Below are 113,628 nucleotides of genomic sequence, written 5' to 3' on the forward strand. Positions count from 1 at the left end.
CCAGCCGATGTCCGAGGCGCACCACCACACCTCGCCCGGCTTGATGCCGTACAGGTTCTCCATCGACCATTTCAGCGCGACCAGATGCCCGCCATTGTCGCGCACCACGCCCTTCGGCTTGCCGGTCGTGCCGGACGTGTAGAGGATGTAGAGCGGATCGGTCGCCAGCACCGGCACGCAAGAAGCGAGCTTGCCGTTGACGAGCGCGGATTTGCGGAGCGCCGCCCAGTCGTAGTCCCGGCCGGGCTTGAGCTCGCAGACATGCTCGGGCCGCTGCAGGATGATGCAGGCCTTGGGCCTGTTGTCGGCCAGCTCGATCGCCTGGTCGAGCAGCGGCTTGTACTGCACGATGCGGCCGGGCTCGATTCCGCAGCTCGCCGACAGCACGAGCTTCGGCGTCGCATCGTCGATGCGGGTTGCGAGCTCCTTGGCCGCGAAGCCGCCGAACACCACCGAATGCACGGCGCCGATGCGCGCGCAGGCGAGCATCGCGACCATCGCCTCGGGCACCATCGGCATGTAGAGGATGACGCGGTCGCCCTTGCCGACGCCGAAATCCTGCATGATGGCGGCGAGCGTCTGCACCTCCTTCAGCATCTCGGCGTAGGTGATCCTGGTGACGGAGTCCGTCAGCGGCGAATCATGAATCAGCGCCAACTGGTCACCGCGGCCGGCGGCGACGTGGCGGTCGAGCGCGTTGTAGCAGGTGTTGACGACGGCCCCGGCAAACCAGCGGCCATAGGCGCCCATCGAAGGATCGAAGATCTGCTTGGCCGGCTCGATCCAGTCGATCGCGCGGGCGGCCTCGGCCCAGAACCCTTCAGGGTCCCGCAGCGACCGGGCATGGACCTCGTGATAGCGGCTCGCAGCGCTCATGACGTCTCCCCAACTGTGTTTATTCCCGACTATTGTCACGGGACAAAGCGACAGTTCAAGCGGTCATGAATTGATCCAGATCAGGCGCAACCTGGGGTCACCGTCATTTTCCCGGCCAGATCAATGCGCTGCCTCGCGCAATGCGTCCAGACGGCGCTGCAGGGCTAGACGAAGGTCGTAGCCGGGCCTGCCGAAGCGGGCGTTGCGCTCGGCGATGAAGTCGCGTTGCGAGCTACGCAGCTCGGCGGCGGTACGGCCGCGCGAGGACTTCAGCAGCCGGGCGTAGCTTTCGGAAACGCCGAGATCCAGCACGGAAAGCTGGGGGTCCGCACAGATGACCTTCTCGACCTCGCGCACGGCGGTGGCGCAATCGAACGACGGGCCGCTGCGCTCCGACGGTGCGTTCAACGGACGCGGCGGCTCGGCGCCGAACTTCTTGATCTCGGCGATCATGATGCGACGGCCGTTGGCGGCGTTCTCGTTGCCGGGATCGAGGCGCAGCGCGGCTTCGTAGTCGGCCAGCGCCTTGGCCCGCTCGCCCATCTTCTTGAACAGCACCGCACGGTTGTTGTAGGTGAGCGCAAAGCCGGGATCGAGACGCAGGGCGGCGTCGTAGTCGTTGAGGGCCGAGCCGAGCTCGTTTTTGAACTGATAGGCATCGCCGCGGTTGGTCAGGAAGTTGGGGCGCGGCTGCAGCCTGATCGCCTGATCATAATCGGCGATCGCCTTGTCGTAGTCCTTCATGGCGGCGTAGGTGAGGCCGCGATTGTCATAATACTCCGGCACTTTCGGATCACGTCGTATGGCTTCGCTGTCATCGGCGAGCGCCTTGTCCATCTCGCCGAGCTTCTTGTAGGCCGCACCGCGATTGGTGAAGGTGCGCGGCCGGTCCGGATCGAGGCGGATGGCCTCGTCGTAGTCACGCACGGCTTTCTCGTTGTCGCCGCGCAGATAGAAGGCCACGCCGCGATCGGCATAGGCCTGCGCAAAATCCGGCTTCAGCCGGATGGCCTGATCATAGTCGGCCAGTGCGCGATCGAGCCGGCGCTGGCCGGTGTAGACGATGCCGCGCAGCTCATAGGCTTCCGCATCATTGGGATCGAGCGAGATCGCCATGCTCAGATCCGCCGCGGCCTTGCCGGCATCACCGCCGGCCTCGCGCATGAGATCCCCCCGCAGCCGATAGGCACGCGCATTCTTGCCGTCCAGCGCGATGGCGCGGTCGAGGTCCTTCAGAGCCTGGGTCAATCCACCGGAGGTGCGGGCATGCGCGTCGGCGCGCGCGACGAGCGCGATGGATTGATCCTTCGAGTTCGCAGCCTGCGCGATCGCGGCGGTGCAGACGCTGATCAGCTCGGATGGCGGCGCCTTGCTGCCCGAGGCGCAATCGGTGTCGGCGGCCGACGCCGGCATGGCTCCGAAGCTGAGGACAATTCCGGCTGCGAGACGGAGCGCGCGGTAAGATGAGCGGGGGGACATCGAATGAACGAGAGCGTGCATCGGCGTGGGCTCGGCCTTGTCTGCGATCGGAGCGGGTTGAGAGACGCAGGTCTCTCCCATTGTCGCCCTTCGCCGGAACCCGGTTCAAGCCGTGCGGCCGATGGTTAACGGCCGTCCGCTCCATTGAGCCGCCGCAGTCGGTCCTGCATCGCCCTCTTGAGATCATAGCCGGGCCGGCCGAAGGCGGCGTTGCGCCGCGCGATGAAGGCGTCCTGCTCGCGCTGCAAAGCGCGTATCGCGGCCGGCCGTGTTGCCGCGTGAACGATCCTGGCCTGCGAGGCATCGATCTCCCGATCGAGGTTGGCGAGTTCGGGATCGGCGCAGATCGCCTTCTCGACGGCACGCCGCGCCGTCGCGCAATTGAAGCTCGGCCGTCCCGCCACCGCCATCTGTGCGCCGAGACGCTCGAGCTCGAGGGCGAGCGCATGGTAGTTGCTGCGCGCACTGGCGTGCTCGGGGTTCAGCCGCAGCGCCGCGGCGAAATCTGCCAGCGCCTTCGGACGGTCGCCGTTCTTCCGATGCAGCTCACCGCGCGCATTGAAGATGTTGGCGAGCGCCGGATCGAGCTGCAGGGCGATGTCGTAGTCCGCGATGGCGCGATTGGTCTCGCCACGGGTGATGAAGATCGAGGCCCTCGCGATCAGCGCATTGATGCGATCACTTTTGGCCGCCTTGCCATTGTCGATGACCGCGTTGCATTCGGTGATCACCTTGTCCGCGTCATGTGCCTCGGACGCTGCGAGGCAGGCGCCTGCGTCGGCGACCGGCTCTTTGCCAGGCTCTGCGGCCCCCAGCGCATGCGCCGGGGTCACGGCCAGCCAGCCCAGCACCACGAGCACGGCAACAGAACCCGACCTGAGCCGGTGAACGGCTCTGGCAGCCGAGGAGGCGGACTCAGACAAGGCAGGCGCTTCTCTCAAAGGGGCGGCAATCGAGGTCAAATCCACGGGACACCCAACTATACAGCGGCGGCTCCGCCGCGACAGTCCTCTCCTGCAGGCAGCCCACGCCGAATCCTGCGCCGTCGCCGGAACCGACCGCCAGAATTGACGTGCAATTGAACGTCCTGCATGTCGCGCTCGCGGAGTTGGGATGGAGGCACCAAGGGCCGTACGAGCCGCCGCTTGAACCTCCTGCGGTTCCCGTAGACAGAACTCCCATGACGATTTTGACAGAGCATTCGCGCGCACGCGGCGTCATTGCGTCCCCGGCGCGCTATTTTTATTTCAACATGGCCCTGGCCTGCATGGCCACGGCGTTTCTCGGCTTCGTACCGACCTACTGGCTGCCGCTGGCGCGTGGTGCGTTCTCCGGTTCGCCCGTGGTTCATTTCCACGGCTTCCTGTTCTTCAGCTGGACACTGTACTTCGCGCTGCAGAGCTGGCTCGCTGCATCGGGCCGCACGGCCTGGCACCGCTCGTTCGGCATCGTCGGCGTGTCGCTCGCCACGGCGATGACGATTTTCGGCTTCCTCGTGGCGGTGGAAGCAATGAAGCGATCCGCCGCGATCGGGCAGACCGACGCAGGCATCGCCTTTTCGATCGTGCCGCTGAGCGGAATCGCCTTCTTCGCAACCGTCTTCGCGGTCGCCGTGATGCAAGCCAGGAAGCCGGAAATCCACAAGCGGCTGATGCTGCTCGCCGGCATCTCGCTGCTCGACGCCGCCGTCGCGCGCTGGTTTCTCACCTTCCTCGCGCCGCCCGGCCCACTCGGCCCGCCGCCGGTGTTCGTCACCATCCCGCCGGCCTTCGTCGCCTATCTGCTGCTCGTCGTCGCGATCGTCTACGACCGCCGTACATTCGGGCGCGTCCATCCGGTCTACCTTTATGGCGGGCTGGCGCTGATCGCGGTGAAGCTTCTCAATTGGCCGATCAGCATGACCTCGGCATGGCATGCGATCGCGGGCGGCATGCTGGCGATGGCGCAGTAGCCGCGCAATCGATCCCTCCTCCTGATTGCGAGGCGCCGGAGGCGACGAGCAATCCAGGGCCGCATTGACGCCCTGGATTGCTTCGCTCACGCTCGCAATGACGTGGAGACACCTAACTCCGGCAGGTCAATCCGCCATCGACCACCAGCATGATGCCGGTGATGTATTTCGATTCGTCGGAGGAGAGGAACAGCGCGGCATTGGCGACGTCGAAGGCGTCGCCCATATGGCCCATCGGCACCTGCGCATCGCGCTTCTTCCACATCTCCTCGACGTCGCCCTTGGCGTAGCTCGCAGCTAGGCCCGCGGAATGCTCGACCATCGGCGTCTTCATCAGGCCGGGCAGGATCGCGTTGACGCGGACGTGCTTGGGCGCGAACTCGACCGCGGTGGTGCGCGTCATCTGGTTCATCGCCGCCTTGCTGGCGCCGTAGCTGACATAGGAGATGCCGACCTGGCGGATCGAGGCCACCGAGGAGATATTGATGATGGAGCCGCCGCCCTGCGCGGTCATGACGGGAATGACGTGCTTCATGGCGAGATAGGCGCTCTTCAGGTTGACCGCGAACACGCGGTCCCACTCGGCCTCCTCGACGTCCACGACGCTGCCCATCTCGGCAATGCCGACATTGTTGTCGAGCACGTCGATCCGGCCATAGGCCGCCATGCAGGCCTTGACCATCGCCTCGACCTCGGCAGCCTTCGAGACATCGGCGGTGAATGCTTCGGCCCGGCCACCCTCACCGGTGATGATCGCCGCCGTTTCAGCCGCAGCTTCCCTGTTGCGGTCGACGCAGAATACTTTCGCGCCGTGACGCGCAAAGGTGACCGCCGTCGCCTTGCCGTTGCCCCAGCCCGGCCCGATCGAGCCGGCGCCCACCACCAGCGCCACCTTGCCCTCGAGACGTCCCATCGCGTTCTCCCGTTGCTTGTTATTCGCTGCAGGCGCTCATCGTGATCGTGGCGGCGCCGATGTCACGACCGAAGATATCCGAGATCGTCCGGCATTGCCCCTCGGCGCAGATCCGCCATTCGCCGGCGGCTCCGGAATTGCCGAGCACGATCCGCTGCAGCGGCGCGCGCTGCAGCTGCCATTGGAACCAGCCGTCGACCAGCCGCGCCTCAGGCGGCGGCTCCATGCCTGCGCCGGAGCCCTTGACACGCGCCTGCACCAACGCGAGGCCCTCAGGCGTCACCCGCCAGTCCTCCTGCCATGCCGTCTTCTCGACCGAATGGGTCCAGGCCAAGGTGAAGCCGGCCAACGCCAGCGCCTTCACCATGCCCGATGACGCCAGACAGAGGCTCAAGCGGAAGCCACCACGGCCGACGGCGGCCGCTGCCGCCACTGCCACGCCACGATCGCCACCGCCAGTACGAAGCCCACCACGTCGCTGTAGGGGAATTCGCCGAGCAGGCAGACCGATGCGATGAACGCCAGCAGGCGCTCGATCACGGTCATGCGCGTGAACAGGAAGCCGATCGCGACCATGCCGAACAGCGCGATCGCGACCAGCGCTTTCACGCCTGCATACGCGACCGCGCCGGCAAAGCCGAGATGCGCTTCCATCGGGTCGCCGGGTTGCAGCATCAGCGCGGGCGAATAGACGAACAGGAAGGGAATGACGTAGCCGGCGAGCGCGATCCGCATCGCCTCCCAGCCGATCTTGTCCGGGTTCTCCTTGGCGATCGGCGCGGCGGCCAGCGCCGCCAGCGCCACCGGCGGCGAAAGATCGGCCATGATGCCGTAATAGAACGCGAACATGTGGCTCGCGATCAGCGGCACGCCGAGCTTGGCCAGCGCAGGCGCGGCGAGGGCTGCGGTGATGATATAGGTCGGAATGGTCGGAATGCCGGTGCCGAGCAGGATCGACAGCAGCATGGTCATGATCAGCGCCGCGAACAGGCTGGTCTTGCCGAGGCCGATCACCCAGCTGCCGAAGATCGATCCGACGCCGGTCTGGGTCATCATGCCGATGATGACGCCGACGATGGCGCAGGCCATGCCGACGGTCAGCGCGGACTTGGCGCTTTCGGCCAGCGAGTCGCGGCACGCATGCAGGGTGCCCATGCCGCCGCGCACGAAGCCGGTGATGACGACCAGCGCGAGGACCACGGAGGCGACCGGAACGATCTGCAGACCGTTGCGCGACAGCGCGCCGACCACGAGCGCAAGCCCGATCCAGAACACGTAGCGCAGCACTTGGTTGGAGAAGCCCATCGTGATCGAGGTGCCCAGGATCAGCGCCACCGTGAGCGCAAGGCCCATCGAGCCCGCATAGAGCGGCGTGAAGCCTTCGAACAGCATGTAGACCAGCGCGGCCAGTGGCAGCACGAGATACCAGCGCGCCACCAGCGCCTTCCAGGCGCTCGGAATCTCCGACGGCTTCATGCCGGTCAGGCCGTGCTTGCCGGCCTCCAGATGCACCATCCAGAACGCCGAAGCGAAGTAGAGAATGGCTGGGATCACCGCAGCCTTGACGATGACCGAGTAGTCGACGCCCAGCGTCTCGGCCATGATGAAGGCGACCGCGCCCATGACCGGCGGCATGATCTGGCCGCCCATCGACGCCGTCGCCTCCACGCCGGCCGCGAAGGCGCGGCGGTAGCCGAACCGGATCATCAGGGGAATCGTGAACTGGCCGACGGTGACGACGTTGGCGACGCCGGAGCCCGAAATCGTGCCCATCATGCCCGAGGCGAACACCGCGACCTTGGCCGGACCGCCGCGGGTGCGGCCGAACAGGCCGAGCGACACATCGGTGAACAGCTGGATCATGCCGGCATGCTCGAGGAACGAGCCAAACAGAATGAACAGAAAGATGTAGGTCGCCGAGACGTAGATCGGCACGCCGTAGAAGCCCTCGGTGCCGAACGACAGATGTGTGATGATCTGGTCGAAGTCGTAGCCGCGATGGTTGAGCGGCGCCGGCAGATACTGGCCGAAGAACCAGTACAGCAGGCAGACGCCGCACATCAGCGGCAGCGCCAGCCCCATCAGCCGGCGCGTGCCCTCGAAGATCAGCACGGCCAGCAGCGTTCCGACCACGAGATCGGCACGGGTCGGATCGCCGTCGCGCGCGATCAGGTCCGCGTAGAAGATCCACTGATAGAGCCCGCACAGGAAGCCGATGGCGCCGATGGCCCACCCCACGATGCGCCCCGCATCGGTCTTGGCGGTGAAGTTGCCGATCAGGCCGAAGGTGAGCAGCAGCAGGAAGCCGACATGGACGCCCCGCACGACCTGGCTCGGCAGATAATTGAAGGCGGCGACGTAGAGCTGGAACACCGCGAAGGCCAGGCCGATGCCGTAAGCGAGATAACCCCAGCGACCCGGACCGAAGCCTTCGGGAAAGCCGTGCTCGAAATTGTCGAACTCGACCTTGACCGGCGTTTCCATGTTCACGGCTTCAATCGTCATGATCCCCCCACGCCCCATCAGGCGCTGCCGACCATGGCCGCAACCACCTGAACGATAAACTGCGCGGGAGGGTCTCCCGCGCAGCCGACTGCGAATGCCCGGGCTGCGAGGCAGGCCGGGCGATCGACGCCCTCCCCCTACTTGAGGACGCCCTTCTCCTTGTAGTAGCGGATCGCGCCCGGATGCAGCGGAACCGGGCCTTCCTGCGCCGCCGTCTCGAGCTTGATCTCCTTGCCGGCGGCGTGCGCATTGACGAGCTCGGGCAGCGACTCGAAGATCAGCTTGGTCATCTGATAGGCGAGGTCGTCTGAGACCGCCGAACTGGTGACGAGATAGTTGATCACGGCGGCGGTCGGCACGTCCTTGTCCTGGCCGGTATAGGTGTTGGCCGGAATGGTCGCGGCCACGAACGGGGGGCCGATCTTGTCCACGACCTCCTTCGGCACCGACACCACCGTGATCGGCGACGAGGTCGAAAGGTCCTTCAGCGAAGCGACGCCGAGCCCGGCCGATTGCAGCGTTGCACCCAGCTGCCGGTTCTTCATCAGATCGACGGATTCGGCGAACGGCAGATACTCCACCTTGCCGAGATCCTTGTAGCTCATACCGGCTGCGGCGAGGATCGCGCGCGAGTTCAGCTCGGTGCCGGATTTCGGCGCGCCGACCGAGAGGCTCTTGCCCTTCAGATCAGCCAGCGTCTTGATGCCGGACTCGGCGGTTGCCACGATCTGGATGTAGTTCGGATAGATCGCGCCGATCGTGCGAAGCTTGTCCAGCTTGGTCTTGAAGCCGGCCTCCTCCTCGCCGTTCCAGGCCGATTTCAGCGAGTCGCCGAGGGCGAAGGCAAGCTCGCCACGGCCCTGCTGCAGCAGGATCAGGTTCTCGACCGAGGCTTTGGTGGCCTGGACCTGGGTCTTCACGTTCGGGATCTTGTCACCGTAGATCTTTCCGATCGCGACGCCCAGCGGATAATAGACGCCCGAAGTGCCGCCGGTCAGCACGTTGATGAAGCTCTGCGCATGTGCCGCGGGAGCTGCCAGCAGGCAGGCGGCGGCCAGGAACGATCCAGTTGCAGCGCATAAGAATTTCGAGAAATGCATGTATCCTCCCATTGATTTTACCGGCAAATTGGACGGATGCGGGCGCTGGGTCAACCCATCCGAAAGAAGGGCCGACCGCAACGTCCTCTTCCAGAGCCGCAGGACCGGGAGCAACGCGGCCACGCTCTCAACCTGGCATTGACGGTGTCGGACGACTGCACCTCAAGTGCGGCCACCGACACCACGCCGCGGCTCACTGGAAGGTCATGTCGAGGCATTTGGAGATGTCCGAGCCCAACCCGGACGAGATTGTGATGCAGCCGCGCACCTTCTGCTGCGTCGCGTCTGCCACCCAGATCGAATAGCCGCCATTTCCAAAGAAGGAATTGGTGTTTGCCGGCTCGGTCTCGGTGGCATCGAATTCGTATTTCGAGTCGGTGTCGAACACCCGCGGCTTCCTGGTGCAGCCACCATCGGCCTGGACGTTGATGACCTCCTTGTTGTCGCGGGTCAGTGACAGCGACACCTGGCAGCGAAAATACTCCGACGTCTTCACATTGAAGAGGTAGGCGTAGGACTTGCAGACGGCTGTGTTCAGCTTGCCGGCGGAGAGACCGCGGCTGCAGGCGATGCGCTGGTTGTTGGACAGCTTGAAGTCGTCGGCCCGCGCGGCGGATGCCAACGTCACCAGTGACAGCGCCGTAAACCAACCGATCTTCGTGGCGAGGCTCATCCGAATCATCCCCAAAGTGTTTTATTGGCCTATGCTTCTAAACCACGCTGCAGGATAATCACGAGATCAGCGAATGGAAAATCCGTAAGCGATCACATGCGCTGCGAACGGGCGACGTCGACGCCTTCGCCAACGTTCGCGATTTGTTCGAACGATCGAGAATTGGAGGAGGAGGATATGAGCAGCCCGTTTCTGAAAGCCCTTATTGCACTCGGCGCGGTGTGCGCGCTGACCAGCGTCAGCCGCGCGGCCCCTCCCGAGCCGTGGGAGCTGAAGCCCAGCATGGGCTACGCCTATGGCAAGGACGGCAAGACGCTCGCCTATAAGATGGGCACCAAGAACGCCGACATGCTGCTGAAGGGCGCCAAGAAGGTGCCAAAGGGAACGCTGTTCTTCGTCGGCCAGAACGGCCAGCTCTACATGCGGACGGCACCCTATCTCGAAGGCGACGGCAGCTTCTCGTTCGGGGCGGACGAGTGAGCGCGAAATATCAACGCCGTCGTCTCGGCGAAAGCCGGGACCCATAAACACCGTCCTCGCTTATCGGGTACGCTGGAGCAACGTTCGTCACAATCACAACGTCCTGAGAATCTGGGTCCCGGCTTTCGCCGGGACGACGCTGGGGTGTGCATCACGCATCCGAACGATGCGCCAGGCGAGCCCCTCAGAACGCAGCCGCCAGCTCCTTGGCGCCGGGGAGATTGCTCAGCGAATCCATTCTGGCATCGGTGACCGCGAGCAGCTTCGCCACGGTGTTGTGGCGGACGGCGACGGGATTGCGCTCATAACCGCCGCGCTGGAAGAAGTTCGCGGTCGGGACCTGGTCGCGCATGTCCAGCGGCATCGTCACCATGTCGAAGCCGGTGCCGTCGCCGGTCAGGTTCATCATCTCGAGCTCGGCGGCCGAGAGCGGCCTCGTGTAGCCCTTGGCGCGCGCGAACAGCACCGACGTCAACAGCTTGTGCGTCTGCAGCATCGGCCCGACGTCGATATCCAGCACCATCGCATGCATCGCCCAGCCCTGCGGGGTATTGCCGATCTTCTCATGCGCCGACCATTCGTCCGGCACCGAGCGCGCGATCGCGACCATCTTCTTCAGGACGGCCAGCTTGTGCTCCATCGCACCGCGCGCCGGGCCCGACGTGTGCGCGACGCGCTCGCCGAGCAGACGGATGAACAGCGGCCCCTGCTCCGCCAGCAGCTCGACACTGTTGGTCGTCAGCAGCTGATTGTAACCGATCGCGGTCGAGATCGCCCGGTTGCCCTTGAAGCCCGATTGCGAGTCGTGCTTGCCGTTGCCCCCGGTCTCGAAGGCATAGACGCGCACCGCCTGCTCCCGCGTGAGCCCGGCGGCGGCAGCGAAGCGTGCGTAGGCGCGCTTGAAATCGATGTCGTTGTTCGGTCGCTGCGGCGACCATTGGAAATGCTCCTGCGCCGCCTTCACGAGGTCGGCGACGACAGGGATGTATTTGCGCTCCCGCGGCTCGCCTTCAGGCTCCGGCTCCGGATTCACGGGCCGCTTCGGACCGCTGTAGACCGGCGGCTGCTCCAGCACATAATCGTCGAGCCCGATCGGCTGCCGGTCGCGACGCTTGGCGTTGCGCGTCCGGCGCTTGTCGGAGATCGCCTTCCAATAGGCTCCCGCCTCCTGGTCGAACGCGGCGCGGGCCTGCTGATATTCGGCGAGCTTGCGCTGGTACTCCGCAATCGCCGCAGGCGAGGCCATCTGGGCGAGCGCATCGCGCGGAGCTGCAGCGGGGCCGGGTTCCGCCAGCAGGGACGAGGCGCCTGCGACGGCGCCGGCGACAATTAAGGCGAGCGTGCGAATCGGCTGATGAAGCATGTGGCCCTTGTAGCCGAAACGGCGGCTACTTCCAGGCAAACACCGGCTGTTCCAGCTCGTGGACGCGCGTGTCGCGGCCGGCCAGCACCTCGCGGAACTGATAGATCATGGCAGCGGTCGGCGCGTGAATCAGGCCCTCGCGGGCATGAAACCTGATCACGCGCCGCGTGCTCTCGGGGATCACGGTGAAATCGAACGCGTCGTCCGCCGCGATCGCATCGAGGCCGATTCGATGCACCGAGGCGACCTCGTCCGGATTCGGCCGGAGCGTGCGGCCATTCGCCGCCCATACGATGACGGGGGTAATCAGATAGCCCGACCGCGTCGGATAGTCGTCGAGCAGGCCGAGCACAGCGTCGGGCGCCAGCATCAGACCGAGCTCTTCCGCCAGTTCGCGCAAGGCCGCCTCCACCGGCGTCTCGCCGGCATCACAACGCCCGCCCGGCAGCGCCCATTGCCCGCCATGGCTGCGCAGGCCCGCGGCACGCAGGGTGAGCAGCAGCGCCGTGGTCCCGGTCTCGTGCTCCGGGGCGAGCGCGATCACCACGGCCGCAGGCTTCAGCGAGACCATCGGCTCCGCCGGGTCCCGTCGCACGAAATCGGCGCAACGGCTTGCGATTTTCCGCCTTGTGGCATCGTCGAACGGCATGGCCATGCAACTTGACTACACCAGGCCGGCGACCGATGAAACGGCCCGCAAGCCGAAGTGGCCAGGACAGGGAAGGTCGACAGAGATGACGAAATCAGCCGCGGCCCGGATGACAGCTGACGGCTGGGAGATCGTCGACACCTCGGGCTTCCTGCACCTGATCGGACCGCTGTGGCAGCGCGTCGTCGATGGCGTTCACGAATACGCCATCGTCACCGAGGACAAGCACCACAATCGTCGCGGCCTGGTCCAGGGAGGCGTGATCATGACGTTGGCGGACCGCAGCTGCGGCATGACGGCCCGCTATGCCGCCGGCAAGGAGCACATGGCGACGATCCAGTTCGACACGCATTTCGTCGAGTCCGGGAAGATCGGCGAGACGCTGGTGTCTCGACCGCACGTGGTGCGGATCACGCGCAGCCTGGTGTTCATCACCACCGAGGTCACCGCTGCTGACCGCGTGATCGCGATGGCCTCCGGCGTGTTCAAGATTTTGAGGAGCGAGTAGGCTTCTCCGCCGTCATTGCGAGCGCAGCGCGCAGCGAAGCAATGCTGAGTCGCGCGCGCAGCCCTGGATTGCTTCGCTGCGCTCGCAATGACGCGCCGGGCGAGCTATCGTCCCGCAAATCCATGCTCGCTTATGGCAGGAATGAGGCCTCAATGAACTATCGCCAGCTCGGCCGTTCCGGCCTGAAAGTGTCGCCGATCTGCCTGGGCACGATGATGTTCGGCGGTCCTGCCGACGAGCCGACATCCGCCCGCATCATCAGCAAGGCGCGGGACGCCGGCATCAATTTCATCGACACCGCCGACGCCTACAACAAGGGCGCCTCGGAGGAGGTGGTCGGCCGCGCCATCGCGGGGGAGCGCAACCGCTGGATCGTCGCGACGAAGCTGGCCAATCCGATGGGCGATGATCCCAACCGCGCCGGCCTGTCGCGACGCTGGGTGCTGCAGGCGGCCGAGGAGAGCCTCAAGCGCCTCGGCACCGGGCACATCGACATCTACTACCTGCACAAGGAGGATCACGCGACGCCGCTGGAGGAGTCCGTGCGCGCGATCGGCGACCTCATGCGTGCCGGCAAGATCCGCTATTTCGGCGTCTCCAACTACCGCGCCTGGCGGCTCGCCGAGATCTGCAATCTCTGCGATGCCATGGGCATCGACCGCCCCGTGGTCAGCCAGCCCTACTACAACGCGATGAACCGGATGCCCGAGGTCGAGCACCTGCCCGCTTGCGGCTATTACGGCCTCGGCGTCGTCCCCTACAGCCCTTTGGCGCGCGGCGTGCTGACTGGGAAGTACAGCCCCGATGCGCCGCCCGACAAGGAGACGCGGGCGGGCCGCAACGACACGAGAATGATGCAGACCGAATGGCGGCCGGAATCCTTGAAGCTGGCGCAGGAGATCAAGCGCCATGCCGAGGCCAAGGGTTTTGCCCCCGGCCAGTTCGCCGTCGCCTGGGTGCTCAACTCGGCCTTCATCAGCTCGGTCATCGCCGGCCCCCGCACCGAGGCGCAATGGGACGACTACGTCCGGGCGCTGGACTATCCGTTTGCCGCCGACGACGAGGCGCTGATCGAGCGCCTCGTCGTCACCGGCCACGCCTCGACGCCCGGCTACAACGACCCGGCCTATCCGATCGAGGGCCGCAGGGCGCGGGTCGGCTGAGATGGAGGAGGATCGCTACGGCCTGCCGCTGTCGACCGTCTCCGCCGAGGCGGCGGCCGCTTATCGCGAGGGCATGGATCTGCTGCTCGCCTTCTGGCCCGGCGCCATCGATGCCTTCGAGCGCGCGATCATGCTCGATCCGGATTTCGCGCTGGCGCACGCGGCCCGCGCGCGCATCCATGCCATCTATCAGCAGCGCGAGCCGGCGCTGCAGACCATCAAGCGCGCCCGCGACCTCGCGACCGCGAACGGCACGGCGCGCGAGCAGGGCCATATTGCGACTTTGGCGCTCGTCATCGAAGGCCGCGGCGCGGACGCGATGACCGCGACGCTGGCGCATCTGGCGAGCTGGCCGCGCGATGCCATGATCATGGCGCTGCCGCTCGGCGCGTTCGGCCTGCTCGCCTTCTCCGGCCGCGCCGATCACGACGCCGCCCGCCGCGACCTCTGCGACCGCTTTGCCGAAGCCTATGGCGAGGACTGGTGGTTCATGTCGAACCACGGCTGGGCACTGACCGAGGCCGGCGAGCCGGCGAAGGGCCGCGCCGTCACCGAGCGCAGCTTCGCGCTGCGCCGGCACAATGCCTACGCTGTGCATGCGCTGCTGCATGCGATGTTCGAGGACGGCGCGCTGGACGAGGCGGATGCGCTCGTCGAGGGGTGGATCGGCGACTACGATCGCACCGGCATGCTGCACGGTCACATCTGCTGGCACCAGGCGCTGGGCGCGCTGGATCGCGGCGATGCGGAGAAGGCGTTGGCGGTCTACACGGACGTGCTGGTGCCGACGATGGACACGGCGCCGCCGCTCAACACGCTGTCCGACTGCGCCTCGCTGCTCTGGCGATTGACGGCGGAACAGCAGCCGGTGCCACCCCATGCATGGGCCGAGACGGCCGCTTATGCGAGCAACCGCTTCACGAGCTCGAGTCTCGCCTTCGTCGAGATGCACCTCGTGATGATCGCCGCCGCGACGCATGACGGCGCCGCTCTCAAGGGGCGCCTGGCCGCGATGGAGCGGCGGCTGGCGGAAGGCAAGCTCCCCGCAGGCCGCATCGTTCCGCACATGCTGCGCGGCCTGCGGGCCTTCGCCGACGGCAACTGGCGCGGCTGCACCCGCGAGCTCGCACCTGTGATGGGGGATCTCGCCCGCATCGGCGGCAGCCATGCCCAGCGCGAGGTGATCGAGGACACCTACATCCTGGCGCTGATCCGCAGCGGCGCGCTGGCGCAGGCCCGTGACGTGCTGGACGCCCGCCTGCACCGTCGTCCCTCAGCGCGCGATGCGCGCTGGCGGGCGCTCGCCGGCAACTGAGCGGCCTTACCCCTCCGTCTCCAGGCCGGTCGGCATCGGCACGTTCTCCGGCGCAAGCTTGAGGCCGGCGGCAAGCGCGACGGTCTCCAGCAGCGCGGCAAAGTCCTTCTCCAGATAGGCGGCGGGATCTGGCTGCAGCGAGGCGGCGCCGACATGGGCCTGCAGCGACTCCCGGGTCGCTGCCGTCACCGGCATCGCGACGTCGAGCTGGCGCGCCGCCGACAGGCCGAGGTCGAGATCCTTGCGCAACAGCGGCGGCGTGAAGGTCGTGGTCCAGTCGAGATTGACCAGCGCATTGCTCTTGTACCTGGTGAAGGTGGAGCCCATCACGCTCGCGTTCATGAAGTTCAGGAACGCGTGGCGCGGCACGCCGGCCTTCTGCGCCAGGATGGTGATCTCGGCGAGGTTCTGGATCACGACCCCGAGGAACACGTTGTGCGCGATCTTGCAGATTCGCGCCAGCTCGCCCTCGCCGACATAGGACACGCCGGAGACGGCGATCTTGGCGAGGTAAGGCTCGATGATGTCGAATGCGGGCTTCGGTCCGGAGACCACCGACGACAGCTTGCCGGCCTTGACGCATTTGCCGTTGCCCGACACCGGCGCGCGCACGAACTCGCAGCCGAGCTGGTTCAATTTCGCAGCGATCGCCTCCGATTGCTCGATGCCGATCGATGAGCAGTCGACGAGGAATTTCGGACGCGGTCCGTCGCGCGAGGCGACGAGGCCGTTGTCGCCGAAATACACCTGCTCGAGATCCCTGCCGGTCGACACCATGGTGAACACGATATCGCATCCCGCAAGATCGCCCGGATGGTCGACGATGACGCCGCCCTTCGCTGCCAGCGGCTCGGCCTTGGCGCGCGTACGGTTGAAGATCGACACCTTGTGGCCGGCCTTGAGCAGGCGCTCGGCCATCGGATAGCCCATGCGCCCCATGCCGATCCAGCCGAGCGAATGCGTCGCTGCCATCTGCGTTACTCCCTCTCAAATTCGCTCAGTAGCGGTTGGCGATCGGCAGCTCTTCTGCGGGGAACAGCGTGATCACCTGGCAGCCCTTGTCGGTGACGACGACCTCCTCCTCGATGCGCGCGGCGGAGAAGCCGTCGGTGGCCGGACAATAGGTCTCCAGCGCGAACACCATGCCGGTCTTGATCTCCATCGGATTGTCCAGCGACACCAGGCGCGAGATGATCGGCCGCTCGTGCAGCGCAAGGCCGAGGCCGTGGCCGAATTGCAGGCCGAACGCCGCCATCTCCGAGGGAAAGCCGAACTCCTCGGCCTTCGGCCAGACCTTGGCGACGGTGTCGGTCGACACGCCCGGCTTGATCAGCGCAATCGCATTGTCGAGCCATTCGCGGCACTGCTTATAGGCATCGTGCTGCGCCGGCGTGGCGCGGCCGACGTTGAATGTGCGGTAGTAGCAGGTGCGATAGCCCTGATAGGACTGCAGGATGTCGAAGAAGGCCTGATCGCCGGGGCGCAGGATCCGGTCGGTGAAATTATGCGGATGCGGATTGCAGCGCTCGCCGGAGATGGCGTTGATCGCCTCGACGTCGTCGGAGCCCATCTCGTAGAGCATCTTGTTGGCGAGCGCGACGATGTCGTTCTCGCGTACGCCCGGCTTCAGGTTCTCGTAGATCGAATGATAGACGCCGTCGACCATGGCCGCGGCCTGGTTGAGCAGCATGATCTCGTCGATGCTCTTGATCTCGCGGGCGTCCAGCATCACCTGCTGGCCGTCGACCACCTTCATGCCGGCCTTCTGCAACTCGAAGAACATGGCGGTCTCCGCGAGGTCGACGCCGACCGGCATGTCGGCGACGCCGGCGGCGCGCAACAGGCTCATGACCTCCTCGGCATGCGCCTTCATCAGCCCGACGGCCGGCGGCACCGTGCCGCGCATGCCCAGCATGCCGGCCCGGCAGTTCTCGGGCGCCAGCCAGTCGCAGAACATGCGATGATGCACGGCGGCCGAGCCGAAATCCCATACGATCGGCTCGCCATCGCCGGCCAGCAGCGCGAAACGACACAGCTTGTCGCGCTCCCACTCGCCGATCTTGGTGCCCGAGACGTAGCGGATGTTGTTGACGTCGAACAGCAGCAACGCGCCGCAGCCCGAGTTCTTCAGGGCCATTCGCGCCCGGGCCAGCCGGTATCGCCTGAGACGATCGAAATCGACACGGCGCTCGAAATCGACCGAGACGTGGCCATGCGAGGGAATCGCGCGGCTCCAGCGCCAATGCGGATCGAGATGCTCGGGGCTGACCAGATGCGGCTTCAGCGCGCTCGCTGTCATGTGGACGTTTCCCTGTGGGCTATTGCAATCGATTGCAGAGCCGGATTTATTGCACACACGTTAAGGGTGTCAAGGTAGGATCGGGCCAAAACGTCGCTGCGCTGCGACATCGGGGGCTGGACATGAAGCGGACGTTGCAATCGACGGTGGGCCGGCGCATGGCGGCAGCGTCGCGCCCAACGATCAAGGACGTTGCCGCCCGTTGCGGCGTGCACCCCTCGACGGTCTCGCGCGCCCTGAGCCCCGCGATGAAGCACCTCGTCGCCGACGATGTCGCCGACCGGATCAAGGCCGCCGCCAACGCGCTCGGCTACCGGCTCAACATGGCCGCCAAGGGCCTTCGCACCGGACGCAGCGGTCTGATCGGCGTGCTCGCCCCCGATATCGCCGACCCCGGCTTTCCGCCGGTGCTGTCCGGCATCACCGATCATCTCAATGCCGAAGGCTATGCGACGATCGTCGTCGACGTCGGCAGCAACGGCTCGGAGCAGGATCTCGTCGACCGTCTGATCGCCCGTGGCGTCGATGGCCTGGTGCTGGCGACGGTCACCTTGCACGACGACGTCGTGAAGCATTGCCTTGATGCGGCGCTGCCGGTCGTGCTGGTCAATCGCGTCGATGCCGCCGGGCAGCTGCCTTCGGCCGCCAGTGATGATGCGGCGGGCATGCGTCTGGCTGTCGAGCATCTCGTCGCGCTCGGCCATCAGCGTATCGGTCATGTCGCGGGCCCGCAGCACGTCTCGACCGGCGCCCGCCGGCGCGCCGGCTTCGAGGCCAGCGTCCGCGACGCCGGCCTGTCCGCCCGCCACACGCCGGTCGAGACGGTCGAGGCCTATACGCGGGCGGCGGGCCGCGAGGCTGCGCTGCGCCTGCTCTCACGCCGCATCAGGCCGACCGCCATCGTCGCCGCCAATGACCTGCTGGCGCTCGGCGTCTATGACGCGCTGGCCGTGCGCGGCCTGGCCTGCCCCCACGACGTCTCCGTCGTCGGTCACAACGACATGCCGTTCGTCGACATGGTCGCGCCGCCGCTCACCACCATACGTATCGCGCAGCGCGACATGGGCGAAGCCGCAGCGCGGCTGCTGCTGGCACGGATTGCCGGTCCCGAGGCGGCAAGCGAGCACATCGTGCTCGCGCCGCAGCTGATCATCCGGGGGTCGACCATCGCATGTGGCCACTGACAGCTCCGCGAAGCACGGCTACATTCGACGTCGAAGCAACAACAGGAGGACACGCCGATGACCGAGATGGTCGGCTTGCAGGCGCTCGTTGCGTCGATTGAACCGGGCCAGTCGGTGACGATCCCGGTGGACCGTGCCGGCGTCTCGATGGCCGCGACAGCAGCGATGATCGAGGCCGGCCTGACCGGGCTGCACCTGGTCTGCGTGCCGATCAGCGGGCTGCAGGCCGATCTGCTGATCGGCGCAGGCGTGGCGTCATCGGTCGAAACCAGCGCCGTCTCGCTCGGCGAAGCCGGCGGCGCGCCACGCTTCGCAGCGGCCATCCGCGCCGGCAGCATCAGGCTGCGCGACGCCACCTGCCCCGCGATCCATGCCGGCCTGTTGGCCGCGCAAAAAGGCGTGCCGTTCATGCCGATCGCCGGCATCATCGGCAGCGACCTGCTCGAGGTCCGTCCCGACTGGAAGGTGATCGACAGCCCGGTTGGCGAGCCCGGCAAGGTGGTGGTGGTGCCCGCGATCACGCCCGATGTCGCGCTGTTCCACGCGCCCGAAGCCGACCGCTTCGGCAATGTCCGCATCGGCCGCTATCGCGAGCTCGCGACCATGGCCTACGCCGCAAGGCGCACGCTGGTCACCGTTGAGCGCATCGTCGAGCGCGACCTGATGGCGACCGAGGATACCGCCGCCGGCGTGCTGCCGGCGCTCTATGTCGATGCGATCGCGGTCGCCGAGAACGGCGCCTGGCCGCTGCCGCTGTGGGACGAGTACGAGACGGATGGGGCCGAGCTTGCGCGCTACGCCGCGATGGCGCGCACGGACGAGGGGTTTCGCGCCTATCTCTCCGCCTTCCTGAGCCGCAGCAAGCAGGTGGCATGACCATGCAGGACGATCGCGCACGGAAAGAGCTGCTGATCACCGTCATCGCCGGGCTGCTCGACGGCATCCGCCATGTCGCCGTCGGCGCCTCCTCGCCAATTCCGGCCGCGGGCGCGATGCTGCTGCGGGCGCGCAACGAACAACAGGGCAAGCCGCCGGTACGCATCTCGATCCTCGGCTCGAGCCGGCACAACTTCTTCACCAATGGCGGCGTCGAGCTGTTCGACTGCGCCGCGCAGGGCCGCGTCGATGCGTTCTTCCTCGGCGGCGGCCAGATCGACGGCGCGGGCAACATCAACCTGGTCGGCACCGGCGACTATCCGCGCATGAACGTGCGCTGGCCCGGATCGTTCGGCTCGGCCTATCTGTACCACCTCGTCCCGCGCGTGATCCTGTTCCGCGAGGAGCATTCGCCGCGCGTGCTGGTGCCGAAGGTGGATTTCGTCAGCGCTGCGGCAACGACGCCGGAGGTGAAGCGGCGCGGCGGCCCACACGCGCTGCTGACGAACCTCGCGCTGTTCGATTTCGACCGCGAGCGCGGCGGCTTCCGGCTGTGCTCGGTGCATCCCGGCTACTCCGCCGAGGACGTGCGCGACCGAACCGGTTTCGACTACGAGGTGCCCGAGATCGTGCCGCCGACCCCCATGCCCGACCGCGCGACGGTCGAGCTGATCCGCGGCCGGATCGTCGACGAGCTCGCCGAATGCTATCCGGAATTCGCGCGATCGATGGCCGCGGCGGCTTAGCTCACTGCACCTCCGCGCGCGTGATCACCTGGCCGGCACGCGCGTTCTGGTGCGCGCCCTGCCACCACGTCAGCGCGCCATTGACGATGACGGCCTCGATGCCGGCGGCGGGCACGCAGGGCTCATCATAGGTCGCGCTGTCGCGCACGCTGGCGGCATCGAAGATCGTGATGTCTGCGTGATTGCCGACCGCGAGCGTGCCGCGGCCCTGGATGCCGAAATTCTGCGCGGTCAAGCCGCTCATCTTCCACACCGCGGTCTCCAGCGAGAACAGCGCAAGCTCGCGGCAGTAATAGCCGAGCACGCGCGGGAACGTGCCCCAGAGGCGCGGATGCGGCCGCTCGCCGAATGGCAGGCCGTCGGAGCCGATCATGGTCGGCTCGAAGGCGAGGATGGTCTGCACGTCGGCCTCGTCCATCGCGAAATAGATCGCCGACGCCGGTTGCAGCCGCTTCGCCGCTTCCAGCCGATCGACGCCCCAGGCGGCGGCGATGTCGGCCAGATCGCGGCCCGCGACCTCGGGATGCGGGCCGGACGCCGCGACGACGACCCTGACCTGCAGCTTGGCCGGATCGGTGTGCAGCATCGTGGAGGAGGCATTGTAGGGGTAACAGTCGAGCGCGACGCATTGGCAGCTCATCGCCTTCGTGATCAGCGGCAGCGTTTCCTTGGTGCGGCCGAAATTGGCGGGTCCCACCACCTTGTGATGCGAGATCACGACCTGGACGTCGAGCGCCTTGCCGATCGCAAAGCTCTCCTCCAGCGATTTGACGACGTCGTCCGCCTCGTTGCGCATATGCGTCGCATAGACGCCGCCGCTGCCGGTGAGCGGACGGCAGACCGCGATGATCTCCTCGGTCGGCGCCGCCTCGGCTGGCGGATAGAACGTCCCTGTCGAGACGCCGATGGCGCCGGCATCGAGCGCCTCCTGCACAGAAGCGCGCATCTCGACGATCTCGGCTTCGGTCGCCGCGCGGCCAAGATCGCTCACGACCGACGCACGCAACGAGGTGTGGCCGACCATCGGTGCGACATTCACGGCCGACGGCGCCGCGCGCAGAGCGGCAACGTAGTCGGCGAACGCGGCATATTCGACCACCTTCTCGCCGCCCGGCGACAGCAGGCCGAGCGGCATCGGGCGCGGCGAGCCCGGCTTCAGCGGCGCGATGCTGACGCCGCAATTGCCGGTGACGACCGAGGTGACCCCCTGCGAGATCTTGCAGGTCATGCCGGGATCGACCAGCACGGCGCTGTCGTCGTGCGTATGCGAATCGATGAAGCCCGGCGCAACGATCCGGCCGGTGGCATCGATCGCCCGCACCGCGATCCGGCCATCGAGATCCCCGATGGCGACGATGCGGCCGTCCTTGATGCCGACATCCGCGTCGAACCGCGGCGCCCGTGTGCCGTCGATGACGATGCCGTTGCGGATGATGAGATCGAGGGAATCGATTGGAGGCCTGGTGTCGGTCATGGGGTCTCGCGGAAAGCTGTAGAAGGCTGCCGAGACTATCCGCATGCTGTCCCGATGCGTCCAGCGCGATCCACATGAGCCGCACGCTTGGCTGGGCTGCCTGAATGGCGGTTGGAGCCCGACGCTCGGGCCACACACGGTGCGCTCCCTCTCCTCGTTCGTACGGGGAGTGGGATGGCGGGCACGAACGGCGAGGTAAGGGCCGGGCCAGCCGAACGACGTGTCACCCCGCCGGCCGGCGCTGCGCGACGATCTGCCGGTACAGATCGGCATATCGGCCGGCGCGGTGCCGCCACGACACGTCGGTCAGCATCGCGTTGAGCTGCATGCGGGTCCAGTTCGAGGCGTTGCTGCGGGCGGCGTAGAACGCGGCGGCGGCGCGGCGCAGGGTCTGGTCGAGGGCTTCGGCGGTCACGGATGCGAACTTGAACCCGGTCGCGGCCATGCCGGCCTCGGTCTCGTCGATCACGGTGTCGGCAAGGCCGCCGACGGCGGTCACGATCGGCAGCGCGCCGTAGCGCAGCGCGCACAGCTGGGTTAGGCCGCACGGCTCGAACCGGGAGGGCACGACCAGCGCATCGCAGCCGGCCTGGATCAGATGTGCGAGGCTCTCGTCATAGCCGATGACGACGCCGATCTGTCCGGGATGGCGCGCCGCCGCGGCGCGGAATGCCTCGCGCAGCTCGGCGTCGCCATCGCCGAGCAGCGCCAGCTGGATGCCGCTGCTCGTGACGGTGGGCAGGCAGGCCAGCAGGAGGTCGAGGCCCTTCTGCGAGGTCAAGCGGCTGACGACCCCGAGCAGGAACGTCTCGGGGGCCACCTGCAATCCCATCCGTGTCTGCAGCGCAGCCTTGTTGGGCGCGCGCGCCTCGATTCGCTCGATGCCGAAATGCGATGGGATGGCCGGATCGCTGCCGGGATCCCACACCGCCGTGTCGATCCCGTTGAGAATGCCCACGAGATCGGACGCACGCTGGCGCAGCAGGCCGCCGAGGCCCATGCCCTGCTCGTCGCTCTGGATCTCCCGTGCATAGGTCGGCGACACCGTCGTGATCTTGTCGGCAAATTGCAGCCCCGCCTTGAGGAAGCTGATGTCGCCGTAATATTCGAGGCCGTAGATCGAGAACGCTTCCGGCGGCAATCCGAGCGGCACCAGCAGATGGCGCGGAAAGCGGCCCTGGAACGCCAGATTGTGCACGGTCATGACCGTGCCGGGATGCGGCCGGTGGCTGTAGAGCAGATAGGCCGGCACCAGCCCGGCCTGCCAGTCGTGACCGTGAACGACATCGGGCACGAAGCCCGGCACCGTGCCGAGCCCGATATAGGAGGCCGCCCGTGCCAGCGCCGCGAAGCGGAAGGCGTTGTCGGGCCAATCCTTGCCGTCGGGCCCGAGATACGGATTGCCCTCGCGGTCATACAGATGCGGCGCGTCGAGCACGAACAGATCGAGCGCGCCATGGCTGCCGCCGAGCAGCCGGGCGTTGCCGCCGAAGAAGTTCGGCAGCGAGCTGATCTCGCTGACCTGCTCCAGCGCCGCCATGACCGCGGGATAGCCGGGGATCAGCGTGCGGACCTCGATGTCCTCGGCCATCAGGGCCCATGGCAGCGCGCCGACGACGTCGGCGAGACCGCCGGTCTTGACGATGGGATAGACCTCAGACGCAACCGACAGAACGCGCAGCGGCGTCATGAATTGAGCCCGTCGATCATCGGCTGGGTGATCAAGGTGACGCCGCTCTCCGTGGTCCTGAACCGCTTGGCATCGAATTCCGGGTCCTCGCCGACCACGAGCCCTTCCGGAATCTGCACGCCGCGGTCGACCACCACGTTGGTCAGCCGCGCGTGGCGGGCGACGTTGACGTAAGGCAGCAGCACCGCGTTCTGCAGCTTGGCGTAGGAATGCAGGTGAGCCCCGGTGAACAGCAGCGAGCGCTGCACCTGCGCGCCCGAGACGATGCAGCCGCCGGAGACCAGCGAGCACGTCGCCTCGCCCCGGCGTCCGTCGACGTCGTGAACGAACTTGGCTGGCGGCGTGATCTCCGAATAGGTCCAGATCGGCCACGAGCGGTCATAGAGATCGAGCTCCGGGACGACGTCCGTCAGGTCGAGATTGGCGGCCCAATAGGCGTCGACCGTTCCGACATCGCGCCAGTAGCTGCGCGGATCATGGCCGGCGCGGACGCAGGAGCGCGTGAACTGGTGCGCGACCGCACGGCCGTTCTTGACGATATGGGGAATGATGTCGCGGCCGAAATCATGATTGGAGTTCGGATCGGCGGCGTCGCGCTTCAATTCATCGAACAGGAATTTGGCGTCGAAGACATAGATGCCCATGCTCGCGAGCGACATGTCCGGTTTGCCGGGAATCGGCGGCGGATCGGCGGGCTTCTCGATGAAGTCCCGGATGGTCTCGTCCTCGTTGATGTGGATGATGCCGAAGCCCGAGGACTCCGCCCGCGGCGTTTCCAGGCAGCCCACGGTGACGTCGGCGCGCTGGTCGACATGCTGCTGCAGCATCAGCTCGTAATCCATCTTGTAGATGTGATCACCGGCGAGCACGACGATGTATTTCGTATTGTAGGTCTCGAGAATGTCGATGTTCTGGTACACGGCATCGGCCGTTCCGACGTACCACATCGTCTCCGAGACGCGCTGGCTCGCGGGAAGGATGTCGAAGCTCTCGTTGCGCTCGGGGCGGAAGAAGTTCCAGCCCATCTGCAAGTGCCGGATCAGGCTGTGCGCCTTGTATTGCGTCGCCACCGCAATGCGCCGGATGCCGGAATTGACGGCGTTCGACAGCGCGAAGTCGATGATGCGCGACTTGCCGCCGAAATAGACGGCGGGCTTGGCGCGCCGGTCGGTGAGCTCGAGCAGGCGGCTGCCGCGCCCGCCTGCCAATACGAAGGCCAGCGCATGACGGGACAGCGGCTCGGTCCTGGCGGCGGGTGCCATAGTTCTCCTCCCTGCAACTCGTTGTCGCGTCATGATTTCCGCGGCCCGGTCAACGATGGCTCGCAATCGCGCCCCCGTCGCCCGGTACTCACATATGACGGGGGAACAGCCAACCAGTTCCCAATGACGAGTGCAATGGGGTGCTTCAGCCCAGACGATCCCAGGTTGCAATCATGTCGTCCCACCGTGGCGGGTCGGCGCCCTCGCGGGTGCAGGTCACGGCGGCGCAGGCCCCGGCAAAGGCGAGCGCCTTGCGCAACTCGGCTTGATCCAATGCGCGCAAGGCGTCCCGGCCGATGCGGCCGAGCTTGCGCAGCGCGAACAGCATGCCGGCCTGGAACGTGTCGCCGGCGCCGATCGTGTCGACCACCTCGACCGTCGGCGCCGCGACCTCCACCGCGCCGGCCTGCGCATGCCAGCCGAGCGCGCCCTTGGGACCGCGGGTCACGACCACCAGGCTGGTGCCGCGGGCCAGCAGCGCCGCGGCTCGCGCGGCGTAATCGTCGCGGCCGTGCAGATAGTCGAAGTCGACATCGGACATCTTGATCAGGTCGGCGCTCGCGGCGAACTCATCCATCTGGAGCCGATAGGCGGCCTTGTCGGTCACGAGGTTGGGCCGGCAGTTCGGGTCGAACGAGATCGTCACCTTGCCCTGCGTGGCGGCGATCATTGCGCGGGTCTCCCGCGCGCCCTGGTCGTGGATCAGCGTCGTCGAGCCCACATGGATGGCGCCGATGTCGTTGAACGGAATGCTGCCGGGCCGGAACGTCCATTTCCGCGCGGCGGTCTCGGCGTCGTAGAAGGCGTATTGGGCCTCGCGACCGACATGGCGCACGAACGCCAGCGTGGTCTGGTCGGCGCTGCGCGTGGCGTAGCCGAGATCGACGTTCGAGGCCTGCGCATGCGCGGCGACCATCGTGCCGAACAGGTCGGTCGAGATGCCGCCGACGAAACCGGTGGGCGCGCCCAGCCGGGCCAGCCCGACTGCGACGTTGAGGCACGAGCCGCCGACCACCGGCCGCAGCACATCGCGTCCATCGGCCGATCTTGCCGGCACGAAATCGATCAACGCATCGCCGCAGCTCAGGATCATGGTCATGGTCATGCCTCCCCACCGGCGCCATCACCGCCCTCATGCATCACGGAACGGCTGTCGCGATCAAGCGTCCGCAGCAGGGCATGGATGCGGCGCTTGCGGCGATGGAAGTCGGCAATGCTCCGCGCGGTCGGATCGCTGAGCCGGCCGAGCGATGACATCGAGGCCATCGTCTCACCGATCGAGCGGAAGGCGCCGCTGGCGACCGCGCCCAGCATGGCCGCGCCGAGCAGCACCGGCTCCTGCGTCCCCGGAAGCGCTACGGTCAGCCCGGTCGTATCGGCCATGATCTGGCGCACCAGCGGGCTGCGCGAGGCGCCGCCGGCCATCACCAAGGTCCGGCTGCCGACGCCATGGGCCGCGAAGGCATCGATCACGTCGGCGAGACCATAGGCGAGACCGCACAACCCCGCGACGAACAGCCGTTCCATGGCGCCGATATCGGCATCGAGATCGAGCCCGGCAATCACGGCGCGTGAATCCGGGTCGGCGTAGGGCGAGCGGTTGCCGAGAAACTCAGGGAGGATATGGACCTCACGCGCGAGCAGCGCCGCCGCGCCCGCGTCCGGCGTGCGCGCCATGATCCGCTTCTCCAGGAAGCTGATCAGATCGAGTCCCTCGGTGCGTGCTGCCGCGGTCGCCTCCGCAAACGCCGGGTGCGAGCGAAGAAGATGATCGATCGCGGCGCCCGCGGCCGACTGGCCGCCCTCGTTGAGCCAGAAGCCCGGGACCATCCCCTGAAAATAAGGACCCCATACGCCGGGCACGAAGGACGGCGCCCGCGTCGTCGCCATGATGCAGGCCGACGTCCCCATGATGTAGGCGAGGCGATCGCTGACATCGACGTCGCCGCCGTCGGCCGCGCGGCCGCCGATCGCGCCGATGCCGCCGGCATGGGCGTCGATCAGCGCGGCGCCGACAGGCGTGCCAGGCGGGAGCCCGAGTTCAGCCGCAGCGTCCGGCGACAGCCCACGACCGAGCGGCGTGCCAGGCGCGACGATGCCGGTGCCGATCCGCGCATAGTCCTCAGAGACGAAATCCTCGAGGCCAATGCGGCGGAAATACTCCGCGCTCCAGCGCGTCTCATGCGCCAGGTAGTTCCACTTGCAGGTGACCGTGCACATCGAGCGCGCCGTCGAGCCCGTCGCGCGCCAGGTGAGGAAGTCGGCGAGATCGAAGAAGTGCCCCGCGGCGTCAAAGCTCGTCCGCAGATGCCGCTTCAGCCAGAGCAGCTTCGGCATCTCCATCTCCGGCGAGATCGAGCCGCCGACATAGCGTAGCACCTCGTCCCCGGTCGCATTGATGTCCCGCGCCTCGGCCAGCGCGCGATGGTCCATCCAGACGATGACGTTGCGGGCGGGATCGCCGGAGCCGCTGACGGTGAGCGGCGTCCCCTGGCGGTCGAGCACGACCAGCGAGCAGGTCGCGTCGAAGCCGATGCCCTTGACCAGCTCGGGCGCGATCGCCGCTTCCGACACGGCGGCTTTGACCGAGGCACAGCAGGCGCGCCAGATGTCGTCGGAGGATTGCTCGACGACGTCACCGGCCTCGTGCCAGGTCTGGATCGGATGCCGCGCCGCCGCGAGCAGTCGGCCGTTGGAATCGAAGATCCCGGCGCGCGTGCTGGTTGTGCCGACATCGACACCAATGAACGCCTGCCGCATGTTTCGCTCCCGTCAGATTTGACGCGAGCTTACCAGCAAGTGTAGCCGCCATCGACAACGACGACGCTCCCGGTCATCAAACTTGCGGCCTCCGAGGCGAGGAACAGCACCACCGAGGCGATCTCCTCGACCTGCCCCATCCGTCCCATCGGGGTTCCGCCGATCCAGGCGTCGTACATGCGCGGGTTGCTCTTCACGAAGGCGTTGAGCGGCGTCTCGATATAGGTCGGCGCCACCGCGTTGACGCGGATGCCGCGCGCGCCCCATTCCGCCGCCAGCGACTTGGTGAGATGGTGCACCGCAGCCTTGGAGGCGTTGTAGAAGCACTGCTCCTGCGGCTTGTTGACGATGAAGCCGGACATCGAGCCGATGTTGACGATGGTGCCGCTCTTGGCCGCCAGCATGTGCTTGCCGAACGCACGGCAGCACCAGAAGGTGCCGTTGAGATTGACGTCGAGCACGTTGAGCCAGTGCTCGTCGGTGACGGTCTCGGCCGGCGTCTCGCTGCGGGCGATGCCGGCATTGTTGACGAGGATGTCGACCTTGCCGCGCCGCGCCACGAGATCGTCGGCGGTCTGCGTCACCTGGGCCGAATTGGTCACGTCCATCAGCGCGGTCTCGGTGTCGAACCCCCTCGCCTTCATCGCGGCCTGCGCATCGGCTGCCGCTTTGGCATCACGGTCGGCGATCACGACATGCGCGCCCGCCTCCGCCAGTGCCTCGACGCAGGCCAGGCCGATGCCCTGCGCACCGCCGGTGATCAGCGCGGTCTTGCCGTTCAGCTTGAATTTTTCCAGATACATCGTCGTCGTCCGTGGTTGTCGTTGACGCCCGGAGGGGACGTCACCTCTCATGCGAAGATGGAGTTGCCGCTCTCGTCGAAGCGATAGATCCGGCTCGGCTCCGGCCGCAGCGTCACGGCATCGCCGGCGCTGAGCCGCTTCTCGCCGACGCAGCGCACGGTCAGCGTGCCCAGCGGGCCGGCGTCGACATAAAGGAACGTATCGCTGCCGAGATGCTCGGCGATCAGCACCTTGCCGCGCCAGCCTTCGCCGCCGTCATCGACGATCGCGATATGCTCCGGCCGCACACCGATCGTAGTGGCGCCGCGCTGCGCGGCTTCTTCCCCGCCGATGAAGTTCATCTTCGGCGAGCCGATGAAGCCGGCGACGAACAGGTTGGCCGGGCGCTGATACAGCTCGATCGGCGAGCCATATTGCTCGATGCGGCCGGCGTTCAGCACCACGATCTTGTCGGCCATGGTCATGGCCTCGACCTGGTCATGGGTGACGTAGATCGCGGTGGTGCCGAGCTGCTTCTGCAGCCGCGTCACTTCCAGCCGCATCTGCACGCGCAGCGCGGCGTCGAGATTGGACAGCGGCTCGTCGAACAGGAACGCCTTCGGCTCGCGCACGATGGCGCGGCCGATCGCGACGCGCTGGCGCTGGCCGCCGGACAGCTCGCGCGGCTTGCGGTCGAGATAGGGCGTGAGGTTCAAGGTCGCCGCCGCGGCCTCGACCTTCTGGTTGATCTCGGCCTTGGGCAGCCCGGCCATCTTCAGACCGAAGGCGATGTTGCCGCGCACGCTCATATGCGGATAGAGCGCGTAGGATTGGAACACCATCGACAGGCCGCGCTTGGCGGGCGGCACGTCGACCACATTGTTGCCGTCGATCAGGATGCGACCGCCGGAGACGTCCTCAAGCCCCGCGATCAATCGAAGCAGCGTGGTCTTGCCGCAGCCGGAGGGCCCGACGAACACCACGAAGGCGCCGTCGGGGATGTCGAGATCGGCGCCCTTGATGATGTGGACCGGCCCGAACGATTTCTGCACACCTTCCAGCGTGATCCGTCCCATGATCAGACCTTTCGTTACTTCACTGCGCCGAAGGTCAGCCCGCGCACGAGCTGCTTCTGGCTGAACCAGCCGATGATCAGGATCGGCGCGATCGCAAGCGTCGAGGCCGCCGACAGCCGTGCCCAGAACAGGCCTTCCGGGCTTGAATAGGAGGCGATGAAGGTCGTCAGCGGCGCCGCTTCCAGCGTCGACAGGTTCAAGGTCCAGAACGCTTCGTTCCACGCCAGGATCAGATTGAGCAGCAGGGTCGAGGCCAGACCCGGGATCGCCATCGGCGTCAGCACATAGATCAGCTCGCGCCCGATCGTGGCGCCGTCCATCCGCGCGGCTTCGAGGATGTCCTTGGGGATCTCCTTGAAGTAGGTGAACAGCATCCAGATCACGATCGGCAGATTGCCGAGACACAGGATGAAGACCAGCCCGGTGCGGGTGTCGAGCAGGCCGAGGTTCTTGTAGATGAGATAGATCGGCACGAGCACGCCGACCGGCGGCATCATCTTGGTCGAGAGCATCCAGAGCAGGATGTCCTTGGTCCGCTTGGTCGGCGAGAACGCCATCGACCAGGCCGCTGGAATCGCGATCAGCATCGCGATCAAGGTCGAGCCGCCGGCGACGATCAGCGAGTTCAGCGCGTGGTGCAGGTAGTCGCTGCGCTCCTGCACGGTCACGTAGTTCTCGGTGGTCCAGTGGAAGAACAGGAACGAGGGCGGCGTCGCGAACGCCTCCAGCTCGGTCTTGAAGCTCGCCAGCACCATCCACAGGATCGGAAAGAAGATCACGAAGCCGGCCAGCCAGGCGCCGACCGTTGAGATCACGACGTGACGTCCGGTGACCTTGCGCGCCATGCTCTCAGGCCTCCAGATTGCGGCCGACGATGCGGACCAGGAAGAAGGCGACGATGTTGGCGATGACCACGGCGACGAGGCCGCCGGCCGAGGCCGTGCCGACGTCGAACTGGATCAGCGCCTGCGAATAGACCAGGAAGGCGATGTTGGTGGTCTGCAGCCCCGGCCCGCCGCCGGTCGTGACGAAGATCTCGGCGAACACGGTGAGCAGGAAGATCGTCTCGATCAGGATCACCACCGTGATCGGGCGCGCCAGATGCGGCAGCGTCAGGTAGATGAAGCGCGACACCGCGCCGGCGCCGTCCATCTCGGCCGCCTCCTTCTGCTCCTCGTCGAGCGACTGCAGCGCGGTCAAGAGGATCAGCGTCGCGAACGGCAGCCACTGCCAGGCGACGATGAAGATCACCGCGAGCAGCGGCGCGTCGGTGAACCAGTCGATCGGCGTCATGCCGAGCGAGGTCGCGATCCACGCGAACAGGCCGGACACCGGATGCATCAAGAGGTTCTTCCACACCAGCGCGCTGACCGTCGGCATCACGAAGAACGGCGCGATCACCATCAGCCGGATGACGTTGCGGCCGATCACCGGCTGGTCGAGCAGGATCGCGAGGGGGATGCCGAGGCCGATGGTCAGCAGCAGCACCGAGCCGACCAGGACGAGGGTGTTCTGCAGCGAGGCGAGGAAGGCGGGATCGGTGAGGAAGTACTCGAAATTCTCCAGGCCGACGAAGCTCTCGGAGCCGGGATCGAGCAGGCTGTAGTGCAGGGTGGAGAAATAGATCGTCAGCGCCAGGGGCACGATCATCCACACGAACAACAGGATGACCGCCGGCGACATCAGCGCCCGGGCGAGCAGTTGAGTTTGTCGGGTGGCCATAGGTCGTCCTTGCTCGATGGTCGCCGCCGTCATTGCGAGCGAAGCGACGCAATCCAGGGGCGTCGACGGGACTCTGGATTGCTTCGTCGCTTCGCTCCTCGTATTGACGAGCTGATAGCTCCCGGGCGCAACAAAACAACTCTCACAGTAACGCTCGAACACGATGCCGGTGATTGTGCCCTCTCCCCTTGTGGGAGAGGGCATGTAGGAAAGTGCAGCAAGCTCGGTTGGGTGAGGGGTCTCTCTCAACGAGCTCCGCTTGCGGAAGCATACCCCTCACCCAACCGCATATGTGGACCGGCCAGTGATGCCCTCTCCCACAAGGGGAGAGGGCGCAGTCATGGGCACCTGCTCATTCTCCAATGTTCAGGATCCGTAGGGTGGGCAAAGGCGCGGGGCGCCGTGCCCACCGTCTTCACCGTGGCCGTGGCGCGGTGAGCACACTGCGCTTTGCCCACCCGTACGGACCTTAAGTGTACGGGAGAGAAAATGCGGCCATCCCTTGTGGGGAGGGATGGCCGCCAGTGATCAGCTCGGGAGGAGTTTCGTGTCGAGCTGATGACCTTGCGCGCCTATTTGATGTAGCCGGCGCGCTTCATCTCGCGTTCGGTGGCGGACTGCGCCGCGCTCAGCGCCGCATCGACGGTCATCGAGCCCGCGAGCGCCGCCGAGAACTGCTGACCGACAGCAGTGCCGATGCCCTGGAATTCAGGAATGGCGGCGTATTGCACGCCGACATAGGGCACCGGCTTCACCGTCGGATGGCTGGGATCAGCCGCGTCGATCGAGGCGAGCGTGATCTTCGCGAACGGCGCGACCTTCAGGTACTCCTCGTTCTTGTACAGCGAGGTGCGCGTGCCCGGTGGCACGTTGGCCCAGCCTTCCTTCGAGGCGACGAGCTTGGTGTAGTCCTTGCTGGTCGCCCAGGCGATGAACTTCTCGGCCGCGTCGACCTTCTTGGAGCCGGCGGGGATCGCGAGATTCCAGGCCCACAGCCAGTTGGCGTTCTTGCCGAGGCCGGTATTCGGCGCCAGCGCGAAGCCGACCTTGTCGGCGACCTTGGACTCCTTCGGATTGGTCACGAACGAGGCCGCGACCGTGGCGTCGATCCACATCGCGCATTTGCCGGAGTTGAACAGCGCGAGGTTCTCGTTGAAGCCGTTGGAGCTGGCGCCGGGAGGGCCGGCCTCCTTCATCAGATCGACATAGGTCGACAGCGTCTTCTTCCATTCCGGCGTGTTGAACTGCGGTTGCCATTTCTCGTCGAACCAGCGCGCGCCGAACGAGTTCGACATCGCGGTGAGGAACGCCATGTTCTCGCCCCAGCCGGCCTTGCCGCGCAGGCAGATGCCGAACGTGCCGGCCTGCTTGTCGGTCAGCTTCTTGGCGGCGTCGATGACGAAGTCCCAGGTCGGGCTCTCCGGCATCTTCAGCCCGGCCTTGTCAAACAGGTCGGTGCGATACATCACCATCGAGCTCTCGCCGTAGAACGGCGCGGCGTAAAGCTTGCCGTCGACGGACACGGCGTCCTTGATCTTCGGCAGGATGTCGTTCGCGTCGTAGTCGGCGCCGAGCTTGTCGAGCGGCACCAGCCAGTTCTTCTTGGCCCAGATCGGCACCTCGTAGGTGCCGATGGTGAGGATATCGAACTGGCCGCCCTTGGTGGCGATGTCGGTGGTGACGCGCTGGCGCAGCACGTTCTCCTCCAAGGTCACCCACTTCACCTGGATATCGGGGTTGGCCTTGGTGAATTCGCCGGTCAGGCCCTGCATCCGGATCATGTCGCCATTGTTGACGGTGGCGATGGTCAGGGTGGTCTCGGCCGACGCGGGCGCAGTGGTCAGCATCGCGGCGCCCATCAGGGCGGCAAGCGTGCGCGTGCGAGTGAAGATGGTCCTCACGGTCTCCTCCCATTCCCGCGGGTCTTGAACATATGCTCACGGGCTGAGCTGATGTTCACAACACTGCTCATGCTTTGTCAAGCATGTGCCGGCGCCCACAGGTTGTGCAGCGCAGGATCAAATCTCCCTGAGATTGAAGCGCCGTCGAGATCGCGCGTCTCTCGCCTCGCGTCGTTCCGGGGCGCGCACAAGCGCGAGCCCGGAACCCATACCCACAGGAAGAGGTTCGGGGCACGCTCGTGGTGAGCATCTCGTCCCGAAACGTGAGGCTGCGATTATGGATTCCGGGCTCATTCGCTGGCGCGAATGCCCCGGAATGACGAGAGGAGAGAGTTGGGCGACGTCAAGCCAGAATGGCGCGCGCCGTGGCTTCGTCGGTGATGAGGCCATTGATCAGCCGGCCGGTCAGCGCGGCGCGGATCGCCGCGATCTTCGCAGGTCCCAGCGCCGCCGCGATGGTCATCGCGCGGGCCGGCACCTCCGGCGGAATGCTGGTGAGCCTGCGGTTGGTACCGCCGTCGATCACCCGGCCCTTGGCGTCATACGCCCAGCCGGTGATCTCGCCGATGGCCCCGAGCCGCATCATCTCGGTGAGCTCGTCGCGGGTGACGAAGCCGTCGACATGCATCTGCGCCTTCTGATCCATCTGACCAATGCCGACCAGCTTGAGATCGGCCTTGTCGGCGACCGCCTTGACCTTGGCGATGGCATCGAGCCGGACCATGCGGTCGCGCTCGTCCTCGCTACCCATCAGGAACGGCAGCGGCATCGGGTAGTGCCGCGCGCCGGTGCGGTCGGCGAGCCGGCCGACCGTGTCGAAGAAGCTCGCGGAGCCGTCGGCCAGGATGTTGCCGACCAGCGAGACGATCTGATGCTCGGGACGATCGACCGGCGTGACCCGCTCGACGGCGGCGCGGACCGCGCGGCCGGTGCCGAGCGCGATGATGACGGGCGTCTCGGCGCGCAGGGTGGTCTCGAGCAGATTGGCGCAGCGCTCGGCAATCCCAGCGGCTCCCGTCGGCGCGGCCGGATCGGTCGGCACCACCTCGCTATGGACCAGCGCGAAGCGTTCCTTGAGCTGCGCGGCAAGCGCCATGCAGGAGGCGATGGGATGTTCGAGCCGGAACGTGATCAGCCGCTCGGCGAGACACAGCGACACCAGCCGCTGCGCCGATGCGCGCGACACCTGCAGCATCCGGGCGATCTCGTCCTGGGTATGGCCGGCGATGAAATACAGCCAGCCGGCGCGGGCGGCGTCGTCGAGCCGGGATTTGTCACTGTCGCTGGCCGCCATGACGCCGAGCGGTCTCCTTCCAGACATCCTCACCCGCCGCGCGCGAGCGTGGCGGGCACTATGACATGGCGGTCGGGGCCTCGGGAACCGACGCACCCCCACCATCCCCAGGCGAGCCTGCCGCGCATCCGCGCGACAAGATCATATGCTCTGACGATGGGCAATAGCTCAACTCTTCGTTCCGCTCGAAGATGATCGCTCTCCAGCACTGGATCCTCCAAAGAGCCATGGAGGGCGGGACCCTCGCCTGCCGCACATCGGCTGCGCGTCATCAGGGGGATGTGGAGCGCTGCACAACCGCCTAGCTGCAAGCCATGGCTTCACCCCGCATCGTCCGGCCGCCCCGCCCTGCTCCCGTCTTCGTCTGCCGCAAATGCCTGAAGCGCAGCGATGATGCGAAGGACATCGGGAAGGAGATCAAGCGGGCGATGAAGCGCGCGGCCCCGGCGCGCGGCAAGTCTGCCCGCACCATCATGGCCAGCTGCTTCGGCCTGTGCCCGAAGCGGGCGGTGGTGATCACCGCCGGCGTCCGCGCCGCGCGGGGCGAATATGTGCTGGTCTCCCAGGCCGGCGAGGTGGCAGGTGCCCTGTCGCTCCTGCACGATGATCAGAACGGATCGTCCTGAAGCTCGTCGTCATCGTCCTCCCGCGCCAGGCACGCCACCGTCCGCTCGGCGATGTTGCGCATCAGCCCGATCTCGCTGAGGTCATGCCCATCGAGCACGGCGCGCGCGATCACGGCGAGATCGGCCCAGCCGAGCCATTCGTCGCGTGCCCCCTCGCGCATCCACAGCGCCGTCATCACGAACAGCTCCGCCCAGCGCGCCCGCTGCGCGCCGATGGCGCCGTCGTTCTGCAAAAGCTTGGCGGGCAGCGCCTCGCGCGCCCGGCGGCTGGCGCTCTTCACCTTCTGCTCCAGCTCGGCATCGTCCTCGAACCAGGAATCCTCGATACCGTCGAGCTCGACGATGTCGCCGCTGTCGGCCAGGGCCATCGCGACGTCTTCGGCATCGCGCAGATCGTCAGGCAGATCGGCGATCAGCTCGTTCAGGAGCTCGCGAGAATCGATCCAGGCCGGCTGCCATTCGGCGCCGCCGATCGTCTCGGCGACCTGCAACAGCCCCGCCGGCGGCACCTCGCCGCGCTTGACGGTGAGCCCGAGATGGTGACTGACCATGCGGTCGACGAAGGCCCGGCTGACGTCCAGCAGCGGCCCATGCGCCGCGAGGCCCGCCATGATCTCCTTGACCGCCTCGCGCGGTTGCGGATCGCTGGTCATCGCCTCGGAGATGCCGTCGCGGGTGAAGATCGTCATGATCCGCTGCGTCTTGCGGTCGACGGGTGACACCGCCAGCAACAGCTGCGTGCCGGCGCCGTCGGTCGCACTGGACTTGAGCTTGTCGACCGCGCTTTTTGCCCAGGGCGCGCAGTCCACGCCGGCCGCGCGGGCCTTCTGGATGATCGCGTCGACGCCGGCGCGCTCGCGCTCCGGCCGCCAGTTGCGCATCGCGATCACACGGCGGAGGTCGACGGGCGACAACATCGCAGCCTGCTCCAGCAGCGCCGCCGCCGCGGCCTTGCGCACCGCCGCGCTGCCGTTCTGCAGGAACAGCACTGCGGCCGCACGCGCATCCGCCTGCTCGTTCTGCGCCAGATGGGTGGCCAGCGCGATCTTGGCATCGTCGGGCATGAGATGCGCGCCCTCGGCGAAGGCGGACACCATCTGGAACGGATCGCCGTCGCAGGCCTCGAGGATGTCTTCGAGCACCGAGACGATGTCGCCCGGCAGCACATCGTCCTCCTCCTCATCGCCGAGCTCGGCCGAGACTGCGATGAGCTCCGGGGATGCGGCGATTCCGGCCTGCTGCAGCGCGCCGCCGAGATAAGCGAGCAAGGTGCCCTCGATCTCCCCGGCCTCGGCCTTCGCCGCCAGATCGGACTGGAAGCGCGCGATCAGCTCGGCCGCATCCTTGGCGCCGCGCTTCGCCCGCTCGTTCAGGCCGGAGAGCAGCATCTGCAGCATGAACAGATAGCCGATGCCGAGCGCTTCGTCGTCGCCGGCCGGCGGCATGTGGCGGCACACGCCCTCGGCCGCCGCGGAGATCTCGGTGGAATGGGTCAGCAGGAAGCGCTCGAGCTCCGGCGTCGGCTGCGGCAGCCGCCCTTTGGCAAACCCGGCCGCGAGCTTCCTGGCGTGGTCATCGAGACCGGCTGGCTTTGCGCCTGATTTGGCCATCGGCAATCTCCTTGAGCTCGCGCATTTTACGCCAAAGGCGGCCGGTCGAAAGCGCCGCCCCAAGCAATCCACCGTGAAGACGAGGCGGCTGCCCTTGACGGGGCGACCGCGCGATGTGAGCGGCCGGACCATGGTGAACGAAGCCTTGCCCCGGTCATTCGAATGCCAGCACGGGTGTTGACGCTTGCTTCGCAGGCCCCGGGCTTAGCTGCCACGTCGTCCTCGTCAGCAAGCGCGCCATGAGCCCCACCGCCACCATCGCAGTCTCCGGCATGAATGCGGCCTCGCGGCGGCTCGAAGTGTCCGCCTCGAACGTCGCCAATGCCCGGAGCACGGGCGCGCTGCCCAATGCCGACGGCACGCTGCCGGCCGGCGCGCCGAAGGCCTATGTCCCGCTCGAGCTGGTGCAGAGCGACGTCGCCGGCGGCGGAACGCAGACGACCATCACCCGGTCGAGCTCCGGGACCTCCGCGAGCTACGATCCCTCCGCGCCGTTCGCCAACAAGGACGGCCTCGTCGCCGCGCCCAATGTCGACCTCGCGCAGGAGATGATCAGCCAGCTCGTCGCCAAATACAGCTTCGCCGCCAATGCCCGCGTGCTGAAGGTGAGCGACGAGATGAGCCGGACCGTGATCGACATGAAGGTGTGAGCTTCACACCCCCGGTCGGCCAACGGCCGCAGATCGATCGCCGCACGCCCCGAGGCGGGGCGCGGCTCAGCGCGCGAGCACCGCAATCAGCCAGTGGATCAGCGTCGCGCCGCCGACCGGCGCCATCACAAGCAGGATCATGTTGAAGCCGAGCAGCGCCAGCAGCAGCCGCTCGCCGCGCGGCGACAGCCGCCGCTTCGGCGGCTCCGGCTTCGGATCACCAGGCCAATAGCCCGGCAGATCGACGAACATGGGACCTCCAATCGTCCCTCAACGCAGCAGCGCCTGGGATGACCAGCCGCGATGCACACCCCGCCGCGAGCCTAGCATGCCGATCCGATGATCGCGAGCTGCGCGGGCTCAGCCGGTCTGCTGCTGCGGCGCCGCGAGCACCTGCGGCGCGACCGCCGCATGCCGCTGGGCGCCTCGGCCTGCCGCGACAGCAGCGCATTGCCTGCGGGCAGGAACACGCCATCACCGAGACCGACGCCGCGAAAGACGCGCGGGACCCACCTTCCTCCATCCTCCTAAGATCACTGGTGCCACCGCAGCGACGGCAAGTTCTGTGCACTCTCACCGTCATTCGATGCGGCGTTCCAAGACCATATGGTAATACGTTGACGCGCAATCGCTCTGCGGGCCGACAGAGAGGTCCCGAGTAACATCAGTCCGCCAAGTCGGCGCCTGACCGGCCGGCTCGTTTGCCGGGATGGGCCTCGGCTCGCCGGAGGCCTCGGCGCCTTTTGCCGAGTTCAGTCCAGTCCAGCAGCGTCACCGCAATTCCCCGGTCGCTGAGTCCTTGAACCTTGAGTATGCTCTTCGCGACCGCAGCGCCGGTCGGTGCAACGTTTCGACGGCCGCAATATGCGATCGACTCGATGCGGCGCCTGGCGAGGATCACGGACGTGGGTGGCTGGTCATGACCGACGATCAATCCCTTGCGATGCTGGAGCGCTTCTCGCGTCTCATAGGCGGCCACCACACGGTGGCGAGTCCGGAGCTGACGCCCATCTATGAGGAGATCGCTTCGATCGGCCACCGGAGCTTTCTCGCCCCGCGCTGGAAGTCTGTCGACTGGCGAACGGTCGAGATCCCGAGGGGCCTTTCCTTTCGCGTCGCGTACAATCCGAAGGTCACGGTCAACGGCTGCATCCTGAAGACAGAAACGCCGAATGCGTTCGCGTCCAGGATCGACGCGGAATACTGCATCGGACTGTCGCCTTCTCTCCAATCCTTGTTCTCCGAACTTGCGGTCGCGCTGTGGTCCAATCCTGCGTTCTTCCCCGAGGTCGGTGAGATCGACCGGCTGCCATCGTTTCACTATCCCGGAGAGTTCACGCCGTTGGGCTTTTCCTTCATTTTGGGGAGCAAGCTGGATGGACGCGTGCCCTTCATCCGGCCGTCCGTGCTCGCCGAGCGGGAGCAATGGTCTTCGGAGATCCGTCGGCTGACGAAGGCAGCACAGAACATGTGTGAGGGCAGGACGTATTTCGCGCAGCACACGATTCGCGCCGCGCTGCGCTTTGTATGGTGGCACGAACTCGGGCACGTCGTTCACGGCCACTGCGATTTTCTGCGAGACGCCGCGCGCATCGACCGGTACGGCGCCGTCGACTACAATTCAGCGTTCCCCGCCGGTGATCCCGGCATGAACCTGCTGCTGCAGTATATGGAGTACGAGGCCGACGGCTACGCGGCCAACCAGATGGTCCATCAGACGCTGGACCGCTTGCTCGTATCGCTGCTGATCGAGAGCGCGGACGCGACCGCCACCGCGGAGTACGAGTTGTTGTGCGAGCTGATGGGAGCGATGCTGGTCTTCTACTCGCTCGGCAATCTCGGGTTCCTGACCAATCCGCGATTGGAAAGCGAGGAGCAGGAGCCGTTCCTGAGTTCGCATCCGCCCTATTTCGTCCGGCTGATGACGGTCGCGGGCTCCCTCGGCGTGTATCTGGAACGTACAAAAACGGAAGCGCGGCGCTTCAGGCATGCTGATGGCCACCTCGTCGTGCCGCGCCCGGAACAACTGGAGCATGTTGCGGACCGCGTGCGTGCCGCGCTGGGACGGATCGTCCAGAACCTTCGCAACATCCATCCCTCTCTGCACAATTTTTGTCTGGGATTGAGCGCTGAGGCCAGCGAGATGGCGACGGACTATCTGCAGAGTTGCGAACGGGCGACCGGCTTCTATGAGCAACTGAACGGCTACCGCCTGATCGGCAAGGCCTGAAACACGACAATTTCCGTGGCAGGCATTTCGAGGACGACCTGTGGCAGCAAGAGGGAAGAACTATCAGCTCGTGGGGCGGATTGGCGCAGCGTGATCCGCCGCTCCCGTCACATTTCAGATCACCGTCCAGACGCTCATTGGGAGAAAGATCGTCCTCGCCGTCGACGCCTCCTGCCGGATTGGCGCCAGCTAACCCATCGAGTCTGTGGCCTACGGTGCAAAGGCCGAGCCCAAGGATTACGCTCGGAAAGAACGGCGGATTACGCTCCGCTAATCCGCCCTACGCGCTTCTCGGACGGGCCACCCTCAACCTCGCGGCCATACCCATCACGCCGCCCGTGGCTTATTCACCGTCTCGATCCGATCGAGACTCTTGCCAAGGCTGCGTTTCGCGATCTGAACGTCGTAGTCCGTCTGCAGGTTGAGCCAGAGTTCGGGCGTCGTATCGAGTGCCTTGGCGAGCCGGAGCGCGGTGTCGGCGGTGATGCCGGGGATTACGGTGACAGTGCACAAAACTTTCTGCCAGCCGACCTGCTCGGCGCCAACCGCCGGTCACGCCGCTCTTGGCTTGTTGACCGTCTCGATCCGGGCGAGACTCTTGCCAATGCTGCGTTTCGCGATCTGAACGTCGTAGTCCGTCTGCAGGTGGAGCCAGAGCTCGGGCGTCGTGTCGAGCGCCTTCGCGAGCCGGAGCGCGGTGTCGGCGGTGATGCCGGTCTGCTCGCCGGCGATACGCTCGATCCGCGTTCGCGGCAGGCCGCACACTTTGGCAAGCGCGCCCGCGGACATTCCGAGCGGAGTGAGAAACTCCTCGCGCAGGACTTCACCGGGATGCATCGGCTTCAACTTCTTGGTCATTGCGGTAGCTCGTAGGGGCTGATTAGCGCAGCGTAATCCGCCACTATACCTTCGGTCGACGGCGCAACAGCCGAGCCCAGGGACTACGGATGGAAAGAATGGCGGACTACGCTGCGCTAATCCGCCCGACTCCCGCTACACAACTCGTGGAAAAACCACGATCAGTGCAATGATTACGACGGCGGCTACGATCCCCAAACCGGTCGCGCTGATGCTGAATCCCCACCCTTTAAACTCCAGACGATGTTTCGACATGACGCAATTCTCCATTGAGGAAAGCAAATCATGTCTCTTGGGGGAACAGAGGTTTGTCGGCTGCTTCGTTTCGGATTGCAATCAATATCTGGCCGCTATTCACCAGTTGTGGAGAACTGTGGATGAAACCGGGACAACGCCAAGAATGGTGTGCAGCGAGCGCTTTCGCCTAGTTTTTCAGTAGCTTGTACGCGGTGCTACTTAGCAGGCAATTTCGACCCGGCGCGGCAGTCGCTTCTGAATAACAGAAAATTTGTTGACACCGCCCCCAAATCAGTGGTCTATTCCCCGCCATCCCGCCCGCACTGAGAGGGGCGCATCGCGATCGTCACGGGACGTTGCGGCGGGGAGTGGTGGCCGCGGAGCGACGCAGCATCTCATGGAGGTGCCGACGAACGTCGTTTTGCGGACGGTCAAGCCGTGTGGTCCCGACACCCCGACGCTGGTGTCTTGGTCGGCGACGATGTCGATGACGGGGGCAAGCAAGCCCGGTCCCCTGGGAGAGCGCGGAGCAGCCGTTCAAACCATCGCGCAGGGAAGGCCGGGTTGTTTCCGGCTGAGCCTGTGGTTCCTGCCCCGTGCATTTTCTTTCGCACGGGGGCCGCGGGTGCCAGTCGGCACTCGGCCTTCCCTGCGCCCTCTCAATCGATGAGGACGCCAGACTGCAGCAGAGCTCGGGCCGATCAGGTGGCGAGGCTGCGGGCGCATGGGCGTGAGCTGCGACAAGCGGCGGAGCTGTTTGACAGGGTGGATCGGAGATCAGAGAGCGCGGCTCAAGCTGACACTTGGGGGCTCAAACGCCCGGCTTCGCGAAGACGCTACGCCGGGCACGCTTCGCCCTGCGGGCTACGGCCTGGCTGCGCCACGCGTAGCCCGCAGGGCGAAGCGTGGTGCCCAGGGGCGTAATCCAATTAACTTCCTATCTATTTGATATTGCTTTATTATTAAGATGCACCTTCATGACGTGTACCCCCCAGTGTACCTAACTCTCCGCGCTTCGAAGAGGATTACGTCCGCGCGACGTTTAGCCGCGGGTTTTAGGATGGCGATTTGAGGGAATAGCAATCAGGCCAAAGACGTTGACCGCCGCCTGCGATCTGGAGACGACCGAGAATCTGCCAGACCTGGGATACGGCTAGTCATCCGAACCAGCAATTCCCGAACATCTGCGCAGCGAAACTCCCCAAAGCAGCGTTCGGATACTCGAATTCGCTGGTCCTTTGTGTTTCTCGGCAAATTGGCGGTCGGAAGCAGATAGTACTCCATCACGGATATGTTACGCGCATCCATCCGCGCAACAATCGTGAGATTCGACCTCGTGAATCGCATCTTGCGCAGCTCCCACCGGCGTGCTGCCCGTGCGCCGTTGCTTCCGTCCTTCACGGCGCGAGCAACTGCCAGACTGACTGTGACATCGCCGTTCAAAGTCAAAAGACACAGCTCGGGCAGGAAGCTGACCCGACGTCCCTGCCGCTCAAGCTCCGCCATGATCTGTTCAGCCAGTGCGTGGACAATTTCCTGAATGCGCGCCTGTACCTCCTTGAATCTGTATCTCACATGGGGCCTGTAGCCGATTCGTCGGTAGGCCTCGTCCAAGGAGCCGAAGCGCCGCGCGTAGACCGAGCAATTCGGCACCCCCTCCGCCATAAGAATGGACTTCATCGTCAGGCGGCCTTCGCGTCGCAGCAGACCCCTGAGGATATCGAGCAGCTCCTTGTCACTGCGGGTCCGGCCACACTCGAACTCTCGCAGCTTCTTCTTCGCTTTCTCGAACAGATGCGGACGGATAACCGGAGCTAGAGCATCCTTATGCCTGATCCACATCTCTGGTGGGTTCGAGACTGCACGTTCGCCAAGCTTGGCGGAGCGCCGGTTGAATACAATGTGGCCCACATACGCCTCGTTCCTCAAGACGTTGCCGATCGTCAGCATACTCCACAGTTTGCCGCGGGCATTTCGAACCCCCTTGGCGTTCAACTCCGCCGCGATCTCAGTCCGACTTCTGTTGCCATTGACAAACAGCTCAAAGATTCGCTCGACGACTCTAAGCTCACGCTTTGGGCCCGGCACGAGCAGCGTCCGGTCTGTCTTGAGGTTCTTGCGATCACCACTCTCAAGGACGCCCTTTGAGCGGCCGCGCTCGTCGACGAGCTGCCGCCGCAAACCGAAGGGAGCGGGACCGCCGCGCCAATAGCCCTGGCTAGCGGTTCGACTTTGTCCAAGGAAGACCTTCTTTGACAGCTGGCGGCTATAGTCAGCCGCAGCAAGACGTTTGACGTTCTTGAGAACGACGGAGGCCATGCTTCCATCGTTCTCGAATTCGTCGGCACAGTACTGAATTCCAATTCCAGCGCGCTTGCAGATGAATTCGTAGTAGGCACTCTCATCCACATCTTGGAATCGGCCCCACCGGCTAACATCATAGACAAGAATGGACTGATAATGCGCGCGGCCGATCTCAACATCGGCAATGAGCCGCTTCAAGGCGTCGCGGCCGGCCACACTGAGACCGCTGCGGCCACGGTCGGCATAGGTTTGAACAATTTCGATGCCACGGCGGGCTGCATAGGCAGCAATCGCTGCCGCCTGATTCTCGATCGAGTACTTCTGCGATTCCGTGGATACTCGAAGATACTGCGCGGCTGATCGACACTCTGCCGGCGCACCGGCTTGGCTTACCGAGACCATTCGCCTGCTCCATCGCCCATTCGCAGGGTACGTTAGCAGAACCCTGGACCGCAGATGCGGAAGACTGACGTAACGGTTTGCGCTTTCCTCAATGGCACGCTTAAATTTAAGCCTTTGCATCCGGCCAGCGGGACGCCGCCGTCAATCCCATAGCCGCCGGACAACGCAGGACACTCGGAGCCATTCACAGATCGATTTTCTCAGCTGCGGCTGTTTGTCGTGACGCAGCCATCGGGAACGTGGCCATTTGCGTCGCAACTGCGACAGTCGCTCGTCAGAGCCTCGGCCTTACCCCGGTCTGAAGCGAACAGCGTTATGAAGCCGCATCGGCATCACTTCGCTATCAGCACGGCCATCGAATTGGGGGATCAGACTGGATGCCGATGCAGCTTCGTTCCAAGTCGCCAACGCGAGTCCGGGGCTTCTTGAAGACAAGTCGCTCAAGATGATTGTCTACATCGATGTGATCGCGTTCTGGTATGATAGATCTCCTAGCGCCCATTCGCCCCGGAGCGTCGCTGAAGTCGGCCTCACCATCCTGAGATCGGCGATCCCGGTGAGCTATGATGAACGCTGTGGTAAGTCGCTTGCGAACGTCAGTCATCTCATAAGGAAGATGGGCGGAGGAGCGCAGGCGCCCACGCTTTATTTCGTGCTGCCCAGCATCAACCCTTCAACGAACCATCGCTGCGCTGCAAGAAAAGCAATGATGAGCGGAGCCAGAATGATGGTCGCGCCGGCCATGAGAGGCCCATAATCAGACCCCGCCTCTTCATTCCGGAACGTGATCACGCCGAGCGCCGGCGGCATCAGCTCTTCCGTGCGGACCGCAATCAAGGGCCAGAACAGATCGTTCCAATGGCTGGTGATCGAGAGAATGCTGAAGGCAATGACCGCTGGACGGGCAAGCGGCAGCATGATCTGGAACACGATGCCGAGCTCCGAATAGCCGTCGAGACGAGCCGCATGCATCAGATCGTCCGATATCGACTTGAAGAACTGCCGGAACAGAAAAATGCCGAACGGTGATACGATGAACGGCAGCACCAGCGCGGCGTAGCTGTCCAGGATGCCGAGCTTCCAGCACAGGACGAACAGCGGCAAAGCCAGCACCTGATGGGGCAGCAGCAGGCCCACAAGAACGAACGCAAAGATCGCATCTCGCCCCCTGAACTGCAGCTTCGCCAAGGCATAGGCGATCGGCGCGCAGACCAGAATCTGGCACAGCAGGATCGTCAGGCACACGACAACACCGTTGCCAAGAAAGCGTGGCAGGGGCGCAACCGTGAGTGCCCGGATGTAGTTCTCAGCGGCATACCACTGCTCGGGTAGCAAGGTAAGCGAAGCACGAAAGATCTCGCCCGGCGGCTTGAGCGAAAGCGAGACCATCCACACCAGGGGGCCGAGCAGTAGCGCGGCGCTGCTCAATAGCAGCAGGTGGCGAGCCATGGTTCTACACCATGATATGCGCCCCGCTCTCACTGGTAGTGAACCCGCTTGTCGAGGACGAACACCTGCAGCAGCGTCAGGCCGATCACGATCAGCAGAAAGACGACCGAGACCGCCGCGCCGTAGCCCGTACGGAGGTACTCGAAGCTTTCGACGTAGAGCGTATAGAGCAGCATCTCGGACGCCTTGCCGGGGCCGCCCTGCGTGAGAACCTTGATGATGTCGAAGACTTCGAAGGCTCGCAACGCCACGACCACGAGCGCGAACATCGCAATCGGACCAAGCAGAGGCAGGGTGACGGTCGCAAGACGTGACAACGGGCCGTCGGCCCCGTCAACCTCGGCCGCATCATAGAGATCCGACGGGATCGTTTTCAGGCCGGCAAGAAACAGCAGCATCGCATAACCGAGGTTCTTCCACACAAAGATCGCGCCCAGGACGGGGAGTACTGCACTCTCGTCCCTTAGCCAGTTGGTGCCTTGAACTCCGAATGACCTCAAGACCTGGTTGAGGAGCCCTATCGTGGGGTGAAGCAGAGACTCCCATGCGATCGCGGCCGCTGTCATCGTGGCCATGAAAGGCAAAAAGTGGACAGCACGATAGAACGCGCGAAGGCCCGATTCCGCCTCGATGAGCAGAGCCACGATGAGCCCCAGGCCCACCGTCACGGGCACGCAGACCGACACGAACGCCAATGTGTTGATCATGGAGTGCCAGAAGTCGGCGTCCTGCCAAAGCAGCTCGAAGTTCCTGAGCCCGACGAAGCTGAGACTCTTCGCCCCGAGCTGCCAATCCGTCGCGGCGATGGCAAACACCGCGATGGCCGGCAGAATGAACAAAATAAAAAGAAGCAGAATTCCCGGCCCCGCCAGCATCACCGCCGTCTGCCAGTCCCGTGTCCGGCGGCGCCCGATGGCACTGATGGCGGCATTGTGCCCGACTGAGCGTCTATACGGCACGATCGTCACGCGCTGCTCCTTGCGATCAAGAGCCCGGTCGCATCGCACGGCCATGTTCGCAATCTTCGACCCGCGGCATCGAACACGAGCATATCCTTGGGCTCCGCTTGCAACGCAATCGTTGCACCTGGCGCAAGATCTGGTCCGTCATGAGGATGGGTTCGAACGATCATTGGACGCTCAGTGCGCGCAATGTCGATGTGGACATACCGGTCGGCGCCGAGATGCTCTACAAGTCGGATGCGGCCGGCGATTGAACCGGCTGTCCCTTCATTGCAGATTGACAGCCTCTCCGGGCGGAATCCGATCATCACGCCATCGAGGTTTCCGGCATCGCCGGCCCACCTGACCGCGGACGCGAGCCACTCGCTCAGGGCAGTGGCAGGCACAAGATTGATCGAGGGGGAGCCGACGAAAGCCGCGACATTGACGTGGTCCGGGTCATTGTAGAGAACCTGGGGTGGCGCAATCTGAATCAGCTCGCCGTCGATCATCAGGGCGACCCTGTCCGACAAGGTCATCGCTTCCGCCTGATCATGCGTCACGTAGACGAAGGTGACGCCGAGCTTGGCATGCAGCTCCTTGATCTCGGCTCTCATGGAGACGCGGAGCTTCGCGTCCAGGTTCGACAGCGGCTCGTCCATCAGGAACACTGCGGGCTGCCGAACCATGGCGCGGCCGACGGCCACGCGCTGCCGCTGGCCTCCTGACAATTGTCCGGGCTTGCGCGCGAGCAACGGCTCGATCCCAAGCGCGAGAGCCACCTTGCGGACGTCCGCGGCGATGCTGGCGCGCATCCGCTCCGTCCCCGGGGCCAGTCGTCCGAGCAACGGCATCCGCTGCAGAGCACCCAGCCTGCGCATGACGAGCGGTACAGCCATGTTCCGTTCGACCGTCATATGCGGGTAGAGCGCATAGGACTGAAACACCATGGCAACATCCCGCGCCTTGGGCGGCAGGCCATCGACGGCGCGATCTCCGATGCGGACGGATCCTTCGTCCTGCAGCTCGAGGCCTGCGATGATGCGCAACAAGGTGGATTTGCCACAGCCGGATGGGCCGACCAGCGTCAGAAACTCTCCATCGCGGATGTCGAGCGAGAGACGCTTGAGGACGCGAGTACGGCCGAAAGACTTGCCGATAGCGTCGAGGCTTATCGAGGCCATCGCGCGGCCTCTCCCTTGACCAGGAGGTAAAGAGTCTTCGGCACGCGGCAGGCGGTAGCGCAGATCATGGTCACGCCAGCTGCGTTGAAAGATGACCGCGCCAGGGCTGGTCCGCATAACGCGCGTGAAAGCCGCGGGGGTCGGTGGACCAGTTTCCGAGATCGACGATCAGGAACGCGGTCGACTCAACGAATTCGACGATGTGCTCATGCGGCGTGAAGGTGTGCCCCAGGAATCCCGGCCGCTTGATCCCTGGTTCGCGGGGCGGCCGATCTGGACGCACGAAACGATTGGCGGCATCCATGATGAACGCAGTCGACGGCGCCCAAACCTGGCGCAGATCGCGCCATTGCAGCTCGTTCATCTCGTGCAGATGGCCGCAGAGATACGTCACATCGGCCGCCTCGTGAAAGTGCCCAGCCCAACGATGCCGATGCTCGGGAAACATGGCGCTCTGCGTGCGATCGGCGTCTTCGGGTTCGGCGAGGTAAAGCGGCTTGTGTGCCGCGACGATCAGGCGGCGCTGCCCGAGCATGGCAATGGCGTGCGCTACAAGGGCCTCCTGCTCCGCCTCTTCGTCCAGGCCGCTGCCGGGAAGCATGGAGTTGAGACCGAGCAGTCGGACAGCGCCAATATCTGTCGTCCAGAAGTCAGCGCCGAACTGGCCGCGATAGGCGGAGGCGCGTTCGGCCGAGAGCGTGACCTCGCCGCCGAGCACGTCCGGCAGGCTGTTTCCGATGTCATGATTTGCCGGGGACATACAAGATCTCCCGGCCGAGCCGGTCGAGCTGCCGGCGCGCGAAGGCAAGCTCGTCCGGATCATGGGCTCCGTCGAGTGACATGTCGCCAGTGCACAAGATGCAGTCCGCGGCCGTTGAGGCGATGACGTCGCAAAGCGCCTCGAAATTGTGCTGAAAGAAGGGACGCCTCCTGCTGAGATGCAGGTCCGAGATGTGAATGAGCGTGAAGGCACCTTCGCCTGGGCCATCGCTGGCTGCCATCACGCCGCCTCGATCAGGCGGTTGACGTCGGCCGCCATCTGCTTCAGCGTTTGGCTGGCGCCTTGGCGCCCGGTCACGACAGCCTCGAGATGATTGCGGATGGTGTCGATGATCCGCACCGCGTTGGCACCGGGGAAGGCGTACCAGCCCATCATGACCGGAAGCTGGTCGACGCTGACCTTCTGATTGCGGGCCTGCTGGTAGTAGGCACCGAGCAGAGCCGGGTCTGTGATCGACTTGGCGTTGCTCGGCATGTACCCCGTGAGACGGGCCATGAACGCCTGGCTTTCCGGGCTGGTGCAGAACTGAAGATATTTCCACGCAGCGTCAGCCCGGCGCGGATCCTTTGCATGGATCACGCCAAGCGCGCCGCCGGCAGGGACCTTCCCGTTGGGGCTCACGAGCGGAAACGGCGCAACTCGCAGAGGGAATCTACCCGCGATCTGCTGCTCGGCATAGGCGATGTTCGAGCTGGAATCGGCCAAGATGCCGATCGTTCCCGCAGCAAGCGCCGGCCGGGCCTGCGCGGATTTCAGGTTCGGCATGCCGCTCCTGGCGAAGGCCTCGAGCTGCTCCAGCGCCCAAAGTCCTTCAGGGCTGTCGAAGGCAGCCGCCCTCTCGTCGTCGGACAGGATGCGGCCCCCACGGCTGAAGAGCAGGGCCTGCCACATCCAATTTCCTGTGACATCCCATTGAAAGTAGAATCCCGTGCGATTGGCGCTGGTCGCATTAATCTTCCGACCGAGCGCGACGAGGCCCGACCAGTCAGCCGGCAGCAGCGAAGGGTCTCCGTCGACCTCGCGCACCAGAGCTTCGTTGACGTAAAGAACGGGAGTCGAGATGAAAAACGGAATGCCGTAGATGTCGCCACGCTGGCGAACGATGTCGAGAACCGCCGGCGCGTAACCCAGCAGGTCAGCACCGCCAGCTGCCGAGATCCGTTCCGCAAGGGGTTGGGCGAGGTCTCGCTCGACCAGCAGGCGCAACAAATTCAACCCGTGAAAGCTCAGATCGGGCAGCTGACCGATCAATGCCGCCCGCAGGACCTGCTGAGACATCTCTTCGTAGTTCTGCGCGGGATTGCGGAATTTTATCTTTATCTCCGGATTGATGCGCATGAAGCGCTCGGCCAGCCCAAAGTGGATTTCACGGTTGTTGCCTACCGGAAACGGGAACATCACGTCGAGCGTGAGATCCTCACGGGCATGAACAGGCGGAGACGGAAGCGTTGCGGCCAGCGATCCGAGCAGCGCAGTTCGACGGCTGATCACTGGCATGGTAGTCGCCTTGTGTGCTCGCTACACTCACGCAAATCTGCCTAGACAGATTCAGTGACCGGGCGATGACATGCATTGCCGACTGGTGTTGCGAAGCTGGCAGCTGCCGGAGGCCTCGATCTCAGCAGCGATATCAAGATCCCGAGAGTGTCGCGAACAAGCCCTTGTTCGCGGGATCGACAAAGTCCTGGACTGCCATGAGCCCTCGACCTCTCCCGTCCGGCGGTTGTTGTTGATGACGGCGAGCACCTCGTTCTGCAACGAGACGCGGTACGCTGGACGAAGAAGGCGCGGGGCCTGTCGAACCAATGGAATGCCTGCGCAACGGTCGCCAAGTCCACGGAGTTTGGCTCGAGCGGCAGGACCGCAGCGGGCGCGATGACCACTTCGAGTCTCGCTGCGGCGCCCGTACAGCCAAGTCAAGGTTGGGCTCGACGGCCTGCACGCCCCAGTTCGGAAGAGCATCGATGAGTGCACGCCTCGAGAGTCCGGTCTCTGCGCCGACATCGAGACAGCCTGCCGGAACATCACCAGCGGCTGTAGCATGGGCGACGGCAGCGAGAACGCCAGGCGGCTAAGTCGGCCGGCTGGCGATAGAGATCGGCAAGCCCCCCCGAGCTTTCGCGTATGGTCCTGCAAAGCGGGGGCGAGGCTTCTCAATCCTTCCTGTGGAGAGAGCAATACAGGGCGATTTCGATCGCCTTGCTTCAGAAAGGCTCCCACACTTCCCCCTGTTTTCCGGTCCGCGGATCAGAACCTTGCCGCTCAACCGAGGAGAGAGCAACGACGGCAAGACTCGTAGCCGCAAGTGCACCGCGAAGACACGGCTTCGATCGACATGGCCGGCATATACAGAGAGGTTGCTTTCTAGACCTATCTCGTGGCCGGCGGCGGCGCTGCGCTGGCCGAATATATTCCCTGGCCGCTTCCGCTCTGCGCATCTGCGCGATTTGCATATCTGACACGCGTGCTTTGCAACTACCAAATCATCTTCGCGCGTCGACTCGATCAACGCAAACACGTGACCGACTCTTCGGCCATAATCGATGCTCGTCAGCTACTTTCGACAATTTTTGGTCGCAATCTCTTGCCATAATCGTTTGGCGTGCACATGACTTGTGCAACCTCGGCGAGCTTTTACCTTGCTCGTGCGGACGATCGTTCGTATGATTCGAATGTGATCGGATCGTGAGAGATTCTCACTACCGGCACACGTTCCTTCCCAACGCTCGCGAGACCCGGCCAGTGTTAGAGCGACGTAGTTTTCTCGGGCTTCCGCTATTGGCGTTGTGTGGCTCGGCGAAAGTGGCCCGAGCGGGCAACCCCGTCGAGACATCCAGAGTCAGAGTCACGATCGGCGGAAAGGCTTTTCTACAATACGCGCCGGTAACGCTTGCCGAGCGCCTTGGCTTTTTCAAGGACGCAGGCCTCGACCCGGAGCTTCTTGACGTGAGCGGCGGATCCAAGGCGCTCCAAGCTCTCGTGGCAGGAAGCGCTGAACTGACCGCCGGCGCATTCGACCACACGATTCAGATGCAGGCCAAGGGGCAGAAGATCGTTGGGGTTGTGCTGTTTGGCAGGCATCCGACGTTCGCGCTCGCTCTGCGAAAGGAGAAGGCTGCGGAATATCGCGACCCAAGCAGCCTTAGAGGCATGAAGATCGGGGTCACGGCGCTGGGATCCCAAACGCAGTTCATGGTGGAGTACATCGCTTTGCGAGCTGGCGTCTCCCCGACAGACATTTCGTTCATCAGTGTCGGAGGTGGCACAGGTGCCGTAGCAGCGATCCGCAACGGCGCCGTTGATGCGGTCGTCACGGGAGAGCCGGCGCTTACGACACTGACAGCCGCAGGTGACGTCAAACTGGTTGCGGACACTCGCACCAACGCAGGCACGATCGGAATTTTTGGCGGCCTCTATCCGTCAGGCACGATCTACGTACGATCAGACTTCATCGAACGCAATCCCGAGACAATCCAGGCCTTTGCTCTCGCGATGGTGCGGGCGCTGCAGTGGATTGATCGCGCATCCGTCGACGAGATTGCCGATGCGCTTCCGGAGGAATGGGCCAAACCCGATCGAAACATCTTCATCGCCTCCATCCGGGGCACACGAGACATGTTTTCCCCCGATGGCCGGTTCAGCGCCGACGGCGCGAGCACCGCATTCCAGGTCTTGTCAACCGTTGACCCACAATTGCGTGGCGCGAAGGTCGATCTCGCCGAGACATTTACGAACAGATTCGTCGAAAAGGCCCTCCAGACGCTAGCATCGAAATAGCACCTCGGAGAGTTCGAACCGATGGACATGCCCGCGGCACTGTGGGATCGAGGCTAGGTTGTGGCGCCCCGAGTTCCGCGGCATTTGGACTCTTCTGCTCCTGTCGCCGAGAAAACGGCGCGTAAGGCGCGTCCGACAGAACAGCCCGAGCGCCAAAAAGGACCGCCCGCGATCCTTGCAAGACGCCGGCGCGATATTCCGCTTCATCATCAGGTGTTCCTGGTTCTGCAGGATGAAATCGCAGAACGCCGCTATGCACCGGGAGAAGTCTTGCCGGCGGAGGCGGATCTGGCTGCGCTCTTCGGCGTCTCGCGCGTGACCGTTCGGGCAGCGCTGGACACTCTCGATGAACTCGGTCTGATCGAACGCCGCCAGGGCATCGGCACGTTCGTTCGGGAGCTCTCGAAGCCAGAGCCTCTCACCGTACCCATGATGGACCTCGCTGCCCGCAACCGGGAGATTGTGCGCACAACGCGAGCCCACGTCGTCGAGTTCGAATTCAAGCCTGCGCCTCGCCACGTTCGTGAGCACTTCCAAGCCGAGGCAGACGATCTTTTCCAACGAGCAGTTCGCATTCGCTACATGAATGACTGGCCAATCATGCAGGTTACGACCTACATTCCGGAAGTGATCGGCCGTCAATTCGGTCCTGAGGACATGGAGGGAGGCTCGCTGTACGCGATCCTGCAGCGCTTCGGCATAACCTTCGGCTCGGGCGAGCAGATTGTGACGGCAGCTGCGGCCGACCCCATCGTCGCAGCACGCCTCAATGTCGCGATAGGAGCACCGCTCTTGAAGGTCGTTCGTATCCACTTCGACAGTGCCGGACAGCCAATCCAGCACTTCGAGCTGCTGGCTCCGCCTGCAACCTACGAGCTTCGTATGCCGTTGAAGGATTTCTAGCCCGTTGCAGGGCGCGCCAACTCTTCAGCCCGATCCGTCTCGATCCGACATCTCGGGGGCGTCAAGGAGAAGCGCGTCCAATCTCATCGGGCCCGCCGTGAGCGGACCGGCCCACACCGGAAGGCCTCCGGACTGAGGCTCAACACGCCGCCTGAACGATACAGATGACGCCCGAACCAATTTCCCCTTCATTCCCAAGCTTTCAATCGACGGTCCCTCACTACGTGGCCGGTCGGCCAAACTACGCGCCCGCGCTCATCCAAGTCGTGGCGGATCACCTTCGTCTGACCAAGAACCATCGATTGATGGATCTTGGCTGTGGACCAGGGTGGCTCGGGATCGCATTTGCGCCGCTGGTCGGCAGCGTCCTCGGAATAGACCCGGAACCTGCGATGCTGGAGGCTGCTCGGGCAATCGCCAACGCGGCGGCCATTGAGATCGAATTGGTCGAAGGCAGCTCGTTCGACCTCAGCCCGCAGCTCGGCCGCTTTCGCGCGGTGACGATCGGGCGCGCCTTCCATTGGATGGACCGAGCCGATACGCTACTGAAGCTCGACCCCTTGATCGAGGAGGACGGCGCGGTCATGCTTTTCAATGACGTACGTCCCGATGTCCCGCAGAACGCCTGGTACAAGCGCTACTCGGCAGTGGTGGACCGCTTCACCAACAGAAGTGTCGGCTTCGCGCCCGAGCTCTTACGCCATGAAACGATTCTGCTTGAGTCGCGGTTTAGCCAGCTCACCAGAATTGGCGTCATTGAGCAGCGTCTCGTGCCTGTCGCTCGTCTCATCGATCGCGCACTCTCGATGTCGACCTCCTCGCCTGAACAGCTGGGCGCGCTCTCAGGTCAGCTCGCGCAGGAATTGACGACGGAGATGTCGCCATTCGCAACCGCCGGCGGCGTCGTCGAAGTGATTGAATCGCAGGTTCTTATTGCGCAGCGCCGCTGAGGCTTACGAGCTTCGCGGCCGATCTATATGGCCGTCCAGTCGGGGCGAGAGCGCCGGCGCAGGCAATCGCCAAAGGCCATCGCAGCGGTCCATGACGAGGAAGGCCCGCAGCAAAGACCCTAGCTCAGATCGACACCGGCCACTGAACAAGCGGATTCGATCAGATGCCGCACTGTTCGGGCATCCCAGTCGAGCCGCTCGGGGACGTCCGTCCAGTAATTCGAGAGCACATGCGCAGCATGTCGTGCCTTTACCCCCAGACCGACCACCGTCTTGGCAGGTATCGCCATGATGGCCTTCTCAATCGGATCAAGGGAACTCAAGACCGCTTCGATGCGGTCGACGCTGGCCGCGGCCGCCATCTGCGATTTTGCATCGCAGGAGGCTACAGCTGATTCCACATCTTGCTGCTGGAGAGTTGCGAGTTCTGCGGAGAGCGCTTCAAAGCTGCGGCCAAGGGCAACCAGCACGGCATCGGGACTGCTTTCGACGGCTTGCTCATCGAGCATCAGGCCACTTGGCTCGACGCTTGCCAAAATTCGCAGGGTTTCATCAAGAGACATCACCGAACTCCAGACCGAAAACGGTCGGTGGAAGGTCGCCGACAGCCGGTCGGTTGCAAAGGATCGACGTGCACCCAGCCGACGCCGTCGCCTCACCTTCTCGACGTGAGACGATATCGCCCAGTCGTATTAACATCAATACAATATCTGTTTCAGGCCGTAATCGATAGGTCCCGGACTGCCACAGCTCCGTCACGGTTCAACGTGGAGAAACTCACATAGCGAGCGCCAGAAGCGGCGTTGTCTTTGCCGCCGGCTCATTCCGGGCGATGCGCCGAGACGAAAGAGGAAGACACGGCCAGCCTGACCCACTGATGCCACGTTAGCTTGCCCTTGGCGAGCTACCGAGATTGGTGGCCTCCGGCTGCGGCGATGTCGCTGCCTCAGGAGGCTCGTCCGGCGTCCGCAATGCCATTGTCGTCACCACCCGTTTTACGCGAGTAGCCAAATGCCTCTTGGTTCCCACCCAAGCTGTGATGGGCAACCCGCAAGTGCCGTCCGTCTCAGAATTTGGGGCGGCGCAATCAAAGGCGCCGGTTGTGCAGAGGGCTGTGACTATCGCGCCTGAACTGCCGTGCCGAATTGCCGCGGACCAAACCACGAATTCCCAGGTTGCGGACGGCTGGCCCATCCACTTGCGCTGCAGCGCGCCGGTCATCAGATGGTTGATGCGACGTTCTCGACGAGCGACGCACCGACGAGACGAGCCGGCTTGGAACCGATGGAGCCGCAGGGAAGGATGAGGCGCCTGTAATGCACCCGCAACCTGTCATTTCGATGCGGGCGCCGGATGATCGCATCAACGTCGTCAAACAGCGGCTTCCCCGTATGAAGGACATGATCGTAAACGCCACGGACCCATTGGCCGTAGTGATAGTCCGGCTGCTCCTCGAGCGGCAATCCCGGCGCATGCCGTTGCCAGGTTCTGCCAAAGCTTTCAAATCCGGAGCCGATCTCGGCGAAGATAAGCCGGCCATCGACAGGCTCGATGATGACGAAGCGTTGCAGTGACTGCAGATCGAGAAGGCCTTTCAGTTCGCCATTGTCGCGGGTCTGATCACATTCCAGCCATCGCGTGAACAGCACCGCAAGGGGCTCTGCCTCCTTGGCAAGCGCCGTGATCGGCAACTCACGGCTTCTGAACGTTGGCGACAGATGCTGGCGAGCTCGCGCGACCTGATCCTCGATATAGGCCATTGCCTGGCTGGCCCTTGGGAAGATGTGATCGACCACGTCATCTCCTGCGCTCACAACGATGATCCGCTCCACGGCCCTATCCGCGATCAAGTAGAGTGCCGAAGCGATGCTGATCCCGCAGGCGGTCCTCGGCCTGAACCGGATCCGGGCCGACCGGCCGTCAATCATGGTGACGGCGACAAATCCCAGATTGTCGACCACATAGGACGAGAAGTCGAAATCTGACACCGGGCATTGCAGAAATCTCCGCAACACGGGCGAATGAGCATCCCAAGCCCGCCCATGATCGTCCAAAAGGATGGTTGTCATCGGATCCATGCCAGCTTGAATGCGAACAAGCCGTCCGCCGGCTTCGCTCGCACCGATTGATGTTTCGATCATTGGCTCAGATCCGCCAGACGGCTGACCCGGGTGCCGGCGAAGCGAGCAGTTGAACGCATATCGATCCGCGCCGCTACTACAAGCTCAGGTAGCGACCGCAATCCCTCCGCCACGCGCGCGCCCGGCAAGGCGGCGGCCCCGGTGGCGCCATTGAGCCTGGCCTGATCTGCGCTGGGGCGCGATCGCTCTCGGCCGGGATCGCCTCCCCTCGCTCCCTGCAGGCGCCTCTGCAACAGTGTGACTACCAGAGTTAGTAATTGATCTCAGCATCGCAAAACTGTCAACTAGTGGTTGATGAAAACGCCTCCAGGGATGGCACCCCCCATAGGGAAGGGAGACCTTGCATGCTCACGCGACCGCAACCTCTACGTCACGCTGCAGATCATCGTCCGAAAGCCGCCACTCGCGCCGCAGCGCTCCGCGAGCAGATCTGCTGCAATCAAGATCTGAGCTTTCTGATGGAGGCCCATGACGGGCTCTCAAGCGCGGTCGCCGAGCGCGCCGGCTTCAAGGGCCTGTGGGCTTCCGGTCTATCGATCGCCTCCTCTCTCGGCTACCGCGACGCAAGCGAGGCGTCCTGGACCCAACTCATCGACGTCGTCGAACGCATGGTCGATTCGACCGACCTTCCGGTGCTCGTCGACGGCGACAGCGGCTTCGGCAATTTCAACAATGCGCGGATTCTGGCCCACAAGCTCCGTCAGCGGGGCGCCGCCGGCGTGGCCTTGGAAGACAAGCAGTTTCCGAAGATGAATTCGTTCGTCGGCGACCGTCATCCGCTCGCCGATGCCAATGAATTCGCCGGGCGTCTTCGTGCCGTGAAGGACGCGGTTGGAGACGGCCTCGTGCTCGTCGCCCGCATCGAGGCCCTGATCGCCGGCCATGGCATGGACGAGGCCCTTCACCGCGCCCACGCCTATGCGGACGCCGGAGCGGACGCCATTCTCATTCACTCCAGGAAGAGCACGGCGGATGAGATCTTCGCCTTCACCAATGGCTGGCAGAACCGCCTCCCTGTCGTGATCGTCCCGACCAAATATTATCGGACCCCAGCTTCCGCCTTTCGCGCTGCCGGCATATCGACCGTGATCTGGGCCAATCATTCGATGCGCGCCGCGACGAGTGCGATGCGCAATGTCTGCGAGCGCATCATCACCGAGCAGAGCATCGCCGGGATCGAGGCTGAGGTCGCAACCCTCGAGGAGGTCTTCTCGCTGTTCCACTACGACGAGCTGGCCCGTGCGGAGGCACAATACCTGCCCGCGACTGCCGCGCCAGCCCAGCGAGACTAACCGAACAACTCACGCCGTCCTCGTAAAGGATCAGACCCATGGCCCCGATTGCACTCGCATCCCGCACCGACACGCTGACCGATGTCTCACAGGTCGGCCGCCCCGACATTGCCCAGATCATCAAGTGGCGGGACAGCTCATATGCCGCCGACCTCTACATTGCAGCAGTGTCCTGGCTCGACCTGTTCACCTATCTGGACGGTCATCCGGTCTCCGAAGACGAACTGCGGGAGCATTTCTCGCTTCGTGACCGGCCGACCCGTACCATGATCAGGCTCTTCGAATCCTGGGGCCTGATTGCCCGCAAGGGCGGACAACTTCACGCCACCATCGAAGCCCTCCGCTATCTCAGCAGTCGGTCCGACGAGAACGTCGCCTCCTACATCGCCACGATGAAGTACAAGTCATCGGTCCGCGAGCTGTACGACGTCCTGCGGAACGACGGCTCCGACACCTGGCATGTGGCGCGCGGCGACACGACCAGCTGGGACGATCTGATGCAGACCAGCGAGTTCGCGGACCTCAACACGCGCGGCATGGAGGAGCGCGGCCGGATCTTTGCCCCGCATCTGGCTGCCCTGCTCGACTGCAGCAGCGATACGAGCGTGCTCGATATCGGCGGCGGCTCCGGCGTTTATTCAGCTCATCTGCTGATGCGCTACCCTGGACTGTCGGCAATCATCTTCGAGCGCCCCCCGGTCGATGAGCTCGCGCGGTCCTGCCTGCTCGCGCGGGGCCTCTATCCCGACCGTGTTCGTATTGTTGCTGGCGACATGTTCGTCGACCCGCTGCCACGGGATGCAAGTCTTCATCTGTATTCCCACGTTCTGCACAATTGGGGACCCGACAAGGTCCGCCTGCTGATGCGCAAATCCCACGACAGCCTCAAGCCGGGCGGCCGCCTCGCTGTCTACAGCTGCCATCCCGACGATCGGGGCGGGGTTCCGGCCCCGGCCGCCGAAGCAGAATATTCGGTGCTCCTGACTACGGGCTACGAAGGCTGCTGCTACAGCTATGAAGACATGCGAGGGATGCTCGAACAGGCCGGCTTTGGTGATGTCGAGTACCACAAATCGCTCTGCAATCGCAGCCTGATCGTGGCGAAGAAGCTCAGCTGAGGTCGAAAGACATCGATCCCCTCGGGAACGGCCGAGCCGTTCCCGGCGCCTCTTGCAGGAGCAGAGCCATGTCCGTGCCGACGAACGTTCTCCTATCGAGATTGAGTGCAGCAGGCTACACATTCTTCTCCGGCGTTCCCTGCTCGCACTTCGCTGACCTCTTTGAGAGAGCGACCGAAAGCGCGCTGACCGACGTGGCCGCGGCCAACGAGGGCAGCGCGGTGGCGCTCGCCGCCGGCGCTGCGCTGTCTGGCCAGCGAGCCGTCGTCGCGCTGCAAAACTCCGGTCTTGGTCACGTCGTCAATCCGCTCACATCGTTGTTGATGGTCAACAGGATCCCGGTCCTCCTGCTGATCTCGGTGCGAGGACATCCCGACGAGAGCGCAGACGAGCCGCAGCACGTCTTCATGGGGGCCGCAACGAAGGCGATCCTTGATCAGCTGGCCATCGACTGGTGCGAGTTCGACGGAACGACGGGCGGCCTGGATCGGCTTCTCATCCGCGCCGCTGAAGCGCATCGGCAGGACGCGCCCTTTGCCGTGCTGTTGCGAAGGGGCCAGCTTGCGCAGAGCTCCGCAGGGCCGGCCTGCGACGTACCGCTCGACTACCCGCTCAGCGCGGGCGAGGCAATCGAACTGATCGGCCAGCGCCTCGATCCGGCCACTCTGATCATCTCGACGACGGGATTCATCACGCGAGAGCTGTTTCGGATCAACGATCGTCCTGAGAATTTCTACATGCAGGGCTCACTCGGTCATTGCAGCGCATTGGCGGCAGGTCTCGCCATCGCCATGCCGGAGCGTCCTGTCCTGGCGCTGGATGGCGACGGCGGCGCGCTGATGCACATGGGCGTCATGTCCACCATTGGCCACACCAAGCCTCAGAACCTCATCCATGTCGTGCTCGACAATGAAAGTTATGCCTCCACCGGTGGGCAGGCGTCGACGTCGCGAAGCTCCTCCCTCGATCTTGTGGCATCCGCCTGCGGCTACCGCTCAGCGGTGCGTTGCGTCGAAGCCGGGCACATCCTGACAGCCATGGAGCACTGTGCCAGCACTCCGGGCCCGCATTTCCTGCTTTGCAAGATCAATCGCTCCCATCCCGCAACGCTTCCGCGCGTGACCACCCGGCATACGCCGGTCGGGAACAAGCGCAGGTTCCAGGATGCCATGGAGCGCGATGTTCTTGAACCCTCAATTGCCGGCCAGAGGGGGACGATGTGAGAGTCCGGAAGACATCGGCTTCGGCAGCCCTCTGCCTGATCTTCGTGATCCTGATCTGGGGTGTGAACTGGCTCGTCATAAAGGACGCGCTGCGCGTTGCCCCGCCCCTGTTCTTTACAGGACTGCGTCTTCTTGGCGGCGCGGTGGCCATCGCGGTGGCGCGCCTTGCATTGGGGCATCAGCTCCGCCTCGGCGATCACGGACGGCTCAACCTGTTTGCCGTCGGCATGCTGCAGATGGCCTGCGGGCTCGGCCTGAGCCTGGTTGGGCTGCAATATCTCGACATCGGTCGAAGTGCGCTCATTTTCTATACGATGCCGCTCTGGCTTGCGATCATTGAATGGGTCTTTGACGGAAGGCGGCAGACCGGCTTCGAGCTTGCAGCGATCGGGAGTGGGCTTGGCGGCATTGTGCTGCTCGGCGCCAATGGTCTTGGGCTGCCGGCTGTGCCAACTTCCTTCAACAACGCCGAAGGGGTTGCCCTGCTGCTGATCGCCGCCATCTGCTGGGCCTTGGGCACCTGGCTCGCCAACCGGACCCGCAGCGATATCGACGTCTGGAGCCGGACCATATTCCAGCTCGCCACGTCGGGGGCGGCCGTCATGACGGCCTCGATCGTCCTCGAGCCGCATCTCGACGTCGAGCAGCTTTCGGCTCTCGCCGTCCCGATCGCGTTCAACTGCATCGTTGCGACCGGCCTCGCCTTCGTTGCCTGGTACTACGCGTTGGCTTCAATTCCGGCGCGGATCGCATCGCAGAGCCTCGTTCTCATTCCGGTCGTCGCACTGATGTCAGCTCTCATCCTGCAGGGAGAGGAGCTCGCGTTGCAGACGGTGCTTGCCTGCGTGCTGATCATCATGGGCGTCACGATCGTGATCTGGCAGCGCGAAGAGCAACCTTCGCGCAACAGCACGGTCAGAGCGTCATTCAGCCAAATTGACGAGGCTGACAAGCATCAAGCCGGCGTCAGCCGAAGCGGGCTTTGAGTTGAGGTCGCCACATGCACGCAATCGAGCCAATCTACCAGCCGATGCTCCTGGCTGGGACACCAGCCGACGCAGATCGTGTCATCGAAGTCAGGAATCCGTTCTCCGGCGCGCTGGTAGGGTCGGTACCCCAGGCAGAGAAGCGTCAAATACGGGCTGCATTCGCAGCGGCCGCACGCTTCCGCCCGAAGCTGAGCCGCCGCGAAAGGTCGGATATCCTGCTCGGCACTGCACGAGCGATCGCAAGCAACCAGGACCGGCTCGCACGGCTCATAACTGCCGAGACCGGGCTCTGCCTGAAGGACTCCCTGCATGAAACCCGGCGCGCCTGCGACGTCTGGTCGTTTGCCGCCCATGCGCTGATACAAAACGATGGCGAGATTTACCCCGGGGACATCGGCGGAAATCCTCATGCGCGTCGCATCTTTTCAATGCGCACGCCGCTCGCCGGGGTCATCGCGGCCATCACGCCCTTCAATCATCCGCTGAACCTGGTCAGCCACAAGCTGGCACCGGCAATTGCGACCAACAACCGCGTGGTGCTCAAGCCATCGGAGCAGACGCCCCTGACGGCACTTGCTCTGGGCAGGATCCTCCGCGAACAGGGCTTGCCAGACGGCATGCTCTCGATCGTGACCGGAACGCCGCACGATCTTGGAGATTGCGTGTTCACCGACGAGGACGCCGAGCTCGTGACGTTCACAGGGTCGGTTCGCGTCGGGCACCAGATCGCGGAACGGGCAGGTTACCGGCGGCTCGTCCTCGAATTGGGTGGGAACGATCCCTTCATCGTGCTGGCGGATGCCGACGTCGATCGGGCCGCGCAGCTGGCCGTGCAGGGCGCAGTCAGACACTCCGGCCAGCGATGTACAGCCGTAAAGCGGGCGCTCGTCGTGGAGGAGCTCGCCGATCGCTTCGCCGAGCGGGCCCTGCACCACATGCAGCAGCTCTCAACGGGCGACCCCAGCGACCCCTCGGTTGATCTCGGCACCGTCATCAGCGAAGACGCAGCCCAGCTGATTGCCAGACGCGTTGACGGTGCGGTCGCGGCAGGTGCCAGGCTTCTGCTCGGCGGTGAGCCTCGCGGCGCGTTTTGTCCTCCCACCCTGCTCGATCATGTCCCGCCCGCTTGCGAGCTCGTTGCCGAGGAGACATTCGGCCCGGTTCTGCCGATCATCCGATGCAACAACGATATCGAGGAGATCGTCATGACGGCGAACGCCACCAGGTTCGGACTTTCCGCCGCCATCTGCTCCAACCGCCTGGATCACGTCACGAGACTCATCGAGGGGCTCGCGGTCGGCTCCGTCAACGTCTGGGAAGTTCCCGGCTATCGCACCGAGCTCACGCCATTCGGCGGCATCAAGCAGTCGGGCCTGGGTCACAAGGAGGGCATCGTGGAGGCGATGCGCAGCTTCACACAGGTGAAGACCTACTCGCTGCCCTGGCCGGTGTAGGCCCTCGACCAGCATCGCCGTTGGGCCCGCGTGCGTGAAATCAACAGCGATCACGCAGCCACGAACGAGATGGCTTTCGCCGGCAGTTCGCAATCAGTCGATCAGGAGCCTCTCGGCCGCACTTTCGTCAGTCACCAGGACATGGCAGAGCCTGGCGAGCAGCGCTGCGCGAATGATCGCGACCTTCTGAAGTCCGCCGGCTGCCAGAACCCGGTGCTTGATCCGATGAATATGCTCCCAGGGCGGATTGATGGTCCGCCGCGACAGCGGATGATCCACTCGCTTGCCGCTGCGATCGAGGTAGTGGCCGCAAATGTCTCCGACCGCGCCGGCCGCTCGCAGCGACGTCCAGGTCTTGCGCGAGATGACGTTGTATTCGAGCACCTTTGACTGTTCGGAAAGGTCGATCGCGCTCAAGAGCGCCATGTCCAGATTTGGCACCATGGCCAACACGGAGCGAACCGGCTCGCTGTCCACGATGAGGTCTCGGAAGGCCGCGTCGTCGACGAACATGGGCGCGGTGAGATAATAGCAGCGGGCTCCGAGTGCACGTGCAATCATCGCAGCGTTGTCGTAAGGGTTGATCGGCGCGCTTTCCGCCAATCCGCCACAGAGCAGGACGACCTTGGTGTTCTGCCCCTGACGCGGCCTCAGGTTCTGGGCGGCTGCGTTGATCGTCCCTCCCCAGGTGATCCCGATCGAGCCGTCCGCTGGGAGCTGTTCAGCGACGTAGTTGGCAGCTGCCGCTCCGAGGAAGGACCTGACGTCCGGATCACTCATGGGGGTCGGGACCACGATAGCTTGCGTCAAGCCGTATCGCGCAGCGAGCTCAGCCTCGAGTTTCGTGCGCTGACCGGCGGGATCGGTGATCGTGATCTGAACGAAGCCGCTTTCCCGCGCGAGCCCGAGGATCCGGTTGACCCGCTTCCGCGTCATGTTCAGCCGCTGCGATATCGCTTCCTGGGTCTGGCCTTCCTTGAAGTAGTACCAGCATATCCTGGCAACCAGGACCCGGTCTTCCAGGATGGAATCGGCGTTGTCGGCCTCGCCGTCGCGCAGTTTCAGGTTTGAGGTGGTCACATCACAGCCTGAGCAGGTTGAGTCAGAGCCCATGTGTGCCCCGTGGCGGTCGCTCCGACAACTCCCATCCGCCCTGTCCCATCCGCCCGGCTCACTTGTACCATCCGCGTCACAAATGTGTCAGCGAAGCGGGTTAAGCACCACCTACCAAAAATGGGGGGTCTGACCATGCGAAGCCTGCTGCTATCGGTTGCTTTTCTGTCCGTCTCGACGAGTGCCGCACTGGCTGAATTCTCGGACGGCAAGGTCGTTCTCGGCGTCATGGGCGATCAGAGCGGCGTGGTCGCCGACGTCGGTGGTCCTGGCTCGATCGTCGCGGCCCGGATGGCCGTTGCCGATTTCGGGGGAACCGTCGATGGCACCCCGATCGAGATCGTCACGGCAGATCATCAGAACAAGCCGGATATCGCCTCCAGCATCGCCCGCGAGTGGTTTGACCGGCGCGGCGTCGACGCCATCGTCGACCTGCCGCATTCGGGCGTGGTCTTCGGGCTGATCCCGCTCGCGACCGACAAGAAGCGCTCGCTTCTGATATCCGGCGCAGCCTCGACCGACATCACGGGCCGCTATTGCTCGCCCTATGTCACGCACTGGACGGACGATACCTATGCGCTGGCCCGCGGCACGGCGGCCTCGCTGCTCGACCAGGGCCAAAAGAGCTGGTTCTTCCTCACCGCGGATTATTCGTTCGGCCATGATCTGGAGGGAGTGGCGCAACAGGTCGTGGACGAGCGCGGCGGCAAGGTGGTCGGCAGCGCCCGCCATCCGCTCGGCACCGCCGACTTTTCCACGCTCCTGGTGCGGGCCCGCAGCTCCTCCGCCGAGGTGATCGCGCTCGCCAGCGCCGGAGCCGACACCGTCAACGCCATCAAGCAGGCCGGCCAGTTCGGGATCGCGCGGTCCGGGCAGAAGCTGGCCGCGCTGCATGCCTTCGTGACGGATATCAACAGTATCGGCCTTGAGACGGCGCAGAATCTGATCATCAGCACCGGCTTCTACTGGAATGACAATGATGCGACGCGCGCATTCGCCCGGCGGTTCTTTGCCACCCATGGGCGGATGCCGACGCGTGAGCAGGCCGGGGTCTATGTCAGCGTGCTGCACTATCTGAAGGCCGCGCGGGCGGCGCACAGCGACGATGCAGCTTCCGTCAACGACCAGATGCGACAGCTGCCGGTCGACCGCTTCGGCCGCGAAGCGCATATTCAGGCGAATGGACGGGTGACCTATGAGATCGGCGTCTACCGCGTGAAGACGCCTGCCGAGAGCAAAGAGCCGTGGGACTTCTACGCCCGCACGGCCACGGTTCCTGCGAGTGCGGCATTCCGTCCCGCATCGGCATCCGGCTGCAGCTCACAGGCGGCCAGGGCGCAGTAGAAAGGCGCAATAGACATGGCAACCAGCGCCTCGCTCCGGGCTTTCGCAACTCCGCGAACCGTCTCTGCTCCGCTGCCGCCCGATCCCGTGCTGAAAGTTCGTGCCCTGACGGTTCAGTTCAAGGAATTCGTTGCCTTGAACGAGGTGTCGCTCGATCTTCGCAATGGCTGCATTCATGCGGTGATCGGTCCCAATGGAGCAGGCAAGTCGACTCTTTTCAACGCGATCAGCGGCTTCATCAAGCCCACCCGCGGCCAGATCGAATTGTTTGGACGCGACGTCACCGCCTGGCCTGCCAATCGGCTGGCCAGGCTCGGCCTGGCCCGATCCTTCCAGATCTGCGCGATATTTCCCGAATTGTCGGTCGAGGAGAACATGCTGGTGGCGCAGGCCCATGCCAGCCCGCCACTGCGGCTGTTGCGCCGTCGCGTCAGCGGCGATCTCGCCCCGCACAGCGAGACGCTGCTGGCACGAGCCGGCCTGACCTCCGACCGACGCAGGCAGGCGCGTGAACTCTCCTATGGACGGCGGCGCCTGCTCGAAATTGCAACCACACTCGCCCTCAAACCTCGCCTCCTGCTTCTCGACGAGCCGACGTCAGGGCTCGGCCGGGAAGACATCGCTCCAGTCGTCGAGATGATTGCCGACGCGGCGCGGGATTGCTGCGTCCTGCTGGTTGAACACAATCTCAAGGTCGTCGAACGGCTCGCCGACCACGTCACCGTCCTGGCGAACGGATCCGTCCTGAGCGACGGATCCTATCAAGAGGTTGCGCGCGACCACCGCGTCCGCGCCGCCTATCTGGGTGCAGCCGCTGATGCTTGAACCAGTAAGAAGCCAAGCAAGCCTCCCGCTCGTGATATCCAACCTCAGGGCTTGGTACGGCGAGGTCCAGGCGCTGTTCGGGATCGACTTCACGGTCTCAGAGGGCGAGGTCGTCGTGCTGCTGGGCCGCAACGGCGCCGGCAAGAGCACCATCCTGCGCGCCATCATGGGCCTGTTGCAGCGGCAGTCGGGACGCGTACTGGTGCGGGGGCGGGACGTGCGTCCGCTGCGTCCATCGGAGCGCGCGCATCTTGGCCTTGGTTACTGCCCGGAAGAGCGAGGGATCTTCGCAAGCCTCACCGTGGCCGAGAACATGGCGCTACCGCCCATGCTGGGTGGCACCGGCATGAGCGATGATGAGATCTTCGAACTGTTTCCCAATCTGCGGTCACGGACCCGCCATTTCGGCGGGCAGCTGAGCGGCGGCGAGCAGCAGATGCTCGCGATCGGTCGGATCCTGCGCTCCGGTGCTCGAACGCTGTTGCTGGACGAACCGACAGAGGGACTTGCCCCCATCATCATCCGTCAGATCGAACAGGCGATCACCGCGCTCAAGCAGCGCGGCTACACCATCCTGCTGGTCGAACAGAACCTCGCTTTTGTGCTGGGCGTCGCTGACCGGGTCGTCGCAATCGAGAACGGATTGGTTGTGGACGATTGTTCGACCGGCGAGGCCGAGCGGGTCGAAGCACGCCTCTCCAAATACGTGGCGGTGTGAAACTGTATGTCAAACCTCATTCTCTCCTATCTCACGATCGGTCTGGTCAATGGATCGTTCTACGCCCTGCTCTGTCTTGGACTCGCACTGATCTTCGGGCTCCTGAACATCCTCAACATGGCTCACGGCGCGCTTTACATGATGGGCGCATTCGCCGCCTGGGCGGCCGTTGCGCGCCTTGGCCTTCCCTATCTGATCGGTCTGTTTATGGCCGCTATCCTGGTCGGATCGGCTGGGATGATGCTGGAGCGGCTCTTGCTGCGGCGAACCTACAGCCTCGATCCGCTCTATGGGTTCATGCTGAGCTTCGGACTCGCAACCGCAATCCAGGGCGGATTTCAGGTCGCCTTCGGCTCTACGGGACTGCCGTTCACGACGCCCGCCTGGCTGTCGGACGTGGTCGATCTTGGCTATGCAGTGTTCCCTGTGTACCGGCTATGGGTCGTCATGGTCGCCTTCATCGTTTGCCTCGGAGTATGGATCGCGATCGCCCGCACAAGGGCTGGAGCGACGCTTCGGGCAGCTTCCGAGAACGCCACGATAGCCGAAGCGCTGGGGGTGCCGATTCCTGCAGTGATGACGGCGACGTTCGGACTGGGCGCCGCTCTCGCGGGCCTCGCCGGCGCGCTCGCCGCGCCGATCTATCAGGTCAGCCCGCTGATGGGATCGGACGTCCTCCTTGTTGTCTTCGCCATCATCGTGATCGGTGGAATGGGCTCCCTCGGAGGGACGATCCTGGCGGCCTATTGTCTGGCATTGCTCGAGAGCGCGACACTGGCGGTGTTTCCGCAAGCGGCCAACGTCATGATCTTCGCTTTCATGTGCATCGTCCTGTCGGTCCGGCCGCAAGGGCTGTTCGGCATCGAGGTGTTGCGACAGCATTCCTTTGCGGGAATCCCGCCGCCGGTCACCGCCACACGCGATTCACTGCCAAGCCAGAATTACGAACGCGTCCTGATCATGGCCATGGTCGCGGCCGTGCTCGCTCTGCTGCCGGCCCTGCTCTATCCGATATTCCTGGTCAAGATCGTCTGCTTTGCGATCCTCGCCGCGTCGTTCAACTTCCTGCTCGGTTTCGCCGGCATCATGTCGTTCGGCCAGGCGGCTCTCTACGGAACGGCCGCCTATGTGACCGCGCATGCCATGAAGGAATGGGCGATGTCCGCAGAGCTCGCGATACTGGCCGGAATCACGGCCGCCATCCTGCTCGGCATCGTCATGGGAGCGCTGGCGATCCGGCGGCGCGGCATCTACCAGGCCATGATCACGCTCGCCGTTGCCCAGATGGTCTATTTCGTGTTCGTGCAGTCGAGCTTCACGCATGGCGAAGACGGGCTCCAGGCGGTGCCGCGCGGTGTCCTGTTTGGTCTGATCGATCTGCGCAACGACCTCGCCGTCTATGGGCTTGCCGTCATCGCCTTCTGCTCCGTCCATTTCGGCATCAAGCGGCTATTGTCGTCTCAGCTTGGGATGATGCTTGTCGCAGTCCGCGACGATGAGCGGCGCGCCTTGTCGCTTGGTCAGAACGCCTGGGGCCTGAAGCTGTTCGCCTTTGCGATCGCCGCCGGCTGCGCCGGCCTCGCCGGGTCTTTGAGTGCGGTTGCCTTCCAGCTCGCGACCTTGTCCGGCGCACACTGGCACCTCTCCGGAGAGGCTGTTCTGATGTGCCTCATCGGCGGCCTCGGCACATTGGGCGGACCGTTGGTCGGCGCCGCGGTCCTGGTCACGATGCAGCACTTTCTCGCTCCCTATGGGGCCTGGGTGCAGGTGATCCAGGGCGTCGTCTTCGCAGCATGCGTCCTGACCTTTCGCGACGGGATGATGCCTCGACACGGGTTCGCATGGCCTTCACGGCTGCGCGGGCCCAGCGCCACCTCATTCGCACCTGCCGAGACCTTGGAGGAGACGGGCCGATCATGACCAGCGCGATCCCACATAGCCGGCATCAGCTTTGCGAGATGGATGGCGATCCTTCGCAGCTGACAGCCACGGCTGCAGCTTCTGCCATCCGCGAACGACGCCTGTCCGCGGCCACACTGCTCGAGGCCTGCCTTGCTCGCATCGCTGCACGCGACGGCGACGTCCACGCCTTCAGTCATCTCGCAGCGGAGGCGGGGCGGGAGCAGGCGTTCCTCGCCGACAAGGCGCAATCGGAAGGCCGGCTTGCCGGACCGCTCCACGGCCTGCCCGTCGGCGTCAAGGATGTCTTCGATACGATCGACATGCCATCAGAATATGGCAGCAGCCTGCTGCGCAACCGTCGCCCGGCAGCGGACGCCGCGGCGGTCGCGATCCTCAGGCGAGCCGGCGCCATCATCATCGGCAAGACGACGACGTCCGAGTTCGGCATGTATCATCCAAGCACTGCCCGCAATCCCAATGATCTCGGGCGCTCACCTGGTGTGTCTTCGGCCGGTTCAGCAGCAGCTGTGGTCGACCGAATGGTCCCTCTTGCGCTCGGGACTCAGCATACCGCCTCGACGGTGCTGCCGGCATCATTCTGCGGAGCGCATGCCTTCAAGCCGTCGTTCGGGTTTGCAAGCATGGAAGGCTCCAACATCCTGGTGCCGCGGCTTGCGCAGATTGGCTATCTCGCGAGATCCGTCCAGGATCTCTGCTTGTTTGCCGGTGCATTTGATCCTGTTGTCGACGGCGCCGCCGATCGGATCGGACGCCCGCCGAGGCTTGCCGTGGTGCGCGGACCGGGATTCGAGCAGGTCGCTCCGGAGGTGGACGAGGCTTTGACAGCCTGCATCGGTGCGTTGCCGGTCGCGGTCGACGAGCTGGATCTTCCGAGCGAATTCGGCCATGCGATCGAGGTGGCTCTTGGCCTCTTGAACGCGCATCTGGCGGCTCGCTTCGGCGATCTCCCCCAGCATCTGTCTGCCAAGCTGTGTCCACCGCTGCAGGATGGGATCGCCGCCGGCATTGCGCTCAGCGCAAAACGCTACATCGAGTTGAACGCGTTGGCCGATCGCTTGATCCGACTGACGCCGCAGCTGTTCGCGCAGCACGACGTGCTTGTGACGTTGTCGGCGCCGGGCGAGGCGACACGGCTCGATGAAGGTCCCGGCTCGGGGAGCCTCGCCATGCCCTGGAGCCTGTGCGGCCTGCCTGTGGTCTCACTGCCGCTGCTCTGCGGCGCCCACGGCCTGCCGATCGGTCTCCAGCTCATTGGACGCCATGGCTCTGACCGTGAGCTGCTTCAGAACGCCGCCTGGGTTGCTCACACCTGCCGCCTGCCAACACGGGTTCATCATTGATGCAATATTTATCCGCCACCGAGCCGACACCTGGTTCCGACATACAGATCGAAGTGAACGGACGGGTCTACAACTGGCCGCGCGTCTCCACTGTCATCATCTGCTTCGATGGCTGTGACCCCGACTATATAGCAGCGGCGAGCGCCGCAGGCCTCATCCCGGCGATCGATCGCATGCGACGCGACGGCTTTGCGACCACGGCGCTCGCGGCGATGCCGACCTTCACCAATCCAAACAACGTCTCGATCGTCACCGGGGTCGCACCCGCGCACCACGGCGTGTCGGGCAACTTCTACATCGACCGGGCGAGCGGACAGGAGGTGATGATGGTGGACGCATCGCCGATGCGAGCGCCGACGATCCTCTCCGCCTTCTCCCATGCGGGAGCCAAGGTGGCCGCCGTGACGGCCAAGGACAAGCTCCGCAAGGCACTTGGCAAGGACCTCGAGGGAATCGTGTTCTCTGCCGAGAAGGCGGATTGCTGCAGCGAAGCCGAGAATGGCATTACGGACGTGCCCGCGCGGATCGGCCGCTCCGTCCCTCATCAGTATTCGGCGGACTTGTCACTGTTCGTCCTGGACGCCGGTGTCAGGCTGTTGGCGGATCATCGTCCTGATCTGATGTATTTGTCGCTGTCCGACTACGTCCAGCACGCCTACGCGCCGCACGAGCCGGAAGCCCTGGCGTTCATGGCCGAGGTCGATCAGAGGCTCGGGGCGCTGCATGCCGCGGGCGCGGTGGTCGGGATCGTCGCCGATCACGGCATGAGCGATATGGCCCGGGCCGATGGCTCACCCAACGTCGTATATCTCGGCGATCAGCTCGACGCGGTCTTCGGCCTTAAGCGAACGCGGGTGATCTGCCCCATCACCGACCCGTTCGTCCGCCATCACGGCGCGCTCGGCGGCTTCGTCCGGGTTCACCTCCTGGATCCGTCGTTGCGCGCCTCAGACGTCGCTTCATTTCTCGCGGGGCTTCCCGGCGTCGGTCTCGCCTTGACCGGAGATGACGTGGCCGCCCGCTTCGAGCTGCCGCGCGACCGCGAGGGCGACGTCTGCGTGATCGCAGCAAAGGGAGTGGCCCTGGGTGCCCGAGCTTGCGACCACGAGCTCTCCAACCTGGCCGGCGCAAGACTGCGCTCGCATGGCGGCCTCGCCGAGCAGCGTGTCCCCTTCATCCTGTCTCATCGGCTTCGCGCGGGCCACGACGCCCCCGACGAGCGGACTTTACGCAATTTCGATATTTTCAGTGTCGCACTCAATGAGGTGGACCTTTGACCATGAAGCGTGTTGTCATCATGATCCTCGACGGACTGCGACGGGATCTGGTTTCGCCTGAGACCACGCCCCATCTCGCCGATTTGGCCGCGCGCGCCGAATGGTTCGAAGACTACCGGACGGTCTTTCCTTCGTGCACACGCGTCGTGTCGGCAAGTGTTGCAACCGGATGCACGCCGGCAAGACATGGCCTGCAAGGCAATTCCGTTGCCCTGATCGAATCCGGCAGGTTGGTGCTGCGCGACGCCGGAGATCCGCAGTTTCTGCAGCATAAGCGCCGAGTCACCGGATGTTCACTGCAGGTGCCGACCCTGGCAGAGCGCGTCAAGGCTGTCGGCGGCCAGATCGTCTTCAGCAACGTTTCACCGGGAGCTGCCTATGCCCATGATCCGGATGGGCACGGATTCGTCTATCACCGGGCCGGCTCGTTCGGACCTGGCCGCGTCGAAGTCGCCGCTGGCGATCGATTGGACGTTACGCTGGATAGCCGTGGGGATGCCAGAATGACGGCGCGATTCATCGACGACGTTCTGGTCAGACGTCGGCCCGCGGTGGGCGTCTTGTGGCTGGGCGAGCCGGACCATATCCAGCACAACGCGCCACTCGGTTCTCCCGACCATCTTGCCGTTCTGGCGGAGGCGGATCGTCAGGCGGCCGAGGTGACCGCGGCCGTCGAAAGACAGCGTGACCTTGGCGAAGACATCCTGCTTCTGATCGGATCGGATCATGGTCATCAAACGGTCGAGGACATCGTCGACATCGATGCAGCGCTGATCAATTCGGGGCTCAAAGCCAATCACGCCTCCGACGAGATTCTGGCCATCTCGAACGGCACATCGGCCTTGATCTATGTCGATTCGCGGCGCGGCCCGCCGTTGCAGAGCGTACGCTCCTTCCTGGACGCCAGCGATTGGGCGGGACAGGTCTTCGGGCCGGACGAACTCGGTCGGGTTGGACAGGCTCACACCGGCGGCCTTGCTTTTGCTGTTTCCATGCGGTCCAGCGACGCCCCCAACAGCTTCGGTATCCGCGGTTCGAGTCTTGCGGCCAAGCCTGCTCTTGGCAAGCCCGACCGACTTGGGTGCGGGCAGCATGGAGGGCTTGGGATCTACGAGCAGGCTCCATTCCTGATGGCATCGGGCAAAGGCTTCAGTCCGGGTCAGATCCGCACGTCGCCTGCGCGCATCATCGACATCGCACCGACAGTGCTATCCCATCTTGGACTGGCCTGCACAGGAATGGATGGGGAAGCCTTGCAGGCGGCAGCTTGGCGTTCTGAGCCGCGCGCCATCAGAGCCTGACACCCGGCTGCACACGCATCGGCCCAAACGATCGCCAGCCCAGACGCTCAAGCACCAATGATCATCGCATCCGCTCTGGCCGCTGGTCGCTGGCTGGCGGCTGTGCCGCTCAGAGCGCTGGACTGTCAAAGAACGTCCGGCGCCGGCCGATGCGGCCACTGCTGAGATGATAGACATCGGCAAACCTTGCCTTCAAAGGACGCCCATTCTTGTCCCGGCCGGAAAAGCTACCCCAACAGGCAATCTGCTCGCCATTGCTCAGCACCTGCTCGAGCTGATGTTCTCCCGAGGCCACGATGCGCTCGTGGCGGTAGAACTGCATGATGGCCTGCTTGCCGACAAAGGGCTCATAACCCGGACGCTCGTAGACGGCGCCGTCATCCAGCAGGCTGGACAGGCCTGCCCAGTCGCGAGCGTCGATGCACGTGAACAGGCGCCTGACATATGCCTCGGCTTCCCGATGGTCCAACGGTCTTTGCATGCCCCTCCTCACCATCGAACGCCGTTCTGCTCACATCGCCGCTGCGCGCGGATCCGATTCCTCGCTCCAACCCAATTCCATCGCGGCCTCCAGATCGGCCAGCATTTCCTGCACCGGCATCCAGACAAGACCACAGCGCATGGACCCGAGCGGCGATACGACCAGTTCGACGCTCGACTGCTCGATCCGGGTGTAGCCGGTGCGATCCGCCATCCCTCCAGCAATCACGGCGTCGGCCATCATGCTGATCGTGAAATCCGTGTTCCAGCGCGCATGAGCATAGGCGCGCGAAATTCGAGGCAGGATTCGCGCCAACCCTCTGCCGCGAAAATCGCGCCGGTACCAGCCGGCACCGGAAAATACGACCCTGCCCGCGATCGTGGACGCCACCGGAGTGGCGACCTTACAGCCATCTCCGCGCGCCAAGGCGGCCGCGGGATCTGCGTAGAACATCCGAAGCGAGACGGCTTCCTCGAACAACGTCGTGCCTGTCCAGTCGTAGTACCGGCCCGCCTGTGTCGCGACGACCTCCCCGTTTTTGTCTGTCCCGACGATGACGAAGCTGTTGTCAGCTGTTGCGCCGCCGAGGTCGGGCTGGAAGATCGGCACCAGCGGCCGCCAGCTGTCGGAATTTGCGCTGTTGATGTCGAGCAAATCCTGTAGGCTCGCAAAATTGACGCTGATGCCGCGCTCCCGGGCGGCGGTGTCAGCGGCGAGAAAGAAGCGTCCCAGGAGGCTGATCGGACCATGATCGATCTTCAGAGTGGAAGGCACGCGTCCAGATTGAGGACAGCAATCCTGCATCGATATCCCCTACACCTTTGCTACGTCGGCTTATCAAGCCGTGGCGGGCGACGATTGCATTCGATCTATCCTCTGTAGTTGTAGCGCGAATGACATAATTCTGGTTGATTGTTTCAAGCTGAGATTGATGCTTCATGGGCGAACATCTTCGATGCGGCATGAGGTAAATCGGACGTGGCGACTTCCAAACAGATCCCTGGCCGCCCTGCGGCGTCCCGCGACCAAGGCAGGCGGCTCAGGAGGTCATCCAAGAAGCCCAATCATGTCGATCAACATGTGGGAACGCGATTGCGCCTGCGGCGGAACCTGCTCGATCTCAGCCAGGATGATCTGGCAAGACGCCTCGGCCTGACAGCTCAGCTGATTCAGAAGTACGAAGCAGGCGAGACACGGATCAGCGCATCAAGGCTTTACGAAATCGCAAACCAGCTGGCTGTTCCGATCACGTGGTTCTTTGACGAGATCGACGCAAAGGCACGCGCCGCTGCGCCACAGGCCTCCCATGAGCAGGCGACGGACTTCAGTGAGCTCGTCACCAAACGCGAGTCTCGCCAACTGCTCGAGCTGTATTTCGGTATTTCAGACGAACGGCTTCGACAAAAGGTGCTCCAGATGGCCGAGCTTCTCCGCTCGCGCGACGACGAGTAGTGCGCTCAGGATACGAGCTGAACAGACTATCAGCTTTGGCATCCGGCATGCGCGCCGGTCCACCAATGGTCCATTTGCACGCTGGCCGCGACACGGATCACGGCCCCCGATCACGCTGATCGGCGTTGGCGGTGCAGCAGGCTCCGGTAGCCGCCTCGGATCAGGCCCTGACCTGTTTGAACCAGCCGGATGGTTCGGCTGCGCAGGTCGTGCGTTTTCCATCCCCGGTCGTCGACTCGCTCGGACCCGAACAGAACCGTGGCGATCGCACGATAATTCTGCCCCTCGACACGGCCGTCCAAGGCGCGCAGCGCAAGAACCATCCGGCGGCGCTGCTGAAGGGGGCCGGTATGAGCCGGCAGCCGGATCGGACCTCGCCTCAGCGCCGTCCAAAGCCGATAGGCCGCGCGGGTCTGCAGATCGAAATCACGGTCCAGCGGCAGTTCGACGGCGACGGCCGTCCCCTTCGCCGGAAGCCGGGAGAGCAGCAGCCGGTGCGTGGCGCCGCCCAGCTGCAGCACCGCGTACCAGCCATCAGACGCCCGTCTCAGCTCGGCGTCGGGCGATCCGCGAAGGTCGAGATGAGAGAATGGTGCAAGCCGGCCGTGCGAAGTCGGCGCAAGGCGAAGCACACTCGGCAGGACTTCCGGCGCCCAGAATATGGCCTGAGCATCAAACCGGCGCATCGGGTCGGCCGCGAAAAGAAAGCCCCCATCGCTGCCGGAATGCAGGATCGGTCGGGCCGTCTTTGTCTTGCGCTAGCAGATCGCTGTAGTCTTGCCGATAGTCCGGGTTACGACGGAGACATTCCCAGGCAAAGTCGGCCGCATCGGCTGTTTCGAGCTTCTTGTATGACTCGGACGACCGCCAGTTGAACTCACTCATTACACACTCGTCCTTGCCATTGCCGCTCTCTCACCAAAGCTTGCGGAGGCTAGCAACGAGGGCTCCGTCACCGAGACTATCAATCTGCGCAGTTGACACCGATCGAGCAAAACGCGGTGGATTTTGCGTATTCCCGGGTCATTCGGTTTCACTCAAATCGTGGGATTTCCTGGCGCCAACGATGCGGCCGCGTTGCTGCGCGCGGCGTGCCCGGCCTTGCGTCAGATCGCATGACCAAGAGGATCGTAGCCGACGGTCGAGACCGCGGTCGCGACCGTCTCGGGTCCGCTGCACGCCAGGCTCGCCCAAGAATGGTGCTCACGCACGTTTGACGATCGCTTCCCGTCGGCCCAAGCAGGCTCAACCAGGCAAGCTCGGTCAAGCGATGTCGGCCAGGCCGTCTCGCGCCAGTTAATGCGCCCCGCTCAATTTGCCGGATTGAGCTGATATTCCAGCCAACGGGCCGCGCGATCGGAGATCAGTTCCGGACGAAGTCCGGCTGTGCCGGTGCTCTCGTGAGGCGCTCCTATCGTGAGCCATTCACTGAGCGCACGAGCCCACCCTGCGGCAGGATCAATGGCCAAAAGCGGCGTAGCCAAGCTCTCCTGGCACAATGGAAGACGCCATACCGTTCCCTGCAGCACACATATGTCGTCGCGGATGATGACCGTCCAGTGCTCAACAAACCCGGACCATTCGAGCGCAGATGGCGGCGGTGAGGTCCCTGCGCGCAAGCAGCCGAGCAGCTTCGCCGCGAAGACAAGGTTCGCCCTTGACACCCGCCAGTTCGCTTCGCAATTCCGATTAGAACTGAGCCTTCTGTCAGCACCCGCTCCGACAGATGAGGGCGCATCCGTTGCGACGCTCGGTCTGATGAAAACTGGTCTTTTGGCCATGCCGGCCTTCTCGCTGCTCAAAACAACATTTCAGAGAGATCAAAGATCGATTCGACTGATGCGTGTCTCTTGTCACTTCGATGGCGACCGTAGCGTGTCTTTACCGCCTGAGGAGTTTTCATATCGTGACGGGCATGCGACTTCATTCAGGAGGACTGTCTTCGATGTCGCCGCTCGACAGGCGAGGCGCTATTCGCGTCGGCGAACAGCCTTGCTTCCAGCATCGATTGCAGAGGCGCAAGATCTCCCGTCTGCAACGCGCCAATCGCACTTGGAATACCGGCCGCGACGCGCGTGCCGACGCGCTCCGCTGCAATGGCCAGGAACTTCGCCCCGATGTCGTCCCAGCTCATCGGGTTCGTCGGCTCCCCCTTCGGCGCCAACACTGTCTGTTCGAGGATGCCCGAAGCCGTGGTTATGCGAACCCGCCCGGGAACCGCCGCCGGGAACATGAGATCGAATTCGGGATTGACGGCCATCCGTACACGCCCGGCGATCTCGATGGCTCTTTGATCCCTCAGCGAATCGTTGCTCAAGGGGAGCAACGCCGCTGCGCCACTGATCGCGGCGACACCGAGACAGAAGGGAAGGCTGTATTGCGCTCCCTCCAGCGTGCCCGGGGCCACCTCGTTACTCAGTGTCAACGATCTCCCAAATGTCTCGACATCGATGCCGATGATGGCATCTGGGTGAATGTCATGATCTCTCAGCAATGAGAGCAGCGCATCAATTGGCGCGTGAATCCAACGGCAGCAACTATAAGGCTTGAAATAGGTGCTGTTGATGAGCCAACTCGTTCCAAGTCCGTCGAGAAGCCGCGCGCGATCGTAACGTTCTGAACTGTCCAGAATGTCGATCGGTCCGGTGAAGCCCTGCTTGGCCAGATCGACCGCAAGGACGCCGTTGGCGGCTCCCCATGGGATCCCCTCCTTGACACTGTTGCCTCTGAACCGGGTGTATGACGTAGCCGACTGGCTTGGCGCCGTCGTGCCGGCGATCGAGATCGCATGTGCGATCTGGCCCGGCGAGAGCCCTCTCAGCCAACCCACCGCTGCGGCTACGGCTTGACCGCTCCAGAGGCCACTGTTCACCGTCGGAACGCTTCGGAGATCCCGGGCAGAAGAAATGCGAACGCCAATCTCATATCCGACGGCAATGGCGGCAAGCGCCCGTTGCCCATCCAGGGACGGACTGCCGAGCAGTGACAATACCCCGGGAATGATTGCCGCGCCGGGATGCCCTGAAGCGGCGCGGTGGCCATCATCCAGATCGAGCGAGCACGCACAGGCCGCATTGACGAAGGTTGCGCCTGCAGCGGTCGACTGCTCTCCGGAAAACCACATCGCGGCCGTTCCATGGCCCCATGTCATGCTTGCTATTCGGCGCACGGCCATCGCATTTGGTGTCTCATAACCAGCTATCGCAGCCGTCATCAAATCGAACACGCATTTCGCCGCGCTGATCCGGGCTTCTTCTGGCACTTCGCTCGCGCTGACCCATTCGGCCAACATCTCGGTAACGGCGTATGTCATGCGGCCTCCAGGGTCTTCAACATGTGTGCTGGATCCGACGAGTTGACGGAACGCAGCCATCCAGGTCGGCAGATCAGACAATCAATGCGCGGCAAATTCTCGAAATCCCCGCAGCTCTCCGAGCGAGCTCCCGTTCAAATCCACCTCGATTCAGAGCAGGATCAGGCAACTGGATCATGATGACGGCAAGCTCGCCAATGATCTCCTTTGGTGTCGTCTTCCGTCATCGCGCTCCGATGCGCAGGCTACCCCACGCGATATCGCTTGTTTCCGGGAAGTAGCAGGCTCGGGATCGGTCGTCTCCCGATGTTTCCAGCTGCGGCCTTGCGACGGAACACGGGCCTTCCGCTCGCGCGCAACGCGGATGGAAGCCACAGCCCGGAGGCGGATTGGCTGCGGAAGGAACCTCTCCCACGATCTGGATCAGAGGCCGGCGTGCCCTCGGATCAGGGACTGGATAACTGTCGCGCAGAAGCCTGGTATAAGGATGCAACGGCCGGTCGAGGACATCCGCCGTCGGCCCCTCTTCGACGATGCGCCCAAGATACATGACGCAGATCCGGTCGCAAAAATGTCGGACCACACCGAGGTCATGCGAAACGAACAAGAACGACAGGCCGCGGCGTTCGCGGAGCCCCTCCAGCAGCCCAAGAATTTGCGCCTGTACCGAGACATCGAGAGCAGAAACGGCCTCGTCCGCGACGACCAGTTCGGGATCCAATACCAGCGCCCGTGCAATACCGATCCGTTGCCGCTGACCGCCGGAGAACTCGTGCGGATAGCGTTCCAGTGCTTCTCGCGGCAACCCGACCTCGACCATGGCGGCTTCCGCCTTCTCGCGGATCTCCTTGGACGACTGACGCAGATGGACGCGAAGAGGTTCTTCCAGAGTCTGGCGAATCGTTCGGCGCGGGTTGAGCGAAGAATAGGGATCTTGAAAGACGATCTGCATCCGGCGGCGCAACGCGCGCAAGGCGGCACCCTTGGCGGCCCGGACGTCGACGCCGTCGAATACGATTGATCCGCTATCGGGCTCAATGAGCCGAAGGATGGCACGCGCGACCGTTGACTTGCCACAGCCAGACTCCCCCACGAGGCCAAGGGACGTCCCCTTTGGCACGCGGAAAGACACATCATCGACCGCTCGGACATTTCTTGCGCCCGAGCCTCCACGTCTTACGAAGGTCTTCGAAAGATGACTTACAACAAAGTCGCCGCTTCGAATGGACGTCGTCATCAATGCACTCCTCCGACGGGTCTGACGGGACAGCGCACCATATGTCCGGGATCACCCGATGATACGAGCTCTGGGTGCAGCTCGGTACAGCTGCGGTCCTTGAACGGGCAGCGGGGCGCATAGGCGCAGCCTGTTGGAACGGCAGACAGGACGGGGACGCTACCGGGGATCGGCTCCAGACTCTCATTGGCCCGGTCGGCTCGTGGCATGGCGCGCAGCAGCGCTGCCGTATAAGGGTGCATGGGCCTTGCGAACAGCGCGTCGACTGTCGCAAGCTCCACGATCTCGCCCGCATACATCACGGCAACGCGGTCGGCGATCTGCGCTACCACGCCGAGATTGTGCGTGATGAACAGCATCGACATTCCGTAGGACTGTTTGAGCTCGTCGAGTTGGGACAGCACCTGCGCCTGGATCGTTACATCGAGGGCCGTCGTCGGCTCGTCGGCCAGAAGAACCCTCGGATGACAGGCAAGCGCCATGGCGATCATGACGCGCTGGCGCATCCCTCCCGAGAATTGATGCGGATACTCATCCAGGCGGCTCTTCGGCGATGGAATCTTGACCTCGTCCAAGAGCCGAAGCGCCTCAGCCTTGGCCTCCATGCGCGACCCTCCGCGGTGAATGAGGATCGCCTCCGCAATCTGGTCTCCCACCGTCATGGTTGGATTGAGGCTCGTCATCGGCTCCTGGAAGATCATCGCGATCGAATTGCCCCGGATGGTACTCATGTCCCGCTCGGACAAGGTCACCAGATCTTGGCCCTCGAACAACACCTCTCCGCCCTGAATGCGAGCACCCGCATGCGGAAGCAGCCGTAGGATCGACAGGGCAGTGACGCTCTTGCCACTGCCCGATTCGCCCACGACCGCAAGCGTCTCGTTCGGCATCAGCGATACCGAGACGTTCCGTACTGCAGGGTACCAGCGGCCGCCGATTCGGAATTCGGTCCGCAGATTGCGCAATTCGAGAGCTGGCCTGGGAAACGATGTCATGCCTGCTACTCGCCCCGCAGCTTTGGATCGATTGCGTCTCGCAGAGCATCTCCCAGAAGATTGAGGGCGAGCACGGTCGCCAGGATCGCAAGACTCGGGAAGACCGCGAGCCACCAGGCGTCGAGGATGTTATCGAACCCTTCGCGGATCATGCTGCCCCAGGTCGGCGTCGGTGGCGGAACTCCGAGTCCGATGAAGCTCAGGGATGCTTCCGTGCGAATCGCGGAAGCCATCCACAACGAGCTCATCACCACGACATCCGAGATGAGATTGGGGAGAATATGGACCCCCATGATCCGGACGGGTCCAAATCCGAGCGCGCGGCCGGCCATCACGAAGTCCTGCTGCTTCAATGCAATCGTAGGCGCGCGGGCAACTCGCGCAAACGGCGCGATCTCCGTGATTGCGATTGCAATGATCAGGTTCTGAAGGCTGGCGCCCAGCATCGCCGCAATCATGAGGCCGAGCAGCAGAGCCGGAAAGGAGAGCATCACATCGAGCACCCCCATCACCAGCTGATCCAGCGCGCCCCCGATATAACCTGCAACGATTCCGATGGTACAGCCGATCGTCATCGCGATCAGGATGGCGACAAAGCCGACCATGAGAGAGATGCGGGCTCCATAGATCAGACGGGACAGGACATCTCGACCATAGTTGTCCGTCCCGAACAGGAACTCCGCTGATGGCGGCTCAAGCCTGGCAACGATATTCTGCTCCAGCGGATCATGGGGCGCAATCAGCGGCGCGAGCACTGACACCATGATGATGATGGCAAGGAGCAGCGCACCCAGCCAGAACAGAGGATTTCTGGAGAAGACCAGCCACAATCGGCTAGGCTGCGACACGGCAACTGATGCGACCTCGATCGTCATTTGTACTTCACCCGCGGATCGATGAGCCCATATGTAATGTCCGTCAGCGTATTCACGACGATGACGCAGATCGCAAAGATGATCATCAGTCCCTCGAGCAACGTATAGTCGCGGGAATTGAGTGCCCCAAAGATCAGCTTGCCGAGGCCCGGTCGGTTGAAGATGATTTCCGTAAGCACCGAATTTCCGATCAACGTACCGAAGTAGAGGCCAACGACGGTCACCACCGGAATGAGGCCATTGCGCAGAGCGTGTCGCATGACCAGGCGCATGGGAGTGACCCCCTTTGCACGCGCTGTGCGGATGTAATCCTCGCCAAGCACCCCCAGCATGGATGACCGTGTCACACGCACCACATAGGCCATCAGGATCAAGCCGAGGTTCAGCGCAGGCAAGGCAAGGCTTCGCAAGCGCTCGAGAGGATCAGTGCTATCGGACGTGAGAACCGGGAACCATCCCAGATGGATTGCGAATATGATGAGCAGAAGGATGCCCGACACAAACGCGGGAAACGAGAGTCCGACCAACGAGACCAGCCGCGAGACGTAGTCGATCCAGCTGTTGCGGCCGAGCGCCGCGAGAATTCCGAGCGGCAGACCCAGGACGATTCCGATCGTGATGGCCGCCAAGGTGAGTTGGATCGTGGAGGGCAACACCAGCAAGACCTCCTGAACGACGGTCCGGCCGCTGCTCAGCGATCGCCCGAGATTGCCGGTGAGCACGTCTCCGAGAAAGTGAAGGTATTGGACCTGGATGGGCTGATCGAGCCCGAGCCTGGCTCGCATCGCCCGAAGCGAGGCTTCGGTTGCCTGGTCGCCAAGGATGACGGACGCAGCATCACCCGGAACGAGTCGGACCAGCACGAAGATTGCTGTCAGCATCACGAACAGGGTCGGGATTGCGAGCAACAGCCGTTTGCAAGCAAAGCTGATCATTCGATCATCCCGCTCGATTGCGAATGGAAGACAGCCTGAAGAAGCTGAATTCTTGTCTGCGGACAATGAGAGTGCCTCACACCACCTCTCCCTCTTGATCGAGAGTGGCCAGCTCTCCAAGCGTCACGGGCTTGAGTGGAGGCCTGACGCGATAGAAGCCGATCTCGCTTGCGGGACAATTCTGCATCTCCGCGAGGATACGGGTGACGGTGTAACCACATTGCCGGCCCTGGCACGGGCCCATCCCTGCGCGTGTGAAGGCCTTGATCTGGTTCGGGCCGCAGCCGCCGATCTGCGCCATCGCACGGATCTCTCCCGCAGTGACCTCCTCGCACCGGCATATGACGGTGTCATCGGTCGGACTAAAGATTCTGGAGCGGGGTCTGAACAGGGTGTCGAGGAAGGGCCGCAAGGCAAGTTCGCGCGCCAGACTCTTCTGAACGCACGACGCATCCTTCAGCATGTTCTGCTCGGCCGCATAACCGAGCTGGACTGCCAGCCTGTGGGCTGCGAGCGCACCACGACATTGCGCGGCCTTGGCCCCTGCAATGCCCGCGCCGTCACCGGCGACGAAGATGCCGGCTTTGGACGTTTCGCCCCATGGATCGAGAACCGGAACGTAGCAATCCTGCTGGTCACGCCATTCAACGGCGCAGCCCAGTCCGAGCGGCACATGAACGTTCGGAACAACGCCTTCATGCACGAGCAGATGATCCGCGGACACGGTTTCCTCTCGTCCATCCGCTGTGCGATAGCTGAGCGATTCGATCCTGTCCGATCCGTGTGCCTCCAGCTCGACGACGTGACGGATGACAGGCACGCGCCTGTGCCGGAGGATCGCCTTCCAGGCGAGCCCTTTGAGGAGTGCTCCAGCCGCACGCAAGGCTCTCGGCAGATACCGGAGCGCCGTCCAATGGCTCCCGGCCGGTGTCGTGTCGAGATAGCCAGCGATCTGACCTCCGGCGTTGAGCAACTGAACGATGTAGAGAAGCGGCAACGGGCCACACCCTGCGACCCACACTGGCTTCGCGGGAATCTGCCCTGCCGTCTTCAGCAGAACCTGAGCGGCCCCCACCGTGAGGACTCCCGGCACCGTCCAGCCTGGAAATGGAGCAGGCCTCTCCTGGGCTCCGGTTGCAAGGATGATGGCCCGCGCCTCGATCGTCCGGGCTTTGCCATCATGGGTCACGAAGGCGCGAAAGCCGGGTTCGACCTGCCAGAGCTGTGTCCGAGGCTCATAATGTGCCCCGCTGGCGCGGAATGCGTCGGTCGTCGCCTTTCCATCCTGATAAGTTCTTCCGAGGATGGCCCCCCTTTCTGACGCTGCCTGAGTTTCGACCGAACGCCAGATCTGTCCGCCAGGCGCAGCCTGGTCGTCCACAACCAGAACGCCAATTCCATAGCGGCGGGCCGTGATGGCCGCCGTCATGCCGGCAGGGCCAGCCCCTGCGATGAGAAGATCGGTTTTGCTCATGACGGCAGGCACCGCCTCCGCTGCTGGTGCTCAACCGTCATGCCGTCCCGCACCGGCATCATGCAGGTCTGAATTGAGGCAACTCCATCCACCCGGGCAAGGCAATCGAAACAGACGCCAATCATGCAATAGGGAGCTCGCCTGCTCCCCTTTACCGGCGTAGGGCGTGACCAGATGGCCTCCTGCCGGAGCAGGACGGCTGCCAGGCTTTCGCCCGGCTCCGCGACGACAGGCTTGCCCTCGACATAGACAGTCACGGCCTCAGCGGGCTCATGCAGCTTTCTGAACATCAAAGCGGCTCTGATGAAAGATATCGAGCGAATCCGGCAACTGGCCGGCCGAGATGGCATCGGCTAAAACGGTGGCATGCAGAGCTGCCAGCGTGACGCCTGAATGGCACAGCGCGACGAAGGCTCCCCGGTGCTTCTGCGACTGAGCATAAACGGGGCACCCGTCAGGGCTCATGATGCGCAAACCCGCCCATTGCCGGACCAATTTCGCCTCGGCGAGACTCGGCACGATGCGAAGCGTCCGTCGGCTCAGATCTGCAGCGGCGGCCGCCGTCGCGGAGCTATCAAAGCCGGTCTCCTCATGGGTTGCACCGATCATCACGGTGCCTTCCCGGGTTTGGCGCAAGCCACTCGTCGGCAAAGGCAGCAATGGTTCAAGGCGCTCGGTCACCAGGATCTGCCCTCGCTGAGGGCGCAGCGGGATTTCAAGACCCACTTGCCGCGCGAGCGCCTGCGACCCGAGACCCGCAGCGATCAGCACGCGCGGCGCACTGACGGTCTCGTTTCCGCACGCCACTGTAAAGCCCGCCTCGCCAGGCACGATCTGCCGCACCGCAGCGTTTCGCCGCAATTCTCCGCCGAGACGCAGAATTCCGGAATGAAGAGCCGCAAGGAGCTGAAGCGGATTGGCGTGCCCGTCCCGCTCACCGAAGCTGGCGCCGGCCACGTCCGGCCCCAATCGAACCTTCGGAAGCAGCCTGGCCAGTTCAGCGCGATCAAGCATCCGCCAATCCGCCTCCGCTCCGCCGAGCTGATTGTGCAATCGCTGGAGGTCCAAGCGGCGCTTCTCGAACGCATCCTCTCCGAGGCAGAACGCCAAGCCGCCATTCTGCTCGTATTGAAGATCCAACCCGGTCAGATCAGTGAGTTCCGACGCAAAGCCGGACCACATGTCGACGCTACGGCGTGACAGCTGCTGATAGGCCGGCATGTTCTGGCCTTTGCCCTGCAGCCAGACAAGGCCGAAATTGGCCCGTGCCGCGCGATGGTCGCGATCGTCACCGTCGAGCACGAGCACCCGGTGCCGTCTCCGCGCCAGCCCGTATGCGATCGCAGCACCGACCGTACCAGCACCGATAACTATTATCTCAGGATGCATCAGATTTCCTCTTGCCCAATATGACGACAAAAAGAGATATTTGGTCAAAGTCCAAAATCTCTGGCTGTATTCTTCAGGGTTATGGGATGGCTCGTCAGATCAATCTCAGACAGGTTGAGGCGTTCAAGGCGGTCATCGAGAGCGGCTCGATCAGCCGAGCCGCATTGATCCTCAACATCTCCCAGCCAGCGATGAGCAAACTGATCGCTCATCTCGAAGAGGACACCGGGCTCAGCCTGTTCGATCGCGTCAAAGGCCGCCTTGCTCCGACAGAGCGCGGCATGCGGCTCTATAAGGAAATCGATCGTATTTTTTCAGGTGTTCGCCAGGTGGAGAATGCCGTCGAGGTCATCCGCCGCGAGGAGCAGGGACAGCTTCTCATCGGAGTCATGCCGGCGTTGTCGCGTTCGTTCATCCAGCAGGCGACGATGGGCTTCCTGCAACAGCATCCCAACGTGTTCTGTTCGGTCAAGTCACGCAGTTCGGAATGGATCGTGGACTGGCTGGTCACACGCAAGCTCGATGTCGGCCTTGTCAGCTCGCGGATCGACAATCCTTATGTGATCGCCGAGCCGCTGACCCAGCAGCCGCTCGTCTGCATCATGCCGACCGATCATCCCCTCGCCATGAAAAACGTTGTCGAGCCGGATGATCTCGACAACATTCCCTTCGTGTCTTTCGATCCTGAGAGCCAGGCTGGTCAGTGCATTGCGACGATGTTGGATGCCTATCACGTCAGACCCAACACCGTGCTCGTGGCCAATGTCTCACCGACCCTTTGCGAATTCGTCGCAGCCGGCCTTGGCGTCTCGCTGGTGCATCCGCTGATGTTCAACGGGCTCCAGGACCGACTGGCCATCAGACGCTTCGAGCCGGCCTTGCCTTACGATTTCCAGCTTTGTCGCATGCGCGATAGCCGCAATGCCAATCTGGTCGACGCCTTTCTCCAGCAAGCACGTACGACGGCTGCGCGGCTCTCGCTGGAGTCCCTCAGCGCGGCATGAGCGTCGTCGCCTCGGTGATCGGCGGAGCGAGGTTCATGGCTCCTTTGAGCTCATAACCGTAATTGACGCGCTTGCTGTGCCCCCAGACCTGCTGAAGCTCAAACAGTGGAACAGAACAGACGGTGTCGTGGATCTTACGCTGAGCTTCCTTCCACAATTCCTGCTGCCGCTCGACGCTGCCTTCCACCCGCGCCGCCTGGATCTCGGCATCCGCGACGTCGCAATGCGAGAAATTGGCGACCGCCGTCGTCGTACCAATGCTGGAGCGCGAATGATAAAATTCGGTCAGGTAGGTGTCGGCGACCGGAAATCTGGCGGCGCCATAGAACACCAGAGCGCTGGCATTGCCGCGGATCTGGCTCTGATAGGTGGCGTGATCGACGACGCTCATCTCGAGCTTGATGCCGGCCTTTGCGAGCTGACGCTGAATGATTTCCATCGTCGGCAGAATAGCCGAGATATTGGACACCACGACCTTGAGCGTCAGGCCATTTGGGTGGCCCGCTTCGGCCAGAAGCGCCTTGGCCTTCACTGGATCGTAAGCATAGGCCCCAGATGAACAGTCCTCCCCGATATAGCTTGGGGGCACGACCGAGCAGCCTTTCAGACTGACCGACTTGCCGACAAACTGCACGAGGTCGTCGACATTGATCGCAGCGGCGATTGCCTGTCGGACCCTCAGATCGTCGAGCGGCGGAATACTGCTGTTGATGTGAAGCGTCCGAAATTCTCCTGGACGGAAGACATCAACGACCATGTTGCCGCGCTGGCGAGTCGTATCGACCCAGCGTTGCTCCCGCCGGCCTTGGATGACGTCGAGCTCTCCCGACGAAAAGGCAAGCTCGCGGGCGCTGTCGGAGGGGATCGTACGGTATACGATGTTGCTGATCTGCGGCCGGCCCCGGAAATAGCCCTCGTTTGCGACCAGCTTGACATGGCGCTGAGTCTCATGCTCCGAAAACGCAAACGGGCCTGTACCGACAGGGTTGGACGCAAACTTGTCTCCGAGCTCCTCGACGGCTCTTTTGCAGACGATGTTGCCGCCGTGATAGTTGGATAGGCGGCCGAGGACATTCGGATCCGGATACTTCAGCACGATACGAACTGTATATTCGTCGAGCTTGGCAATGCTTTCCACCGGACCGAAATCTGCAGCGAAGCTTGATCGGCTGGGGTCTGCGGCGCGGGTCAGCGAGTAGACGACGTCGTCTGCGGTGAGGGTGCCCCAGTTGCCGTGAAATTTGACACCCTTTCGAATGAAGAAGGTCAAGACTCGCCCGTCTGCGGACGTTTCCCAGCGCTCGGCGAGATCGGGCTCGAGATCCTTGGGATCCGCGCTCCCTGGTCTGAATCGAACGAGGCCGTTGAACATCAGGCCGATGAGCGGCTTGTCGGTGCTGGTCGTCGCACGATGCGGATCCAGCGTGGTGACGTCTGATCCGCCGGCACCGATCTGCAGGGCGGTTCCCGGCGGGACTTCCGCCGCAGACACATCACCGGTCGCGTTCACGATGACGGCGATGCAGAAGGCCATTATAGAGACGCGCTTCATATAGACGAACTTCATCCGATGCCTCGCCCGTTACCCCACAGGTCAGGCTGGAAGAGTCCTGCAGCTCTGTCAAAGTCCGAAATTGAGGAGGCCTATTCGCCGGCGTTATGGCTAGCGGCAGAGCTCAATCGCGACGCAAAAATTCGCGGCGCAGGACCCAGCTGGCAGCGACTGCCATTGGCACATCCGCGTCGGGCGAGCCGAATGCCACGTCTGCCTACAAAGCTCCTGGATCGTCAGATCAAAATCGGAGAGCGGTAGCGGCCTCACTCTCACGCTCCGACATCGTCGGAAAGAGATCTGCGGAGATAGCCCGCCTGGCGCCTGCGGAGCGCGCGCCATGATATCGGGCCGTCGCGCTGCGTGGCTCTGGCAACAAATCGTCATCAGTCGACGTACACCACGCACGCCACGCAGGCGATCTCTTGACGAGTTACCGAGATTGGTGGTCCTACGCCATAACAGACCACGAGGCCCCGGCTGAGGTGTGCAGCCCACCCGCCTCGCCTCGAAATCGCGGAGCTCCTGCATAAGACCTGCGACTGGGTCCAGGACCACTACCTTTCCGGGTAGCTGTGCCCATCGTAATCTTCATATTACCATGACGTTGGATCGGCATGGCTGGAAGCGAAGGCTGGAGATTTGATCGATTCCCGCGTGGGAGAGAGATGACGCTGGGCTGAACAGACGTCGTTTGGCGCAGGCACGACCGTCTACTCTCGTCAGGCGCAAGGTTCTACCTAGCAGTCACCCAGACTCGTCACAGCCTGCACACTACGTATTTTCGGTCGGCTGGAAGTGCGAAGACGGACCAGGAGATTACGTATGCAGGGTCATCCTGGACGGACGGACATCTTTCTGGGTCTTCGTGCCACATCTACGGCAGCAATGGCAGCTACGGTCGCGAGCTGCGCCAACGGTGCTCAACTCGCCGTGACGCGCCTGATCGTCCAGCAGCATGAGCCGCTGGCTATCGCCCTCATTCGCTGTGCGATTGCGGCTGCGTGCCTTGCGCCGCTTCTCAGGCGATCGCAATGTCCCGCAGTCCGTGATTGTGCGACCATCCTCGCTCTTGGTGGCGTCGTCGCGGGGCTCTGCCCATGGCTTCTGACAATTGCCATGCAATACACCACGGCTTCGCGCGGAGCGCTTCTGATCTGCACCAGTCCTCTGCTGACCCTGACATTCGCCGCCTTGCTCGGGCAGGAAAAATGCACCCTCCGCCGGGTCGCCGGCTGTTGCTGCGCGTTTATCGGAGTTGCCGTCGGACTTTCCGGACAGCTCGCTGCGGGCACGCCATCGGCCATCAATCGGGGCGATGCGCTCGTTCTCCTGACCACCGTGTTATTGGCGCTGTTCAACGTGTGCGCCGCTCGCATGCTGACGCGCTATCCCGCCCATACGATCGCTCCGATCGCCTGTCTCGGCGGCGCTGCGATCCTGTTCGCCTTCACGCTCGCCGGTGGCGCCCTTGGCGGGATACCACTGCTTGCGGCCAAAGACTGGCTCGCGTTGCTGTTCTGCGGGACGATTGGTGGAGCCGGCGTACTGCTGCTCTGGTCCTGGGCCATCGAACAGGCTTCGGCGGCCAGGATCGCGATCTTCGTCACGGCAGCGCCGATTTCGGCGGCAGCCGTTGGCGTGATCCTGTTGTCCGAGGTTGTATCACCTGAACTCGCCGCTGGAACCGGTCTCATCGTCGCCGGAATCTACTTCGTCTACCGGGCCGAACCGTTTGCCGAGAGCCAGGCGTGACGCATGGGGGCCATCACTTCAGCTCCGGGGGACCGCGCCCGCACTCAGGCGGCTTCTCTCAAACCCGGAGATCGGCGCCGGCTCGCCGCCGAATTCGATCCGCGGAATCGCGTCGAGCAGCGCCTTGGTATAGGCGTGTTGCGGTCTGCTGAACAGGTCCGCAACCGTAGCCTGCTCGACGATGCGCCCCCCCTTCATGACCATGACGCGATCGCACATCAACCTGACGATATTGAGATCGTGACTGACGAACAGATAGGACAGGCCGAGCGCCCGCTTCAGCTTGTCCAGCTGGTTAAGCACAACGGCCTGCACGGAGACGTCCAAGGCCGAGGTAGGCTCGTCGAGCACGACCAGCGCCGGATTGACCGAAATCGCCCGGCCAATGCCAACCCGGGCCTTCTGACCGCCGGAGAGTTGATGGGGGTACCTGCCGAGCAGCGCCTTCGGAAACTCGACAAGGTCGCAGATACCGTGGATGCGACGTTCGAGCTCCTCTGATCTCTTCAGCCGTTCAAGACGAAGCAGCGGATCGGCAATCGCTTCGAATGCGGTCCGCCGCGGATCCAGACTGGAAGCAGGATCCTGAAACACGATCTGAATCAGACGTCGCTTGGCCGACCGTGCGAAGGACCGCGGGTCCGTATCGGCGATCTCCTCACCATGTAGCCTGATCGATCCCGCTGAGGGCTTGACCAGTTTGGCAATCAGCCGAGACGTGGTGGTCTTGCCCGACCCGGACTCTCCGACAAGTCCGAGACATTCGCCCTGGTGCACCTCAAAGCTGAGATCATCGACCGCCCGAAACGCTGCCGGTGTCGTGGCCTCGGCGCGGCTGCGCCAAGGCGGCACGAATTTCGACAAGATGCGTGGCGCCTTTTGCAGCACATAATCATGAGTCAGCCCTTGAACGCTGAGAATGGGCTCCTTCACAAGATGTGGGGTATGAGCCGCCTCCGAGAGCTGCTGGATCGGACCGAAGACCTGCCGCTCAGAGGCAGGTATCAAGTCTGTCAGTTTGTCGTGCCCCTGCGGGGTCGCACTCAGCAGCTTCCGCGTGTAGACATGTTGCGGTCGGCTGAAGATCTGCGCTGTCGGACCGTTCTCGACGACACGTCCCCGTTCCATGATGACGACGCGGTCACAATATTGCGCCGCCAGACCAAGATCGTGGGTGATGAACATGGTCGACATGCCGCGCGAGCGATTCAACTCGACCAGCAGATCCATGATCGCCTTCTGAGTGGTGACGTCCAGGCCGGTGGTCGGCTCATCAGCCAGCAGCAGCCGTGGCGTACAAGCAAGCGCCATGGCAATCACGCTGCGCTGACACATTCCCCCGGACATCTCGAACGGATAGGCGTGGACACGACGCTCAGGGTCTTGAATGTGAACCGCATGCAGGGCTTCGATAGCCCTGCTGTCGGCGTCCCTGCCCCGCAGCGGGCTATGCGCCCTCAGGACGTCGCTGATCTGGGCTCCGACCGGCCTGATCGGATTGAGAGCCGTTTGCGGGCTCTGAAACACCATCGATATCTCACTTCCACGAATGGCTTTCAGCTCCGACTCTCGCAGGCCGAGCAATGGTCGGCCGAGATAGGTGACAGAACCAGATTGAACCCGAGCCTGACGGGGAAGCAGGCCCAGGATCGAGTAGGCCGTGACAGATTTGCCGGATCCACTTTCGCCGACGATGCCAACGATCTCGGCCGGTCCGATGTCGAACGACACGTGATCGAGCGCCCGCACGCGTCCATGCGGGGTATCAAACTCGACAGCCAGACCATCAATGCTCAGCAGCGGGGGATCGGATCTTTTCAACATGACCTGCTCACTCGGACTTCTATCGGCTACGAACGTCGAGGATGTCCCTCAAGGCATCACCCAGCAGATTGAACGCAAACACTGCCAAGGCGAGCGCTACGCCTGGAAAGACGACGAGCCACCAATTGCCGGCCATAGCCTGAGCGGCGCCATCAGCGACCATGATCCCCCATTCCGCGGTCGGCGGCCGAATGCCGAGGCCGATGAAGGACAGGCTTGCGGCATTGAGGATCGCCCAGCCGAGATTGACGGACAGCTGAATCATGAGGTTGGGCATCACGTTCGGGAGTAGAACCCGTGCGATGATCCGCCCGTCGCCGTTTCCGGCGACGCGCGCGGCTTCAACAAACAGCTGGCTGCTCAACACGCCAACCTCCACGCGCGCCAGCCGCACATAGAACGGGAGATTCACGATCGCGGTGGCGAGGATTACATTGCGCAGATCGTTTCCGAGAGCGGCAACCAGGGCCATGGCCAGAACGAACAGCGGAAACACCTGGAGCATCTCGGCGATGCGGCTGGTCCAGAGATCGAAGGCACCGCCCAGATAGCCAGCTAGTCCGCCGATGCTGACGCCTATGGTGAAGGACGCGGTCACCGCGCAGACCGCGATGAAGAGATCGAGACGCGCCGACACGATCACTCTGCTCAGAACGTCCCGTCCCAGCTGGTCGGTGCCGAACCAATGCGCCCGGCCCGGCGGCAGAAGCACGTGGCCAAGATCGGTCGCATAGGGATCGAACGGCGCCAGCATTGGTCCGAACACAGCCAACAGCAGCATGATCGTGACGGTCGCGACGGCTGCAACCGACAGCCAGTTCAGCGTGACGATCCGTGCCGCATGTGCGACGATCGAAGATGAAGACTGCATCATACCCCCCTGCGTGCGCGTGGATCGGCAAGGCCGTAGGCGACATCAATCGCCAGATTGACGGTGACGAGAAGCAGTCCCATCAACAGAACGAAGCCTTGCACGGGCGCATAGTCGGATGCGAGCAGCGCATTGAGCGCGAAGCTGCCGATTCCGGGCCAACCAAACACCCGTTCGACCAGAACATTCGAACCAAGCATCGTCGAGAACACGATCCCCATCGTCGTCAAGACCGGCAGCAGCGCGTTACGCAGCGCGTAGCGAATGTAGACCGTGACGTCGCTGAGTCCCATCGCGCGCGCCGTACGCACGAAATCCGAACTCAGCACCCCCAGCATGGAGGATCGCGTCATGCGCGTCAGCGGCGACAGCACGAAGATCGCCATCGTGATGCTCGGCAGCACGAGCCTCCCAGCAGCCGATTGCAGTGCATCCCAACGCCCGCTCAGACTGCTGTCGATCAGGAGAAAGCCTGTCAGACGCGGCGGGGCGGCGATGAACATGTCGATGCGATCGACCGGTTCTGGCGCAAGACCGAGCCAGAGAAAGAACACATAGGTGAGGAGCAGGCCAGTGACGAAGGTCGGCATCGAGACGCCGATGCTGCTGATGACGCGCGCAAGATGATCCACTGGCGAGCCGCGCCATATCGCTGCCATGACCCCGAGGGGGATCGATATCGCCAGCGCCAGCAGCAGCGCCGTGACCGCCAGCTCGAGCGAGGCCGGCAGCCGCTCGCGCAACTCCGTCAGAACCGGACGTCCGGTCGTGAACGACATGCCAAGATCAGCCCGTGCGATATCCTTCACATAGATCAGGAGTTGCTCGGGAACCGTCCGATCGAGGCCGAGCTTCTGTCGGACATAGGCCGTCTCTTCGGCGGTCGGCACGGGTCCCGAGGCGAAGAAGGCCGCTGGATCGCCGGGCAGAACGCGCATGATCAGGAACGTCGCCACGACCAGGGTGCAGATCGCGGGCACCGCCGCGAGCAGGCGGCGCACGAAGAAGGTCAACATCGCGGGGCTCCAAGCTCTTTAACCAGGCTCTTCAGCATGAACAAAACGAAAGCGGCCGCGGCTCCCGCAGACGGCGTAGGATGGCGAAGCACCGGTTCCTCGCCCGGGGGTGGCGAGGAGCCGCTTGGCATGCGTCAGTTCCTGGTCATCGACCGCACATCCGGCAGCGTATGAAACCAGTACGCGTAATTACCGATGTCCTTGCCTATGACGACCTCCAAGGCCGCCTGCCGAAACATCAGGAGCGGAACATCGCGATTTACGATCGCGATCATCTCACGCATCGCCGCATCATAGTCGGCATCGCTGCCGGCGTCGTCAGCCTTTGCCAGCAGCGGATCAAGCGCGGGATTGTTGTAGCCTGAGAAATTCGAGCGTGTATTTCCGCGGTAGAAGATCCGGATCCAGTAGTCGGGAAGATTGAGCCAGGCGACCTGATTTTCGAGATAGGCCGGCATTTGCTTTGCTGTCTGTAGCTCGCCGAAGCGCGCCCCCGGCAGCTTCTCGATCGTCACGCGGATGCCTGCCCGGGCGAGATGATCCTTGAGCGCCACCGCGAGATTTTCGAAGTATTCCGCCTTGCAGGTGCATAGCGACAGAGTGGTGTCGAACCCGTTCGGATATCCCGCCTCCGCCAATAGCTTGCGCGCCAATTCCGGATCATAGGCGAACGACTGCGGCTGCGGAAAGCTGGCGCCCTGCACCTGCTCAGGCGGGCCGAACAGTCGTTTGCCTCGATTGAGGAACACACTCCGGAAGATATCCTCTTGCGGGATGGCGTGGGCGATCGCCTGACGCACTCGCAGGTCGTCGAACGGCTTGGCCTGCGTGTTCATGACCAGAAACTCGAACTGGTTCGGCATCGGAATCAGCAACAGCCTGGCCTGTGCGCGCCGTTCGACGCCTTCGATGGCATTCGGCGTCAGCCCGACGGCAACATCGGCCGCACGCCGCTCGACCAGCGCCACGCGGGTCGTATCTTCAGGCACGGTCTGGAACACAGCCCACCGCATCGCCGGTTGCGGCGCGCCATGCCATTTGTCGTTACGCTGCAGGACAACCTGATCAGGACGGAACGTCATGACCTGATAGGCGCCGCTACCCGCCTCGTTGGACTTCAGCCACTCGGTGCCCCAGGGATCGTTCGGGGTGAGATGAGACTTGACCTGGTTCGCATTGATGATGGGTGCGAACGGGGTGCTGAGCGACAGCAGCAGATAGCGATTTGGCTTGGTGAGCGCTATCTCCACGGTCTTGGCGTCGATGGCCTTGATCTGGTCTTCGCTGGCAAGACCTCCCAGATTGAGCACGAAGCGCGTGGTCGGCAGGCTGATCGCACGTTGCAGCGACCATTTGACGTCCTCGGCGGTCACTTGCGATCCGTCATGGAAGGCTGCGGAGCTGCGAAGATGAAATCTGTAGACCTTGCCATCCTCGGAGATGTCCCAACGTTCAGCGATGTCGCCGCGCGGCTCATCCAGCCTGTATTGCTGGACATTGTCACGCGGTTGATCCAGCGCGAACGTGACCAGCCGATCGTAGACGTGCCAGGACACGCCCCAGGTCGATCGCTGCACGCCGGCGCCCGCAGCATCCAGCGAGCTGGTCTCGAACGGCCAGACCACTCGCGCGGTTTCGCTGCGGCTCTGGCCCCAGACCGGTGAAAAACCTAATGCGACCTGAACGGCGACGGCCGCCGCGAAGATCGCTCGTCGTTTGCAGGCGTAGGCTCTTGCCGTGAAAGCTCCCATTGGGCGATCTCCTCAAGGGTGGTCGTGGTGAAACGTCTCTTGCTCCGCTCGCGATGCGTCGCCTCGTAGTCGACATTCGACAGGTCGGACGACAGCACGACCTGGTAGATGGTCCGGGCCGCATCCAGGCTGACGAGCTCGTCGACGACATCGCGGCGCACCGCTTCCGGATTCCGCTCGCCCGGATCGCCCCATCCGCCGCCGCCGGCCGACTCGATGGAAATGTCCATGGGGCCACAACGCAATGTGCCGTAGGCCGGTGTTTGAACGAGGGTGCCGTCTGCGGCGCGGCAGCGGATCGAAGCTATGGCCCCGGCCTGTCCGCCCATCACCCCGGACCCGGAGGGCCGCCTGCTCGCCTCGTCACGAAACGTCGTCTCGGTGGGCACCAGCTGCCGGGCCTCGTAGTGAATTCCGGTCCCGCCACGCATCCGGCCAGGACCTCCTCCATCCGTTCGGAACTCCTGGCGACGGATCTCGACTGGGTAGGCGAGCTCGAGGTCCTCGACATTCGGCAGCACGAGCCCACCGAGGGTGTTGACGGTGCCGAGCACGTTGAAGCCATCGCGCTCTGCGACCGCACCGGCGGCGGGATAGCCCAGCCAATGATAGAGCACAAAGATGTTGCCCTGGCGCGTCGAACCGGCCGATACGGGGTGCAGCGACTTGCCCCACCCTGCGCAGCTGCGATCGGGCGCGGCGCCCGACAAGGCCTGCCAGCAGGCGGTAATGATCTCGTGCGCCGGATGCGTTGTCGTGAAGCCGACGGGGGCCGGCGATCTCGCGTTCACGATGGTGCCTTCAGGAGCGATGATCTGGATCGCCCGGTAGGCGCCCTCGTTCCGGGGCAGAGACTGGTCGAGGAAGGTCGCGACCGCGAGATAGACAGCCGATGAGGTGTTGGCCAAGGGACTGTTCTTGAAGCCTGCGATCTGCGGCGAACAACCGGAAAAGTCGAACACCAGCCGTTCGCGCTCGACCGTCAGCGACACCTCGATCCGAATGTTGGCCTCGGCAAAGCAGTCGTGGTCGCTGACGTCGACGCCGCTGTATCGGCCAGGCCGCAACTGCTCGATTTCGGCCTGCATCCGGCGCTCTGCGTAGTCGAGCAGGTTTGGAAACAGCCTTTGCGCTTGTTTGCTGCCGAGATCGCGGGCCAGCGATGCGAGTCTTTCGGCGCCGATCCGCGTCGATCCGAGCATGGCGTGGAGGTCGCCGACGAGCAGGTCGGGGCAGCGCGTATTGGCGAGCAGCAACTGAAGGATATCCTCGCGAACGACATCCCTTTGGGCGATCCGCAATGGTGGGATGCGAACGCCTTCATGGAAGATCTCCCGCGCGGCCGCATTATAGGTGCCCGCGACACCTCCCCCGACGTCGGACTGATGGGCGCGATTGCATGAAAAGCCGAACAACACACCTTCGACGAAGACCGGCCGCATCACCGTCCAGTCCGCCAGATGATTGTTGCCCGCCAGATAAGGATCATTGGACAGGAAGACATCGCCCTCGGCGATATCTCCGCCAAAGGCGTGCTTCAGAGCGCGCAACGCAAAGCCGCCGCTCCCGGTGTGAATGGGGATGCCGTCGGCCTGCGCCACCACGGCCCCATCCGCGTCCCCTATGAAGCAGGAAAAGTCGTGAGACTGCGAGAAGATGGGACTGCGCGCGGTCTTCATCATCACCCATCCCATCTGCCGGGTGATATGATCGAGCTGCTTCTGGGTCAGGGCGAGCAAGACGGGATCCATGGTGTTCCCCTATTGGAGCTCGATGATGTAGTTGCCGCCGGAGGTCACCCGGAGCCGATCACCCGCGCCGACGAGGATCGTGGTGGTGCTTTCCTCGACGATGGCCGGGCCGTCGACCAGCCGGTGGGGCGCAAGCGCACTCCCTTTGAACACCGGGACCTCTTTCCAATCATGTTCGGCATCGACCCAGATTTCGCGCCGCTCGCAAGGATCAATTCCACGGCTGCTGGTGTAGTTCGACGCTTGAGCATGCAACCGGGACAGAAGCCCGAAGCCGCTGACCTTGACGGAAACGACCTGGTGGCGACCATCCGGCTGCGTATGACCGAACATGCGCCGGTGCTCGGCTTCAAAGCGCTCGATGATCGCGGCAATCGGCTCGTCGTCCCGCACGGTGATCGGGATCGATGACTGCTGACCGAAATAGCGCAGATGCCACTGCGTCAGGAAGCGCCTGCGCTCGGGGGGAAAGCCTTCCGTCTCCAGAAGAGCTGTTGCCTGCCCGACCAGACTGGCCGTCAGCCCGTCGAGAATGCCACGATGTTGCTGCTCCAGCGCGATTGGAATGCTCCGCTGCAGATCGCAGCGCAGGTCGGTGTTGCACATTCCGAACGCGCACAAGACCCCCGCCAGACGCGGTACGAACACGTTCTGGCAGCGTGCCAGCCGCGCAATGCTGCTCGCATGCAGCGCGCCTGCCCCGCCACCAGCAACCAGTGTAAAGCGGTGCGGATCGAGCCCCTTCTCGATGCTGACGTTCTCGACCGCATGCAGCATCGTCTGCTCGGCCAGCCGAATGATGCCGACGGCCGCTTCAAACGGCTGAAGACCGAGCGGCTCGGCGATCTGCGTCCGGATCGCCTCCTCCGCGAGCCAGCGATTCAGAATGATCGCGCCGCCGCCTTGTGCTCCAGGTCGCAGCCTGCCGAGCAGCAGCTGCGCATCGGTCACGGTCGGCTGCATGCCGCCGCGCTCATAGCAGGCCGGCCCCGGATTGGATCCCGCCCCGCGAGGGCCGACGCAGAGCAGCCCTCCTTCGTCAACGCTGGCGATCGAACCGCCGCCGGCACTCACGGTCGTGATTTCGACCGATGGCACCGCAACGCGCAAACGTTCGATGTCGAGGAGATCGGTCATCCCGATCTCGCCTGCATTGACCATCATCACGTCGCAGCTCGTCCCCCCGACCTCGAGCGAGATCAGGTGGTCGGTACCAGCTTCTGTCTGAAAATGGGTGAGGGCACCGGCGGCTGCCGCGGGGCCGGATAGCAGCATGGAAACCGGATGCCTGGCGATCTGAGCCACCGAGACGACGCCGCCATTGCTTTGAACGACCAGTAGCGCGCGCAGGCCCATCGCCCGGAGCTCTCGTTCGAGGCCGTTGAGATAGGGGACAACGCGCGGCGCCACATAGGCATTGATCACCGACGTCGATGCCCGCTCGTACTCACCGACGACCGGAGCGAGCTCGCTGGACAAGGTCACCCAAAGCTCCGGGGCATGCGCGGCAATGATGTCACGACAGCGCTGCTCATGGTCGGAATTGCGGTAGCTGTGAAGAAGGCAGATGGCGACAGACTCGACGCCGAACGAGAGCATCCGGTCAAGCGCGCGGCGAACGGACGCCGGATCCAGCGGGATGACCGCATTGCCCTCCGCGTCGATCCGCTCGACCACCGACAATCGCCGGTGGCGCGGCACGATGGGATCTGGCCACGGAGCCCGATGGTCCCAGGGATTGTCTCGCCAGCCTCTCCTGATCTCGATGGTATCGCGAAATCCCTCGGTACCGAGCAGACCCACGACCGCGCCCGTCCTCTCGAGCAAGGTATTGGTCGCGATGGTCGAGCCATGAACGAACAGGTCGGTCCGTGACAACAACAGCGGAAGCGTCAGGCCGAGCTCCAAGGCCGCACGCTCGAGCGCCGCAACCACACCTTTGGCTGGATCGGCCGGCATGCTTGGCGACTTGGTTGCATGCACATGACCGACACCATCGACGATGCTAACGTCGGTGAAGGTCCCGCCGATGTCGACACCGACGCGAAACCCGCCCCTCAATTCACTGTTCATAATACCACCACCCTCATTTTGATGTATCAGACAACAAATTTGTTATGTCAAGGGCCCGTTGCGCGATGGACTGTAGCTTCTTGAGGGCCGATCGGGGGCATCATCAGAACTCAAATACGGGGAATGATGCACCAAATGCCCCGCCGCTGCTTGAAATCCGGCCCCGCTGCACTCAGAGTGCAGCCATGTTCTCAGACCTGACCGACCCCATCCTGAAATCGGCCGCCGAGATGCCTCTCGTGCCGATCGACCGCCAGACCAGCCTCGGCGAACTCGCCTACGCCTCTCTCAAGGAGGCGATCGTGCGAGGTGAGTTCTCGGCTGGACAAAAACTGACTGTGCGCGCCGTTGCCCAGGCGCTCGAAGTCAGCACCACGCCTGCGCGTGATGCCATCATGCGCCTGATTGGCGAGGGCGCCCTCGTCAATGCGGGTCCGAAGACCGTCATCGTGCCGCCCCTGACAAAGGCCGCGCTCGATGAGGTGACCGCGATCCGCCTGGTGCTGGAGGCATTGGCGGCAAAAATCGCCGCGACAAACATCTCGCCGGAGACCATCGACAAGCTCAAAACCCTGCAATCCCAGATCAATTCGGCGCTCGACGCGGGCAACTATTCTGCCGCCCTGAAGGCCAACAAGGCTTTCCATTTTCTGATCTATCAGACCGCGAACATGCCGCGGCTGACCGCCATGATCGAATCGCTGTGGGTCCGTATCGGCCCCTCCCTGAACGACCTGTACCCGGAATTCGCGACCTCCAGAGTGGGCGTGAGCAACCACATGGAGGCCATCGCGGGCCTGGAAAGCCGGGATGCAGCCCGGGTTCAGGCGGCGATCGAGAAGGACATTCGCGACGGATACCGAAGGCTCGCCACGCGGGTCGAATAGCGTTCTTCCGCAACAAATTTGTTGCATCAAATATCAAATCCGCCTAGTCATGGCTCACTTCAGGCGAAGCGAGAACCATGATGACTGTCCAATCAGCCCTGCCCCAGGCTTCTGCGAGGCAGACCGGACCCGCCCAAGTGGGACCTAGATCCAAAGAGGCCTTTCGGCGTGCGAGTTGCGTTTTTCCCGATGGCACAACCCGGGCTACCATCGAACGGGATCCGCTGCCGCGCTATGTGAGCCACGGTTCAGGCGCCTACGTCTTCGATGCAGATGGGCGGAAATTTCTCGATCTGAATGCCAATTTCACCACCCTGATCCACGGTCACGCGTTCGGTCCCGTCGTGTCGGCGCTCGAGCGGCAGTTGCGCGACGGAACGTGTTTTGCCAATCCAACCGAACGAGAGATCGAACTGGCGGAATTGATCTGCGAGCGGGTCCCCGCCATCGAGCGCATCCGGTTCTGCAACACCGGCACGGAAGCGGTGATGTTCGCCATCAAGGCGGCGCGCGCATGGACCGGACGGCCGGCCATCGCCAAGATCGAGGGTGCCTATCACGGTGCGTATGACTGGGTCGAGGTGAGCCAGTCCAGCGGACCCAGCACTTGGGGGACACCCGCCGAGCCTCAATCCGTTGCCTACTACAAGGGCCAGCCGGCCTCGGTATTGGATGAGGTGGTGCCGCTGCGCTTCAACGACGTCCAGGGCGCGGTGGACCGGATCGAGCGCAACGCTCATTCCCTGGCGGCCATCGTGATCGATCCGATGCCGAGCCGCGCCGGCCTGATTGCTCCGGATGCCGAATTTGTCGCGGCCATTCAGTCGACCGCCCGAGCTCACAACATCCTCATCATCAGCGATGAGGTGCTGAACTTCCGCCAGGGCTTCGCTGGAGCGTCGGCCCGCTACGGACTGCAGCCAGACCTCTACACGCTCGGCAAGATCATTGGAGGGGGACTCCCGATCGGTGCGATCGCCGGCCGCGCGTCAGTCATGAGCATGTTCGACGCCGGCCAGAGCAGGGCAGCCGTGCCGCAAGGAGGGACGTTCTCGGCGAATCCAATGTCGATGACGGCCGGTCTGATCGCGATGCAGAATCTCGATCACGCAGCCTTTGCGCGTCTGGAGAGACTCGGCGATCTGCTCCGAAGTCGTCTGATGCAGTCGATCGAACGATGGCAGATCGCGTTCTCCGTCACCGGAGCCGCATCGCTGTTTCGAATCCACCCTAAGCGGCGGCCGCCACGAGACTTCCGCGAGGCGTTCTGGTCGCCGAGCGAAGCCGCCATCATGACCGAGATGACGCGTTACTTCGCAACTGCGGGCATCATTCTGCCCAACGGCGCCGCCGCGTGCCTTTCGACCCCGATGCAAGACGGAGACGTCGACCTGATCGGGCAGGTCTTCGAGAATTTTCTGTCCGATGTGGCGCAGAGCTTCGAGTGGGGTCAACCGTGAATCAGATCGAGAACGAGAACATCACCGTCGCCGAGCGAATCGCGCTGGCTCTCAAGCGACACGGCGTCGAGATCATCTTTGCCCAGAGCCTTCCTTCGGCCGTCATCCTGGCCGCTGAAGCCATTGGCATCAGGCAGGTGGCCTACCGGCAGGAGAATATGGGCGGCGCCATGGCAGATGGCTATGCCCGCATGTCCGGCCGGATTGCCGTCGTCGCTGCGCAGAACGGCCCTGCTGCAACCCTCCTGGTGCCGCCGCTGGCCGAAGCTTACAAGGCCAGCATTCCCGTGGTGGCCCTGGTTCAGGACGTCGAACGTCCTCAGCTGGACCGCAACGCGTTTCAGGATCTCGACCACGTGGCGTTGTTCACGCCGTGCGCCAAGTCGGTCCGTCGCATGCTGACCGCTGATCGCGTCGACGACTATGTCGATGCAGCCTTTGTTGCCGCCGGAAGCGGACGTCCCGGCCCGGCAGTTCTGCTTCTGCCCGCCGATCTGCTGCGCGAACGCGCTACTACACCGCGGCTGCAGCGAAGCGCCAGCTACGGCCAATGGCCGATCGACCGTACTGGTCCTTCGAAAGAGCTCATCGAAGCCGCAGCCGACCTGATCGCCGCAGCTCGTGCACCTGCCATCATCGCAGGTGGCGGCGCCACGTCCAAAGGTGCTGCCGAGGCGCTGGCCCAGCTGCAGGACACAGCTCACCTGCCCGTCTTCACGACCAACATGGGCAAAGGCAGCGTCGACGAGCACCACCCGCTGTCGTGCGGCGTTCTGGGAGCCTTGAACGGGCCGGGCTCGCTTGGACGGCATACGCGCCGGCTGCTCGACGCGGCCGACACGGTCCTCCTGGTAGGCTCCCGCACCAATCAGAACGGCACCGACAGCTGGCGACTGATCCCGCCGAGCGCCAAGGTCATCCATATCGACATCGATCCGCAGGAGATCGGGCGCAACTACGAAGCGCTGCGTCTGGTGGGCGATGCAGCCACGACGCTCAAGCTGTTGTGTTCGGCGATCCAGGCCCGCGATCTCCGAATGCGGCAGCGACAACGGGGTGAGCTCGAGAGTCGGATCGCCGCGGCATGGCGGCAGTTCGAGAGCGACCGCGGCCGGGTCAGGGACGCGAACTTGTCGCCCATCCGTCCTGAGCGGATCATGAAAGAGCTCCAGAGCCACCTGACGTCCAAGACGACCGTCGTCGCGGACGCGAGCTATGCTTCGATGTGGATCGTCGGCCAGCTGCGAGGCCTGCGCACCGGAATGCGCTTCATCACGCCGCGGGGACTTGCCGGGCTCGGCTGGGGCCTGCCTCTGGCGATCGGCGCCAAGCTTGCCGACCCTCAACATCCTGTCGTAGCGGTGGTAGGTGATGGCGGATTTGCCCATAGCTGGGCCGAACTCGAAACCATGGTTCGCAGCCGCATCGCCGTCGTCGTCATCGTCCTCAACAACGGCGTTCTTGGCTATCAGAAGGACGCCGAGACCGCGAAGTTCGGCCGGTTCACCAGCGCTTGCCATTTTAGCCCGGTCTCTCATGCCGAGATCGCGCAAGCCTGCGGTTGTGCCGCCATTCGAGTCACCGCCCCCGGCGAGCTTGCAACTGCGCTGGGAACCGCACTGACCGCCGAGCGCCCCTGGCTGATCGACGTGATCAGCGCGGCTGACGCCCACCCGCCATTGTCGCTCTACGATGGCACTCTCGACCGGTCCGAATTGGTCGAACCCGCGGTGTGATCGTCGGGTCAGGCGGCGAATTCACCACCGGTGACATCGAGTGTTGCCCCGGTCAGGAAGGCCGCGGCCGGTGAGCTGATGAGAAAGCCGACGAGTCCCGCAACCTCGTCGGCCGTTCCAAAGCGCCCAAGCGGGATCCGGCTGAGCGCAGCACGGTTGACCTCGCTATCGGCTGGCCCCGTCATGTCGCTCAGGATCCGGCCGGGGGCAATGCAGTTGACGGTGATGCCAAACGGAGCCAGGTCACGGGCTGTTGCACGGGTGAGACCCACAAGACCTGCCTTTGAGGCCGCGTAATGCGGGCCCGCTATCTGGGGGATGGCGCGTCCCGCAAGCGAGCCGATGTTGACGATCCGTCCCGCACGCCTCCGGATCATCGCCGGCGCGACCAGGCGGGTGAGCACGAAGGGTGCGTTCAGATTGACAGCAAGGACATTCTGCCATTCCTCTGGTGACGTCTGCATGATCCATGGCGCCCCCGGGTCGCGGCGCTTGGGTGAGATGCCGGCATTGTTCACCAGCACGGTCACATCATCCCAGCGCCGGCGCAGCCGATCGATAAACGCGGTCATCTTCTCCAGACAGGTCACATCGATTGCTTCGGCCATCAGACGAGCTTGATCGCAACCGAGATGATCGAGAGCCCGGGCGACATGCTCCTCCTGTCTGGCCACGAACGCCACCCGGAAGCCTTCTTCAACAAGACGGCGCACAATGGCAAGACCGATACCGCCGGCGCCCCCTGTGACCAGCGCCACTCTGCCGTTGTCCGCTGCGCTGGACGTGCCTCGCGCGTCCGACATGATCAGACCGTCGCGACTGGCGTGACCGGAGATCCGACCGCACCGGGCAATCGCAACGGTGGAGCGGTCAGAAGAAAGCAGTTGCGCTCATGGCTTCGCAACCACGTCGCAAGCTCGGACAGGTACCAGAGCTCGCCGAGTGCGATTCCGGCCTTGAACAGGCAGAATTCGTGGAGCGGCAGCGTCGCGCGGCGGTCGAGATCTGCAGGGCGCGCCGGCAGGGCTTCGACGCCAATGTTGTCCGAGATCAGCGCCGACAAGCCACTGTCATCGATCCAGCCGAGCAGCTTCCGGTCACGCCCATCCAGCTCCGCACAACGGGCGGGATGCGCATCGGCAGGATCGAGAGCGCCCGAAGCTGCGAGCACGCGATCCCCGAAGCCCGAATAGAAGCAGACCAGGTCGCCCCGTTGGACTTCCACCCGGTCTGCTTCGATGATCCGCATCAGATCGTCGTAGCCAACCAGGTGCCGATCGGGCCCGAGGTGATGACGCAAATCGATGAGAACACCCCGTCCTTGAATACAGGCGCGCGCCATGGTGTCGACACCGAGTCGAGACGTTCGCGCAGCTCCTGTCTCGGGATCGGGCGCGGCAACGTCACGCCCTGCGCGCCAGCCGTTATAGTAAAGCGGCTCGGGGACGCCGTCGTCATCGGCATCGAAGCTCTGCCCAACATGGGCGAACGTATCCCAATGGGTTGAATACTGTGTCGCAAGCGTGACCACGTCGTCGCTCACGATATCGGTCGCCCCTGGCTGCTCGATGGCAAGTGGATAGTTGTAGTTCAGCGTGCCGTCTTCGCCGCGGGCAAGAGCCGAAAGCCTGGGCGGGTGTCGAAGACGGTGGATCACGGTCCCCCCCGGCAGGTTGAGAGGAAGGCTCAGACAGAATGTCAGCCCTTCCTGGACGCACCGTGCCGCCCGCCTGCGGACCTCCGGGGTCAGGTAGTTCAGCCGGCCAAGCTCGTCATCATCACCGAAATCTCCCCAGTTCGAGCCGATCGGCCGCTTTTGCCAACGCCTAAACATGATGAGCCCCCGACTGGATAACGCCCGCAGCCACAGAGGCCGACGCCGCGTTTGGAACGAGAGGTGGCGCCGGCAGATCTTGATTCGCCTCCAGATTGCGATAAAGGCCGCGGCCGTCGATCTCGGCAATCACAGCCCGCTCGGCTCCCGACGGATCACGTTGCCCGATCGCTTCAACGATGTCGCCGAGCCGCATCGTCATCTCCCGACGGGTGTCATGATCCTCAGCTTTCTGAGTGAAGGTCGGTCCAAATCGGCACCAGATTCTGTCGACGAACATCGACAGGACGCTCGGCTCGGACAGTCCGAGAAGCGCCACGCGCAACGCCCAGACCGCGGAGGCAAACTGCACCGCCCGAGCTGTCTCGGCTGCCCTGCAGACGTCGGTGTGGAGCAGCTTGAAGGCGCGCCAATCGGCTTTGCGGTGCATCTCCGCAGCATTCGCAAAAGCCAGCCCTTCGACGGCGATTCGGAGCCGGTGGAGTTCTTCCAGCTCGGCAGCTCCGAGGGTCGGCACGATGACACCGAACTCGCGGCTCTGTTGCAGGGCATCTGCGGTCGCAAGGCGGGACAGAGCGTCCCTCACAGGAGTCGGGCTCGTTCCGAGCAGACGTGCCAGCACGCCCAACGTCATCTGCTGACCCGGGCGGACCTCACCCACGATGAGCATGTGGCGAAGCCGCGTGAATGTGCCCTCGGCCAGTGAAGGGGCAGGAATGCGCGCGCCTTGCGCCATCGTCTGGCGCACAGCCGGCTGATGTTGGCCGGACGCAAGTAGCAGCCGAGCCGTCCTGCCGTAGCGAGCGCTCTCGGCGCTCGCATTCACTTCATCACCATCTCGTCTTATCATTCACAGTCTCCACCGGCCAACCGCAGGCTCTGAACTTGAGCGTCTGGCTCCTGGTGATCAGGCTGACGCGGCCATTGCTTCCGGCTGACGCAACCCCGCGGATTTGCCCAGAATGCAGGCGCACAGCCGCTCGATGTCTTCGACGTCGTGGTCGGCCGTCAGACAAACCCTGACGCCGGCCTTGCCCTGGGCAACCGTCGGAAAGAAGGTGACCGAGGTGTAGAAGCCCGCATCGAGCAGTTCACGCGCCAGGGCGATGGCAGCCGTTTCCGAGCCGACCGTGATCATGCGGATCGGCAGCGAATTGCCGCTATCGGCCGTCGGAATGCGCCGGTCGAAAAGGCCGATGCGCTGGGCCAGTCGACGCTGTCGCTGGCCAAGCTCCGCCGAGCGGTGAATTCTGCAAGAACCGAGAGCTGCTCCGACCGCCGCGAGATTCGCAGCCGCCGAGAATGCATGCGGAAGAGCGTAGCGGCGGAACAGCGCCTCCTGCTCTGCTGTTCCCAGCATCAGAACGCCTCCGGATGCACCGAAACCCTTGCCGAGGGAGGCCGCAATGATGGTGCGATCACCGATGTCGCTGCCGAACTGCGAACGTGCGAACCCTTGGCCCTGATCCCCGAACAGCGAAACGCCATGCGCGTCGTCGATATAGAGGAACAGTCCATATTGCTGCTGGAGCCTCAGCAGTTCCGGGATCGGCGCGTGTCCGCCCATCGAGTAGACGCCGTCACAGACATAGGCGACCACCGGCTCTTCGCGGCAGAGCTTCTCCAGCGCGGCAATGTCGTTGTGGGGAATGGTTTCGACCCGGGTCTCGTCCGCGACCACCGGCTTGTGATAGGCGAGAGATATATGGGCAAGGCGATCGAATGCCACGACCGGCTTGACGCCGCCTGTCAGAAGGCCGGAGGCCAGGATCGGCATGGCACCGAGATTGGCCAGCATCACGGTCGAGAAGGCGATCACCCGAGCGGAAAACATCTCGGAGAGCGTGGCTTCCAATTCCGAGAGCAGGTCGAAGTTGAGGCGCGTGCGAGCGCACGACCAGTGCACGGAACGGTGCGCTTCAATCGCGTCAATGGCACCGGAGACGATCACCGGATGATTGTCGAGCCCGAGATATGAGCATCGGACGAAATCGATCGCGTGCGGCCTGCTCTTGAGATCGCCGACGCCGAGCGCAACGGCGCGGCCGCGCAGCGAACGTCCATAGACGGCCATGAGTCCGGCGTCATGTGCTGCATCGAAATGCGATCTGCTCTCGTTGATCACATAGGCGGTGTTGCGAAAGCGTCCTACCGGACGAGCATTGCCAGACAGATCCATCGCGTGTTGCATGATATCGTTTCCTCGTTCGCCGGAGGTGACCGACTTGTATTCATGTGCATACGATTAGCTTGGCCCATTGATCTCGCCGCTCGCCGGTCAGGCTCCTGCGGCTCGATTTCCTCATTGGTAGATCACGCCTGCCTCTTTGTGCAGCTACCAACCTAGATAGCGAACGGTCAGCCATCAGGCGCCAGGTCCGGGGCAGGTGGACACGCGGAGTGGGCGCGGCGGCAAGCACCGGCACGGTGGACGGTCCGCCCGTCACGTCCAGTCACTGCATTGATTTGGAATCGGGCCAGGAACGGACCCGCACAGGGAGGCGTCTGCCGACAGCCGCGCCGAAGCGTCGTTCTGTCACCAATCAGACAAGAGGCGCGCGGCGTCAGCCCTGGTCGGCGACGTCGGTCTCTGCCGGAAGGGACGAGTTTGATAAGCCAGGGATTTCGATCAATCCAAGCCTGATCGCTTTTACGACGGCGACCGTCCGGCTGGTCGTGTCGAGCTTTCTCATGACTTTCTTGATATGAAAGTTAATCGTGTTTTCGCTGATTTTGAGAATGATCCCGATATCCCAGGAGGTCTTGCCCTCTGCGGTCCACCTCAGGCATTCGCGTTCGCGCTGCGAAAGCGTGATTGCCCTGTTGTCCAACGCTGGACGGGAAAGCTCGCCAAAGGCGACATGGAACTGACACGCCAAGGCATGAAGATGCCTGATCTGGCGAACAGGATCAGCGTCATTGAAGCGGGATGCAAATGAAAGCACGGCGATGCGTCCTGATGGCCCAAACAACGGCACGCTCACCCCGTGCTTGAGACCTGCTTCGCGGCTCTCGTTGATGACCAATCGCTCACCGGCCTGGAGCCGCTTCTGCTTGAGCAACTGATCCCACATGAATGGCCTGGTGTGAGACGCCGTTCGCCTGACGACCGGATCGATGTTGTAGTACTTGCGCTCGAAATAATGCTTGCGCCAATCGAGCGGAAAGTTGAGAGCGATGGCCGGCATCGGATGCTCCGGCAGCCGTACCGTCTCTTCATAGTTCAAGGCGCCATAAGCCACCTCGCCGAATCCTTGATCGGCTGCAGAACCGACAAGAAGATCGAACAGGTCGGACAGCGACTGCGTGCGGTTTGCACAATCGATGAAGCTGAAGAGGTCCATTGCTACCTCACGGCAGACAAAGCTGCGCGAACTTCTGCCCAGATGTGATCGTGAAAACCGAATCCGTCTCGACGTCCCGATCGCCGACGGTCCGTTGTTGCCCCCTCGTCGGCCTCGATCAAGGCGAGAAGCAGGCGCTTGCTTGTCCAAACCTCAACCCAACCTGAGGTAGACTGTATCATCATACACTCCATCGTGCAATTGACGATCATATGCGCTTCTGCTTGTGAAAGCCGTGATGTCATGTGCATTGCCATCCTGCAGGATCGGCTGCCTGGCGATCTTGCCGACTCGGCTGGCTCGATCACGCAGCAAAAAGGCCAGCGGGATAAGCACCAATGGGCATCCCTTGCATTCAGACGAAACTGGCATTCATGACGTGCGGAACATGCCCGCCGGAGGGCTTGTCCCGCACGCAGCAACTGCAACTCAGGCTTTGCGGCGATCCCCGCTGCCGTTCATCCGGCCAAGGGTGAGCCCTGCAAAAGCCAAGAATTCCACCCGATTGCAACTCAGAATTGCGTCTAATTGTAGGTGATATTGGGGCGCGGCTTAACAGATGCCATCGCCTGAGAAGGCAGCGCTACAGCAGCCGCTGGGCGAGTGCAGCAGCTACTCGACTGGGTAGCTCCCTGGCCAGCGACGAGCCCATTAGTCTGCCGTCTTCCTGTCGGGCGGCTTGTTGGAAGATGCTCATGCGTACCCTTTCAATCAGGTGGGACAACATCCATAGGCATGGTGAGGCGTGGATTTCGCACCATCGCCTGCGGTACAGGATGTTCGTCGAGCGCCAGGGGTGGTCCGTGCCTCATTATCGGTGCATGGAATATGATGAGTTCGACACGCCGGCAGCCACCTACATTCTGGTGGTAGACGAGCACGATCAGGCGCTGGGAACTGCCCGGCTGATTCCGACCACGCGCCCCTACATGGTCAAGTCGTTGTGGCCCGACCTGGTTGAAGGCGCGCTGCCGCATTCAGACGAGGTCTGGGAAGCATCGCGATTCGGCTGCGATCGCGCGCTGAGCGCGGGCGGGCGGCGCCGGGTGATCGGCCAGCTCATCCAGGCCTGTCAGGAATTCGGCCTCGCAAACGGCATCTCGTCCTATCTGGGCGTCATGCCCAGCTGGATCTTCAAGAATGTCATCGCCGCCCATGGCTGCCCTGTAAGGCCAATTGGGGTCACGCTGCCATTGCAAGGGCATGACATTGGGGCAGCCTATATCGGGGTATCGTCAGCGGTGCTGGAATTGGTTCGCCAGCATACCGGGATTCCGAAGGTACTGGATGAGAGCCCCTCCTCTGTCAAGCCGATCCCATCCGCACTGTCCCCGCGCCTGGCTGAGGACGCTCCATCGGAGCCTGTGGATGGACTGCCGCGCAGCTCGCAGCCTGAAGGGCTCGTGGAGGCCGAATGAGCGCGATCCGGAACCTTCGGCCGTCTTGCCGCCGCGGGATCCGCAAGCTTGCAGCGCTTGCATCAGACTTCAGGCCTGAGCTCGTTTGATCATTTCTGCAGGAGAAGCAGCATCACCGTGGCCGGTGGCCATCACTGCGCCCGGTCCTTCACCAAGGATCCTGGTATGCTGGATTGGGCACTCATGGACGCTCCCTGCTTCAGGAACGCCGAAAGTATCCGTCTCGCGTCCTCTCCGGACAGCTGTTTGTCGGGTGCGGCCGCGATCTGGCGGAGGTTGGCCAGCCTTGTCGTGCCAAAGATGCAGGATGACACCTGTCTCAGACCCAAGACATATGACATGGCAGCTTGGGACGCTGACATTCCTTCAATGCCGGCGAGTGCGGGCCGGACGTCCCTCGCCACCTCCGCAAGGCGGCGCGCATCTCTGTTCAGAAGAGAACGCGCCAAATACCAGAGATCGGCCTGGGTGCGGGGGCGGCCGATCTTCCCTCCGATGAGATGGCCCTGGGCCAGAACGGTGCCGGCGATGACGGCAACGCCCGCCCTGTGAAGATAGTCGACGACTGGCAGCCGATCGAGCTGGGCTACGTTCAGATCGATGAGGGCAACATCGAAGACGCCGTCAAGATCGGCAATATATCTCATGTTCGCTTCGGAATGCGTATTGATTCCCAGAAGACGGAACATGCCGCGCTGACGCATCCTTTGCAGTCTTGTCAGCAATTCGTCCGTCAAGGAGGCTGGCGGGAAGCTGTGGAGGTAGAAGATATCGATATAGTCCACGCCAAGGTTCTGGATGCTCTTGGCGCACGCTTGTTCAATATAGTCCGGGCTGTGATCCTGGGTTTTTACATCCCGGAGCGACAGCAGAGGCTTGCGGCGCAGCGTGCCTGCCTTGGTGGATACGACGATCTTCGAGCGGTCCGTACGCCGCAGGATTTCAGACAAGGCTCGACCAAGACGCGGCTCGGCATTGTAGTCGCAATAATTATGTCCCGTATCAAAATGGTTGATGCCGAGCTCGAAGGCCTCATGCACGATTTCGATCGCTTGACGCTCGTCGAACCGCCTGTTTCCCCAAAACCCCGAGCAGCCCAACCCGATCTCGGAAACGGCAATGTCACGAATTTCCCGATATTTCATAACGCGGCAACAGCAATCCATAGAAACATTTCAGCCCAAACAACCATGCCGCGGTCACGTGCACAAGCTTCAACCGGCAACTGGGACAGGATTCCTTCTTGGAACCCACATCGTGCCGCGATGCAGCTCGGAGTTGAGCCTTGCTGTTCCTCAACGAACCCAGCCCACCTCCGAGGCTGAGCGCCGGCCGTTCCACTTTGCTTTGGCGAGCAGGCGACCGCAGCACGGCTGCGAGTCATTTGGCCTTGGGGACTGATGTCCGCTTCGACTTGGCAAACGCTCGATCAGTCGCCATGAAGCGTGCCACCATTGCCGAGGCGAGCCGACCAAGATCGTTGGCCGGCTGATCCGAATGGCGGCCAACAGCCGCGGCATAGGCCTGCAGATCGCGAAACACGCTGGCTGACAGTTCGACCGTGATCTTGACCGGCTTGTCATCGGGAAGTTCCGAGATCTTCAGCTTCGCCATGACTGCTACCCCTGATACGGCTCGAGGACGAGGTCGCGATTGACGATCACGCGGACCGGAAAGCCCGGTCTCACCGTCAGAGTCGGCTGAATGTTCATCTGCTGACCGACGAGCTGCTGACCTGTGCGGCTCATGGCGTTACCGAAGCCCTGGCGGAGCGCCTGGATGATCGCGGCATTGTTCGTATTTTGATTGGTGCCCGCATTGACCTCGCTGCCCATCGAGAGCAGCGTCGAGAGCAGCGCTGCGCCAACCAGCTGCCTGACATGATTGTCGACCTCGTCTGACAGACCCGAATAGCCGGCAGCGTCGGCGCCCGGCTGCCGTTCCAGAACGATCGACCGGCCATTGGGCATGATCAGCCTGGTCCAGACCAGGAGCACGCGCGATTGCCCGGCCGTCACCTGGCTATCGTATATCCCGATCAGCCGCGCGCCCTGCGGGACAAGCAGGAAGCGGCCTGACGGGGAATCGAACACGTTCTCGGTGACCTGAGCAGTGATCTGCCCTGGCAGATCGGAGCGAATGCCCGTGATCAGAGCGCCCGCAATCACGGTCCCGGCCTGGACCACATAGGGTGAGGCCGGCCGGCTGATGCGGTCGGGGCTCGTGGTCCGGCGATCGACCGCGGCATTGACGAAGGCGAGCTTGCGGTCCTGGCCATTCTGGGCGAATGCGTCGTCGGGACTGGACATGGCGCCCGCGCGTTCGCTGGCCTGAGGCCCGCTCGCCGCGGCCTCGGTGCTGCGAACATTGACCGTCGCAAACAGGCGGCTCAAGCGAGCGGCATCCCGCTCCTGCTCATGGCGCAGTTGTTCCTGATCGGGGGTGACGGCAGGTGCCTGGCCCTGCGCAGCGACAATCGCCTTGCCGAGATCTCCGGGCAGCGGCGGTCCGATCACTGGGACGTTTGTCGGGAGATTCTTGGGAAGACTGGCGTAGTCACGCGGCAGGGCCGAAACCCCGTCCGCGATGTCGTGATGATCGGTGCGGTAGAGCTCGGCGGGACTCGATTTGCTCGGCTTGTTGGTCTGCAATGTCCAGGCGACGGCGCCCCCCATCAACAGGAGCGCCACGGCGCTGCCGCCGGCCAGGACATTGCGCGACAGTCGTGTGACGGGGGGAAGATCTCCGTTCAGGCGCATTCTTTTCGTGCGCCGTTCGGCCTTGTCGGCCGCCTCGCTCGTCACAGCGAGGCTCCGTCGGTTCTGACGATTCTGACGGTGCGCTGCTGATCGCCGCCAAGGCGCAACTCGGCTGCAGCAAACAGCCGATCGACGATCATTGTGTTGCGGAAAGCGCGGTAATTGACGATCTCGGGTGCACCATCGCTCCCGATGATGAACAACGGCGGCAATTCGCCCTGCACGATGCCAGGGGCAAACTCGATATAGACCTTGCGACCGTCATCATAGGCGTTGACCGGCTTCCATGGCGGATCATCACCCTCGATGCGATAGCGGAAGCGCCGCAGCGCCGGACTGGGCAGCTCCGGCCTCAAGACGAGCTGGCGCGCTCTCGTCTCGGCATTCTGCGGATAGTACCAGGCCACGGCCGGCATATACGGCTTCTCCCGGGCGCGGAGCTCGAGCAGATAGGTCCGCCGGTCGGTATTGACGACCAGATTGGTTTCGATCGCGGCACGCGTCGGCTTGACCAGGATGTGGACGCGGCGGCGTTCGCCCGCCCCGCTCTCGGTATCGCCGATGACCCAGCGCACAGTGTCACCGGCGGACACAGGCCCCGAGGCCGTCAGCTGTTCACCTTCCTCGAGCATGATGTCGGTGATCTGACCGGGCGCCGCATAGACCTGATAGAGCGCGCCGGGACTGTAGGCATAGATCTGCGTCGCGTTGAAGTAGCCCTTCTTGCGCGGTTCGACCCGCGCAGCGCTGTTGGCCGTCTCGATGCGGTCGAGCGGCTCTGCTTCCTCCTGGGCTCCTGCCTTGCCGCCAAGCGACACTTTCCACGGCGGCGGAAGACGAAGCGGCGGAGCCTTTCCATCAAGCACGGCAGGTGGTGCAGCCAATGATGGAGCTTCACTGTCATAGCTGATCTTCGGCGGATCGGTCGTCGCGCAGCTGCAGAGCAGAACCAGAACGGCGGCTCCCGTCATCATTGCCCGTACAGGTCCCCGGACCATTGGCTTGCTCATTGCGACAGCTCCTTCGACCAGTTGATGGCTTGGACGTAGACACCGAGCGGGTTCTTGCGCAGGCGGTCAGCATCGTCCGGCATGGCAAGCACGATGGTGAGGATCGCGCTCCAGCGTTCGGTCGCAACCGAGGCGCCGTTCTCGTAGCGACGCTCGACCCAGGCGATGCGGAAACTGTCCGGCGAGGCGCGGATCACACTGGAGACCTCGACCGAGACCTGGACCTTCCCGAGCTTGGTGAAGGGATCATTGGAGCGGGCATAATCGTTCAGGGCAGCCGCGCCGCGATCGGTCGTAAACTCATAGGCGCGCAGCCAGTTCTGGCGCAGTACGATGCCGTCGGCCGGCAGACCTCTCACATCCTCGATGAAGCGGGCGAGATGGAAGGCGACCTGCGGATCGGTCGGCATGTAGTCAGCCATCGCGGGGGCCACCCGCTGGACCTCGCCGAGATGGCCAACCTCGACCACCCAGGGCGTCACCGTGCCCCGAGTCGACTGCCAAATCAGCGCGGACGCGAAGCCTGCGGCGAGCGTGAGGCAGCCGAACGCCATCAGCCGCCAGTTCTTGGCCTGCACGCGCGCAGAGCCGATGCGCTCGTCCCAGACCTGGGCGGCCCTCTGATAGGGCGTCACCGGCTCAGGCGTACGTCCATAATGAACGGATGATCGCTTGAACATCTCAGGATTTCCCCTCGGAGAGATCGACCGCGCTTCCCTGCCCGCCGTGCTCGGCATGACGAACGGCTTGTGCCGTGGTCGATGCGCCCTGCTGGACGGCGCGCGCAGCCTTCATGCGCTGCGCCCACATCGGCGAGCCCGGGCCATCGGCCTGACCCGGCTGATCCGAGCCGCCGGTCTCGAGATTCGCCTTTGGACGCAGGGGACTTGCGTTCGCTCCTGCTGCCTCGGCGGCAGTGCCGCTGGCACGCCCTGCACCGGATGCCACAGCACCCAGCGGCGCGACAGCACGGCTTGTACCAGAGATCGCTCCGCCTGCGAGCCCCGCGCCGCCAGCCGCCATACCGGCGCCGGCTACGACGAGACCACCCGCTGCAAGCGACGCCCCGACCGCGCTCCCTGCGCCAAGCTGCGGCCCGCCACCGACAAGACCATTGGCGATCCCGGGCCCGAACAATCCAAGCCCGAGCAGCGACAGGGACGCCAGCACGAGGGCCATGGCACTCTCCACCGTTGGAGGATAGCCGCCCGTCACCTGGGTCAACTGCCCGAACAAGGATGAGCCGGTTCCTGAGATCAGGGCGAGCAGCAGGACCTTCACACCGGAGGAGATGACATTGCCGAGCACACGCTCGGCTGCGAAGGCGGTCTTGCCGAACAGACCGAACGGGATGAGCACAAATCCAGCAAGCGTCGTGAGCTTGAACTCGATCAGGGTGACGAACAGCTGGATGGCCAGAATGAAGAAGGCGAGCAGCACAACCATCCATGCGAACAACAGGACCGCAATCTGCAGGAAGTTCTCGAAGAAGCTGACATAGCCGAGGAGACCCGAGATCGCCTGCAGGAGCGGCCGCCCGGTATCGAGACCCACTTGCGCGATTCTGCCAGGACGCAGAAAGTCCGCCGCCGATAGCGCCGAGCCGGACGCCTTCAGGCCCAGGCTTGCGAAGCTCTCGAAGACCACCCGGGCGAGACTGTTCCAATTGCCGATCAGATAGGCGAACACGCCGACAAACAGCGTCTTCTTCACAAGGCGGGCGATGACGTCGTCCTCGCCGCCGAACGCCCAGAACAGCGCTGCCAGCGTCACATCGATCGCAACGAGCGTGGTTGCGAGATATCCGACCTCACCGCCCAGCAGACCGAAGCCGCTGTCGATGGTTCGGGTAAAGGTCTCCAGGAATTGATCGATGATCCCCGTCCCCGGCATCGGGTCACCTCTTCAGTGGAACATACGAATGTTGAAGGCCTGGCCGCCCTGACCCTGCGTCAGGAAGCGGCGAAGCTGTTCGCGTGCCTGGTCCTTTGCCGCCGCGCCCTCCGCCATGGTGAGGCTCTGCGCCCGTCCCTGCGCGGCCACGACCGCCGTCAGATCCGCGAGCTGCTGCGCCTGCATCGCCAGGATCTGATTGCCGGCCTGTGTGACAGCCAAGGCGCCGGCGGCGCCTTGGCTCGCGGCGACCAGCGCCGCGGACTGGCTCTTGATGGTCTCGAGATTACCCACGACCCCTGCCTGCAGCTTGAGCGCATCCTGCAGCGCGGCGACCGACGTCTGCCAGCGTGAGCGCGCATTGTCTGCAAGCTCGCCGGCGCTGGCGCCGGCGGCTGCCGGGGCGTAGATCGTCTTGAACGCCTGCTCGATCTGCTGCACATCGTAGGCCAGGCGCTGGGCCTGCTTGAGCAGGTCCTGGGTCCGCTGGATCGATTGCTGCAGCTGCAACAGCGACGAATAGGGCAGGTTGACGAGG

At 63.7% G+C, this 113,628-nt stretch carries 101 protein-coding genes and 1 pseudogene (2 of these 102 only partly in view); 34 read left to right on the plus strand and 68 right to left on the minus strand.

The window, feature by feature from the left end:
* The 3 genes from QXZ94_RS22510 to QXZ94_RS22520 all read right to left on the minus strand — a co-directional run.
* Window positions 1-876, minus strand: partial view of a propionyl-CoA synthetase gene (locus QXZ94_RS22510; protein WP_315722271.1) — the 5' portion only. Its footprint begins 1,029 nt before the window's first position; the window shows 876 of its 1,905 coding nt (coding positions 1-876); it begins with the start codon at window positions 874-876; its stop codon lies beyond the left edge, outside the window.
* Between the two features lie 120 nt (window positions 877-996).
* Window positions 997-2,355: a tetratricopeptide repeat protein gene (locus tag QXZ94_RS22515; protein ID WP_315722272.1), complete on the minus strand. Its 1,359-nt coding sequence runs from the start codon at window positions 2,353-2,355 to the stop codon at window positions 997-999.
* 125 nt (window positions 2,356-2,480) lie between these two features.
* Window positions 2,481-3,209: a tetratricopeptide repeat protein gene (locus QXZ94_RS22520; RefSeq protein WP_315726441.1), complete on the minus strand. Its 729-nt coding sequence runs from the start codon at window positions 3,207-3,209 to the stop codon at window positions 2,481-2,483.
* A 326-nt stretch (window positions 3,210-3,535) separates the two neighbouring features.
* Here QXZ94_RS22520 and QXZ94_RS22525 point away from each other — a divergent pair, with 326 nt between their 5' ends.
* Window positions 3,536-4,306 carry a hypothetical protein gene (locus QXZ94_RS22525; protein WP_315722273.1) on the plus strand — a complete coding sequence of 257 codons (771 nt, stop codon included), beginning with the start codon at window positions 3,536-3,538 and terminating at the stop codon, window positions 4,304-4,306.
* A 112-nt stretch (window positions 4,307-4,418) separates the two neighbouring features.
* Here the strand turns inward: QXZ94_RS22525 and QXZ94_RS22530 are convergent, their stop codons facing one another.
* The 5 genes from QXZ94_RS22530 to QXZ94_RS22550 form a co-directional block, all read right to left on the minus strand.
* Window positions 4,419-5,219 (minus strand): SDR family oxidoreductase, encoded by an 801-nt coding sequence (locus QXZ94_RS22530; protein ID WP_315722274.1) that lies wholly within the window; start codon window positions 5,217-5,219, stop codon window positions 4,419-4,421.
* Between the two features lie 19 nt (window positions 5,220-5,238).
* Window positions 5,239-5,613 carry a DUF1850 domain-containing protein gene (locus QXZ94_RS22535; RefSeq protein WP_172110155.1) on the minus strand — a complete coding sequence of 125 codons (375 nt, stop codon included), beginning with the start codon at window positions 5,611-5,613 and terminating at the stop codon, window positions 5,239-5,241.
* Window positions 5,610-7,703: a TRAP transporter permease gene (locus QXZ94_RS22540; protein WP_315726443.1), complete on the minus strand. Its 2,094-nt coding sequence runs from the start codon at window positions 7,701-7,703 to the stop codon at window positions 5,610-5,612. The genes QXZ94_RS22535 and QXZ94_RS22540 overlap by 4 nt, the downstream gene beginning before the upstream one ends.
* Window positions 7,704-7,861: 158 nt before the next feature.
* The gene (locus tag QXZ94_RS22545) at window positions 7,862-8,824 is read right to left on the minus strand and encodes a TAXI family TRAP transporter solute-binding subunit (protein ID WP_172110156.1); all 963 of its coding nucleotides are present in this window, start codon (window positions 8,822-8,824) and stop codon (window positions 7,862-7,864) included.
* Between the two features lie 193 nt (window positions 8,825-9,017).
* Complete coding sequence (locus QXZ94_RS22550; protein WP_315722275.1) at window positions 9,018-9,497, minus strand: hypothetical protein; 480 nt, start codon at window positions 9,495-9,497, stop codon at window positions 9,018-9,020.
* Window positions 9,498-9,674: 177 nt separating this feature from the next.
* Here QXZ94_RS22550 and QXZ94_RS22555 point away from each other — a divergent pair, with 177 nt between their 5' ends.
* A complete protein-coding gene (locus tag QXZ94_RS22555) occupies window positions 9,675-9,977 on the plus strand; it encodes a hypothetical protein (RefSeq protein WP_315722276.1) in 303 nt (100 codons plus the stop codon).
* Between the two features lie 184 nt (window positions 9,978-10,161).
* On the opposite strand, the gene QXZ94_RS22560 is transcribed toward QXZ94_RS22555, so the two are convergent.
* On the minus strand, window positions 10,162-11,340 hold the full coding sequence (locus QXZ94_RS22560) for a hypothetical protein (RefSeq protein WP_172110159.1): 1,179 nt from the start codon (window positions 11,338-11,340) through the stop codon (window positions 10,162-10,164).
* 25 nt (window positions 11,341-11,365) lie between these two features.
* Window positions 11,366-11,995, minus strand: a complete 630-nt coding sequence (locus tag QXZ94_RS22565; protein ID WP_315722277.1) for a CoA pyrophosphatase — start codon at window positions 11,993-11,995, stop codon at window positions 11,366-11,368.
* A 79-nt stretch (window positions 11,996-12,074) separates the two neighbouring features.
* On the opposite strand from QXZ94_RS22565, the gene QXZ94_RS22570 reads away from it, so the two are divergent.
* From QXZ94_RS22570 to QXZ94_RS22580, 3 genes are all read left to right on the plus strand, one after another.
* Window positions 12,075-12,497 (plus strand): PaaI family thioesterase, encoded by a 423-nt coding sequence (locus tag QXZ94_RS22570; protein ID WP_172110161.1) that lies wholly within the window; start codon window positions 12,075-12,077, stop codon window positions 12,495-12,497.
* A gap of 152 nt (window positions 12,498-12,649) precedes the next feature.
* A complete protein-coding gene (locus QXZ94_RS22575; RefSeq protein ID WP_315722278.1) occupies window positions 12,650-13,660 on the plus strand; it encodes an aldo/keto reductase in 1,011 nt (336 codons plus the stop codon).
* A gap of 1 nt (window position 13,661) precedes the next feature.
* Complete coding sequence (locus tag QXZ94_RS22580; protein ID WP_315722279.1) at window positions 13,662-14,975, plus strand: tetratricopeptide repeat protein; 1,314 nt, start codon at window positions 13,662-13,664, stop codon at window positions 14,973-14,975.
* A gap of 6 nt (window positions 14,976-14,981) precedes the next feature.
* Here the strand turns inward: QXZ94_RS22580 and QXZ94_RS22585 are convergent, their stop codons facing one another.
* The gene (locus QXZ94_RS22585) at window positions 14,982-15,947 is read right to left on the minus strand and encodes an NAD(P)-dependent oxidoreductase (protein ID WP_315722280.1); all 966 of its coding nucleotides are present in this window, start codon (window positions 15,945-15,947) and stop codon (window positions 14,982-14,984) included.
* Between the two features lie 25 nt (window positions 15,948-15,972).
* On the minus strand, window positions 15,973-17,274 hold the full coding sequence (locus QXZ94_RS22590) for a Xaa-Pro peptidase family protein (RefSeq protein ID WP_315722281.1): 1,302 nt from the start codon (window positions 17,272-17,274) through the stop codon (window positions 15,973-15,975).
* 158 nt (window positions 17,275-17,432) lie between these two features.
* On the opposite strand from QXZ94_RS22590, the gene QXZ94_RS22595 reads away from it, so the two are divergent.
* From QXZ94_RS22595 to QXZ94_RS22605, 3 genes are read left to right on the plus strand one after another with little or no spacing between them, the layout of a single operon-like run.
* Complete coding sequence (locus QXZ94_RS22595; protein WP_315726445.1) at window positions 17,433-18,458, plus strand: LacI family DNA-binding transcriptional regulator; 1,026 nt, start codon at window positions 17,433-17,435, stop codon at window positions 18,456-18,458.
* A gap of 57 nt (window positions 18,459-18,515) precedes the next feature.
* Window positions 18,516-19,334, plus strand: coding sequence for a CoA transferase subunit A (locus QXZ94_RS22600; RefSeq protein WP_315722282.1), 819 nt, complete (start codon window positions 18,516-18,518; stop codon window positions 19,332-19,334).
* The gene (locus QXZ94_RS22605; protein ID WP_315722283.1) at window positions 19,331-20,080 is read left to right on the plus strand and encodes a CoA-transferase; all 750 of its coding nucleotides are present in this window, start codon (window positions 19,331-19,333) and stop codon (window positions 20,078-20,080) included. The genes QXZ94_RS22600 and QXZ94_RS22605 overlap by 4 nt, the downstream gene beginning before the upstream one ends.
* 1 nt (window position 20,081) lies before the next feature.
* Here QXZ94_RS22605 and QXZ94_RS22610 read toward each other — a convergent pair whose 3' ends face one another.
* From QXZ94_RS22610 to QXZ94_RS22660, 11 genes are all read right to left on the minus strand, one after another.
* Entirely contained in the window at window positions 20,082-21,554 is a 1,473-nt protein-coding gene (locus QXZ94_RS22610; RefSeq protein ID WP_315722284.1) for a D-aminoacylase, read from the minus strand.
* 223 nt (window positions 21,555-21,777) lie between these two features.
* Window positions 21,778-23,244: a glycogen synthase GlgA gene (gene glgA / locus QXZ94_RS22615; protein ID WP_315722285.1), complete on the minus strand. Its 1,467-nt coding sequence runs from the start codon at window positions 23,242-23,244 to the stop codon at window positions 21,778-21,780.
* Entirely contained in the window at window positions 23,241-24,506 is a 1,266-nt protein-coding gene (gene glgC / locus QXZ94_RS22620) for a glucose-1-phosphate adenylyltransferase (protein ID WP_315722286.1), read from the minus strand. Before glgC ends, glgA begins: the two co-directional genes overlap by 4 nt.
* Before the next feature lie 145 nt (window positions 24,507-24,651).
* Window positions 24,652-25,599, minus strand: a complete 948-nt coding sequence (locus QXZ94_RS22625) for a carbohydrate kinase (protein WP_315726447.1) — start codon at window positions 25,597-25,599, stop codon at window positions 24,652-24,654.
* Window positions 25,600-25,607: 8 nt separating this feature from the next.
* Window positions 25,608-27,266, minus strand: a complete 1,659-nt coding sequence (locus QXZ94_RS22630) for an FGGY-family carbohydrate kinase (RefSeq protein ID WP_315722287.1) — start codon at window positions 27,264-27,266, stop codon at window positions 25,608-25,610.
* Between the two features lie 29 nt (window positions 27,267-27,295).
* Window positions 27,296-28,069, minus strand: coding sequence for an SDR family NAD(P)-dependent oxidoreductase (locus tag QXZ94_RS22635; RefSeq protein WP_315722288.1), 774 nt, complete (start codon window positions 28,067-28,069; stop codon window positions 27,296-27,298).
* A gap of 47 nt (window positions 28,070-28,116) precedes the next feature.
* The gene (locus tag QXZ94_RS22640; protein WP_315722289.1) at window positions 28,117-29,124 is read right to left on the minus strand and encodes an ABC transporter ATP-binding protein; all 1,008 of its coding nucleotides are present in this window, start codon (window positions 29,122-29,124) and stop codon (window positions 28,117-28,119) included.
* Between the two features lie 14 nt (window positions 29,125-29,138).
* On the minus strand, window positions 29,139-29,969 hold the full coding sequence (locus QXZ94_RS22645; RefSeq protein ID WP_315722290.1) for a carbohydrate ABC transporter permease: 831 nt from the start codon (window positions 29,967-29,969) through the stop codon (window positions 29,139-29,141).
* 4 nt (window positions 29,970-29,973) lie between these two features.
* Entirely contained in the window at window positions 29,974-30,846 is an 873-nt protein-coding gene (locus QXZ94_RS22650; RefSeq protein WP_315722291.1) for a sugar ABC transporter permease, read from the minus strand.
* Between the two features lie 572 nt (window positions 30,847-31,418).
* Window positions 31,419-32,705, minus strand: a complete 1,287-nt coding sequence (locus QXZ94_RS22655; RefSeq protein WP_315726449.1) for a sugar ABC transporter substrate-binding protein — start codon at window positions 32,703-32,705, stop codon at window positions 31,419-31,421.
* A 385-nt stretch (window positions 32,706-33,090) separates the two neighbouring features.
* Window positions 33,091-34,041, minus strand: coding sequence for a sugar-binding transcriptional regulator (locus QXZ94_RS22660; RefSeq protein ID WP_315722292.1), 951 nt, complete (start codon window positions 34,039-34,041; stop codon window positions 33,091-33,093).
* A 314-nt stretch (window positions 34,042-34,355) separates the two neighbouring features.
* Here QXZ94_RS22660 and QXZ94_RS22665 point away from each other — a divergent pair, with 314 nt between their 5' ends.
* Window positions 34,356-34,667 (plus strand): hypothetical protein, encoded by a 312-nt coding sequence (locus tag QXZ94_RS22665; RefSeq protein ID WP_315722293.1) that lies wholly within the window; start codon window positions 34,356-34,358, stop codon window positions 34,665-34,667.
* On the opposite strand, the gene QXZ94_RS22670 is transcribed toward QXZ94_RS22665, so the two are convergent.
* On the minus strand, window positions 34,649-36,277 hold the full coding sequence (locus tag QXZ94_RS22670) for a hypothetical protein (RefSeq protein WP_315722294.1): 1,629 nt from the start codon (window positions 36,275-36,277) through the stop codon (window positions 34,649-34,651). The genes QXZ94_RS22665 and QXZ94_RS22670 overlap by 19 nt on opposite strands.
* Before the next feature lie 239 nt (window positions 36,278-36,516).
* Here QXZ94_RS22670 and QXZ94_RS22675 point away from each other — a divergent pair, with 239 nt between their 5' ends.
* Entirely contained in the window at window positions 36,517-36,927 is a 411-nt protein-coding gene (locus tag QXZ94_RS22675) for a flagellar basal body rod protein FlgC (protein WP_172110181.1), read from the plus strand.
* Between the two features lie 66 nt (window positions 36,928-36,993).
* Here QXZ94_RS22675 and QXZ94_RS22680 read toward each other — a convergent pair whose 3' ends face one another.
* On the minus strand, window positions 36,994-37,179 hold the full coding sequence (locus tag QXZ94_RS22680; RefSeq protein WP_315722295.1) for a hypothetical protein: 186 nt from the start codon (window positions 37,177-37,179) through the stop codon (window positions 36,994-36,996).
* Window positions 37,180-37,846: 667 nt separating this feature from the next.
* On the opposite strand from QXZ94_RS22680, the gene QXZ94_RS22685 reads away from it, so the two are divergent.
* On the plus strand, window positions 37,847-39,157 hold the full coding sequence (locus QXZ94_RS22685) for a hypothetical protein (protein ID WP_315722296.1): 1,311 nt from the start codon (window positions 37,847-37,849) through the stop codon (window positions 39,155-39,157).
* A gap of 327 nt (window positions 39,158-39,484) precedes the next feature.
* Here QXZ94_RS22685 and QXZ94_RS22690 read toward each other — a convergent pair whose 3' ends face one another.
* The 9 genes from QXZ94_RS22690 to QXZ94_RS34440 all read right to left on the minus strand — a co-directional run bounded on the left by QXZ94_RS22690 (window position 39,485) and on the right by QXZ94_RS34440 (window position 49,196).
* On the minus strand, window positions 39,485-39,670 hold the full coding sequence (locus tag QXZ94_RS22690; protein WP_315722297.1) for a HigA family addiction module antitoxin: 186 nt from the start codon (window positions 39,668-39,670) through the stop codon (window positions 39,485-39,487).
* Window positions 39,671-39,709: 39 nt separating this feature from the next.
* Window positions 39,710-40,015: a HigA family addiction module antitoxin gene (locus QXZ94_RS22695; RefSeq protein ID WP_315722298.1), complete on the minus strand. Its 306-nt coding sequence runs from the start codon at window positions 40,013-40,015 to the stop codon at window positions 39,710-39,712.
* A gap of 1,320 nt (window positions 40,016-41,335) precedes the next feature.
* Window positions 41,336-42,958: a recombinase family protein gene (locus QXZ94_RS22700; RefSeq protein ID WP_315722299.1), complete on the minus strand. Its 1,623-nt coding sequence runs from the start codon at window positions 42,956-42,958 to the stop codon at window positions 41,336-41,338.
* Between the two features lie 645 nt (window positions 42,959-43,603).
* Window positions 43,604-44,407 (minus strand): carbohydrate ABC transporter permease, encoded by an 804-nt coding sequence (locus QXZ94_RS22705; protein ID WP_315722300.1) that lies wholly within the window; start codon window positions 44,405-44,407, stop codon window positions 43,604-43,606.
* A 29-nt stretch (window positions 44,408-44,436) separates the two neighbouring features.
* Window positions 44,437-45,375 carry a sugar ABC transporter permease gene (locus tag QXZ94_RS22710; protein WP_315722301.1) on the minus strand — a complete coding sequence of 313 codons (939 nt, stop codon included), beginning with the start codon at window positions 45,373-45,375 and terminating at the stop codon, window positions 44,437-44,439.
* Complete coding sequence (locus QXZ94_RS22715) at window positions 45,372-46,532, minus strand: ABC transporter ATP-binding protein (RefSeq protein WP_315722302.1); 1,161 nt, start codon at window positions 46,530-46,532, stop codon at window positions 45,372-45,374. Before QXZ94_RS22715 ends, QXZ94_RS22710 begins: the two co-directional genes overlap by 4 nt.
* A 70-nt stretch (window positions 46,533-46,602) precedes the next feature.
* Window positions 46,603-47,292 carry a hypothetical protein gene (locus tag QXZ94_RS22720; protein ID WP_315722303.1) on the minus strand — a complete coding sequence of 230 codons (690 nt, stop codon included), beginning with the start codon at window positions 47,290-47,292 and terminating at the stop codon, window positions 46,603-46,605.
* A gap of 240 nt (window positions 47,293-47,532) precedes the next feature.
* Window positions 47,533-48,810, minus strand: coding sequence for an ABC transporter substrate-binding protein (locus tag QXZ94_RS22725; protein WP_315722304.1), 1,278 nt, complete (start codon window positions 48,808-48,810; stop codon window positions 47,533-47,535).
* Between the two features lie 41 nt (window positions 48,811-48,851).
* Complete coding sequence (locus QXZ94_RS34440) at window positions 48,852-49,196, minus strand: hypothetical protein (protein WP_409998765.1); 345 nt, start codon at window positions 49,194-49,196, stop codon at window positions 48,852-48,854.
* A gap of 859 nt (window positions 49,197-50,055) precedes the next feature.
* On the opposite strand from QXZ94_RS34440, the gene QXZ94_RS22730 reads away from it, so the two are divergent.
* The 3 genes from QXZ94_RS22730 (at window position 50,056) to QXZ94_RS22740 (ending at window position 52,943) form a co-directional block, all read left to right on the plus strand.
* The gene (locus tag QXZ94_RS22730) at window positions 50,056-51,090 is read left to right on the plus strand and encodes an ABC transporter substrate-binding protein (protein ID WP_315722305.1); all 1,035 of its coding nucleotides are present in this window, start codon (window positions 50,056-50,058) and stop codon (window positions 51,088-51,090) included.
* A gap of 84 nt (window positions 51,091-51,174) precedes the next feature.
* Window positions 51,175-51,993, plus strand: a complete 819-nt coding sequence (locus QXZ94_RS22735) for a GntR family transcriptional regulator (RefSeq protein ID WP_246739805.1) — start codon at window positions 51,175-51,177, stop codon at window positions 51,991-51,993.
* Between the two features lie 164 nt (window positions 51,994-52,157).
* Window positions 52,158-52,943 carry a class I SAM-dependent methyltransferase gene (locus QXZ94_RS22740; protein ID WP_172131186.1) on the plus strand — a complete coding sequence of 262 codons (786 nt, stop codon included), beginning with the start codon at window positions 52,158-52,160 and terminating at the stop codon, window positions 52,941-52,943.
* A gap of 119 nt (window positions 52,944-53,062) precedes the next feature.
* Here QXZ94_RS22740 and QXZ94_RS22745 read toward each other — a convergent pair whose 3' ends face one another.
* The gene (locus tag QXZ94_RS22745; RefSeq protein WP_172131187.1) at window positions 53,063-53,506 is read right to left on the minus strand and encodes a hypothetical protein; all 444 of its coding nucleotides are present in this window, start codon (window positions 53,504-53,506) and stop codon (window positions 53,063-53,065) included.
* Window positions 53,507-54,163: 657 nt separating this feature from the next.
* On the minus strand, window positions 54,164-55,084 hold the full coding sequence (locus QXZ94_RS22750; RefSeq protein WP_172111396.1) for a hypothetical protein: 921 nt from the start codon (window positions 55,082-55,084) through the stop codon (window positions 54,164-54,166).
* A 344-nt stretch (window positions 55,085-55,428) separates the two neighbouring features.
* On the opposite strand from QXZ94_RS22750, the gene aepX reads away from it, so the two are divergent.
* From aepX to phnY, 5 genes are all read left to right on the plus strand, one after another.
* The gene (gene aepX / locus QXZ94_RS22755; RefSeq protein ID WP_315726451.1) at window positions 55,429-56,376 is read left to right on the plus strand and encodes a phosphoenolpyruvate mutase; all 948 of its coding nucleotides are present in this window, start codon (window positions 55,429-55,431) and stop codon (window positions 56,374-56,376) included.
* Window positions 56,377-56,414: 38 nt separating this feature from the next.
* Window positions 56,415-57,494, plus strand: coding sequence for a methyltransferase (locus QXZ94_RS22760; protein ID WP_172183563.1), 1,080 nt, complete (start codon window positions 56,415-56,417; stop codon window positions 57,492-57,494).
* Window positions 57,495-57,562: 68 nt separating this feature from the next.
* The gene (gene aepY / locus QXZ94_RS22765) at window positions 57,563-58,717 is read left to right on the plus strand and encodes a phosphonopyruvate decarboxylase (RefSeq protein WP_315722306.1); all 1,155 of its coding nucleotides are present in this window, start codon (window positions 57,563-57,565) and stop codon (window positions 58,715-58,717) included.
* Entirely contained in the window at window positions 58,714-59,703 is a 990-nt protein-coding gene (locus QXZ94_RS22770; RefSeq protein ID WP_315722307.1) for a DMT family transporter, read from the plus strand. Before aepY ends, QXZ94_RS22770 begins: the two co-directional genes overlap by 4 nt.
* Window positions 59,704-59,717: 14 nt before the next feature.
* A complete protein-coding gene (gene phnY / locus QXZ94_RS22775) occupies window positions 59,718-61,160 on the plus strand; it encodes a phosphonoacetaldehyde dehydrogenase (protein ID WP_172111401.1) in 1,443 nt (480 codons plus the stop codon).
* 93 nt (window positions 61,161-61,253) lie between these two features.
* Here the strand turns inward: phnY and QXZ94_RS22780 are convergent, their stop codons facing one another.
* Window positions 61,254-62,240, minus strand: coding sequence for a sugar-binding transcriptional regulator (locus QXZ94_RS22780; protein ID WP_311976132.1), 987 nt, complete (start codon window positions 62,238-62,240; stop codon window positions 61,254-61,256).
* Window positions 62,241-62,408: 168 nt separating this feature from the next.
* On the opposite strand from QXZ94_RS22780, the gene QXZ94_RS22785 reads away from it, so the two are divergent.
* The 8 genes and pseudogenes from QXZ94_RS22785 (at window position 62,409) to QXZ94_RS22820 (ending at window position 71,001) form a co-directional block, all read left to right on the plus strand.
* Window positions 62,409-63,617, plus strand: coding sequence for an ABC transporter substrate-binding protein (locus QXZ94_RS22785; protein ID WP_315726453.1), 1,209 nt, complete (start codon window positions 62,409-62,411; stop codon window positions 63,615-63,617).
* Between the two features lie 15 nt (window positions 63,618-63,632).
* Window positions 63,633-64,442 carry an ABC transporter ATP-binding protein gene (locus QXZ94_RS22790; protein WP_172131190.1) on the plus strand — a complete coding sequence of 270 codons (810 nt, stop codon included), beginning with the start codon at window positions 63,633-63,635 and terminating at the stop codon, window positions 64,440-64,442.
* Window positions 64,435-65,160, plus strand: a complete 726-nt coding sequence (locus QXZ94_RS22795; protein WP_315722308.1) for an ABC transporter ATP-binding protein — start codon at window positions 64,435-64,437, stop codon at window positions 65,158-65,160. Before QXZ94_RS22790 ends, QXZ94_RS22795 begins: the two co-directional genes overlap by 8 nt.
* Window positions 65,161-65,166: 6 nt before the next feature.
* Window positions 65,167-66,021: pseudogene (locus QXZ94_RS22800) on the plus strand (branched-chain amino acid ABC transporter permease); the annotation flags it as partial.
* Window positions 66,022-66,126: 105 nt separating this feature from the next.
* Window positions 66,127-67,080: a branched-chain amino acid ABC transporter permease gene (locus QXZ94_RS22805; protein WP_315726455.1), complete on the plus strand. Its 954-nt coding sequence runs from the start codon at window positions 66,127-66,129 to the stop codon at window positions 67,078-67,080.
* Complete coding sequence (locus QXZ94_RS22810) at window positions 67,077-68,423, plus strand: amidase (protein ID WP_315722309.1); 1,347 nt, start codon at window positions 67,077-67,079, stop codon at window positions 68,421-68,423. The genes QXZ94_RS22805 and QXZ94_RS22810 overlap by 4 nt, the downstream gene beginning before the upstream one ends.
* Window positions 68,423-69,700 (plus strand): phosphonoacetate hydrolase, encoded by a 1,278-nt coding sequence (phnA, locus tag QXZ94_RS22815; protein WP_315722310.1) that lies wholly within the window; start codon window positions 68,423-68,425, stop codon window positions 69,698-69,700. The genes QXZ94_RS22810 and phnA overlap by 1 nt, the downstream gene beginning before the upstream one ends.
* A gap of 2 nt (window positions 69,701-69,702) precedes the next feature.
* Window positions 69,703-71,001, plus strand: a complete 1,299-nt coding sequence (locus QXZ94_RS22820) for an alkaline phosphatase family protein (protein WP_315722311.1) — start codon at window positions 69,703-69,705, stop codon at window positions 70,999-71,001.
* 109 nt (window positions 71,002-71,110) lie between these two features.
* Here the strand turns inward: QXZ94_RS22820 and QXZ94_RS22825 are convergent, their stop codons facing one another.
* Window positions 71,111-71,482, minus strand: a complete 372-nt coding sequence (locus QXZ94_RS22825) for a nuclear transport factor 2 family protein (RefSeq protein WP_172131196.1) — start codon at window positions 71,480-71,482, stop codon at window positions 71,111-71,113.
* A 30-nt stretch (window positions 71,483-71,512) separates the two neighbouring features.
* Complete coding sequence (locus tag QXZ94_RS22830) at window positions 71,513-72,286, minus strand: hypothetical protein (protein WP_315722312.1); 774 nt, start codon at window positions 72,284-72,286, stop codon at window positions 71,513-71,515.
* Window positions 72,287-72,460: 174 nt separating this feature from the next.
* On the opposite strand from QXZ94_RS22830, the gene QXZ94_RS22835 reads away from it, so the two are divergent.
* The gene (locus tag QXZ94_RS22835) at window positions 72,461-72,934 is read left to right on the plus strand and encodes a helix-turn-helix domain-containing protein (RefSeq protein ID WP_315722313.1); all 474 of its coding nucleotides are present in this window, start codon (window positions 72,461-72,463) and stop codon (window positions 72,932-72,934) included.
* A gap of 110 nt (window positions 72,935-73,044) precedes the next feature.
* On the opposite strand, the gene QXZ94_RS22840 is transcribed toward QXZ94_RS22835, so the two are convergent.
* From QXZ94_RS22840 to QXZ94_RS22885, 10 genes are all read right to left on the minus strand, one after another.
* Window positions 73,045-73,620, minus strand: coding sequence for a DUF2285 domain-containing protein (locus QXZ94_RS22840; RefSeq protein ID WP_172131197.1), 576 nt, complete (start codon window positions 73,618-73,620; stop codon window positions 73,045-73,047).
* Entirely contained in the window at window positions 73,607-73,819 is a 213-nt protein-coding gene (locus QXZ94_RS22845) for a transcriptional regulator domain-containing protein (protein ID WP_172131198.1), read from the minus strand. Before QXZ94_RS22845 ends, QXZ94_RS22840 begins: the two co-directional genes overlap by 14 nt.
* Window positions 73,820-74,861: 1,042 nt before the next feature.
* Window positions 74,862-76,247: an MmgE/PrpD family protein gene (locus QXZ94_RS22850; protein WP_172131199.1), complete on the minus strand. Its 1,386-nt coding sequence runs from the start codon at window positions 76,245-76,247 to the stop codon at window positions 74,862-74,864.
* A gap of 223 nt (window positions 76,248-76,470) precedes the next feature.
* Window positions 76,471-77,484 (minus strand): oligopeptide/dipeptide ABC transporter ATP-binding protein, encoded by a 1,014-nt coding sequence (locus tag QXZ94_RS22855; RefSeq protein ID WP_315722314.1) that lies wholly within the window; start codon window positions 77,482-77,484, stop codon window positions 76,471-76,473.
* On the minus strand, window positions 77,484-78,479 hold the full coding sequence (locus QXZ94_RS22860; protein ID WP_315722315.1) for an ABC transporter ATP-binding protein: 996 nt from the start codon (window positions 78,477-78,479) through the stop codon (window positions 77,484-77,486). Before QXZ94_RS22860 ends, QXZ94_RS22855 begins: the two co-directional genes overlap by 1 nt.
* A 5-nt stretch (window positions 78,480-78,484) precedes the next feature.
* Window positions 78,485-79,354 (minus strand): ABC transporter permease, encoded by an 870-nt coding sequence (locus tag QXZ94_RS22865; protein ID WP_172111416.1) that lies wholly within the window; start codon window positions 79,352-79,354, stop codon window positions 78,485-78,487.
* Complete coding sequence (locus QXZ94_RS22870; protein ID WP_172111417.1) at window positions 79,351-80,289, minus strand: ABC transporter permease; 939 nt, start codon at window positions 80,287-80,289, stop codon at window positions 79,351-79,353. Before QXZ94_RS22870 ends, QXZ94_RS22865 begins: the two co-directional genes overlap by 4 nt.
* A gap of 76 nt (window positions 80,290-80,365) precedes the next feature.
* Window positions 80,366-81,763, minus strand: a complete 1,398-nt coding sequence (locus QXZ94_RS22875) for an FAD-dependent oxidoreductase (protein WP_315722316.1) — start codon at window positions 81,761-81,763, stop codon at window positions 80,366-80,368.
* On the minus strand, window positions 81,760-82,113 hold the full coding sequence (locus QXZ94_RS22880) for a (2Fe-2S)-binding protein (protein ID WP_315722317.1): 354 nt from the start codon (window positions 82,111-82,113) through the stop codon (window positions 81,760-81,762). Before QXZ94_RS22880 ends, QXZ94_RS22875 begins: the two co-directional genes overlap by 4 nt.
* Window positions 82,034-83,200, minus strand: coding sequence for an FAD-dependent oxidoreductase (locus tag QXZ94_RS22885; RefSeq protein WP_315722318.1), 1,167 nt, complete (start codon window positions 83,198-83,200; stop codon window positions 82,034-82,036). Before QXZ94_RS22885 ends, QXZ94_RS22880 begins: the two co-directional genes overlap by 80 nt.
* Window positions 83,201-83,238: 38 nt before the next feature.
* Here QXZ94_RS22885 and QXZ94_RS22890 point away from each other — a divergent pair, with 38 nt between their 5' ends.
* Window positions 83,239-84,156: a LysR substrate-binding domain-containing protein gene (locus QXZ94_RS22890; protein ID WP_172111420.1), complete on the plus strand. Its 918-nt coding sequence runs from the start codon at window positions 83,239-83,241 to the stop codon at window positions 84,154-84,156.
* Here QXZ94_RS22890 and QXZ94_RS22895 read toward each other — a convergent pair.
* The gene (locus QXZ94_RS22895; protein ID WP_172131200.1) at window positions 84,143-85,723 is read right to left on the minus strand and encodes an ABC transporter substrate-binding protein; all 1,581 of its coding nucleotides are present in this window, start codon (window positions 85,721-85,723) and stop codon (window positions 84,143-84,145) included. The two genes, QXZ94_RS22890 and QXZ94_RS22895, sit on opposite strands and share 14 nt — an antisense overlap.
* An 873-nt stretch (window positions 85,724-86,596) precedes the next feature.
* Here QXZ94_RS22895 and QXZ94_RS22900 point away from each other — a divergent pair.
* Window positions 86,597-87,463 carry a DMT family transporter gene (locus QXZ94_RS22900; protein WP_246739822.1) on the plus strand — a complete coding sequence of 289 codons (867 nt, stop codon included), beginning with the start codon at window positions 86,597-86,599 and terminating at the stop codon, window positions 87,461-87,463.
* Between the two features lie 18 nt (window positions 87,464-87,481).
* Here QXZ94_RS22900 and QXZ94_RS22905 read toward each other — a convergent pair whose 3' ends face one another.
* From QXZ94_RS22905 to QXZ94_RS22930, 6 genes are all read right to left on the minus strand, one after another.
* Window positions 87,482-89,287 carry an ABC transporter ATP-binding protein gene (locus tag QXZ94_RS22905; protein WP_315722319.1) on the minus strand — a complete coding sequence of 602 codons (1,806 nt, stop codon included), beginning with the start codon at window positions 89,285-89,287 and terminating at the stop codon, window positions 87,482-87,484.
* Window positions 89,288-89,306: 19 nt separating this feature from the next.
* Window positions 89,307-90,158, minus strand: a complete 852-nt coding sequence (locus QXZ94_RS22910; RefSeq protein WP_172111424.1) for an ABC transporter permease — start codon at window positions 90,156-90,158, stop codon at window positions 89,307-89,309.
* Complete coding sequence (locus QXZ94_RS22915) at window positions 90,158-91,174, minus strand: ABC transporter permease (protein WP_172111425.1); 1,017 nt, start codon at window positions 91,172-91,174, stop codon at window positions 90,158-90,160. Before QXZ94_RS22915 ends, QXZ94_RS22910 begins: the two co-directional genes overlap by 1 nt.
* Window positions 91,175-91,308: 134 nt before the next feature.
* Complete coding sequence (locus QXZ94_RS22920; RefSeq protein ID WP_315722320.1) at window positions 91,309-92,925, minus strand: ABC transporter substrate-binding protein; 1,617 nt, start codon at window positions 92,923-92,925, stop codon at window positions 91,309-91,311.
* Window positions 92,844-94,676, minus strand: coding sequence for a hydantoinase B/oxoprolinase family protein (locus QXZ94_RS22925; protein ID WP_315722321.1), 1,833 nt, complete (start codon window positions 94,674-94,676; stop codon window positions 92,844-92,846). Before QXZ94_RS22925 ends, QXZ94_RS22920 begins: the two co-directional genes overlap by 82 nt.
* Window positions 94,677-94,685: 9 nt before the next feature.
* Window positions 94,686-96,749 carry a hydantoinase/oxoprolinase family protein gene (locus QXZ94_RS22930; protein ID WP_172131203.1) on the minus strand — a complete coding sequence of 688 codons (2,064 nt, stop codon included), beginning with the start codon at window positions 96,747-96,749 and terminating at the stop codon, window positions 94,686-94,688.
* Window positions 96,750-96,934: 185 nt separating this feature from the next.
* On the opposite strand from QXZ94_RS22930, the gene QXZ94_RS22935 reads away from it, so the two are divergent.
* The 3 genes from QXZ94_RS22935 to QXZ94_RS22945 all read left to right on the plus strand — a co-directional run bounded on the left by QXZ94_RS22935 (window position 96,935) and on the right by QXZ94_RS22945 (window position 100,832).
* Complete coding sequence (locus QXZ94_RS22935) at window positions 96,935-97,636, plus strand: GntR family transcriptional regulator (RefSeq protein WP_315722322.1); 702 nt, start codon at window positions 96,935-96,937, stop codon at window positions 97,634-97,636.
* 80 nt (window positions 97,637-97,716) lie between these two features.
* Window positions 97,717-99,096, plus strand: a complete 1,380-nt coding sequence (locus QXZ94_RS22940) for an aspartate aminotransferase family protein (RefSeq protein ID WP_172111744.1) — start codon at window positions 97,717-97,719, stop codon at window positions 99,094-99,096.
* 5 nt (window positions 99,097-99,101) lie between these two features.
* A complete protein-coding gene (locus tag QXZ94_RS22945; protein ID WP_409998805.1) occupies window positions 99,102-100,832 on the plus strand; it encodes an acetolactate synthase catalytic subunit in 1,731 nt (576 codons plus the stop codon).
* Between the two features lie 8 nt (window positions 100,833-100,840).
* On the opposite strand, the gene QXZ94_RS22950 is transcribed toward QXZ94_RS22945, so the two are convergent.
* From QXZ94_RS22950 to QXZ94_RS22970, 5 genes are all read right to left on the minus strand, one after another.
* The gene (locus QXZ94_RS22950; RefSeq protein WP_315722324.1) at window positions 100,841-101,590 is read right to left on the minus strand and encodes a 3-oxoacyl-ACP reductase FabG; all 750 of its coding nucleotides are present in this window, start codon (window positions 101,588-101,590) and stop codon (window positions 100,841-100,843) included.
* 47 nt (window positions 101,591-101,637) lie between these two features.
* Complete coding sequence (locus QXZ94_RS22955; protein WP_172111430.1) at window positions 101,638-102,666, minus strand: cyclase family protein; 1,029 nt, start codon at window positions 102,664-102,666, stop codon at window positions 101,638-101,640.
* Window positions 102,659-103,516: a GntR family transcriptional regulator gene (locus tag QXZ94_RS22960; protein WP_315722325.1), complete on the minus strand. Its 858-nt coding sequence runs from the start codon at window positions 103,514-103,516 to the stop codon at window positions 102,659-102,661. Before QXZ94_RS22960 ends, QXZ94_RS22955 begins: the two co-directional genes overlap by 8 nt.
* A gap of 57 nt (window positions 103,517-103,573) precedes the next feature.
* Complete coding sequence (locus tag QXZ94_RS22965) at window positions 103,574-104,857, minus strand: aminotransferase class I/II-fold pyridoxal phosphate-dependent enzyme (RefSeq protein ID WP_246741589.1); 1,284 nt, start codon at window positions 104,855-104,857, stop codon at window positions 103,574-103,576.
* Window positions 104,858-105,230: 373 nt separating this feature from the next.
* Window positions 105,231-106,010: a helix-turn-helix transcriptional regulator gene (locus tag QXZ94_RS22970; protein ID WP_172111432.1), complete on the minus strand. Its 780-nt coding sequence runs from the start codon at window positions 106,008-106,010 to the stop codon at window positions 105,231-105,233.
* 695 nt (window positions 106,011-106,705) lie between these two features.
* On the opposite strand from QXZ94_RS22970, the gene QXZ94_RS22975 reads away from it, so the two are divergent.
* The gene (locus tag QXZ94_RS22975; protein WP_172111433.1) at window positions 106,706-107,428 is read left to right on the plus strand and encodes an acyl-homoserine-lactone synthase; all 723 of its coding nucleotides are present in this window, start codon (window positions 106,706-106,708) and stop codon (window positions 107,426-107,428) included.
* A gap of 131 nt (window positions 107,429-107,559) precedes the next feature.
* On the opposite strand, the gene QXZ94_RS22980 is transcribed toward QXZ94_RS22975, so the two are convergent.
* The 7 genes from QXZ94_RS22980 to trbJ form a co-directional block, all read right to left on the minus strand.
* The gene (locus tag QXZ94_RS22980; RefSeq protein WP_315722326.1) at window positions 107,560-108,573 is read right to left on the minus strand and encodes an aldo/keto reductase; all 1,014 of its coding nucleotides are present in this window, start codon (window positions 108,571-108,573) and stop codon (window positions 107,560-107,562) included.
* A gap of 235 nt (window positions 108,574-108,808) precedes the next feature.
* Window positions 108,809-109,042, minus strand: a complete 234-nt coding sequence (locus QXZ94_RS22985) for a DUF2274 domain-containing protein (protein ID WP_172111435.1) — start codon at window positions 109,040-109,042, stop codon at window positions 108,809-108,811.
* Window positions 109,043-109,047: 5 nt separating this feature from the next.
* The gene (locus tag QXZ94_RS22990) at window positions 109,048-110,187 is read right to left on the minus strand and encodes a TrbI/VirB10 family protein (protein WP_315722327.1); all 1,140 of its coding nucleotides are present in this window, start codon (window positions 110,185-110,187) and stop codon (window positions 109,048-109,050) included.
* 41 nt (window positions 110,188-110,228) lie between these two features.
* A complete protein-coding gene (gene trbG, locus QXZ94_RS22995) occupies window positions 110,229-111,197 on the minus strand; it encodes a P-type conjugative transfer protein TrbG (RefSeq protein WP_172111437.1) in 969 nt (322 codons plus the stop codon).
* Entirely contained in the window at window positions 111,194-111,877 is a 684-nt protein-coding gene (gene trbF / locus QXZ94_RS23000) for a conjugal transfer protein TrbF (RefSeq protein WP_172111438.1), read from the minus strand. The genes trbG and trbF overlap by 4 nt, the downstream gene beginning before the upstream one ends.
* 1 nt (window position 111,878) lies before the next feature.
* Window positions 111,879-113,090: a P-type conjugative transfer protein TrbL gene (gene trbL, locus QXZ94_RS23005; RefSeq protein ID WP_315722328.1), complete on the minus strand. Its 1,212-nt coding sequence runs from the start codon at window positions 113,088-113,090 to the stop codon at window positions 111,879-111,881.
* 12 nt (window positions 113,091-113,102) lie between these two features.
* A protein-coding gene (trbJ, locus tag QXZ94_RS23010; RefSeq protein ID WP_409998766.1) for a P-type conjugative transfer protein TrbJ crosses the window boundary here: on the minus strand, window positions 113,103-113,628 show its 3' portion. 203 nt of this gene lie beyond the right edge of the window; the window shows 526 of its 729 coding nt (coding positions 204-729); the start codon falls outside the window, past its right edge — the gene reads right to left on this strand; it ends in the stop codon at window positions 113,103-113,105.

This window comes from Bradyrhizobium sp. SZCCHNS2022, from assembly GCF_032377575.1.
Lineage (GTDB): Bacteria > Pseudomonadota > Alphaproteobacteria > Rhizobiales > Xanthobacteraceae > Bradyrhizobium > Bradyrhizobium aeschynomenes.

What these genes read in the sequence shown, in the direction of transcription:
- glgA (WP_315722285.1), bottom strand. Translation starts at nt 23,244, where the DNA reads ATGACGCCGCTGCGCGTTCTGTCGGTTGCGTCTGAGGTCTATCCCATC.
- QXZ94_RS22625 (WP_315726447.1), bottom strand. Translation starts at nt 25,599, where the DNA reads ATGATCCTGAGCTGCGGCGATGCGTTGATCGATTTCGTGCCGGCAAGA.
- QXZ94_RS22940 (WP_172111744.1), top strand. Translation starts at nt 97,717, where the DNA reads ATGACTGTCCAATCAGCCCTGCCCCAGGCTTCTGCGAGGCAGACCGGA.
- QXZ94_RS22715 (WP_315722302.1), bottom strand. Translation starts at nt 46,532, where the DNA reads ATGGCCTCGATAAGCCTCGACGCTATCGGCAAGTCTTTCGGCCGTACT.
- QXZ94_RS22575 (WP_315722278.1), top strand. Translation starts at nt 12,650, where the DNA reads ATGAACTATCGCCAGCTCGGCCGTTCCGGCCTGAAAGTGTCGCCGATC.
- trbF (WP_172111438.1), bottom strand. Translation starts at nt 111,877, where the DNA reads ATGTTCAAGCGATCATCCGTTCATTATGGACGTACGCCTGAGCCGGTG.
- QXZ94_RS22665 (WP_315722293.1), top strand. Translation starts at nt 34,356, where the DNA reads ATGGCTTCACCCCGCATCGTCCGGCCGCCCCGCCCTGCTCCCGTCTTC.
- QXZ94_RS22955 (WP_172111430.1), bottom strand. Translation starts at nt 102,666, where the DNA reads ATGTTTAGGCGTTGGCAAAAGCGGCCGATCGGCTCGAACTGGGGAGAT.
- QXZ94_RS22985 (WP_172111435.1), bottom strand. Translation starts at nt 109,042, where the DNA reads ATGGCGAAGCTGAAGATCTCGGAACTTCCCGATGACAAGCCGGTCAAG.
- QXZ94_RS22965 (WP_246741589.1), bottom strand. Translation starts at nt 104,857, where the DNA reads ATGCAACACGCGATGGATCTGTCTGGCAATGCTCGTCCGGTAGGACGC.
- QXZ94_RS22750 (WP_172111396.1), bottom strand. Translation starts at nt 55,084, where the DNA reads ATGATCGAAACATCAATCGGTGCGAGCGAAGCCGGCGGACGGCTTGTT.
- QXZ94_RS22785 (WP_315726453.1), top strand. Translation starts at nt 62,409, where the DNA reads ATGCGAAGCCTGCTGCTATCGGTTGCTTTTCTGTCCGTCTCGACGAGT.
- QXZ94_RS22845 (WP_172131198.1), bottom strand. Translation starts at nt 73,819, where the DNA reads ATGAGTGAGTTCAACTGGCGGTCGTCCGAGTCATACAAGAAGCTCGAA.
- QXZ94_RS22640 (WP_315722289.1), bottom strand. Translation starts at nt 29,124, where the DNA reads ATGGGACGGATCACGCTGGAAGGTGTGCAGAAATCGTTCGGGCCGGTC.
- QXZ94_RS22855 (WP_315722314.1), bottom strand. Translation starts at nt 77,484, where the DNA reads ATGACGACGTCCATTCGAAGCGGCGACTTTGTTGTAAGTCATCTTTCG.
- QXZ94_RS22585 (WP_315722280.1), bottom strand. Translation starts at nt 15,947, where the DNA reads ATGGCAGCGACGCATTCGCTCGGCTGGATCGGCATGGGGCGCATGGGC.
- QXZ94_RS22525 (WP_315722273.1), top strand. Translation starts at nt 3,536, where the DNA reads ATGACGATTTTGACAGAGCATTCGCGCGCACGCGGCGTCATTGCGTCC.
- aepX (WP_315726451.1), top strand. Translation starts at nt 55,429, where the DNA reads ATGCTCACGCGACCGCAACCTCTACGTCACGCTGCAGATCATCGTCCG.
- QXZ94_RS22630 (WP_315722287.1), bottom strand. Translation starts at nt 27,266, where the DNA reads ATGCGGCAGGCGTTCATTGGTGTCGATGTCGGCACAACCAGCACGCGC.
- QXZ94_RS22910 (WP_172111424.1), bottom strand. Translation starts at nt 90,158, where the DNA reads ATGCAGTCTTCATCTTCGATCGTCGCACATGCGGCACGGATCGTCACG.
- QXZ94_RS22660 (WP_315722292.1), bottom strand. Translation starts at nt 34,041, where the DNA reads ATGGCGGCCAGCGACAGTGACAAATCCCGGCTCGACGACGCCGCCCGC.
- QXZ94_RS22745 (WP_172131187.1), bottom strand. Translation starts at nt 53,506, where the DNA reads ATGTCTCTTGATGAAACCCTGCGAATTTTGGCAAGCGTCGAGCCAAGT.
- QXZ94_RS22565 (WP_315722277.1), bottom strand. Translation starts at nt 11,995, where the DNA reads ATGGCCATGCCGTTCGACGATGCCACAAGGCGGAAAATCGCAAGCCGT.
- QXZ94_RS22840 (WP_172131197.1), bottom strand. Translation starts at nt 73,620, where the DNA reads ATGCGCCGGTTTGATGCTCAGGCCATATTCTGGGCGCCGGAAGTCCTG.
- QXZ94_RS22925 (WP_315722321.1), bottom strand. Translation starts at nt 94,676, where the DNA reads ATGGATCCCGTCTTGCTCGCCCTGACCCAGAAGCAGCTCGATCATATC.
- QXZ94_RS22760 (WP_172183563.1), top strand. Translation starts at nt 56,415, where the DNA reads ATGGCCCCGATTGCACTCGCATCCCGCACCGACACGCTGACCGATGTC.
- trbG (WP_172111437.1), bottom strand. Translation starts at nt 111,197, where the DNA reads ATGAGCAAGCCAATGGTCCGGGGACCTGTACGGGCAATGATGACGGGA.
- QXZ94_RS22870 (WP_172111417.1), bottom strand. Translation starts at nt 80,289, where the DNA reads ATGATCAGCTTTGCTTGCAAACGGCTGTTGCTCGCAATCCCGACCCTG.
- QXZ94_RS22790 (WP_172131190.1), top strand. Translation starts at nt 63,633, where the DNA reads ATGGCAACCAGCGCCTCGCTCCGGGCTTTCGCAACTCCGCGAACCGTC.
- QXZ94_RS22655 (WP_315726449.1), bottom strand. Translation starts at nt 32,705, where the DNA reads ATGGGCGCCGCGATGCTGACCACTGCGCCCGCGTCGGCCGAGACCACC.
- QXZ94_RS22720 (WP_315722303.1), bottom strand. Translation starts at nt 47,292, where the DNA reads ATGTCCCCGGCAAATCATGACATCGGAAACAGCCTGCCGGACGTGCTC.
- QXZ94_RS22795 (WP_315722308.1), top strand. Translation starts at nt 64,435, where the DNA reads ATGCTTGAACCAGTAAGAAGCCAAGCAAGCCTCCCGCTCGTGATATCC.
- QXZ94_RS22930 (WP_172131203.1), bottom strand. Translation starts at nt 96,749, where the DNA reads ATGAACAGTGAATTGAGGGGCGGGTTTCGCGTCGGTGTCGACATCGGC.
- QXZ94_RS22865 (WP_172111416.1), bottom strand. Translation starts at nt 79,354, where the DNA reads ATGACGATCGAGGTCGCATCAGTTGCCGTGTCGCAGCCTAGCCGATTG.
- QXZ94_RS22560 (WP_172110159.1), bottom strand. Translation starts at nt 11,340, where the DNA reads ATGCTTCATCAGCCGATTCGCACGCTCGCCTTAATTGTCGCCGGCGCC.
- phnY (WP_172111401.1), top strand. Translation starts at nt 59,718, where the DNA reads ATGCACGCAATCGAGCCAATCTACCAGCCGATGCTCCTGGCTGGGACA.
- QXZ94_RS22670 (WP_315722294.1), bottom strand. Translation starts at nt 36,277, where the DNA reads ATGGCCAAATCAGGCGCAAAGCCAGCCGGTCTCGATGACCACGCCAGG.
- QXZ94_RS22595 (WP_315726445.1), top strand. Translation starts at nt 17,433, where the DNA reads ATGGCGGCAGCGTCGCGCCCAACGATCAAGGACGTTGCCGCCCGTTGC.
- QXZ94_RS22740 (WP_172131186.1), top strand. Translation starts at nt 52,158, where the DNA reads ATGACGCCCGAACCAATTTCCCCTTCATTCCCAAGCTTTCAATCGACG.
- QXZ94_RS22895 (WP_172131200.1), bottom strand. Translation starts at nt 85,723, where the DNA reads ATGAAGTTCGTCTATATGAAGCGCGTCTCTATAATGGCCTTCTGCATC.
- QXZ94_RS22975 (WP_172111433.1), top strand. Translation starts at nt 106,706, where the DNA reads ATGCGTACCCTTTCAATCAGGTGGGACAACATCCATAGGCATGGTGAG.
- QXZ94_RS22810 (WP_315722309.1), top strand. Translation starts at nt 67,077, where the DNA reads ATGACCAGCGCGATCCCACATAGCCGGCATCAGCTTTGCGAGATGGAT.
- QXZ94_RS22515 (WP_315722272.1), bottom strand. Translation starts at nt 2,355, where the DNA reads ATGTCCCCCCGCTCATCTTACCGCGCGCTCCGTCTCGCAGCCGGAATT.
- QXZ94_RS22935 (WP_315722322.1), top strand. Translation starts at nt 96,935, where the DNA reads ATGTTCTCAGACCTGACCGACCCCATCCTGAAATCGGCCGCCGAGATG.
- QXZ94_RS22880 (WP_315722317.1), bottom strand. Translation starts at nt 82,113, where the DNA reads ATGCCATCTCGGCCGGCCAGTTGCCGGATTCGCTCGATATCTTTCATC.
- QXZ94_RS22860 (WP_315722315.1), bottom strand. Translation starts at nt 78,479, where the DNA reads ATGACATCGTTTCCCAGGCCAGCTCTCGAATTGCGCAATCTGCGGACC.
- QXZ94_RS22825 (WP_172131196.1), bottom strand. Translation starts at nt 71,482, where the DNA reads ATGCAAAGACCGTTGGACCATCGGGAAGCCGAGGCATATGTCAGGCGC.
- QXZ94_RS22675 (WP_172110181.1), top strand. Translation starts at nt 36,517, where the DNA reads ATGAGCCCCACCGCCACCATCGCAGTCTCCGGCATGAATGCGGCCTCG.
- aepY (WP_315722306.1), top strand. Translation starts at nt 57,563, where the DNA reads ATGTCCGTGCCGACGAACGTTCTCCTATCGAGATTGAGTGCAGCAGGC.
- QXZ94_RS22580 (WP_315722279.1), top strand. Translation starts at nt 13,662, where the DNA reads ATGGAGGAGGATCGCTACGGCCTGCCGCTGTCGACCGTCTCCGCCGAG.
- QXZ94_RS22980 (WP_315722326.1), bottom strand. Translation starts at nt 108,573, where the DNA reads ATGAAATATCGGGAAATTCGTGACATTGCCGTTTCCGAGATCGGGTTG.
- trbL (WP_315722328.1), bottom strand. Translation starts at nt 113,090, where the DNA reads ATGCCGGGGACGGGGATCATCGATCAATTCCTGGAGACCTTTACCCGA.
- QXZ94_RS22900 (WP_246739822.1), top strand. Translation starts at nt 86,597, where the DNA reads ATGGCAGCTACGGTCGCGAGCTGCGCCAACGGTGCTCAACTCGCCGTG.
- QXZ94_RS22960 (WP_315722325.1), bottom strand. Translation starts at nt 103,516, where the DNA reads ATGATAAGACGAGATGGTGATGAAGTGAATGCGAGCGCCGAGAGCGCT.
- QXZ94_RS22915 (WP_172111425.1), bottom strand. Translation starts at nt 91,174, where the DNA reads ATGTTGACCTTCTTCGTGCGCCGCCTGCTCGCGGCGGTGCCCGCGATC.
- QXZ94_RS22805 (WP_315726455.1), top strand. Translation starts at nt 66,127, where the DNA reads ATGGTCGCGGCCGTGCTCGCTCTGCTGCCGGCCCTGCTCTATCCGATA.
- QXZ94_RS22705 (WP_315722300.1), bottom strand. Translation starts at nt 44,407, where the DNA reads ATGGCTCGCCACCTGCTGCTATTGAGCAGCGCCGCGCTACTGCTCGGC.
- QXZ94_RS22540 (WP_315726443.1), bottom strand. Translation starts at nt 7,703, where the DNA reads ATGGAAACGCCGGTCAAGGTCGAGTTCGACAATTTCGAGCACGGCTTT.
- QXZ94_RS22605 (WP_315722283.1), top strand. Translation starts at nt 19,331, where the DNA reads ATGACCATGCAGGACGATCGCGCACGGAAAGAGCTGCTGATCACCGTC.
- QXZ94_RS22590 (WP_315722281.1), bottom strand. Translation starts at nt 17,274, where the DNA reads ATGACAGCGAGCGCGCTGAAGCCGCATCTGGTCAGCCCCGAGCATCTC.
- QXZ94_RS22530 (WP_315722274.1), bottom strand. Translation starts at nt 5,219, where the DNA reads ATGGGACGTCTCGAGGGCAAGGTGGCGCTGGTGGTGGGCGCCGGCTCG.
- QXZ94_RS22725 (WP_315722304.1), bottom strand. Translation starts at nt 48,810, where the DNA reads ATGCCAGTGATCAGCCGTCGAACTGCGCTGCTCGGATCGCTGGCCGCA.
- QXZ94_RS22680 (WP_315722295.1), bottom strand. Translation starts at nt 37,179, where the DNA reads ATGTTCGTCGATCTGCCGGGCTATTGGCCTGGTGATCCGAAGCCGGAG.
- QXZ94_RS22830 (WP_315722312.1), bottom strand. Translation starts at nt 72,286, where the DNA reads ATGCAGGATTGCTGTCCTCAATCTGGACGCGTGCCTTCCACTCTGAAG.
- phnA (WP_315722310.1), top strand. Translation starts at nt 68,423, where the DNA reads ATGCAATATTTATCCGCCACCGAGCCGACACCTGGTTCCGACATACAG.
- QXZ94_RS22685 (WP_315722296.1), top strand. Translation starts at nt 37,847, where the DNA reads ATGACCGACGATCAATCCCTTGCGATGCTGGAGCGCTTCTCGCGTCTC.
- QXZ94_RS22650 (WP_315722291.1), bottom strand. Translation starts at nt 30,846, where the DNA reads ATGGCCACCCGACAAACTCAACTGCTCGCCCGGGCGCTGATGTCGCCG.
- QXZ94_RS22820 (WP_315722311.1), top strand. Translation starts at nt 69,703, where the DNA reads ATGAAGCGTGTTGTCATCATGATCCTCGACGGACTGCGACGGGATCTG.
- QXZ94_RS22695 (WP_315722298.1), bottom strand. Translation starts at nt 40,015, where the DNA reads ATGACCAAGAAGTTGAAGCCGATGCATCCCGGTGAAGTCCTGCGCGAG.
- QXZ94_RS22545 (WP_172110156.1), bottom strand. Translation starts at nt 8,824, where the DNA reads ATGCATTTCTCGAAATTCTTATGCGCTGCAACTGGATCGTTCCTGGCC.
- QXZ94_RS22990 (WP_315722327.1), bottom strand. Translation starts at nt 110,187, where the DNA reads ATGCGCCTGAACGGAGATCTTCCCCCCGTCACACGACTGTCGCGCAAT.
- glgC (WP_315722286.1), bottom strand. Translation starts at nt 24,506, where the DNA reads ATGGCACCCGCCGCCAGGACCGAGCCGCTGTCCCGTCATGCGCTGGCC.
- QXZ94_RS22645 (WP_315722290.1), bottom strand. Translation starts at nt 29,969, where the DNA reads ATGGCGCGCAAGGTCACCGGACGTCACGTCGTGATCTCAACGGTCGGC.
- QXZ94_RS22905 (WP_315722319.1), bottom strand. Translation starts at nt 89,287, where the DNA reads ATGTTGAAAAGATCCGATCCCCCGCTGCTGAGCATTGATGGTCTGGCT.
- QXZ94_RS22600 (WP_315722282.1), top strand. Translation starts at nt 18,516, where the DNA reads ATGACCGAGATGGTCGGCTTGCAGGCGCTCGTTGCGTCGATTGAACCG.
- QXZ94_RS22890 (WP_172111420.1), top strand. Translation starts at nt 83,239, where the DNA reads ATGGCTCGTCAGATCAATCTCAGACAGGTTGAGGCGTTCAAGGCGGTC.
- QXZ94_RS22635 (WP_315722288.1), bottom strand. Translation starts at nt 28,069, where the DNA reads ATGTATCTGGAAAAATTCAAGCTGAACGGCAAGACCGCGCTGATCACC.
- QXZ94_RS22850 (WP_172131199.1), bottom strand. Translation starts at nt 76,247, where the DNA reads ATGACATACGCCGTTACCGAGATGTTGGCCGAATGGGTCAGCGCGAGC.
- QXZ94_RS22555 (WP_315722276.1), top strand. Translation starts at nt 9,675, where the DNA reads ATGAGCAGCCCGTTTCTGAAAGCCCTTATTGCACTCGGCGCGGTGTGC.
- QXZ94_RS22550 (WP_315722275.1), bottom strand. Translation starts at nt 9,497, where the DNA reads ATGAGCCTCGCCACGAAGATCGGTTGGTTTACGGCGCTGTCACTGGTG.
- QXZ94_RS22875 (WP_315722316.1), bottom strand. Translation starts at nt 81,763, where the DNA reads ATGAGCAAAACCGATCTTCTCATCGCAGGGGCTGGCCCTGCCGGCATG.
- QXZ94_RS22970 (WP_172111432.1), bottom strand. Translation starts at nt 106,010, where the DNA reads ATGGACCTCTTCAGCTTCATCGATTGTGCAAACCGCACGCAGTCGCTG.
- QXZ94_RS22920 (WP_315722320.1), bottom strand. Translation starts at nt 92,925, where the DNA reads ATGGGAGCTTTCACGGCAAGAGCCTACGCCTGCAAACGACGAGCGATC.
- QXZ94_RS22610 (WP_315722284.1), bottom strand. Translation starts at nt 21,554, where the DNA reads ATGACCGACACCAGGCCTCCAATCGATTCCCTCGATCTCATCATCCGC.
- QXZ94_RS22700 (WP_315722299.1), bottom strand. Translation starts at nt 42,958, where the DNA reads ATGGTCTCGGTAAGCCAAGCCGGTGCGCCGGCAGAGTGTCGATCAGCC.
- QXZ94_RS22570 (WP_172110161.1), top strand. Translation starts at nt 12,075, where the DNA reads ATGACGAAATCAGCCGCGGCCCGGATGACAGCTGACGGCTGGGAGATC.